Origin of the sequence: Mycoplasma imitans ATCC 51306 (assembly GCF_000518305.1) — a bacterium.
Lineage (GTDB): Bacteria > Bacillota_I > Bacilli_A > Mycoplasmatales > Mycoplasmoidaceae > Mycoplasmoides > Mycoplasmoides imitans.
Window position 1 is genome coordinate 1 of the sequence record NZ_JADI01000007.1, and the last position, 99,783, is coordinate 99,783.

General features: G+C 29.4%; 81 protein-coding genes, 1 tRNA gene, 1 other RNA gene, 2 pseudogenes and 1 other annotated feature. Of the genes and pseudogenes, 34 read left to right on the forward strand and 51 right to left on the reverse strand.

Going from position 1 to position 99,783, the window contains the following annotated elements; all coding sequences use genetic code 4:
* Nucleotides 1-176 (forward strand): annotated as a pseudogene (locus P690_RS04215) (IS256 family transposase); the annotation flags it as partial.
* The gene (locus tag P690_RS04480; protein ID WP_027121853.1) at nt 145-336 is read left to right on the forward strand and encodes a hypothetical protein; all 192 of its coding nucleotides are present in this window, start codon (nt 145-147) and stop codon (nt 334-336) included. The pseudogene P690_RS04215 and the gene P690_RS04480, both read left to right, overlap by 32 nt.
* Before the next feature lie 185 nt (nt 337-521).
* On the opposite strand, the gene P690_RS0100500 is transcribed toward P690_RS04480, so the two are convergent.
* Both P690_RS0100500 and hrcA read right to left on the reverse strand, forming a co-directional pair.
* Complete coding sequence (locus tag P690_RS0100500; protein WP_027121854.1) at nt 522-2,264, reverse strand: 1-deoxy-D-xylulose-5-phosphate synthase; 1,743 nt, start codon at nt 2,262-2,264, stop codon at nt 522-524.
* Nucleotides 2,264-3,322, reverse strand: coding sequence for a heat-inducible transcriptional repressor HrcA (hrcA, locus tag P690_RS0100505; RefSeq protein ID WP_036459438.1), 1,059 nt, complete (start codon nt 3,320-3,322; stop codon nt 2,264-2,266). The genes P690_RS0100500 and hrcA overlap by 1 nt, the downstream gene beginning before the upstream one ends.
* Before the next feature lie 22 nt (nt 3,323-3,344).
* Here hrcA and uvrC point away from each other — a divergent pair, with 22 nt between their 5' ends.
* Nucleotides 3,345-5,123 (forward strand): excinuclease ABC subunit UvrC, encoded by a 1,779-nt coding sequence (gene uvrC / locus P690_RS0100510; RefSeq protein WP_027121856.1) that lies wholly within the window; start codon nt 3,345-3,347, stop codon nt 5,121-5,123.
* On the opposite strand, the gene P690_RS0100515 is transcribed toward uvrC, so the two are convergent.
* On the reverse strand, nt 5,098-5,454 hold the full coding sequence (locus P690_RS0100515) for an IMPACT family protein (protein ID WP_027121857.1): 357 nt from the start codon (nt 5,452-5,454) through the stop codon (nt 5,098-5,100). The two genes, uvrC and P690_RS0100515, sit on opposite strands and share 26 nt — an antisense overlap.
* 442 nt (nt 5,455-5,896) lie before the next feature.
* On the opposite strand from P690_RS0100515, the gene infC reads away from it, so the two are divergent.
* From infC to pheT, 6 genes are read left to right on the forward strand one after another with little or no spacing between them, the layout of a single operon-like run.
* The gene (gene infC / locus P690_RS0100520) at nt 5,897-6,493 is read left to right on the forward strand and encodes a translation initiation factor IF-3 (RefSeq protein ID WP_051420946.1); all 597 of its coding nucleotides are present in this window, start codon (nt 5,897-5,899) and stop codon (nt 6,491-6,493) included.
* 5 nt (nt 6,494-6,498) lie between these two features.
* The gene (rpmI, locus tag P690_RS0100525) at nt 6,499-6,693 is read left to right on the forward strand and encodes a 50S ribosomal protein L35 (RefSeq protein ID WP_027121859.1); all 195 of its coding nucleotides are present in this window, start codon (nt 6,499-6,501) and stop codon (nt 6,691-6,693) included.
* A gap of 21 nt (nt 6,694-6,714) precedes the next feature.
* Complete coding sequence (gene rplT / locus P690_RS0100530; protein WP_027121860.1) at nt 6,715-7,062, forward strand: 50S ribosomal protein L20; 348 nt, start codon at nt 6,715-6,717, stop codon at nt 7,060-7,062.
* A gap of 5 nt (nt 7,063-7,067) precedes the next feature.
* Nucleotides 7,068-7,592, forward strand: coding sequence for a dUTPase (locus P690_RS0100535; RefSeq protein ID WP_027121861.1), 525 nt, complete (start codon nt 7,068-7,070; stop codon nt 7,590-7,592).
* A 47-nt stretch (nt 7,593-7,639) separates the two neighbouring features.
* On the forward strand, nt 7,640-8,656 hold the full coding sequence (gene pheS / locus P690_RS0100540; RefSeq protein ID WP_027121862.1) for a phenylalanine--tRNA ligase subunit alpha: 1,017 nt from the start codon (nt 7,640-7,642) through the stop codon (nt 8,654-8,656).
* 9 nt (nt 8,657-8,665) lie between these two features.
* The gene (gene pheT, locus P690_RS0100545; RefSeq protein ID WP_027121863.1) at nt 8,666-11,083 is read left to right on the forward strand and encodes a phenylalanine--tRNA ligase subunit beta; all 2,418 of its coding nucleotides are present in this window, start codon (nt 8,666-8,668) and stop codon (nt 11,081-11,083) included.
* 181 nt (nt 11,084-11,264) lie between these two features.
* Here pheT and gnd read toward each other — a convergent pair whose 3' ends face one another.
* The 8 genes from gnd to P690_RS0100585 form a co-directional block, all read right to left on the reverse strand.
* Nucleotides 11,265-12,182: a phosphogluconate dehydrogenase (NAD(+)-dependent, decarboxylating) gene (gene gnd, locus P690_RS0100550; protein ID WP_051420948.1), complete on the reverse strand. Its 918-nt coding sequence runs from the start codon at nt 12,180-12,182 to the stop codon at nt 11,265-11,267.
* 3 nt (nt 12,183-12,185) lie between these two features.
* Nucleotides 12,186-14,663, reverse strand: coding sequence for a PTS transporter subunit EIIC (locus tag P690_RS03900; protein ID WP_051420950.1), 2,478 nt, complete (start codon nt 14,661-14,663; stop codon nt 12,186-12,188).
* 234 nt (nt 14,664-14,897) lie between these two features.
* The gene (locus P690_RS04485; protein WP_245576639.1) at nt 14,898-17,468 is read right to left on the reverse strand and encodes a PTS transporter subunit EIIC; all 2,571 of its coding nucleotides are present in this window, start codon (nt 17,466-17,468) and stop codon (nt 14,898-14,900) included.
* 2 nt (nt 17,469-17,470) lie between these two features.
* Nucleotides 17,471-18,322: an aldo/keto reductase family protein gene (locus P690_RS03910; RefSeq protein ID WP_051420951.1), complete on the reverse strand. Its 852-nt coding sequence runs from the start codon at nt 18,320-18,322 to the stop codon at nt 17,471-17,473.
* 5 nt (nt 18,323-18,327) lie between these two features.
* Complete coding sequence (locus P690_RS0100575) at nt 18,328-19,323, reverse strand: mannitol dehydrogenase family protein (protein WP_027121866.1); 996 nt, start codon at nt 19,321-19,323, stop codon at nt 18,328-18,330.
* Entirely contained in the window at nt 19,316-19,759 is a 444-nt protein-coding gene (locus tag P690_RS0100580) for a PTS sugar transporter subunit IIA (RefSeq protein ID WP_051420952.1), read from the reverse strand. Before P690_RS0100580 ends, P690_RS0100575 begins: the two co-directional genes overlap by 8 nt.
* 203 nt (nt 19,760-19,962) lie before the next feature.
* Nucleotides 19,963-20,369: a transfer-messenger RNA gene (ssrA, locus tag P690_RS04220) on the reverse strand.
* A 191-nt stretch (nt 20,370-20,560) separates the two neighbouring features.
* Nucleotides 20,561-21,439, reverse strand: coding sequence for a hypothetical protein (locus tag P690_RS0100585; RefSeq protein WP_027121868.1), 879 nt, complete (start codon nt 21,437-21,439; stop codon nt 20,561-20,563).
* A gap of 179 nt (nt 21,440-21,618) precedes the next feature.
* Here P690_RS0100585 and P690_RS04225 point away from each other — a divergent pair, with 179 nt between their 5' ends.
* The 15 genes from P690_RS04225 to P690_RS0100665 all read left to right on the forward strand — a co-directional run bounded on the left by P690_RS04225 (nt 21,619) and on the right by P690_RS0100665 (nt 38,674).
* The gene (locus P690_RS04225) at nt 21,619-23,379 is read left to right on the forward strand and encodes an ABC transporter ATP-binding protein (protein WP_156920489.1); all 1,761 of its coding nucleotides are present in this window, start codon (nt 21,619-21,621) and stop codon (nt 23,377-23,379) included.
* Nucleotides 23,379-25,166 carry an ABC transporter ATP-binding protein gene (locus tag P690_RS0100600; protein WP_036459444.1) on the forward strand — a complete coding sequence of 596 codons (1,788 nt, stop codon included), beginning with the start codon at nt 23,379-23,381 and terminating at the stop codon, nt 25,164-25,166. The genes P690_RS04225 and P690_RS0100600 overlap by 1 nt, the downstream gene beginning before the upstream one ends.
* A gap of 60 nt (nt 25,167-25,226) precedes the next feature.
* Nucleotides 25,227-25,307: a sequence feature (ribosomal protein L21 leader region), on the forward strand.
* Nucleotides 25,308-25,318: 11 nt separating this feature from the next.
* Nucleotides 25,319-25,621 carry a 50S ribosomal protein L21 gene (rplU, locus tag P690_RS0100605; RefSeq protein ID WP_027121870.1) on the forward strand — a complete coding sequence of 101 codons (303 nt, stop codon included), beginning with the start codon at nt 25,319-25,321 and terminating at the stop codon, nt 25,619-25,621.
* A gap of 10 nt (nt 25,622-25,631) precedes the next feature.
* Complete coding sequence (locus tag P690_RS0100610) at nt 25,632-25,946, forward strand: ribosomal-processing cysteine protease Prp (RefSeq protein WP_027121871.1); 315 nt, start codon at nt 25,632-25,634, stop codon at nt 25,944-25,946.
* 1 nt (nt 25,947) lies between these two features.
* Nucleotides 25,948-26,244 (forward strand): 50S ribosomal protein L27, encoded by a 297-nt coding sequence (rpmA, locus tag P690_RS0100615; RefSeq protein ID WP_027121872.1) that lies wholly within the window; start codon nt 25,948-25,950, stop codon nt 26,242-26,244.
* Nucleotides 26,245-26,313: 69 nt separating this feature from the next.
* On the forward strand, nt 26,314-27,222 hold the full coding sequence (locus tag P690_RS0100620; RefSeq protein ID WP_027121873.1) for a deoxyribonuclease IV: 909 nt from the start codon (nt 26,314-26,316) through the stop codon (nt 27,220-27,222).
* Entirely contained in the window at nt 27,212-27,694 is a 483-nt protein-coding gene (locus tag P690_RS0100625; protein WP_027121874.1) for a transcriptional repressor, read from the forward strand. Before P690_RS0100620 ends, P690_RS0100625 begins: the two co-directional genes overlap by 11 nt.
* Nucleotides 27,678-28,502 carry a DUF3196 family protein gene (locus P690_RS0100630; RefSeq protein ID WP_036459447.1) on the forward strand — a complete coding sequence of 275 codons (825 nt, stop codon included), beginning with the start codon at nt 27,678-27,680 and terminating at the stop codon, nt 28,500-28,502. The genes P690_RS0100625 and P690_RS0100630 overlap by 17 nt, the downstream gene beginning before the upstream one ends.
* 56 nt (nt 28,503-28,558) lie before the next feature.
* The gene (gene tig / locus P690_RS0100635; RefSeq protein WP_027121876.1) at nt 28,559-29,890 is read left to right on the forward strand and encodes a trigger factor; all 1,332 of its coding nucleotides are present in this window, start codon (nt 28,559-28,561) and stop codon (nt 29,888-29,890) included.
* 107 nt (nt 29,891-29,997) lie between these two features.
* On the forward strand, nt 29,998-32,436 hold the full coding sequence (gene lon / locus P690_RS0100640; protein ID WP_027121877.1) for an endopeptidase La: 2,439 nt from the start codon (nt 29,998-30,000) through the stop codon (nt 32,434-32,436).
* A 64-nt stretch (nt 32,437-32,500) separates the two neighbouring features.
* Nucleotides 32,501-34,450, forward strand: a complete 1,950-nt coding sequence (locus tag P690_RS0100645; protein ID WP_027121878.1) for an ABC transporter permease — start codon at nt 32,501-32,503, stop codon at nt 34,448-34,450.
* Nucleotides 34,443-35,393, forward strand: coding sequence for an ABC transporter ATP-binding protein (locus P690_RS0100650; RefSeq protein WP_027121879.1), 951 nt, complete (start codon nt 34,443-34,445; stop codon nt 35,391-35,393). The genes P690_RS0100645 and P690_RS0100650 overlap by 8 nt, the downstream gene beginning before the upstream one ends.
* A 550-nt stretch (nt 35,394-35,943) precedes the next feature.
* The gene (locus P690_RS0100655; protein WP_027121880.1) at nt 35,944-36,780 is read left to right on the forward strand and encodes an HpcH/HpaI aldolase/citrate lyase family protein; all 837 of its coding nucleotides are present in this window, start codon (nt 35,944-35,946) and stop codon (nt 36,778-36,780) included.
* The gene (locus tag P690_RS0100660; protein WP_027121881.1) at nt 36,780-37,316 is read left to right on the forward strand and encodes a MaoC/PaaZ C-terminal domain-containing protein; all 537 of its coding nucleotides are present in this window, start codon (nt 36,780-36,782) and stop codon (nt 37,314-37,316) included. The genes P690_RS0100655 and P690_RS0100660 overlap by 1 nt, the downstream gene beginning before the upstream one ends.
* Before the next feature lie 32 nt (nt 37,317-37,348).
* Nucleotides 37,349-38,674 carry an acetyl-CoA hydrolase/transferase family protein gene (locus P690_RS0100665; protein ID WP_027121882.1) on the forward strand — a complete coding sequence of 442 codons (1,326 nt, stop codon included), beginning with the start codon at nt 37,349-37,351 and terminating at the stop codon, nt 38,672-38,674.
* An 80-nt stretch (nt 38,675-38,754) separates the two neighbouring features.
* Here P690_RS0100665 and P690_RS0100670 read toward each other — a convergent pair whose 3' ends face one another.
* From P690_RS0100670 to P690_RS0100690, 5 genes are read right to left on the reverse strand one after another with little or no spacing between them, the layout of a single operon-like run.
* Nucleotides 38,755-39,591: a TIGR00282 family metallophosphoesterase gene (locus P690_RS0100670; protein ID WP_027121883.1), complete on the reverse strand. Its 837-nt coding sequence runs from the start codon at nt 39,589-39,591 to the stop codon at nt 38,755-38,757.
* Nucleotides 39,592-39,609: 18 nt separating this feature from the next.
* Complete coding sequence (locus P690_RS0100675; RefSeq protein WP_027121884.1) at nt 39,610-40,155, reverse strand: 5-formyltetrahydrofolate cyclo-ligase; 546 nt, start codon at nt 40,153-40,155, stop codon at nt 39,610-39,612.
* The gene (locus P690_RS0100680; protein WP_027121885.1) at nt 40,145-42,400 is read right to left on the reverse strand and encodes an ATP-dependent helicase; all 2,256 of its coding nucleotides are present in this window, start codon (nt 42,398-42,400) and stop codon (nt 40,145-40,147) included. Before P690_RS0100680 ends, P690_RS0100675 begins: the two co-directional genes overlap by 11 nt.
* 2 nt (nt 42,401-42,402) lie before the next feature.
* Nucleotides 42,403-43,122, reverse strand: a complete 720-nt coding sequence (locus P690_RS0100685) for an RDD family protein (protein WP_027121886.1) — start codon at nt 43,120-43,122, stop codon at nt 42,403-42,405.
* Nucleotides 43,122-44,132 carry a glycosyltransferase family 2 protein gene (locus tag P690_RS0100690; protein WP_027121887.1) on the reverse strand — a complete coding sequence of 337 codons (1,011 nt, stop codon included), beginning with the start codon at nt 44,130-44,132 and terminating at the stop codon, nt 43,122-43,124. Before P690_RS0100690 ends, P690_RS0100685 begins: the two co-directional genes overlap by 1 nt.
* A gap of 60 nt (nt 44,133-44,192) precedes the next feature.
* On the opposite strand from P690_RS0100690, the gene P690_RS0100695 reads away from it, so the two are divergent.
* Nucleotides 44,193-46,052 (forward strand): MPN337 family protein, encoded by a 1,860-nt coding sequence (locus P690_RS0100695; RefSeq protein ID WP_027121888.1) that lies wholly within the window; start codon nt 44,193-44,195, stop codon nt 46,050-46,052.
* 70 nt (nt 46,053-46,122) lie between these two features.
* On the forward strand, nt 46,123-48,111 hold the full coding sequence (locus tag P690_RS0100700) for an MPN338 family protein (RefSeq protein ID WP_027121889.1): 1,989 nt from the start codon (nt 46,123-46,125) through the stop codon (nt 48,109-48,111).
* A gap of 67 nt (nt 48,112-48,178) precedes the next feature.
* On the opposite strand, the gene P690_RS0100705 is transcribed toward P690_RS0100700, so the two are convergent.
* From P690_RS0100705 to P690_RS0100765, 13 genes are all read right to left on the reverse strand, one after another.
* Entirely contained in the window at nt 48,179-49,525 is a 1,347-nt protein-coding gene (locus P690_RS0100705; RefSeq protein WP_027121890.1) for an FAD-dependent oxidoreductase, read from the reverse strand.
* Between the two features lie 98 nt (nt 49,526-49,623).
* Nucleotides 49,624-49,923: a NifU family protein gene (locus P690_RS0100710; protein WP_027121891.1), complete on the reverse strand. Its 300-nt coding sequence runs from the start codon at nt 49,921-49,923 to the stop codon at nt 49,624-49,626.
* 2 nt (nt 49,924-49,925) lie between these two features.
* Complete coding sequence (plsY, locus tag P690_RS0100715; protein ID WP_027121892.1) at nt 49,926-50,654, reverse strand: glycerol-3-phosphate 1-O-acyltransferase PlsY; 729 nt, start codon at nt 50,652-50,654, stop codon at nt 49,926-49,928.
* 4 nt (nt 50,655-50,658) lie between these two features.
* Entirely contained in the window at nt 50,659-51,435 is a 777-nt protein-coding gene (locus P690_RS0100720) for a Nif3-like dinuclear metal center hexameric protein (RefSeq protein WP_027121893.1), read from the reverse strand.
* A complete protein-coding gene (locus tag P690_RS0100725) occupies nt 51,402-52,082 on the reverse strand; it encodes a class I SAM-dependent methyltransferase (RefSeq protein WP_027121894.1) in 681 nt (226 codons plus the stop codon). Before P690_RS0100725 ends, P690_RS0100720 begins: the two co-directional genes overlap by 34 nt.
* Nucleotides 52,066-54,036 carry an RNA polymerase sigma factor gene (locus tag P690_RS0100730; RefSeq protein ID WP_027121895.1) on the reverse strand — a complete coding sequence of 657 codons (1,971 nt, stop codon included), beginning with the start codon at nt 54,034-54,036 and terminating at the stop codon, nt 52,066-52,068. Before P690_RS0100730 ends, P690_RS0100725 begins: the two co-directional genes overlap by 17 nt.
* Nucleotides 54,037-54,111: 75 nt before the next feature.
* Complete coding sequence (gene dnaG, locus P690_RS0100735) at nt 54,112-56,106, reverse strand: DNA primase (protein ID WP_027121896.1); 1,995 nt, start codon at nt 56,104-56,106, stop codon at nt 54,112-54,114.
* A gap of 5 nt (nt 56,107-56,111) precedes the next feature.
* Nucleotides 56,112-57,497: a glycine--tRNA ligase gene (locus P690_RS0100740; protein WP_027121897.1), complete on the reverse strand. Its 1,386-nt coding sequence runs from the start codon at nt 57,495-57,497 to the stop codon at nt 56,112-56,114.
* A gap of 6 nt (nt 57,498-57,503) precedes the next feature.
* Nucleotides 57,504-58,229, reverse strand: a complete 726-nt coding sequence (recO, locus tag P690_RS0100745; protein WP_027121898.1) for a DNA repair protein RecO — start codon at nt 58,227-58,229, stop codon at nt 57,504-57,506.
* Nucleotides 58,217-59,119: a GTPase Era gene (era, locus tag P690_RS0100750; protein ID WP_027121899.1), complete on the reverse strand. Its 903-nt coding sequence runs from the start codon at nt 59,117-59,119 to the stop codon at nt 58,217-58,219. Before era ends, recO begins: the two co-directional genes overlap by 13 nt.
* On the reverse strand, nt 59,083-59,577 hold the full coding sequence (ybeY, locus tag P690_RS0100755) for an rRNA maturation RNase YbeY (RefSeq protein ID WP_027121900.1): 495 nt from the start codon (nt 59,575-59,577) through the stop codon (nt 59,083-59,085). Before ybeY ends, era begins: the two co-directional genes overlap by 37 nt.
* 8 nt (nt 59,578-59,585) lie before the next feature.
* Nucleotides 59,586-59,960 (reverse strand): hypothetical protein, encoded by a 375-nt coding sequence (locus P690_RS0100760; protein ID WP_245576641.1) that lies wholly within the window; start codon nt 59,958-59,960, stop codon nt 59,586-59,588.
* On the reverse strand, nt 59,947-61,944 hold the full coding sequence (locus P690_RS0100765; RefSeq protein WP_027121902.1) for a cysteine peptidase family C39 domain-containing protein: 1,998 nt from the start codon (nt 61,942-61,944) through the stop codon (nt 59,947-59,949). The genes P690_RS0100760 and P690_RS0100765 overlap by 14 nt, the downstream gene beginning before the upstream one ends.
* A gap of 1,323 nt (nt 61,945-63,267) precedes the next feature.
* Here P690_RS0100765 and P690_RS0100770 point away from each other — a divergent pair.
* From P690_RS0100770 to P690_RS0100780, 3 genes are all read left to right on the forward strand, one after another.
* Nucleotides 63,268-63,813, forward strand: coding sequence for a hypothetical protein (locus P690_RS0100770; RefSeq protein WP_027121903.1), 546 nt, complete (start codon nt 63,268-63,270; stop codon nt 63,811-63,813).
* A gap of 373 nt (nt 63,814-64,186) precedes the next feature.
* The gene (locus P690_RS0100775; protein ID WP_027121904.1) at nt 64,187-64,441 is read left to right on the forward strand and encodes a hypothetical protein; all 255 of its coding nucleotides are present in this window, start codon (nt 64,187-64,189) and stop codon (nt 64,439-64,441) included.
* Nucleotides 64,441-64,800 carry a hypothetical protein gene (locus tag P690_RS0100780; protein WP_027121905.1) on the forward strand — a complete coding sequence of 120 codons (360 nt, stop codon included), beginning with the start codon at nt 64,441-64,443 and terminating at the stop codon, nt 64,798-64,800. Before P690_RS0100775 ends, P690_RS0100780 begins: the two co-directional genes overlap by 1 nt.
* A gap of 342 nt (nt 64,801-65,142) precedes the next feature.
* Here the strand turns inward: P690_RS0100780 and P690_RS0100785 are convergent, their stop codons facing one another.
* From P690_RS0100785 to P690_RS0100825, 9 genes are all read right to left on the reverse strand, one after another.
* Nucleotides 65,143-66,540: a cell division protein FtsZ gene (locus P690_RS0100785; protein ID WP_027121906.1), complete on the reverse strand. Its 1,398-nt coding sequence runs from the start codon at nt 66,538-66,540 to the stop codon at nt 65,143-65,145.
* A complete protein-coding gene (locus P690_RS0100790; RefSeq protein WP_027121907.1) occupies nt 66,540-67,829 on the reverse strand; it encodes a hypothetical protein in 1,290 nt (429 codons plus the stop codon). Before P690_RS0100790 ends, P690_RS0100785 begins: the two co-directional genes overlap by 1 nt.
* Nucleotides 67,830-67,832: 3 nt before the next feature.
* Nucleotides 67,833-68,771: a 16S rRNA (cytosine(1402)-N(4))-methyltransferase RsmH gene (gene rsmH / locus P690_RS0100795; protein WP_245576642.1), complete on the reverse strand. Its 939-nt coding sequence runs from the start codon at nt 68,769-68,771 to the stop codon at nt 67,833-67,835.
* Complete coding sequence (gene mraZ / locus P690_RS0100800) at nt 68,761-69,189, reverse strand: division/cell wall cluster transcriptional repressor MraZ (protein ID WP_027121909.1); 429 nt, start codon at nt 69,187-69,189, stop codon at nt 68,761-68,763. Before mraZ ends, rsmH begins: the two co-directional genes overlap by 11 nt.
* A 222-nt stretch (nt 69,190-69,411) precedes the next feature.
* Nucleotides 69,412-70,287 carry an SMC-Scp complex subunit ScpB gene (gene scpB, locus P690_RS0100805; protein WP_027121910.1) on the reverse strand — a complete coding sequence of 292 codons (876 nt, stop codon included), beginning with the start codon at nt 70,285-70,287 and terminating at the stop codon, nt 69,412-69,414.
* 7 nt (nt 70,288-70,294) lie between these two features.
* Nucleotides 70,295-72,073 (reverse strand): segregation/condensation protein A, encoded by a 1,779-nt coding sequence (gene scpA / locus P690_RS0100810; RefSeq protein ID WP_027121911.1) that lies wholly within the window; start codon nt 72,071-72,073, stop codon nt 70,295-70,297.
* A gap of 129 nt (nt 72,074-72,202) precedes the next feature.
* The gene (locus P690_RS0100815) at nt 72,203-73,000 is read right to left on the reverse strand and encodes a lysophospholipid acyltransferase family protein (RefSeq protein ID WP_027121912.1); all 798 of its coding nucleotides are present in this window, start codon (nt 72,998-73,000) and stop codon (nt 72,203-72,205) included.
* Entirely contained in the window at nt 73,000-73,335 is a 336-nt protein-coding gene (locus tag P690_RS0100820; protein WP_027121913.1) for a holo-ACP synthase, read from the reverse strand. The genes P690_RS0100815 and P690_RS0100820 overlap by 1 nt, the downstream gene beginning before the upstream one ends.
* Before the next feature lie 71 nt (nt 73,336-73,406).
* Nucleotides 73,407-73,835: a hypothetical protein gene (locus P690_RS0100825; protein ID WP_027121914.1), complete on the reverse strand. Its 429-nt coding sequence runs from the start codon at nt 73,833-73,835 to the stop codon at nt 73,407-73,409.
* 68 nt (nt 73,836-73,903) lie between these two features.
* Between P690_RS0100825 and P690_RS0100830 the strand changes: the two genes are divergently transcribed.
* A complete protein-coding gene (locus P690_RS0100830; RefSeq protein WP_027121915.1) occupies nt 73,904-74,908 on the forward strand; it encodes a ribonuclease HIII in 1,005 nt (334 codons plus the stop codon).
* Between the two features lie 157 nt (nt 74,909-75,065).
* On the opposite strand, the gene P690_RS0100835 is transcribed toward P690_RS0100830, so the two are convergent.
* From P690_RS0100835 to P690_RS0100850, 4 genes are all read right to left on the reverse strand, one after another.
* Nucleotides 75,066-77,342: an MSC_0775 family lipoprotein gene (locus P690_RS0100835; RefSeq protein WP_027121916.1), complete on the reverse strand. Its 2,277-nt coding sequence runs from the start codon at nt 77,340-77,342 to the stop codon at nt 75,066-75,068.
* Nucleotides 77,287-78,156 (reverse strand): MAG4940 family membrane protein, encoded by an 870-nt coding sequence (locus P690_RS0100840; RefSeq protein ID WP_027121917.1) that lies wholly within the window; start codon nt 78,154-78,156, stop codon nt 77,287-77,289. Before P690_RS0100840 ends, P690_RS0100835 begins: the two co-directional genes overlap by 56 nt.
* Nucleotides 78,157-78,371: 215 nt before the next feature.
* Nucleotides 78,372-79,046, reverse strand: coding sequence for a LemA family protein (locus tag P690_RS0100845; RefSeq protein WP_027121918.1), 675 nt, complete (start codon nt 79,044-79,046; stop codon nt 78,372-78,374).
* Between the two features lie 14 nt (nt 79,047-79,060).
* A complete protein-coding gene (locus P690_RS0100850; protein WP_027121919.1) occupies nt 79,061-81,523 on the reverse strand; it encodes a hypothetical protein in 2,463 nt (820 codons plus the stop codon).
* A 322-nt stretch (nt 81,524-81,845) separates the two neighbouring features.
* Here P690_RS0100850 and P690_RS04175 point away from each other — a divergent pair, with 322 nt between their 5' ends.
* Nucleotides 81,846-82,217, forward strand: coding sequence for a hypothetical protein (locus P690_RS04175; RefSeq protein WP_051420953.1), 372 nt, complete (start codon nt 81,846-81,848; stop codon nt 82,215-82,217).
* Between the two features lie 25 nt (nt 82,218-82,242).
* Complete coding sequence (locus tag P690_RS04180; RefSeq protein ID WP_051420954.1) at nt 82,243-82,575, forward strand: hypothetical protein; 333 nt, start codon at nt 82,243-82,245, stop codon at nt 82,573-82,575.
* A gap of 344 nt (nt 82,576-82,919) precedes the next feature.
* Here the strand turns inward: P690_RS04180 and P690_RS0100860 are convergent, their stop codons facing one another.
* From P690_RS0100860 to P690_RS0100890, 7 genes are all read right to left on the reverse strand, one after another.
* Nucleotides 82,920-83,708, reverse strand: a complete 789-nt coding sequence (locus tag P690_RS0100860; RefSeq protein WP_027121920.1) for a 5'-methylthioadenosine/S-adenosylhomocysteine nucleosidase family protein — start codon at nt 83,706-83,708, stop codon at nt 82,920-82,922.
* The gene (locus P690_RS0100865; RefSeq protein ID WP_027121921.1) at nt 83,662-84,756 is read right to left on the reverse strand and encodes a nicotinate-nucleotide adenylyltransferase; all 1,095 of its coding nucleotides are present in this window, start codon (nt 84,754-84,756) and stop codon (nt 83,662-83,664) included. The genes P690_RS0100860 and P690_RS0100865 overlap by 47 nt, the downstream gene beginning before the upstream one ends.
* Before the next feature lie 2 nt (nt 84,757-84,758).
* Entirely contained in the window at nt 84,759-85,856 is a 1,098-nt protein-coding gene (yqeH, locus tag P690_RS0100870; protein ID WP_027121922.1) for a ribosome biogenesis GTPase YqeH, read from the reverse strand.
* Nucleotides 85,849-88,239, reverse strand: a complete 2,391-nt coding sequence (gene parC, locus P690_RS0100875) for a DNA topoisomerase IV subunit A (RefSeq protein ID WP_027121923.1) — start codon at nt 88,237-88,239, stop codon at nt 85,849-85,851. Before parC ends, yqeH begins: the two co-directional genes overlap by 8 nt.
* Entirely contained in the window at nt 88,239-90,140 is a 1,902-nt protein-coding gene (parE, locus tag P690_RS0100880) for a DNA topoisomerase IV subunit B (protein ID WP_027121924.1), read from the reverse strand. Before parE ends, parC begins: the two co-directional genes overlap by 1 nt.
* Before the next feature lie 72 nt (nt 90,141-90,212).
* The gene (locus tag P690_RS0100885; RefSeq protein WP_027121925.1) at nt 90,213-90,512 is read right to left on the reverse strand and encodes an HU family DNA-binding protein; all 300 of its coding nucleotides are present in this window, start codon (nt 90,510-90,512) and stop codon (nt 90,213-90,215) included.
* 28 nt (nt 90,513-90,540) lie between these two features.
* Nucleotides 90,541-92,976, reverse strand: coding sequence for a hypothetical protein (locus P690_RS0100890; RefSeq protein WP_027121926.1), 2,436 nt, complete (start codon nt 92,974-92,976; stop codon nt 90,541-90,543).
* A 439-nt stretch (nt 92,977-93,415) separates the two neighbouring features.
* Here P690_RS0100890 and P690_RS0100895 point away from each other — a divergent pair.
* Nucleotides 93,416-93,489: transfer RNA gene (locus tag P690_RS0100895), tRNA-Thr, on the forward strand.
* Between the two features lie 193 nt (nt 93,490-93,682).
* Here the strand turns inward: P690_RS0100895 and P690_RS03925 are convergent.
* Nucleotides 93,683-95,359 (reverse strand): annotated as a pseudogene (locus tag P690_RS03925) (hypothetical protein).
* 1,010 nt (nt 95,360-96,369) lie between these two features.
* Between P690_RS03925 and P690_RS04490 the strand changes: the two are divergent.
* Complete coding sequence (locus P690_RS04490) at nt 96,370-97,347, forward strand: DNA-methyltransferase (protein ID WP_051420955.1); 978 nt, start codon at nt 96,370-96,372, stop codon at nt 97,345-97,347.
* A gap of 553 nt (nt 97,348-97,900) precedes the next feature.
* Here the strand turns inward: P690_RS04490 and P690_RS0100910 are convergent.
* The gene (locus tag P690_RS0100910; protein WP_027121927.1) at nt 97,901-99,772 is read right to left on the reverse strand and encodes an FIVAR domain-containing protein; all 1,872 of its coding nucleotides are present in this window, start codon (nt 99,770-99,772) and stop codon (nt 97,901-97,903) included.
* Nucleotides 99,773-99,783 lie beyond the last annotated feature (11 nt).

Sequence of the window (99,783 nt, forward strand, 5' to 3'; positions counted from 1 at the left end):
TAGCTGCTAAAAAGTCTTTTAATAACATAAACCAACTGTTATTAGACCTTTATGTACATTTTGGTTACAACCCAAGGTACAAAAAACTAAATCAGAAAAGTAATAGACTGAGAAATTGACATAGAATATATGAAGAGTTAATGGATGTATTTCCGAACTTACTTAAAAAAAACTAAAAGTTCGAAAAAATCCAGATTACACAAAATTAGCTTCGTTCCCCTAGAAGGTGATCATCAAACTATTATGCTAAACAAAGGCTTAAATAAGGTTTTTGTTGCAGGCGCTGGAGGTGATGCAGTCGCTGTAGCGAATGCTACATTTACATTAGCTGAATAAGATAAAAATTATCTATCAAAAAAAACATTTATTGTTTAATAATTTGTTTTTCTATCTAATAAAATTTCTAATTAATGATTTTTATTTTAATCAAATTTGCCGTAGATTTTTAACAATTTTGAATGAAAAAAATAACGATTAGCCAAAAAAAACTAATCGTTATTTTTTTTCATATGCTTATTTGATTATTTTAAGTTTTTTAAGATTTGTTCAATCACTTGTTCGTGATCCATTTTATGTCTTGCTATCAGATCCTTATTGTCACCATGACTAGGGATTGATTTAAAGTTATAAGTATATAATCGCTTGTTTTGATATTGTTTTTCAAGAATTATTCTGTAAAATTCATTAGCTAAACCAACATTTTGATAAATATCCTCATAAAGATAAATATCATCGTATTGATCTAAGATTCTTGTAATGTTTTGATCAACACCTTTACCGTGAACTAAGATTGCATCAAAACAATCGATACTATTTATTGATTTATCATCTAATAATTGTTTAAAACTATTAGCGTTGTTATTGTAAGAGATTAATGCAGTTTTATTTAAAATTTTCGTTAAATTTAATCTTACTCATTGGTTAAGATCATCAAGATTTTGATAATATGATTGGTAATTTTTAAATTCATTGAAATAACGGTTGTATCTAATTGCAATTACTTGTTGCGTGTTGTTGCTAGTTTCATCAATTAGTTTTTTTAATACAATTGGATTACTTGCTGCATAGATTTTTGAATTCGGAGTATTTTTAATCATTCCGATATCAAAAATACCGTGATGCGATGAACCTTCAGTCCCGTTTAAACTGCAGCGATCAATCAGTAAATTTACCCCTAAATCTAGTCGTGATAAATCATGAATTAATTGATCATAACTTCTTTGTAAAAATGTTGAATATATCGGTAAAAACACAGGTATTTTATTTAAACTAACCCCTGAAGCCATTGATAGAGCATGCTCTTCTGAAATCCCTACATCAATGTAGTTTTTCTTATACTTATTAATGATATCAATAAATCCAGTTGCATAAGTCATCGCAGGATTAATTAAACAAATTTTTTCATTAGATTTTAGTTTCTCTTCTAAATGAGTAGATGCGATAAATCCAGATTGATCTTTATAGGTTTTATTTGTACGATTAGAGTTATGATATGAGCCAATTAGATCTTGTTCGGCTTCTTTAATTCCTTTACCTTTAATTGTCTTTACGTGAACAATTACTGGACTATTTTTAACTAATTGTTTAGCTTTTTCTAAAGCTTTAAAGATTTGATCAAGATTATGACCATCTTCAACTTTTATATATTCATATCTAAGTTGTTTAAAGAAATTGTATTGATCATCTTTCAAGTTTGCTAACAACTTATTAAATTCACCGAAGTTTTCAGAAATAGACATCTGATTATCGTTCAAAACAATAATCATCTTGTGATTATGAAAACTAATATTATTAATTGCTTCAAACGCTATTCCGTTAGCTATACTTGCATCACCAATTACAGGGATAATTAATTGATTCTTATTTAATAGTTGATTACTGAAAACTAAACCGCTAGCCACACTTAATGAGTTTGAAGTATGACCACCAGCATAATAATCATATTTAGATTCATTTAGATCTTGCAATCCACTTATTCCATTAGTTTGACGAATCGTTTCCATCTGATCCAATCTACCAGTTACCATCTTATGAACATAAGCTTGGTGACTGGTATCATAAAACACTTTATCTTCATCTAAATTAAAGAAATGAGCTAAAGCAATACTTAGTTCTACAATTCCTAAATTAGATGATCAATGAATGCTTTTTTGTTGACCTAAATTAATTAAATAATTTCTGATTTCGGTTGCTAATTGATCTAAATGCTTTCGATCAATTTTTAAAAAATCACCGTAATTTTTAATAGTTTTTAATAGTTCCATTATTCTTCTTCTTCTTCGTTATTAATGTCATCAACTGATAAAGTTAAATGATCAATCTTTTCTACTTGTTCTTTTAAGATATTTAATAAGCCCTTAATCTTACCATATTCCATTCGGTTAGGACCAACTATAGCTATTTGGTGTTTATTTTGATCAATTTCAATCAATGTTGAAGCCACCGATACTCCTTCAATCCCGATATCTTGCCCAAAAGTAATTACTGACTTACCAGTTTTTTGTTGCATAAATGAGATCTGTTCTCAAATTGAGGTATTCTCTAGTAAATTTAAGATCTCACTTAGTTTGTTATGATCATGAAACTCGGGGTGAATTACTAACTTCTTGGTACCTTTAATATTAATCGTGCTTTTTTCATTAATATCAAAGATATAATTAACAATTCTTTGCATCACAAATTCATATTCATGAACTTTTTTTCTTACGATCTCTTTAATTGCACTAAGCTTATCTTTTAGTTCAATAAATGGAGTATCAACCAACCGATCATTGAAAATCTGTACACAAGTTGATACATCATTATATTGCACTAAATTTTGATATTTAATCGTCTTTTTAATCACTTCACCAGATGAAGAAACAATTAAGATTAATGCAGTATTTTCATTAATCTTGATCAGATCCATTCTTTTTAGTAAATCATACGATTTAAACTTGGTAATGACAGAAGGTAAGTTGGTAACATTATTAATAAACTCAACAGATTGTTCGATCACCTCATCAATTGAATGATAACGTTTATTAAGAATCGCCATTAACTTTTGTTTTAATTGTTCTGAGATCTTGGTTTCAGCTAAATTAGCTTCATAATACTGATAACCTTTAATAGTCGGAATTCTCCCAGCAGAAGTGTGCGGTTTTTCGATGTATTTTTGTTTTTCAAGCACACTCATTTCATTACGAATCGTTGCACTTGATACTTCGTTATTAAAGTATTTTTCCAAAATTATCTTAGAACCAACCGCAGTAGCAGTTGAGATATACTCATTAATAATTGCCTTCAAAATTAGGATTTGGCGTTCTGTCAATTTATTATTCATCATAATAAAATTATATAAGACAATGAATTTTAATCTAAAAGAAAAGCTGGATCTTGCACCAAAAAAACCAGGGTGTTATTTATGAAAAAATAATCTTAATGAGATTATTTATGTTGGTAAGGCTAAGAATATTTACAAAAGAACCCATCAATATTTTAATGGTCCAAAAGATTTAAAAACATCAAAGCTAGTTAATGATATCTTTGATGTTGAGTTCATTGAAGTTAATAATGAAAATGAAGCATTATTACTTGAAGCAAACCTGATTAAAAAACATAAGCCAAGATACAATATCTTACTAAAAGATAATAATGGTTATCCTTATATTTTAATCACCAAAGAGAAGTATCCAAGACTACTTTATACCAGACATTTTGATCCTAAAAAAGGTAAGCATTACGGGCCGTTTGCTTCAAGTGAAATGAAAGCTTATGATCTATATAACCTATTATTAAAGTTATTTCCCTTAAAGAATTGTTACAACAAAAAAGGTCGTAAGTGTGAGTTTTATGATCTTAATTTATGTATGAAAGCTTGCACTCATGAAGTGAGTGAAGCTGATTATGAAGTTGTGAAAAAAAAGCTTGATTATTTTTTTCACAACGGTGCAGATCAAGTGCTTGATAGTCTCAAACAAAAAGAATTAAGTGCAAGTAATAAATTTGACTTTGAACAAGCCAAGAAATATTTGGATCTGCAAAAAGCAATTAAACTAATTTTTGACAAACAGATTATTAATCTGTATAGTGCTAAAGAACGAATTGATGTGCTTGGTTATCAAACCAAAGAAAATGTCATCTGCATTGTGTTGTTTTCTTATGTCAATAGTCAGTTAGTTTCTAAAAGCACGATCTGTGATTTCTATTATAACGAAGAACAAGAAGTAATTGCTTCTTATCTTAGTCAATACTATAAAGATAACATTAAGCCCAAAATACTATATGCTTCATTAGATGAAGCTAATACCAAATTACTAAAAACTAGTCTGGAAATTGAGATCATCAATCCTAGTAGTGGCAAGATGAATGAGATCATGTCATTAGCGCTGCAAAATGTTAATAACGAACTAAGCCAAAAATATGACATTCTAGTTAAAAAAGAACAAAGTTTTAGTCAAGCAGTTGAGCAATTAAGACAATTGCTCAAGCTTGATCGACTTAATCATATTGAAGTGTATGATAATTCCAACTTGTTTAATACGGACAAAGTTTCTGCGATGATTGTTTTTGAAAACAATCAGTTTAACAAGAAAAAATATCGCAAATACAAGATCAAAGACGACCAGACACTAGGTGATTATCACTATATGTATGAAGTGATCTATCGTAGGTTGTACCAATCACTTAAAAATAATTTTGTTGATCTACCTGATCTGATCATTTTAGATGGGGGCAAACACCAAGTGCTTGCAGCTAAAAAAGTGATTAGTGATTTAGCAATCACGCATAAAGTTAATATTATTGGTTTAGCAAAAAATAATAAACACCAAACTGATAAGGTTGTTGATTACGATCTTAATGAACATGCACTAGATAAAAGATCAGTCCTATATTTTTTCTTAGCAAATCTACAGGAAGAAGTGCATAAGTTTGCCATCACTTTTTTTCGCAAGCACAAAACAAAATCATTTTATGATTCGATCCTTGATGGAATCAAGGGATTGGGAAAAAAACGCAAGCAACAACTATTAGAACATTTTAAAACAATCGATGAGATCAAAAAAGCTTCGATCGCTAGCTTAAGTCAAGTTGTGCCGATTGAGATCGCCAAACTAGTTAAGCAAAAATTTGATCAATCGTAGCAATCGCGGTTTTGCGATATGCCTTAATTAAGCCACCTGCACCTAATTTCACCCCGCCAAAAAACCGCACGACAAACACGGCATAACCATATAATTCTTTAATTCTTAATAGATCATAAATTGGTTTGCCTGCGGTATTTTTTGGTTCATTATCATCACTGTATCCAGCAGTATCAACACCGTTATCTTTGAAAAGATAACCATAGCAGATATGAGTGGCTTTCTTATACTGTTTTCTTAGTTGTTCAAGATGATTTTTAACATCTTGTTTAGATGAAATGGGATATGAAATTCCAACAAATCTAGAGTTTTTAAAATAAAGTTCGACCATTAATTAAGATTATATTAAAAATGATTATTTGCTATATTTAGCAAAACTGATCAATGTATAATTAATTCAACTCAATTTATTTCAAACCAAAATCTGGTTAATGATTAGTTGCTAACAATATAAATTAAATATATTGTGCTATAATTAGAACGATGATCTTCAAATATCTATTTGGATAGAAATCGAATCATCAAATCATATCATAACAAGCAGTGTTTCACTCACCTAAATCTCTTAAATGTAGATCATGGTTGATCATTTAGATTCTTAAAATATATATTGTTATTAGCAAACAATAAATAATAATCATCAAAAGCTGATATCTAATAAATAAACATTATACCTATAAGAATCTCAATGATATTTATATATAGAAATAGATATAAATAGCGTCACACTGCGTTTAGTTTGTGTGACATTTTTTATTTTTACAAAGGATTATATGAGTCAACAAAACAATCAAAAAAATCGAAGGCCAAAACCAAATTTACCCCCAATTAACAAGAACATTAAGTTTAATAGCTTCACCTTAATTGATGAAAATGGAACTAATCTTGGGGTGGTAACCAAAGAAGCTGCGTTAGCTTTAGGTGATAATAAGGGCTTGGATGTTGTTGTAATCTCAAATAATCCCGACACCGTAATTGCTAAGTTGATGGATTATGGGAAACATGTCTATGAACAAAAACGCAAAAAGCGTGATAGCAAGAAGAAACAAACGGTCGTTAAAGTTAAAGAAATTAACTTTAAAGCCGGAGTGGGTGATCACGATATTGAATGAAGAGCCAAGAAATCAATCGAATGGTTAAATGACGGATTTCATGTCAAATTTACGATCAGAGCATTTTCAAGAATGATTACTCGTGAAGAGTTAATCAAAGAAGTTTATGATAAGTTTTATCAGATAATTCAAGATTATGCTGATGTGCAAAAACCATATACGAAGGTTTCACGCAATATGTATGAAGCGGTTTTTATTCCAACTAAGAATAAGAAGAAAGCTGAACTAAACCAACCAATTAGCCAAGAAACTAAATAATTACTATGCCAAAAATGAAGACAAAAAGTGCTGCTACTAAGCGTTTTAAAACAACTAAAAGTGGGAAAATTAAGCGTAAGCAAGCTTACACTTCACACTTAGCACCAAACAAAACCACTAAGCAAAAACGCCACTTAAGAAAAGATGGCTTAGTGCACAAAACTGATTTTAAAAGAATTAAGCAATTAATTGCTAAATAAGATAATTTAGGAGAATAACCAATGAGAGTAAAAGGCGGACCAACTACAAGAAGACGCAGAAAAAAATGATTAAAGCAAGCCGAAGGAACATTTGGTACTCGTCATGCATCATATAAGGTTGCTAAGCAAACCGTTATTAAATCTGCAAAATACGCGTTTAGAGACCGTAAGAATAAAAAGCGTGAATTCAGAGCACTTTGAATTCAACGTTTAAATGGTGCACTACGTGAAATGGGTGTAACATACTCTGTGTTCATTAATTTATTAAAGCAACAACAAATTACGATCAACCGTAAGATGTTATCTGAAATTGCTATCCACGATCACGAAGCGTTCAAAAAATTAGTTAAAGAAGTTACAGGTAAATAGTCATCATGCTTTTAGACCTTGAGAAGTTAATTGAAAAACAAGCAGAGATTGATAGTATCATCTTTAAAAAGACTAAAAGCTCTTATAAAAAAAATCAGAAGCAAAGAAGGTTATGGCTTGCTGTAGAGATTGGTAACTTAGCTAAACAGATTGAAGCATACAAATTTTGAAAAAACCAACCTAAGCACGATGAAAGCGCTATTTTAGAAGCTTTTGCAAACGTTTTACACCTATCTTTAAGTTTTTTAATTCAGTTTAAAACTGAGATTGACCAAGACAAAAAAGCTGAACTTAACTACGTTTTTGATGTTAAACAACAAAAACAAAAACCTTCAAGTCTAATCGCTTCAAAACGTTTTTTAGAACTTTATGAACTATGTTTATCAATGGAAGATTGATGATCATGCCAAAAGTTCATTGACGAACTACTAACTTTAATTAGCTTAATGCGTCTTAACTTTAATGAGTTATTCAAAGAATATATCAGACAAAGTGGTAACATTTTAAAACGCATTGATGAAGATATTTAAAGCTAACCACTTTAAATATCTTTTTTATCTTATCCGATTACTATTATATGGATCAAATCAAAAAAATTATTGATGATTTTAAACTAACCATCAGTTCAGTTGATAATCAAAAAGAGTTGATTGTAACAAAGAATATCTTTGTTAAAAAACACGTAAGCCCGTTATTTCAACAACTTCGTAAGATTGAACAACTTGAAGATAAAAAAGCTTTTGGTAAAAATTTAAACTACTTGCAGCAAACAATTCAAGAACTGTTTGATCAAAGAAATCAGCAGTTATCTACTAATTTAGATCAAAGCGAAAAACCACCATATGATCTAATGATTCCAGCGCTTGATTTAATGGATGGTTCGATCCACCCACTAAATTTAGTGATTAATCAGATTGTAGATTTTTTTAAAAAGTTTAATTTTACGATTACCAATTATCCTGAAGTTGTTTCAGTTAAGCATTGTTTTGATGATCTAAATATCCCTTTAGATCACCCAGGGCGATCAACAACTGATACGTTTTATACCGGTCAAAAGCAGTTGTTGCGAACTCATTGTACTGCTGGAACAATCCAAGCAATCAGTGCGATGAACAAACACAAAGATATCCGCGTGATTAGTTTTGGTAATGTTTATCGTAACGATACTGATGATGCAACTCACTCTCACCAGTTTATGCAAATGGACTTTATGTGGGTTAATAAGGATCTGTCATTAGCCAATTTAAAGTGGTTTGTCACTAAATTTATCGAACATATGTTCGGGAATGATCTAAGAACTCGATTTAGATTATCGCACTTTCCGTTTACTGAACCTAGTTTTGAAGTCGATGTAGAATGTTGGAATTGTCAAAGTGGTTGTTTTTTATGTAAAAAAACTCGCTGGATTGAAATTATGGGTTCAGGGATCTTGCACCCAAAAGTTCTAGAAGCTGCTAACATTGATCCAGAGAAGATGGTGGGAATTGCTGCTGGAATTGGGCTTGAAAGAATCGCAATGTTAAAAAATAATATCACCGACATTAGGGATTTTTATCTTAATGATTTTCGGTTTATTAAACAATTTTATGAGTAGGAGATAGATATGTTGTTATCAAAAAAGGTGATTGCTAATTTTATCCCCACAATAGCTAAAGTTGAAGATAATAAGATCGTTGAAGCACTTAATGCGATTGGTGCTGAAGTTGAATCGATCAAAACTTTTAGTATGATCGATTATTTAGTAATTGGCAAGATTTTTAATATTAAAAAACACCCTCATGCTGAAAAACTAAATATCTGTTCGATTCAGATTAGTGATAATAAATTTATCAACGTGATTTCAGACTCACCTAATCTATTCGATCAGAATAGTGTTTTAAATAAGTATGTAATTGTCGCAATGGAAGGTGCTGAACTACCTAATGGAATCACGGTAATTAACCGTGATATTCGTGGGATCAACACTAGTGGATTATTATGTTCTTATGGTGATCTTAACCCCCATTACAGCGGTTATTTATCTGAATATGATAGTAAGAATATTATTATCTTAGATAAGGCTAAACTAGGTGATAGTGAAGTTTATAAGTATCTAAATATTGATGATACGATCTTTGATATCTCAATCCCATCAAGTCGTCCTGATTGGTATGGGATTAGATTTTTAGCTAAAGAATTAGCGGCTTATTTAAATCTTAAATATTTAGAACTTGTAGGTCGATCAAAACAAACTGATTTTCACCAAATGAGTTTTAAAGTAGTTGATGAAACTAATAATAAAGCTAAATATTTTGGTGGAATTCATTTACGTAACTACCAATTAAAACAATCAAGTTGAAACACTAAGGGGATCTTGATTAACAATCAGATTAAACCAATTAATGATCTGATTGATCTATCTAATTTAATTCCGTTGTTTGCAGCTAATCCAATCCATATTCATGATGCTGATAAGATTGTTGGTGATGTAAGATTAATTCAAGCAACTAAACAAGAACAATTCCAGGGATTAGATAATAAGTGATACACAATCCAAGAAGGTGATCTACTTGTTGTGGATGATGAAAAGATTATCGCGCTTGCAGGAATTATTGGATCAATGGCGACAGCTGTTGATGATAATAGTATTAACTATTTTATTGAAGTGGGTAATTTTGATAAGAATCAGATTAGTAAATCTGCTTCATTCCATAAGATTAGCACTAAAAGTGCTAGTTTATTTAGCAAAGAGATCTCTTTATATCAAACCCAAAAGACTTTTGAATACTTATACCAATACTTATTAAATAAGGTGTATAACCAACAGTTATCTGAATTATCAAAAGCGATTAGTGTTGATGAATATCACCAACAAATTAAAGTGAATTATGATAAGATTCGCAGCTTACTAGGTAACACTCATCACCTATCAGATGCTAAGATTCAAAAAGCTTTAGTCAACCTTGGTTTTTTAGTTAAAGATGATATTGTATATGTTCCTAGTTATCGTAATGATATCTACAATTGACAAGATTTAGTTGAAGAACTATTAAAGATATTAAACATTAATCATTTTGAACCAATTCCGATTAAAGCCGATTATTTACTTCAAGTAAATAATGAAACAAACGAATTGTTAGATCGGTTATCAAAAAAATTAAGATCACTTAAATTTAATCACGTTCGCACTTACAATTTAACATCACAAAAACGTGCTGATCTACTTAATTTATTTAAGTACCAAGATCCAGTTGTAGTGAATAATCCGATTGCTGAAACTAGACAGTATTACCGTCAAAATATCTTATCTAACTTATTAGAGATCTATCAATTAAACCAATCTTATAAAAATAAATTATATCCAATTTTTGAGATCCAAAGTTTATTAAGTAAGGATGGATCGTCTAACCATCACATTGGCTTAATTATGACTAATAACTTATTTAACCATAGTTATGATCCATCTAGTGGGATTAAACTTGATCTAATTACGATCAAGGGAATTAGTGATATCATCGTGCAAAATTTTGGGTTTAACTGTAATTACCAAACAATTAATGATGATACTTATTTAGTTAAAAACGACTCATTAAAACTGGTTGTTTATGATGAAACGATCGGTTATATTGGTAAGATTAAAAAATCTGTTCTAAAAGAATTTGATTTAGATAACCACGATATTTATTGTTTAGACATTAATCTAGAACGTTTAATCACTTCGATTAATCGTTATGTACGAACCTATGAAGGTTATGATCATCACCAAGAAGTAAGTAGAGATATCACCTTCCAATTAAAAAATGAAGATGATTTCAATAGCTTTACTAACGTAATTAATAGTTTTAATAAACTCTCAAAATGAGAGATTATCTCAATCTTTGATGCAACTAATCAGATTGATAATAATAAAACGTATCAACCTACAAAATACACGGTGAGATGTTATCTAAAACAAGGTGATAAGACCTTTACTACTCAAGAGATTAATCAAGTCTTTGATGAATTAATTGATTTGATGAAAGCTAAGCAGATTTTGATTTAGGATCGGTTGAATATGTAGATAAAAAATGAACAGAATTAACGTGTAGTTAGTTCTGTTTTTTTGTTGTTAGATAATATTATTGTTTTAGCCTATATAAAATGTAAAAAACATCGTTTTTACCGTTGAATTTTTAAAAAAAACACTTAAGTTACTAAGTGTTTTTATACTTGAAAGATTGAATTTATTTTTTCTTAAATACATCATGTCCGCCAAATTTGTTGCGTAATGATGCTAACAATTTATTGGCATATAAATCACTTTGTTTAAGTGATGTTTGTCTTGCAAACAATGCAGAAGCAATAGCTGGAATTGGAGTACCTTGGTCAAGAGCTGTTTGAACAGTTCATAAGCCTTCTCCACTAGCATTAACCACCCCAGAGATGTTTTCTAGTTCTTGTTTATTATTAAATACTTGCTCCATTAATTCAATTAATCAAGAACGAATAACACTACCGTGATTATATAGCTTTGAAACCTTAGCTAGATCATAATCAAATTTGCTATCGTGCAATACTTGAAAACCTTCAGCGATTGCTTGCATCATACCATATTCAATTCCATTATGAACCATCTTAGCAAAGTGACCGCTACCAGCTTGTCCGGTGTGTAAATAACCATTAACCACGCATAATTTTTCTAAGATCTTACCAATCTTATTAATGGCATAATCATCACCTCCTACCATCATACAAGCACCATTGAGTGCTCCAGATGGACCTCCGCTTACACCGCAATCAACAAAATAAATTGATTTAGCTTTGGCCTTCTCATAATTGTTTAAACTATCTTTGAAATAAGAGTTGCCAGTATCGACAATTATTGAATCTTTTGGTAATAGTTTAAGCAAATTATCAACAATTTGATTAGTTGGTTCACCACACGGTACTGAGATCAAAACAACATTTTGTTTAGTAGGATTAACTAATTGTTCAAGCTTATCAACCAACTTAAAACCTTCAGATTTTAATTGGTCGTATTTTGTTTGATTAAGATCATATCCAACAACTTCATAGCCGTTTCTTTTTAAGTTTTTAATCAAACCTTCACCCATCTTACCTAAACCTATAAGACTTAAAGATAATTCATTATTTAACGACATTTATTAAACTCCTTTTTTTGTTTCAACATTACTGTTATTATTTAACGATTGATCAGACGGTTGTGTAGGAATTGCTTGTTCTTGATCATCATTGATCTTATTTAGAGTTTCTAAATAAGTATTAATATTCTTTTTAACAATTCTTGTGTATTGTCTTGCTAAGATGACAATAATCATAAATAATGCTAGATTCAAACCTAATAAAAGGTATAGATCGATCGTTCTACCAGCGTTTAGATAAACACCCTTAACTAAAGTAGCAATCATTAAACCAAACCCGATAACAAGCAATAAACTAATAAGTGTTTTTAGATGTTTGGTTGTTTTATTTGTAATCTTATCTGCATATTTATTACCAACTCATAGTTGATAATTCAATCAAACACTAAACCCAATAAAGATAACCATAAAGATCGTTAAAGCTATCTGAATAAATAAGTAATTAAATACTGAACTTACTACAGATGTTGTGGTTGTTGTGGTCGATGTATTCGCTCCATTAATTGGATCTGGAACATAATTAATTGTTGTGTTATACAACATAATCTTTTGATCAAATAAAGCAGCATCAATAAATAATACAATTGCTGCAAAAAGAATCAATACAAAAATTCATTTTAGTGTTCTTGATAGTGAATCAACACTTTTAAATCAGTTAGCAGTTTTATTTTCTAATTGTGCTTGCTTTTTAACTTTAGTTTGTTCAGATGAACCGACTTCAATTTGAGTTATCGGTTGGTCTTTTAAATTCTTATATAATTGATCATAAATTCCTTTATCTAAGAATTTAGTTACGGAATAAACAAAGGCGTTTGGCACCTTATCTTTAGCAAATTGTTCAAAAACGTTTGTAGTTACAATCACATCTGCGTCGGCTGGTAAATCTTTTAGTGCACAGTTAGTTACATTATCGTTTACATTATTTTCTTTTACTCATTTTCGAATGATGCCAGCAGCCATAGCTGATGAACCCATTCCAGCATCACAAGCAACAACTAAGTTTTTAACGTTAGCTCAACTAAATGGTTTGGTATTAACATTAGGTTGTTTAGATTTAAAAGTCATTCCAGAATCACTGAAGATAATTTCTTGAGTAGCTACTACACCTTTTTGATTTTTCTTTTGTAATCAATGAATAACAGATGCAGCACTAAAAGTTACAACTGTTCCAGTTAACACACCCGCTATATTAATTCCTAACAATTTAGATGTTGGTGATGTTGATACAACTGAGATAATTGATCCAGGTGAAACGATTGTTGAAGTTCCGCCATCAGCAAAACTAAATACAGTCATACTAGCAGCTGCACCTAGAATTGTGCTAATAATAAAGATTGGTCTTTGTACTACGTATACGTAGTAAACTTCATGGATTCCACCAACAAACTGAACAACAGACGCTCCTGCTGCATTGGCTCTTTCAGCACCTTTTTTCCAAAAAACAAATGATAATAATAACCCTAAACCAGGTCCGCCGTTTCCAGCATATAAGAAATAAATTGAATGAGGATGAGCAACACCGTTAAGTTGTTGTTGACTGATATCATTTAAACCTAATGGTGACATTACTCCATAGTTAAGTGCGTTGTTTAAAAAGATCGTTCTTAATGGTTCAGTAAAGATCGTTAGAATCGGATAAACATAACGGCTTTGTCCAAAGCTGTTAATAATCATCGTGATTAAGATTGTTACTCCATACATGATTCATGGTCATACATAAAATAACACTAATCCCATTAAGATGGCGATGATTGCTAATGAGAAGTTACGAATTAACATCTCAAAGCCAGGACGAACGCTGTCAATGTAGTTTTCTTCAATTGTTTTAAAGATCTTAGTACCTAATGGTCCTACGATCATTGCTCCAATAATTTGGTTTGGATCTCTTCCAGCAAAACCGTTGAAAACGTTTCTTTGGATTATTTCATTATAGGTAGTTGTACCCATAACTCTAAACCCGTTTGTATCAACGATAAAATATTGTTTATCGTTGATTCCTTTGATTAGTTCTTGACCGTTATAGAATTTATAGTTATTTGCATTAAACTCATAAACGATTTCACCAGCGCCATACTGGTTTCAAATCGTTGTAGTTCCTACAATAATAATCGTGGTTAATAACGCCGAGATTGCCGCTCCTCGTATCCCATAGATCATCTTACCTGCGTTGATAGCGATTAATAATGGTAATAATCATTTAATACCAATTGGTACTAACTTACCTAACTCAGGTGCTTGAAACCACCCGTGGCTATTTGGACTGTTGTATAAGAACGCAGATGCTCATAGACCTCAGGCAATAAACACACCAATAGTTGGCATGATCATTCCACCCATAAAAGACCCAAATTTTTGGATCTTTTGCCTAATCCCTGAATCTGAGTGCTTCTTAAAAACACGCTGGGAATCATCAGATTTCTTTTGATAAATTCATCCGTGTGCTTTTAAGTATTCAACAAATTTATACTTAAAATTACTCATAGATTAAATTAAACATATAGTTTAATTTTAGAATCATAGACCAGCTAATTTTTATTACTAATAAAAATAAGAAATAATTTGGTGAACAAAAATATTGTTAATTTAAAAATTAATTTTAAACAAAAAGAAATTACCGCATTTTTCAATAATTTTATAGTGTAATGATCATCTTGATAACAAAGAAAAAACACCAAGAAAGTCTTGGTGTTTTTTTATTATTTATTAAGTAATAGCTTAACTTAATCGTTCTTTTTTGAAGGTATCAATTAATTCTTTGTACTCTTCTTTTTTCAAGTATTGATTTACCCCATATACATAACTGTTTTTGTATTTCTTAGAAACGTAGTCCACAAACGTTTTTTGGGTAACGATGATATCAATATCGTGTGGTAAATCTTTAATTGCGCAGTTAGCTACTTCAACATCTTTAATGCCGATATTTTGGATCATTTTTTTGATCATACCAGCACCCATAGCAGATGATCCCATACCAGCTTCACATGCAAACATCACTTTTTTAGCTTTAGCTACATAACTACTTAATTCGTTGCTTGTAACTGTTGTTTGTTGCTCTTCTTTAAGATTAATTGATTCGATCGTTTCTAGAGTTGAATTAATTGGTACTCAATCGATTTGATCTTTGTAATAAGGTTTGTTTACTCATTTACCATCGTTTTCAACTTTAGTTAGTTTTAGAATCTTTTCATTATATTCAGCAATTAAATTATCTTCAAGAATTTTGTAATTAGCAGGGTTAGATGATTTGATTTCACCAAGCTTGTTAGCTAGTTCAGTGTTTAGTTGTTCAACTGTGCTCTTGTCAAGTTCTTTTTGTTGAATTGAATCAACGAACTTAATAGTTCGTTTATAAAATTCCATCTGTTTTTGAACGTAATCTACAGCTTTAATTTCATTTTCTTCAACAGATACTTTTACGCGTTTAGCATCAGAGTGTTGCATCTTTTTGATCTTGAATTTTAAATGATCAATCTGACGCATAAATTTGTAGTCAGCATCAGCAACTTTTAAGTTGTAATCAATATTTACATTTTCAATACTAAAGCTGTCTTGAGGATTAATTTGTGCAAGCAGGTTATTTTTTCATTGATTAATTTCATCAATGCGTGCATTGTATTGAGAGGTTAGACTTTCAATTTGTGAACTTCAAGCTTTAATCTTTTCTTGATGTTTGTGTTGCTCAACTGATTGACTAAATCCAGGTTTGTCAAAATACTTTTCAAGGTATTTTTCTTTTAACCCGTTTTCTTTTTGATACTCTTTGTATCTAAAGCTTACGATTCGTTTGGTATTATCATTGATTGGGAAGTATTCTTTTGAACCATCACTTAATGTGATAACTTCTCATAAGTAGTTATGTTCATCAGTTACTTTTTGATAATCAATTACTTTTATCTTTCTTGATAAGTTGATATCTTTAGCAAGATCGAATTGTTCTGATTTGTAAATCTTAGAGATTAGTCTTAATTTTGTTGGTGAGAAGATAATTCTTTGACCAGTGCGGATATTTTTTCATAGTAAGCTAATTGAAGTTAGACTAAATACGATAGCAGCTGAACCAAAGATTGCAATTGTTAATGCTAAATAGTTAAGCGGTTTAGATGAATATACCGATAAATAGTTCATAATTACACTACCTGGTGAAGGAGTGAAGATACCACCAAATCCAAAAATTTGATAAATTGCACCTGCAAATACACCACCAGCCATAACAAACAGCAAGTTAAGTGGACGCATCAATACAAATGGATAGTAAACTTCGTGAATACCACCAATGAAGTGAATTGGAGTTGCAGCAGTAGCTTGAGCTTTCTCTTCTTTTGTACCTAACAGAATATAAGCTAATAATAACCCTAATCCTTGTCCTGGGTTTGGATCTAGATAGAATAATGGAGAATATCCAATTCTAGCTACTTCTTGATAACCCAATGGCCCTAAGATTCCGTGGTTTACGGCATTGTTTAAGAATAGAATTTTTTCTAATTCAATAAATATTGGTAAGATGAACAATAATTTTGCATCGTTAATTCCTTTAATAATGAAGAAGAATACAACTTGCAATAAAGCCATCAATGGACCAATCGCTCAGAACGAAACAAAGATTGCGATACAACCAAAGATTCCTAATGAGAAGTTATTAACTAACATCTCAAAACCTTGTTTAATTTTATCTTTATATAGAGTTTCAAACTTCTTGAACAGATAAGCAAATAACGGCCCACAGATTAATGCACCAAAGATCATCGGTGATGTTCCTGTGTTGATTAAAGTTATATTACCAGTAATCTGAACTAAGATCGCATTAAATGTTCATAGGTTTTGAATTTCAGATATTTGCTTAGCATCTTTATCTAGCTGGATCATTGAATAAGAGATTACACCAAGCGTTGACACAAAACCAATTAGTGCACCCCTTCATCCATAGATCTGTCGACCACCTAGAAACGACATAATTAATGGAATTAAAAACAATATCCCAAACCCAATAACGCGATCCATTCCATATAGATATTTGATTGAATCCGCATCAGATCACTTATCAATTGGAATGTTCTTTTGATATGCTATGCCAGTTTTTACCCCAAGAATAATCGCGGTAAATAACCCTCATGCAATCAATACACCAATTGCAGGAATAACCATTCCTGCCATGAAAGAACCAAACTTACGTAATTTGGCTAAAAAACTTTTTGAATGAACTTGCTTATTACCAAACTGTTTCAAGTTTCCTGTAGTTGGTGACTTATAGGTTACTTCATAAACAGTAGGTTTAAAAACTGAAACCATAATTAATTTTCCTTATATCAATCATCATTTAGTGCTAGGTTAGCATATGAATCACAACCATTATGAGTAGTAGATTTGTGAGTGTTAAAAGTTTGTTCAAGCGTTAAAGTGTCTTCTGGTTTTAATTTAATCTTTACCCCTTTAACGTTTTCTTTAATTTCACTTTCAACAGCACTTCGTACTACTGGACAAAAACCTAAACTAGCTGAGTATGCAATCATTAATTGTGCAACACTGCATGCGTATTTTTTTGCCATTTCAGACAATAGTTTATTGCTAAAATTTAGTTTAGCATTACCCATCGCTCTCCAGCCTTGCATTGCAATTTTGTGTTCCTTACAATATACAATACGATCTCTTCTAATATATTGCAGGTTAGCTTCGTTTTGAACCACTTCGGGATATACACCAGTTTCGTTGTATAAGATTCTGATCATATCAGGCTCAAAATTCGAGACGCCAATCGTTTTCACGAGACCTTTTTTCTTACATTCGATTAATTCTTTTCATGCCATAACGTTCATCGTGTTATCCACGTGAGGACGATGTAACATATAACAATCAATCAATTTTATGCCTAATCTTTTAAGCGACCCTTTTAATTCTTTTTCAACGCCGTTTTTAAAATCTGATGGTCAGATTTTTGATTGTAAAACAGGTTGAACAAATTTTGGATCTTCTTTTTTAAGTTTTTTTAAAGCTACAGCTATTAATTCTTCTGTCTGATACAGTTTTGCTGTATCAATAAAATCATACTTAGCTTTAATCGCCCATTTAATGGCGTTATTCATCTCGTTTTGATTTAAAATCTTGTATGTTCCAAAACCGATTTTAGCTTTTTTAATATCACTCATATCCTTTATCTACTATCCATGTATTTTTTGCCAATGCTATATATTTGATCTAGAATTTGATGTTTATAATCATGATTTACTAAAAATTCATATACAGGGATAAAACGTTCATTTTTACCGAATTTTTGTGAAATATTTCGACAAACACGTTTAATTTCATCCATTAAATATTTGTTAGAAAAACGTTCAATATTTTTTTCTAAGTATGCTTTAGTTTGATTAAGATCAAGATTAATAAGTTTTGATATCCCAACACTTAATTCATCAACAAGCTGACTTATTATTGGCTTTAATAAATCATCATTAATCGTTTCATTAATGTATTTCTTGTTATGTAATCAACCTAAAAGACCAATGCAAAAGTGTAAACCATTTACACCGTAAAATTTCTTATTAAAAAAGTTGTCGTAGTTTGTTTTAATTTCTATTGATCCATTTTTGAATAATCAAGTTGAATCATGAAACTGTTTTGAATACCAAACACTAAAGAAGTCTTCAACTAATAAATCTAATTGATTTTCTCTTTGATTTGGCACTAAACGATCAACAACAACATTTATGTAAGTTAATTTATCTTTTAGTTCGGGATTAGTTTCAATAACTTGTTGATAAAGATTTTGCGATGCTTTATATCCGTTTTCAAAACAAGCTAAAGAAAGCTTATCTATCTCATTTCTTTTAGTTAGTCCTTGTTGAATTAATTCAACAAGTCCAATTAAATTTTTTGCGCCAATTGATGTTGTTATCATTGAAGCTTTAGTTATCATCTCAACTATTTTGGGATTATCAACCCCAAGAACAAGTCCAGAACAATCTGAGATATTAATCTTTTCGTTTGAAGGTAAAGTTATGATTGTATATTGGTTTTTAGTATTGATCTGATCAATCAATTCTTTGTTTAAATCAATAAAAACTAATTGAACCTTGTTAATTTTACTAACATGTCCAATTAATCCTCGTCCAATATTTCCTGCGCCAAAATGTATAACTAAATTATTCATTAGCAGCAATCATCCAATCTAAAACCTGTTTAGGTGTTAATTTATCTTGATAAAAGAATGATTTAACTTCATCCTCATCACCAAACGCTACTCCAATACTGCCAATCACATCTAAAGTTTCATCACCAACAAATGCTAATCCTAAAATAACCTTAACTTCTTGGTTATCCCATTGAATTGGATTCTTAAGAACTAAGATGCAAATCCCATTCTTTTTGATTAGATTTTTAGCTTCAACCATTCCGTGAGCAATAGCAATATAATTACCTATTGCAACGCTTGTTAGTTTGTCGCGATCAATCATTGATTGATGATAACCATCATCAACAGATCCTTGCTTGCTTAAATTTTCATAAACAAGTTTAAAAACCTCGCTTTTGTCAGAGGCTAAAACATTCACAAAGATGTTTTCTTCTTTTAAATATTTATTAATCATTCTCAAATTGTTCAGATTTATAATACAATTAATTTCACTCATTTTTAATGAAAAATTTTTAATCAAATCACAAAGTGGTTAACAATAATTAAAATGATTTATTCATCATTTTATGTTTTTATAAAAACAATGATTTTTCTTAATAAAAATAAAAAAATCTTCTTTAATTAGAACTTAAAGAAGATTTATGAAATTTATATTAATGGTGGAGATGACGGGAATCGAACCCGTTTCCACAATCGACTCATCAGATTAGTTTTATTTACAGTTTAGATACTTGTTAATCTAAAACCAAGTAATAAGTATCAACATCTTGGTCCGTAGTAATCGTTAGGTCAAAAAAACTGATTAATCAATATTAACAGTAAAACTATAAACGAGTTACAAGATCTAGTTTTATCCTAATTTCTAGGTTACAAAAAACCTAGTACGCTATTTATTATTTATTTAGAAGTTTAAAGCGTAGTTGTTTGATGCTAACTGATTTAAAACAAAGTTTTCGTCAGCTAGTTCTTTTGAAGTTTTGTCGGTTATTATTACCTTGAGCTATAAAGGGCAGACCCTACTGAACTAATAAGTTTATCAATCATGTCGAAGCCTTGACATCCCCATGAATAATAAATATTTATTTGTCTAATACTAGACGGTTAGATTTTAATTAAATAAAATAATTTATTAATAAATCTTATATTATAAGATCTTATAGTTTTGAAAAAAGTGATTAGTAAAGATATAAAAGTAACCAACACAATAACACCTAAATAAAAGTGAATGGTTGGTTATTAATTAAGAAATTATTAATTAAATTGCGTTCAAGAAGATAAAATGACCTAGATTAGCTGCTGTGTTAGGGTATTGAATACCGTCACTTAGTTGAACGGTTTTTCAAGACACTAAATAAAGATTAAATGAAAGTGTTTTATTTGTTTCATCAAATACAGGATCGCTAAATAGTAAGTAGAAAAGATCTAAGCGATATAGCTCTACATTATTTCTTCTGTATAAATCTTTTTGTTGTTGTGTTTTATAATCATCTACTCAGTTAACAATTTGTTTGTCTAATGAATGACCATCGTATTTTATTAATGATAAGAAAGCTGCATAATCATCTCTTTGTAAGTACAATTCAGTCGCTCATTTAGATTTATCCTTATATGTTTTAGAATCATCATTAGGAGATGCTAATAACTGAGAATTGTTATTGTTTGGTTGAGGATTATCTTTAATTTCTTTAATTTTTGCAGCTAACTCAGTATCATTTAAATTTGTATCAATATCAATAAGTCTATTAGACAAATTACCACCATACATAGCTGTTATATTCTTAGGGTTCGTAGCGATGTATGTTTTGATAAAGTTTACAGAATTCTGATTAAATGGATGTACTAATCTATATTGATTATTTGCAATATCAACATTTATATCTCTTTGTTCAGAAAAATTTGGCGCATTAACTGTTTTAGGATAGCCTTGACTAACCGGAGTAGGTTCTTTATTTGCTTCATTATTACCCATATCAGGTTTGGTGTTGTTAGGGTCTTGAGGTTTTTCAATAGGTTCTTTTGTTGGAGGGGTTTGGCCATTTGACATTTGATTACCACAAGAACTTAAAAACAATCCACCACTAATTAATGCTAAACTAGACAATACTAGAAAACGCTGCCTCAATTTAAGTTTCATGAATTTATAATCTTATTGCTAATTGATTTTATTTCTAATAAATTTAAATCAATGTCGTATTAACGACGATAAACAAATTAATCACTATTTATATAATTATAAATAATATTAACTTTTTATTATATTATAAAACAAAACACTTCATCGGTTAATATTTTCATAACCGATTAATATATTGCATGAGTTATATCATCAAAAATTTGAAATGAAAACAATGAATAATGATCTTAATTGGGATCATGGCTTGTATTGTCTATGTAGTGGTTTCTGGTTTTGTAGTGCTAATCATTCAGAACTTTGTTGATCTGATTAGTGGAATTAAAAAACCGGATTGACTAGTTCCAAACCCTAATGATAAATTAAGAGCTACAATTAATCTTACAGCTCTGAGTTTGAGTTTGATCATCATTAGTTTCTTTATTAAAGTTGTAGGTAGAATTATCTTATTAAAACAAACTTTATTAGCGGCAAATTTATTAAAAAACGATTTGTATTGTAAGATTAATTCAATCGGTTTACAACAATTTTATAAATACAAAAGGTCAACATTAATTAATCGACTTAATGTTGATTATTTTAAGCTAGAAAAAACAGCAATTAATGTTTTAGTTTACATGATTGAAAACATTTTTGAAGTAGCTGTTTATATCGGTTTTTCAATCGTGTTAAGTGATTATTTATCTTTAATTTATTTAATCTTTATACCAATTGTAATTTTTTTGATCGTTCAAGGCTCAAAAAGAACCAAAGATCATTACAAGAAAAGTTATCAATCCTTAGATAACTTAAATCAAGTTATACGCGAAAACATAGTTGGTGCTAAAGTAATAAGAACGTTTAATTTAGAAGATTTTCAAACTTTAAGATATGATAACCATCACAAACTATGATTCAAATCTATTTTAAGAGCAGATTTAATCCTAACTGTGATGTGGCAATTAATATTTTTAGCCATTAATATTTTTATTACTTTAACTTTAGTGAGTGCTGGTTATCTAAATAAAACTAATTCATCTTTAACACCAGGTGTAGTAATCGCATTTTTAAACTATCTAACTTACACTAGTTACGTTGTAATTGGAATCTGTGATTACGTTTTAAATATTCTTAAAACAAGACCTGTAAAACAACGTATAAAAGCAATTTTTGAATTAAAAGATGACACTGATAATAACAAAGCAATTTTTGATGAAATTATCGGCAAAATTACGTTTAATGGTTTAAATTATAAATACGAACAAAACAACTTTAATGTTCTTAATAATATCAATTTAACAATCAAACCTAAAGAAAATATTGGGGTAATTGGATCAATTGGTTCTGGTAAATCAACTTTATGCAAATTGATTGCTAAAATTAATAACGCTTCAGATAATATGGTAATGATTGATAATGTTGATATTAATAAATATCAAATCAAACACATCAGACAATCGATTGCGGTTGATTTTCAAAAGAAACAGTTATTCTCTGGAACAATTCGATCAAATATTTTAAAAGCAAATCCAGACGCTGATCAAGATCGAATTAATCAAGTAATTAATCATGCTTGTGCAAATGAATTTATTGATAAATTTGAACAAAAACTAGATCATAACTTAATTGAATTTGGTAATAACTTATCAGGTGGTCAAAAAGCTAGAATCTGTATAGCAAGAACACTAATCAGAGATAGCAAAATTATGATTTTTGATGACTCATTAAGTGCACTTGATAACATTATAGCTAAAAAAGTTTTAGATAACATTTTATCTAACTATGAAAACAAGACAAAGATCTTTGTAAGTCAGCAAATCAGAACAATTAAAGATCTTGATAAGATCATCGTTTTAGATCAAGGTAAGGTTGTAGGTTATGATAATCATCAAAACTTATTAAATTCTTGTGAAGTCTATAAACAAATTTACGATTCACAAAAACGAATAGGAGATGATGTTTAATGAAGCACTGAAAGCAACTATTCTTATTACTTAAAAATGATAAGAAAATCTTGATTTTAACGATGATTTTAACAATTTTCAAATCTATTTTTAAGATTGGAAGTTCAATCATTTTTGGTTACGTAATTCAAAATATTTTTGTTAATATTACAACCCAAAATCCAGTTGTAGCTCAAGAAAATTGAATTAAATTATTACAGTTCTCTGGAATTCTAATCGCAGTTTATTTATTGTTGTTTGCCTGTTATATTTCAAGTTCGATAATTACACTTAAATTAGCGTATAAAACAACGGTAAAAATAAGAGATATTGTGTTTAGGAAGATTCACAAAATAGACTTATTAACATTAGAAAAAATGATGAACGGTGAAGTGATTAATAAGATTGCAGTTGATATCGATTTAATCTCTGCTAATTTATCAACATTTTTAAGTGAATTATTTTCAACACCGATCGTCACAATCTTTATCTTTGTTGCTATTTTTGTAATATCACCATACTTAACGTTAATTACAATCGGATTAATGCTGATTATGTTTTTGGTTCAAATGATTTTAATTAAAAAAGCCAATGCTGCGCAAGAAAAAAGTTTAGCTTTGTATGAAAAATTATCAACTTTTATAGAAGAACATATCCAACAATACGAGCTGATTAAATCATTAGATATTACTAATGTAGTTAATAAAGAATTTAAACAATTGTGTGATGATTATCTAAAAGTTAATCTGAAATCAACTAAGCTATTTAGCATGATTTACCCAATTAATTTCTTATTTGAAGACACGGTAATTGTTAGCGCATTTATCTTTTCGTTGTTATTTCAAAGCTTCAATATTAGTTCAGGTTCACCAATACCATTTTTAAATCAGGTAAATTTAGCACTAATCACTACATTTAACTTGATGTTAAGATTTGCACTAGGTGAGTTAGGCTACTTGTTTAAAGTATCAGCTGATATCCAAATAACTTTTGTTTCAATTAAAAGAATTCAATCATTCTTAGATCTAAAACAGAAGTTTGCATACCAAAACACACCAGTTGAAAAACTAAAGTATATTAAGTTTGATAATGTAAGTTTTTCATATGATAACAAACATTTAGCTCTAGATCGAGTTAGCTTTAAAATTGATGCTAACACTTCAACAGCAATCGTAGGTCAAACTGGTTCAGGAAAATCAACGATTATGAATTTATTATCAAGATATTATCAACCAACTAATGGTAAGATCTATTTTAATGATCGTAATTACGAACAGATTGATGAATATCAATTTAATCAAAAGATCAGCGTTGTTTTACAAGACAGCATCATGTTTAGTGATACGATTTACAGCAACATCGCTTGCGTCAAGCCAGATGCAACAAAACAAGAAGTAATTCAAGCTGCTAATGAAGCTAATATCAATGATTTTATTAGTAATCTAAAAGATGGATATAACACGATCATTGATGAGAATCAAAGCAATTTTTCAAGTGGTCAGATTCAACAAATTGCATTGGCTCGTGCATTTTTAAGCGACGCTGATATTTTGATTATGGATGAAGCCACATCAAGCGTGGACTCAAAAACTGAAAAGCTTATTCAGGATGCGATCTTCAAACTAATGAATAAGAAAACTGTCATCTTAATCGCGCACAGATTATCAACAATAGTTAATGTTGATAATATTCTAGTAATGCAACACGGCAAGATTATTGAAACTGGTAGCCACGAACAACTTATTAATAAAAAAGGATATTATTATGATCTTAATCAAGCTAATGTTGATGAATCTACCTTGATGTAACGTGTTTTTTGGTATAATATAAAGGACTTATTTATAAAAATAAGCAAAATTAGACCAATAATCTAGTTTCAACCGTTTAGTAGTGGTATCTAAGTATCAAGTTTTATCTTGATCACCATGATAACGAGTCTATCTGGAGGAAATACAATAAGATGTTTGCAGTTATTGCATCAGGTTCAAAACAGTACCGCGTTAAGTTAAATGATGAAATCTATGTAGAAAAATTAAATTCTAAAGTAGGTGATAAAATCGTTTTTGACAAAGTGTATTTCGTGAACAATACTTTTGGTAAGCCTTTTGTTAAAGGTGCTTCTGTAACTTGTGAAGTACTAAAACAAGGTAAACAAAAGAAGATTAATGTGATTAAACACATTTCACAAAAACACCACTTAAAAAAATACGGTCACAGACAACCATACACCAAGCTTAAAGTTGTAGCAATCAATCACGGATAATAATTTAACAATGATTACAATAACTTTTTATGCTAGCGCAATTAAGGTAAGTGGTCATGCATTTTTTGCTGAATACAACCAAGATATTGTGTGTGCAGGAGTTAGTGCGATTGTTTTTGGCGGGATTAATTATTTTTCACCAAAAGCAGTTAAAGTGATTAAAGATTCACAAAATAGCACAATCTTTTTTGAGTTATTAGAAGTTGATAGTAAAAACTTAGTCGCTATTGATGTGATTAAGACCCAATTATCAGTGATTGCTTCAGTCTATGATCAACACATCAAGATCATTGATGAAACAAATCGAATCGTTATAGGAAAATAAAATGAAAAAAATCTGATTTCACTTAGACCTGCAATTTTTTGCTTCTAAAAAAGGTGTGGGTTCAACTAAAAACGGACGTGATTCAAATCCAAAGTTTTTAGGTGCAAAATTAGCTGATGGCCAAGTTGCTAAAACCGGTCAAATTATCTACCGTCAAAGAGGTAATAAAATCTGACCTGGTAAAAATGTAGGACAAGGTAAAGATGACACCCTATTTGCATTAGCAGATGGAGTAGTGCGTTATACTAAATTCTTAGGCAACAAAACCAAAGTTAGTGTTGTTGAGCAATCTAAGTAATTTTAAAAAATAAATAATTAAAATAAAGCCAAGCAGTAAAACCGCATTTGGTTTTATTTTTATCTATATATGAAAACAAACAAAATTAAGTATTTAGGTTGTTTTGCGGGCGCAACCAAACCTGATTTTATGCTGGGAATGGTAAAAACAGTGGTTGATTATGGCGCAACCAGTTTTATGTTTTATAGTGGACCTCCCCAAAGTTTTAGAAGAACACCAACCGATCAATTTAAATTAGATTTAGCTAAAAAATATTTAGCTCAAAATAATCTGGGTGATTTAGGTGATAATTATGTGGTACACGCACCTTATTTAATTAATTTAGCTAATGGTGATAAAGTTAAGCGCGAACGCAGTTTTAATTTCTTTTTAGATGAATTAAAACGTACCTACGAACTAGGTGCAAAATATTTTGTTTTACACCCAGGTTCAGCACTAAACGTTAAAGATAAAAAAGAAGCATTAGACAATCTTGCTAATGAATTAAATCGAGCAATCTCAATGACAAAAAATACAATTATCTGTCTTGAGACAATGGCAGATAAAGGTCAACAAATCTGTTCAAAATTTGAAGAGTTAAGATATGTAATTGATAAAATTAATGATCAATCAAGGATCGGTGTTTGTTTTGATACTTGTCACGTTCATGATGCTGGATATGATTTAGCTAAAACACAAGAAATTATCGATCATTTTGATCAAGTAATTGGACTTAAGTACTTATTCGTAATTCATTTAAATGACTCTAAAAATCCAATAGGATCTAAGAAAGATCGTCATGCTAATTTAGGTTATGGTCATATCGGTTTTGAAAATCTGATTAACTTCATTTATCACAAAGAAATCTGCAATAAAATCATCATTCTTGAAACCCCATGAATTGATCATCCAACCAAAGGTGAGATGCCATTATATAAAGAAGAAATTAAAATGATTCGCAATAAAAAATTTATTGAAGGACTAGTTAATGAAGAATAATAACCAGCTCGATTATTATCTAAGTATTCTAAATAAAAACAAATACCGCATCACTAAACCAAGAAAGCTAATTCTTGAATGTTTACTTGATGATTTTAACTACCATTCAATTGAAGATATCATCCAACATATCTACAAAAAAACTAAGAGCAAACCAAATGTATCTTCGGTATATAATTGCTTGCAAACTTTTATCCAATTAAAGATTGTCGATTCGTTTTTAAACACTTCGCATGATATGAAGCGTTATTATACGATCAAACATGAAGTACACGAACATATTTATTTCATAAATAACCAAAAAAACGTTAAGCAAAATCTGAGCACAATTATTATTCCCAAAGAGATTAATGATCAATTAAAGGTTTATTTTGATCAATTAGGGATTGTTAATCCGCAATTTTATATTGTGGTAAGCGGAGATAATGATAAAGCAATCAAACCACATAAAAACGATGAAAACAAAGAATAAAACATTTCATACGATCAACGAGATAATTGATGATCTTAAAAACAGCGAACTAATTAATGATCAAAACACCCAGTTTTATCTATCTCTTTTAGAGATGATAAAAGCCGATATTGATAAGAAAAATTTCAAAAAAGCTTTATTAAGTATCCAAGAAGAATTAGATACAGACTATCTGCCGTTGGGATTGATTGAATATTTCAAGCAAGCACATTTAGTTACCAAACGCTTAATGTATGAAAATGAGTTTGATTGACTAGAAAAACTTGACAAACAAGAGTTGATTAACAAAACGGTTGTTAATTTTCCAGATAACTTATGATACTTTGATTATTTAGCAACCAAAGAAGAAAATTACTGAAATATTGATGATTTCGAGTTTTTTCGACATATCTTTATTACTAAGACGTACGATAACAGCGATAAGTTAGTAGCAGCACAATTATTACAAAAGATCGATCCTTTTATCAACATCAAGTTTGATGTTTATAATAATAAACTTAAACAAACGTTTAAGATTACCTTAAAAAAAGATGATATCTGAGCCACTAACACCCAAGATTATTTCAATAACGTCTTAGATCAGATCGAATCTAGTTTTTACAAAGATCCATCAAAAGAACAATTGGCTTCAGAGATCGTTAATAATATTATGCAAGATTATTATCCCGCTCATCCAGATCTTGTTAGTGTTGATGAATTAGCTAAAGGAATCATTCAATACGTTAAAAATTGTTTTGATAATAAAAAACCCGATCAGAAGATTAATGAAATCGTTTATGATGTAATCATAAACTGTATTGAACAATAAAATTTTCTTATTGTAAAATAGCAGAAGTATAATATTGTTTGTAACCAGGAAAAATCATGTTTAAAATTCGAGAAAAAACTAACGTTGATCATAAGATTAAATACATTGTTGATGTTGATCAAAAAACCTGAAATGAAGTTTACCAAAAGAAGGTAAATGCTGCTGTAAAAAACGTTAAAATTCAAGGTTTTAGAAAAGGACACGTACCTTATGAAGAAGCGATCAAATACATTGATCGTTCTAGATTATTTGATCGTGCGATCAATGAAGTTGTTCAACCAATCTACCAAGATTTAGTTAAGCAAGAAAAGATTAAAGATTCAGAAGATATCTTAGAAGAACGTCCAGAAGTAGACGTAGTAGAAATTGATGAAAACAAGTTATCATTAAGCTATAGTTTTGAAACAATTCCTGAAGTTAAATTAGGAAACTATTCAAAGATTGGTGGGTTTTTAACAGAAACTCCTGTTAAAGAAGAAGAGGTTCAAGCTGAATTGGTAAGAATCTTTAAATCAGCTGGAAAATTAGTTGATAAAAAAGAAGGTTCAACTCTTGAAAAAGGCGATATTGCCTTCTTAGATTTCTCTGGTGAGATTGATGGCAAAGCTTTTGAAGGTGGTAAGGCAAAAAACTACGAATTAGAGATTGGTTCTAATTCATTTATCCCTGGTTTTGAAGACCAAATGGTGGGAATGAAAGTTGGTGAAAAGCGTGATTTAAACCTAACTTTCCCAAAAGATTACCACGAAAAAACTTATGCAGGTAAGCCAGTATTATTCAAGGTTAAATTAAATTCAATGAAAGAAGTTCAGTTACCTGAAATGACTGTTGAAAAATTAAATGAACTTATGAATAGTAAGTACAAGACTTTGGATGAAGCTAAAGAAGATATCAAAAAACGCATTGATAATAACAGAAAAGAACATGCTAACCAAATGAACACAATGTTATTAACTCAATTTGCTAATAACGATTGTGAATTTTCACACATTCCAAAAAGCTTAATTGATCGTGAAGTAAACTTACTTTACCAACAGTTCGCTAACCAAATGCAACAGATCAAAATGACTGTTGAAGATGCGCTAAAAGTTCAAAACCAAACTAAGGAACAACTTTTTGAAAGACTAACTGAACAAGCTACTAGAGCAATTAAACTAGTTTTAGTATTAGAAGAAATTAGTGATCTTGAAAAGATCAGCATAACTGAAGCTGAAATTAATCAAGAGATTGAACAACGCGTTAAGGAAATTACTAATAATCAAGAATTACCAAAAGAACAATACGACGCGATTAAAAAATATTTAGAAAACCAAAAAGAACTGATCGAATCAATGTTAACTAATAAGAAAACAGTTGATTTAATCATTCAAAAAAACCTAGCTAAATAATAATAACCTCCTCCTTAATTAGCACTTAAATTATTTGAGTGCTAATTATCATGGTATAATATTACTTAGATAGTTCTGTTTGAAAGGAAAAGAACACACTTAAACTCATGGCAACATCAAAATCAGCACAAAAAGCACCTTTATTAATTTCGCGAAAGATGGTTGTATTTCCTTACAACCAATACGTTTTAAGTATCGGTCGAGCACGATCGATGAAGCTTATTAAAAAAATAAAAGCTCAGCGTAGTGAGGAATCAGAAAAAAGCAAATCAAGCCAAACAAAAAAAGAGTTTGAAAAGATTTTGGTTGTTGTCCAAAAAAACGATACCATTGACAAGCCGACTGTTAGTGATATCTACAAATATGGAACTTTATGTGAAATAACTAAGATTAAAGAAGAAGTTGATCAAGAAACTGGTGAAGTTACTTATGAAGTATCAATCCGTGGGATTGAAAGAATTAAAATTAGCACTACAAGTCTTAAAAATGTTTCACTAGAAGATTACATCGATCCAATTAGTTATTCAATATCTAAAACTTATTTATCAATTAAGCCTGAAGAATTATGAGATAAAATTCAAAAAGAAGGTGTTTTTGATGAAGCAGATCTAAAAGAGATGACAAAAACCGATCTGACTACAAGAGAGTTAGATCGCATCTCATTAAGTTTAGCAGCTAATGCTAACGCGACATTTGGTTCTGAACTGTTATCAGAACATAATCAACAAGCAATCTTAGAATGTGATGATATTAAAGAACGTTTTGAATTTTACTTTAAGATTTGAAGAAAAGTTCAATCAAATATCAAAGCTAACGAACGTAACGAAGATATTAAACAAGTTGAACGAATGATTGAGCTGAAAATGAAAAAACAGCTTACTAAGCAACAAAATGAATATTATCTTCGTGAAAAATTAAAAACGATTAAAGAAGAGCTTGGTGATATTACCAATAAAGAAGATGATGTTGAATCAATTCGTGCTAAGGTTAAAGCCAACCCATATCCACAACACATTAAAGATCGAATTTTAACCGAAATTAATCGTTATGAAGCCACAGCTCCCCTATCTCAAGAAGGGAATGTTATTAAAACATATTTAGACTGGTTAATTAACTTACCTTGATGACAGACTAAAGAAGATAACTTTGAGATTGAAAAAGTAACTAAAACCTTAGATAATAACCATTACGGTCTATCTAAAGTTAAAGAAAAGATCATTGAATACTTAGCATTAGCAATGAGATCTAAAAATGCTAAAGGTCCAATTATGTGTTTAGTTGGTCCTCCTGGAGTTGGTAAATCATCATTAGCTAAATCAATTGCTGAAGCACTTAACAAAGAATTTGTTAAGATTTCGCTTGGTGGTGTACACGATGAATCAGAAATTCGTGGACACAGAAGAACTTATGTAGGTTCAATGCCTGGTAGAATTATCAAGGGAATGAAAAAAGCTGGGGTGATCAATCCGTTGTTCTTATTAGATGAAATCGACAAGATGGGTCAATCAGTTAACCACGGTGATCCAACAGCAGCATTATTAGAAGTGCTTGATCCAGAATTAAATAACAAATTCAATGATAACTACATTGAAGAAGATTATGATTTATCAAGCGCAATGTTTGTAGCAACTGCTAACTACGTTGAGGGAATTCCTGAAGCGCTTTATGACAGAATGGAGATTATTGAATTAACTTCATATACTGAACATGAAAAATTATCGATCGCTAAGAATTATTTAATTCCTAGATCATTAAAAGAAGCAGAATTATCAGATAATGATCTAAGCTTTAGTGATGAATCAATTATGTACATCATTAAGCACTTCACTAAAGAAGCTGGTGTAAGAAGTCTTGAACGGGTATTAAAACAGATCGTTCGTAAGTTCTTAGTAGCAAGCTTAAGAGATAAGAAGTTAAAAAAACAAGTAATCAATATACCTGAAGTAAAACACTACTTGAAAAAAGAAGTGTTTGATTACACCCAAAAAGATGAATTCTCAATCCCTGGGATCGTTAATGGAATGGCTTACACCCAATATGGCGGAGATCTATTACCAATTGAAGTAAGTATTGCCCAAGGTGGTAAGGGTAATGTTGTGATTACTGGTAACTTAAAAGAAACGATGAAAGAATCGGCTAACGTTGCTTTAGGTTATGTAAAAGCAAACGCTGCTGAGTTTGGGATTGATTATGAAATATTCCAAAAAGTCGATCTTCATATACACGTTCCAAGTGGGGGAATTCCAAAAGATGGTCCAAGTGCAGGTACGGCACTAACAACTGCGATTATCTCAGCCTTTACTAATAAAAAAGTTAGTCCATCAGTAGCGATGACTGGTGAAATTACTTTAAGAGGTAAAGTTCTACCTATTGGTGGGGTTAAAGAAAAAACGATTTCAGCACATCGTGGTGGCGTTCGTACGATCTTCTTACCTGAGAAAAACGAAAACCACTTAGATGAAGTTCCAAAAGAGATCTTAAAAGATTTAGAGATTATCCCAGTTAAGGAATACAAGGAAATATACAAAAAACTCTTTTGTAAATAATTAAATAATAAAATTATCTTGGCTTTTAATTAATCGCCAAGATTTTTTTTATTAAATAAACCGCGTGAAACAACAAAAACCATTTTGAGTCTATTTTGCTTTTTTAATTAGACAAATTATTAAAAAACCTTTCGTTTGAGCAACTTTTGGCACTCATTTTGCAATGCTTTTGGTGATTTTGTTAATCTTTCCCTTATATCAAAAAACTTCACCTGCTAACTATTGGAATAATCCAGTAATCCATGTATCAACCTTTTTAATTCCGGTCGCTTCAATCTTTGGAATCATGGTTGCGATGTTCTTATTTAAGGATGGTGTATCTGATGGAACTGAGATTATTGTTATTTCCAAACCTGTATCACGGAAGATATATGTATCAGCAAAGTTTTTAGTATTGATTTTAACGTGTTTGGTCTTTAGTTTTTTATTGATTTTTAGCGCTTTGATTGCTAAGGTCAATCCCGAGTTTAAACTCCAAAATATGAAAGACTTAATGTTAGGAATTTTTATTGGAAACTTTATTAACTCGTTATTTTTTGGTTCGGTTTCAATTCTAATTTCATTTGGTTTATCAAAAAACAGCACAATTGTAATTGTGTTCTTGGCGACATTCTTAATGAATTTCCAAACACCCTTATCAGCTTTGTTTTTCAAATCACCTTCAAGGGTGTTAAGTGATTCACAACATGTTTTGGTTGATCGTTCATTATTAACTAATCAATTAAATAAAAACAACCAACCAGTTGGACAAAATATTGTTTATGAACCTAATCCAACTAAAAGTGATCAAAATATCAAACAGTTATATGAGCAAGCAGAAGCAAGCACTTTTTTTAACCAATCATTTTATTTCAATTTGGGTAACGCATTAAACTCAATTTACAACCTTAACAGCTTATCTTACGAAAATAGTGGTAACATCAGTTTCTTACCCTCTAACACGCGCATCATTTTTGATCGTGTATTTGATCCAAACGATTTTTACAACATTAATCTATACGTACAAAGACCAAACGAAAACGGATTATTACAACTACAACAATACAAAGTTTTCTTATCATCTCCAACACCTGAAAAATCATCAACGTCGATCATTCGTGTAATCGATCCACCTAAGTATAGTTATTTAGATGATGATCAAAATAACTATACGGTTAAAACTGCTGATTTTGATCTTTATAAAAAGAATGAAAATAATGATGATTTATTAGCTGAAACCTATAAGATCTTTTATCAAGATGTATTCACTTCAAATAAAAACAGTCAACAACGTTCAATCGCAACATTATTATCATCGTTATTTGATAAGTATGCTAATGAAATTAGCAATCTGAACAATCTAACTCTTAACGATTTAATCGTTAAAATTTCACCAGATCTAGCAATTCTAAATGACTTGTTGCGTTCACCAAACTTGATGTATGAATTTACTAAAAACTTTGAACAATCTGATGCAAAAACTAATGAACAAAAAGCTATCAACGCATATAAAAAACGAGTGAATTTATTCTATGCGTTGGCTGATACGAATAGTTTAGCAAAGATCAAGAAGTTTAAAAAATACACCCAAACGATCCTTGATAATGATAAGTTATTTGATCAACTAAAAAACTTTAGTCTGCAACAAATTATTGATAATAATTTAGCTAACAACCTTTTTGTTAAGTTGTTATTACAAAACTTTTTAAACAATTTAGATTTAAAAGATTTAACAGTTAATGATTTAAAGATATTGTTCTATCAACAGCTCTTTAATGAGTATGTAGCAATTTACATGACCCAACTTGTTAGCATCTCTCAAATTATTGAACAGGTTGAAGGTAAGGGTAAAAAACGTGATTATTATATTAACTTATATCCCAACGCAATTCGTCAAGATCAACTAAATGATACTTATGTAATATCTAAAAAACCAATCGTTAACCCTTGATTAATTGTGCTAATTTTATCACTAATTTCAATTGGACTATTAGGCGCATCATCTGTACTATATTATTCAAAAGACTATGCATAACGACAAGATTTTAGAAGTTATTAATTTAACCAAACAATTTAAGAAAAAACAACCGCCGGTGATTAACAATTTAAATTTTGTTGTTAAGAAAAACCAGTATCATGTTTTTATTGGTGCTAATGGAGCAGGTAAAACCACTACGATTAAAACAATTATTGGCGCATTCAAAAAGACGAGCGGAATGATCTTAATTAATAGGGTTGATAGCACTAACCCACAAGCAAGAAAGGCAATTGGTTATGTGCCTGAAGTTTCGCGTTTTGCTAACACGCTAAACACATTCCAATATTTAGTTTGAATGGGACGTTTGTCAGGATTATCTACAGTTGAAGCCGAAAAAAAAGTTCACAGTAAACTTGAAGAGTTTAATATGATCAAGTTAGCAAAAACTAATCCAAACAAATTTTCTTCTGGTCAGAAGAAAAAAATCATCTTGATTCAATCTTTATTAAGTGATCCTGAACTATTAATCTTGGATGAACCAACTGCTAACTTAGATCCTAAAGCAAGAATGGAATTCATGGATTTCATTAAACAACTACAAAAACAATCTCAAACATCAATCTTCATCTCATCACACGTACTAACTGAAGTTGATCAGTATGCTGATAGTATCACCATTCTAGATGGTGGTAAGGTTGTATTCAGTGGTGATCTTAATGAGATTAATCAATCTAATAGCAAATACAAAAAGTACATTCTAAAAGTAAGCGATCAACAAGCTGCAATCAAGATCTTGAATAAGACTGGATTTAACTGGATTTATAAAAAAGATAAACAAGTGTTCTATCTATATTGCAGCGATCAATTAAAAATTGATAATTTGTTACACGATCTGATTCTTGAAAAGAATCGAATTTTTGAATTTAGAGAACATCAGTTCTCAATTAATGAAATATACGAACAATACATTAAGATTGGTTCGGTGCAAACTAGTAGATAAGTTGATCCAAGCTTTTAATCCTGGATATTTAAATTATTAGTTTACAAATAATTTAAATTTATTTTTATTAGAGCTTTTAAATAATCGTTAAACTAATTTTTATACTAGAAATAATAATTATAAAGATAAGTAAAAACATGAACCAAGATGAAATATAGATCTCATATTTATCATTTCAACTCAATTATTCACCAATTCAATTTTTAAGCTTAATATTGATTAATTCAAGGTGTTGTTTAAATTTTATTTCAAGAAAAAAAGACCGTTTTTTTAGCTTAAAAAACGTCCAAAATATCAGAACGGATTGTTTTTGGAAATCAATCGAATCAGCACCTAATTTTTAATTGCTATACATCAAACAAAAAAATACTGATAAAAACAGCTAGGTATTTTGATCTTTTAAGCTATCAAAGTTTCATAAAAAAATAATGTATAAAATACCAATAAATTAATCAATAAAACAAAATAAATATGTGTAATTAATTAAAAAAGTGATTCAGGTCTTTTTTTTAGCAATCTTACACATCATAAAATATCAAGATACATTAATATGAAGCACTCCAATACCTTTTTATTTATTCCAGCAATTAGTGAAAAATTCTTAACAAAAAGTTTAACACTAAGTCCTTATTGTTTGATCTACGATTTAGAGGACAGTGTTCTAGCAAAAGATAAAGAGTTAGCACTAAAACAACTTGGTGATTTTTTAGCTTTAAATGCTAACAAAATTAACGACGTTAAAATAGCAATTCGATGCAATCCAGAGAACTACATTAACGAATTAACTTATCTGTTTAATAAGAAAATTAATTTTGATTATATTGTTTTACCTAAGTTCGAAAGTCGTGTTGTTTTAGAAAACGCAATTGATTTTCTAAAAACAAGAAACGCTGAACAAAAACTAATTTTAATTATTGAATCTGCAGTTGGATACCATGAGATTATGCAAATTAAATTAGCTAAAGAGCAATCAAATTATTTTTACGCAATCTTTTTAGGTACAAATGATCTTTCGTCTGATTTAAATTGTGAAATTGAATCAGAAGTAGTTAATAAGGTTAAATTAGATTTAGCATTATATGCTAAAGCTAACAAAATCATTTATATCGATGCTCCTGAGTTTGATATCAACAACCAACAAAAAGTTATCGATATATGCAAATACAATAAGAAAAATGGAATTACGTATAAAGGTGCAATTCATCCCAAACACATTGAATGAATTGATTCAGTTTATTTAGTAAGTGAACAAGAATACTTGAGAGCAAAAAAAATAATTGAAATCTTAAATGAAAAAGGCGCTTCTAATTTAGGTGGCGAAATGATAGATATAGCAAATATTGAAAAAGCAAAATACATTATTAAAAAATACGAGGAGCAAAAATAATGAGCGATACATCTAAAATAAGTCGATATAAAAAAGTGGGTGAAAACCGCTACCGTGAAACTACTGGTTTATATTACGAAGATTTTAACGTAGGTGATATTTTTGAACACCGCCCAGGAAGAACCGTTTTAGACGTTGATAATGTTTGGTTTACATTATTAACATTAAACCCCCAACAAGTACACTTTGATCAAAATTATGCTGATAAAACTGAATGAAAGAAACTATTAGTTGATTCAACATTTACTTTAGCGTTAGTTACAGGAATGTCTGTAAATTCAATTAGTGGTAAGGTAGTTGCTAACTTAGGATGAGATGAAGTGCGGTTAACCAACCCGGTATTTGCGGGTGATACGATTTATGCTGAATCAACAATCTTATCTAAACGTGAATCTAAAAGTCGTCCAACTCAAGGAATTGTAACTGTATTAACACGCGGCATAAATCAAGATGGTAAAGAAGTTATTAGCTTTAAACGTACTGTTTTAGTACATAAACGTGATAATAACACAATTGAAGATAAGACTAATTATTAGGATTTTAATTAAACGAATTAGGTTATAAAAATATGAAAGACGTACACGCAATCTATAAAGAGAAACTAACAACACCCGATAAGGCGATTGAATTAATTAAAGACAAAACTCGTTTTGCTTTTCCGATGCATTTTATGCAACCAAAAGCTTTGTTTGAAGCGATTGCAAATAAAGCTAGAAACGGTGGTTATACCAGACTTGATGCTTATTATTTCTCTTCAAGAGAACACACTCGAAATACAATTTTAGATTGAGATTTAAATAAGATTATTGTTCCTCACTCGTTTTTCATTAGTGAAATTGAAAGAAAGATTAACGCTAAGATTGATCAAGAAAATGGCGAAAAACGCGTAATGTTCCATCCTTGCCATTTCTCTCAAGCACCCAAAGTATTTACTGAAGTGATTAAGCCAGACACATTTGTTACGATGGTATCACCAATGGATAAATTTGGTTTTATGAGCTTAGGTTTATCAAATGATTATGCAAGCGCTTTAGTTAAAAACGTAAAAAATTTAATTGTTGAAGTGAATGAAAATGTTCCATATACATATGGATCTGAAAACGTGATTCACGTTTCGCAAGTAGCTGCGATTGTTGAAAACAACGTTCCTTTACTTGAAATGCCTGATACTGAACCTAAAGAAGAAGAGATTAAGATTGCTGAAACGATCGCTAAGATGGTACCAGATGGTGCTACGATTCAAATGGGTGTTGGTGGTTTGCCTAACTTAGTTTGTGAAAAGTTAAAGAATCATAAAGATTTAGGAATTCATACTGAAGTATTAACAAAGGGGATGATTCACCTAATTCATGCAGGTGCTGTAACAAACACTAAGAAAAATATTAACAAAGGTAAATCTGTTTATACGTTTGCAATTGGTGATAAAGAGATGTATGAATTATTACATCGCAACCCAACCTTATCAAGTTATCCAGTAGATTATGTTAATGACCCTTCAGTAATTGCTAAAAACGATAACGTAATTAGTATTAACTCAACGATCGAAATCGATCTAACAGGAGCGTGTAACTCTGAACACTTAAAAGGTCACCAATACTCAGCTTCTGGTGGACAATTAGACTTTGTTAGGGGCGCATATTTATCTAAGAATGGTAAATCAATTATCGCACTAACTTCAAGAACATCAAATAAGAAGTTCTCAAAGATCGTTCCCAAACTAAGCGGACCAGTAACAACACCAAGAAATGATACTCACTGAGTGGTTACTGAATATGGTGCAGTAAACCTAAAAGGTTTATCAAGTTCAGAAAGAGCAGAAGCATTAATCAGTTTAGCTCACCCAGATTTTAGAGAACAACTAAGAGCAGAAGCTAAGAAGTTAAACATTTTATAAAATAAACTTGTTCATTTTTTAAATCACGAAAATAAAACCTTATGACTAAGATCATAAGGTTTTATAATTTACAGATCGTTTTAAATTGAAGAAAAGTCTTCTTTTAGATAGTTATCAACATCATCTTCTAAGATCTGAATTCTTTTAGCACCAATCGCCTTATTGGTATTATCATCAAACTGCATTAAAACAGCGTTGAATTGCGCTCCTAGTTTAGAAACTTCTAAACTAAATCTAGCATGCGGGTGTAAGAATTTTGTAAGCACGTTTTGCGCTTTAGCACCAATAATACTTCCATAACCAGGACCACACATTCCCACATCAGTTACATATACCATTCCTTTGGGAGTAACTCTTAGATCGGCTGTTGGAACATGAGTGTGGGTTCCTAAAATTGCAGAGACACGACCATCAAAATAAACCGCTAAAGCATTTTTTTCACTAGTTGTTTCAGCATGAAAATCAACAATATGCAGATCATCATCACTCATCTTAATTAGATCATCTAGACAATAAAACGGATTGGTTAATTTGAAATTCAGTTTTACCCCTTCACCTAACAGGTTGGTAATTCTAATTCTTTTATTATTAACTTGGATAACATTTGTTCCTACACCAAGATCTGCATATTCAAAGCTATCATGCAGATTTAGTGGGCGAACAATATTAGGTTGATTCTTTAAGATCTCTATCACTTCTTTTTTAGCCCAGGTATGATTGCCCATCGTAAAGAAATCAATACCATAACTCATCAATTCATCGTAATGATCTTTATTTAAACCTTTACCATGAGTGCAGTTTTCTGCATTAGCAATCACAAAATCTACTTGATGTTGTTTTATCAAGTTTTTTAGATGTTTCTTAATGATCCTTCGACCATTATTTCCAAAAATGTCTCCTAGAAAAAGAATGTTCATAATGTTTTCTATATCAAATTAATCAATACAAAATATCTGATCAATTTGAAGATCATGATCATAGATTTCAAATTGATCATTCAGCATAAAATCATATGCTATAGCTATCTTGTAATTGCTATATTTTAAATTATTAAAAAATCTATCATAGTAACCTTTACCATGTCCTAGCCGAATTTTGTTGGAATTATATCCAACAATCGGAATAATAAATAAATCTAGATTGTTATTTAAATTGTTTGGATTGGCTAGTGGTTGTTTAATCTGAAATTTCGTATCAAAGTCGAAATTCAAGTTGTCGATCAGATAAAAGTCCATTAGATCATTATCTACTCTAGGTAGATAAATCTGATAACCATCATCTAATAGAAGATTAATTAAATCAGTAGTTTTATATTCATAAAATAAACTACTAAATAATCCAATTTTTTTAAAATTTTGACGCTTTATAAATTGATAAACTAAATTAGTTAATTGCTTATCAATAAGTTGCTTATTAGGTGTATTAGCAAATTGTTTTGCTAATTCAATTAGCTGTTTTCTTACTATTTGCTTATTTTGCATAAGTAATCAGTCTGTGGTTTTTAATTAGATCTTTAGTTCCAGCTTTTTTATCTTTGAAGCTAACCTTAATTGTTAGATCATCAACTTCTCTTACAATTCCTTCACCATATAATTGGTGATAAATGATCTCACCAACAAAATAGTTATGCTCAACTTCATTAGTGGAATTTCAAGCATCTAATTTAGATGATGATTTTTTAGAATTAAATCAGCCATCATCATCTGTTAAAAAATTGTGTTTATCAAAATAATTCTTAGATTGATCTTGCTTATCAAGGACTAAATCACTTAATTCGTATAAGAATCTAGAAGGTTGGTAAGATTCTTTTGATCGCGCATCATAATCTTGGTTAGAACATAATCAAAGGTTGTGTTTAGCTCTAGTATAAGCCACATATACAATTCTGCGTTCTTCAGCTAATTTAGCTTTGCTATTTGTTGCAGCAATAGCACGACTGCTTGGTAAGATGTTTTCATTCATATTAATAATAAAAACATTTTTAAATTCTAGACCTTTAGCGCTGTGAATTGTCATTAACTTAAGTGCATTCTTGTTATATGTTGGTTGGTTATTATCAAGATCGCTTTCAAGTGCTAGATTTTGAATAAAATCATTAATTGTTAATTTCGTATCAAAATCTGCTTCGTATTCTTTTTCATATTTGTTTAAGAAATCGATAAACTCATTAACGCTATCGTGCTTACTTGTCTCGGTTAAATGATCATAATAATTAGTTTGTTTTATTATTTCATTTAATGTTTGATAAACCGTTCAATTGCTTTGATTTGCACGTAATTCATCGATCATTTTTTTAAATTTTTGCGCGCTTTTTTTAACATTTGGTTTTAATTCAGATTCATCTAAATAATCAAGCGCTTCATATTCGGTAATATTCTTTTTATTAGCTAACTGTTTGATGATACTAACACTCATATCACCAATCATTCTTCTTGGTGTGTTGATAATACGATCAAAAGCAATGTCATCATTAGTATCAACTAATTTAAGATAACCGATTAGGTCTTTAATTTCTTTTCTTAAAAAAAATTTGTAACCACCAAAAATCTCATATGGGATACGATTTTCTTTAATTAATCGTTCTAAAGACACTGAACTAAAATTAGTTCGGTATAAGATAGCAAAATCACCATAAGTATAATCTTTAGATGCAACTAATTCTTTAATTTTATCGATAACAAAACGGTTTTGGTACTCAATATTACTAAAATTAATTCATATTGGTTTTGTTCCTAAATCAGTTAAATCATGTGATAATAACGATTTAAAATAACGTCTATTGTTCATCTTAATTGCATCGTTAGCTAAATTCAAAATGCTTTGTTTTGAACGGTAATTTTGCGTTAAATACTTAACAACTAAGTCGTTAAAATCAAATCTAATCGAGTCACCAATTTCACTATGAGCACCACGTCAACCATAAATAGATTGATCAGGATCACCAACAAATAAAAAGTTGTGATTTTCTTGTCTTAGTAGTTTTACAATCTTATACTGAATTTCGTTAGCATCCTGAAACTCATCAACTAAAATAGCATCATAACGTTTTTGTCATTTTTTAAGAACAACAGGATCATTTAAAAACAGATCATAAGCAATATTTAATAGATCATTAAAATCAATTGCATTAAGTTCTTTTAAAGCTTTTTGATAATCGTGATAAAAGTTATTTAACGGTTGTACTAAATTGGGGGTGATGATGTGATCTTCACCCAGTTTATTAAAGTCTGATGATAAGAATTCAACTAAATCTAAGTTATAAGTTTTAGCATCATTAATAATACTCATCACCTTTGCTTTTTTAAAATCAGCATATTGAGTGTAATAATATTCGTATTTTTGTGATTTTAATAAATCTTCAACCAATTTAGCTTGATCAACTTCATCTAAGATATTGAATCGATCGTTTAAACGATCGATATTACTAACTTCTTCTCTTAGAACTTGTGCACAAAAACCATGAAAAGTTCTAAAGTTTACTTGCGCTTTTTCTTGATTAAGTAAACGTTCAAGACGATGCTGCATTTCTTTAGCAGCTTTATTAGTAAATGTAATTGCTAATATTCGATATTCTGGAATATGAAAATGCTCAATTAAATAAGCTATCCGAGACGTTAAAACTTTTGTCTTACCAGTTCCAGCACCAGCTACAACAAAAATTGGAATTAAATCACTTGTAACAACATCGTACTGTTGCTTGTTTAAAGATTTTAGATAATCCTGCATAATTAAAGGTCGTTAATTTCAATATTCCCTGGTAGATTGATATCAATCTTATTACTTTTATTTTTATCTTCAACTTGTTGATATGCATTGGTATTGGTTTTAAGATCAATCATAACTAAACTAGCCATCTTATCATGTAATGTTAGTTTTCTCGAATTTATTGCAACAAAGATAAAAATAACAAATAAAATGATTGCATAAATTGCATAAATTCCACGGAAAAAACTAACAAAAATAATAAATTTAACCGGTTGATCTAATATGTTATTTTTAATAAACAAACCAAGAATTTGTTTTTGTTCATTATTGTTAAAAGCAAACAATGATAATCCCATTAAAATTAAAATAACAACTAAAAATAAATAGATCAACAAATTATGTAAAAACAAGTGCCCTAAATATTTTTTTAGTTTAGTTCGTTCTACTAATTGAAGTTTAAACGCTAACCTAAATAAAGTCTTACCTTTAGTAAGTCACGGAACTAAAATAAAATAACTGCTATAAATTAAAAAGCTAATCAAACCAACTAATAAAATATAAAGACCAACCGAATAATTAGTTCAAAACTTTTCAAATAAAAAGTTGATTAAATAATTTAAACCCATGCTAATTAAACTTGCAAATACTAAATCAAAAAATCCAGCAAATATTCTTTTAGTTGCTGAAGCTAGTTGGTATTGAGTTTTAGTCTTAGTAGTTTCGTTATAAAAAATAACGTTCATTATTTATCAGCATCAAACTTTGCTTGAATTCAAGATAAACGCGGTTTAAACTTGATGAAGTAGTTCTTTCAATTTGGATTATTAATTAATTCTAAGAATTTGTTCTTTTCATACTTAGGGTATAAACGTAAAACTAATTCTCTTGCGATCTTAATCGCATTGCGTTTATCTTTATCTGGGAAATTTGAATTAATTACCAACGAAATGAAATGATAAAACGCCATAATGATCGCACAAAACTCCAGTTTATCATAATAACTTTCATTCCAGTCATTATATGTTTTTAATTGGTTGAACTGATTGATTTGAAATAATACATCATAGATGTTGTTGTTCAAATTAATCTCATTTCTTCTTTTAGCTAAGATCATTTTTAAAGCTGCAACCTTCTTAGCTTTTCCATATACTTTCAAGATAAATATTCCTGGTTGGTAGTGAGTAACATTGAACTTAATCTTGTTATCAACTAATAACTTTGTTTTAAACACCTTATCATAGAAGTTTAATGAATGATTAGCAATCAGATCAACACTAAATTCATCATAAACAATTAACTTGTTTTCTTTATTGCTTGTTGAATCTTTTTTCTGGTCATAAAAAGCAGGTTCATCAATCAAGTAATTGATTACATCAACATCATCATCTAAACTTTCAATAGCTGCACTAAATTCGTCTAAGAAATTTTGCTTAAAAATAATTAGTTGATTAGTAAACAAGGTGTACTTCTCATTTGCTACTCTAGCACCTAGATTGTAAGCTTCGCTCATTCCTAAAGATTGTGAAACATTCACAATCTGGTAATTGAGATCGCTATGCTTACTTAATTCATTTTGTCAAATCTTAATCACACTCTCATTAACATCATCATTAATAAAGATTAATTCATGATCTTTGAGATTGCTCATACTAAATAAAGAATTTAAAGAATTCTTTAAATTGATCACTTCTTGACTTAGATAGTATATAATGGATAACTTTGACATAATTCTATTTATTATATAACATAATAAAGTAGTTCTTGGATTCTCTTTTTTAATTTAAATTAAAAATTTATAATTGATTTGTTTGATATGGAGCTAATTAATAATAAAAACGAAAACAGTTGTAATCTTGATATAAAAAACATTGTTAATTTCAATATTCAAAAGATTAACAAGAGTTTTTTTGATTCAAATCTGTTTAATAGTTCATCACAAAAAATTTCTAAGAAAAACTACAAGTTATTAAAAGCTAATAACGAAGAGTTTTTTGATGTTCAATCACTATTAAATGAAGAATCGATTGGTGATATTATTAATTTTTCTTTAAAGAAGATTAATAGTATTATTGGTACAACAAATCTAAACCACTTTGATGTGATTCGCCATGATGAATATGGTGAAGCGGTTTATCTTAATATTTCTAATATTAACAATGATTTTGAGATTGAAGCAAAAAAATCGCAAGATTTAAGATTTGTTTTTGAAATGTATGTTGAAGATTATTCTTATCTTAAACAGTATTGCGATAAGATTCAGATCAACATTTTGTTTGATGAATCTAACCGAATTATTTCGGGTAATTTTGTTTTTTTCAAGCAAGCTGTTGAAGTTGATCTTGAACAATTAATTAAGCACGTATATCGCAATTATTTTGTTAAAAATTTTATTAAAGAGCACTTTATGAATAATTCCTTAAGAAATCAGGTGCGCTTGTTTGAAGATTTAACTATTAATAAAGAAGATAAATCAATTTATTTAACTTCGAAGTTTAAGAGTCAATTTATCTCAACTTTACATCATATCGACGAAGCGAATAATTTGCATATAGATCATGAAGAATTTTTTTACGCGATAAATATCTTAAACTTTATCATTTTAATGATCTACGAAGATCTTAAAGCTTTTTTTCAATCTAAAAAACCGATTAGTTTTTTAGATTTTATTCAAAGAAAAACTAACTTGAGTAACGTTAAATCTAATACTCATGCTGAATTAGATTTCTTAAACTTATTCAATTATGTAAATAGTAAATACTTTTTTAATCACGATCTAGATTTACATCAAGAAGAAGTAGACAACTTAGAAGACGCATTAGATCTGATTAATGAGTTTTATGATCTTTATCAATTCGAACAGCGTTCGTTATCTGATCAAATTTTAAACTTTGAGATCTCTTTAACAGACCATAAATTAGAAAACTATAACAAGATTATCTTGCTATTAATGTATCCAGAATTATTTGGATTAGATAATGTTGAATACGTTAATTCAAAATTTGATCAACTATTAGAATCATTTACTAATTTTCATATCTATGATAATATTGATTATCAAAAAAAACACGATGCAGTTTTATGTGAATTAAATCCAAACTATGAGTGTTTTATTAATTCAAATAAAGATTTTTTAATTATTAAAAGTAATTTTGAATCGCTCAATTTATTTGAAATTTATAACTGAGCGTTGATATATGAAAACTTATATGAAGCTAAGTACATAAGTATTTCAAATAAATTCTATAAACTAAAAAACACTCAACCTCAGATCATGAGAGTATTGTTAAACCAACTTGATCAGTTAAAATACTATACTGCTAAAAAGATCTATGGACTAGGTCATATCGAAATTGTTATTAGTAAATTGTTAAAATACAACGATTTTGATAACACGATTAATCAGTTCATTAAAACGATTAACCGTGATGATCAGATGTATGGTAAATCTAAAGAAAGAAAATATTTGATCCTAGGGATTATTTCTGCATTCTTATTTGGTGTAATGGACTTCTTAACAACAATCTTTTCAATCTTACCAGTTACTCAAGACGATTTAAGTATTTCGGGTAAAAATATTCCCAGTCTAGTTGTTATTAGTACAGGAACATTGTTAGCATCGATTTTACTAATCATTTTAACAGTTAGTTATTTTAAGAAAAAGCGGCAAAAATAACTGATTTTAGCAAAGATATAAACTTTTTTAACTCATCATTATTATTAAAAATATTACATAATTATTCGATATGGATTTTGACAAGAAAATTTTAGAAAAACTAAGCATTAATACAACTTATCCTTTTTATATTGACAACGTTAATGTCAAGTTTTTTAACAGTTTACAACAGCACCCAAATAAGTATTTTGTTAACAAAATCCTACCTAAAATTAAGACCAAACTTGATGAAGAAGAGTTGGAAAAACTTAAAGAATTAGATGATCTAACAAGAAAAGATCGCATTAAATTGATGCTTAACTTAGCACTTAAAAAAATCGTTTCAAAAACTGGATCATCTAATAATGACTTCTTTAAGGTTTTAGGTTATGATCAATTTCACGAACCACTATATATTGCTGAAAAAGAAGTTGTCGTAAACGAACTAATTCATAATGAATATGAAGAACGTCGATATAAATATTTTATTGACGTAAATAAGGATAGCTATCTTTATCAATACGCTCACAGAATTGATCTATGGTTCTATCTTAATGAAGAAAACAAAATCTTATCTGGTTCATTTAGTTTTGAAGTATTAAATCTTCAAGACGATTCACTAAACGAAGAATTAGTTTATGAAAAAATTTATTTAATTTCGCTAATTAAATATTTTATTTACAAACAAATTTCACCACTATCACTAAACAACATTATTGATATCATTGATAATGATGATTTTTTATCAAATTTTGATAAGAAATCTAACAAAGAACAACAAAATAACCTTAATAAAAATATTTATAAGAAATCATTAAGTTATGAAGTGTTAAAAAGTAACTGAGATAATTTAATTACTGATAAATTCTTATCACACAAAGATTACGATCAAGAAAAAAAGAATCGCATTAAAGATGATTTATTCTATGCGATCATGAATCTAACAATGATTAATCTTGCATTGTATCAAGAATTAAAGTCTTACTTTAACTCAGAAAATCCAGAATTAATCTTAAGCATCTTAAAAAACCCAACTCAGATTAAAAGCGACCCGGATCAAAGACCTTTTAATGATTTTATTGAGTTATCAAAACATTTAAAGAACAGTTACATAAAAAAGAATTCAACTAAAATTGATTGAAACAAAATTGATGACATTGATGGATTAGTTAACGCGGCTAAAAAAGAGCAAGCTGCCCAGGACTATGAGGCATTTAATACATCAATTAACTTCTTAGAATTGCAAGTAAAAGATCAAGAAGTATTTGCTTCATCAAGTGATTTTTTATTAAAACATCAATCAATCTTTTTAATCTATTCATTAATTATTAATCCAAATAGATTTGGATTAAACTCAAACACAACACAGATTGTTAAATATAGTGATTTGATTAAGAACTTAAAAAATATGTATATTACTGAAGGTTCAAAAAAAACAATCATCAAGGATATTAATCAATCTGAAGTGGAGATTAATAAGAACTACATTAGTTTTATTAACTCTTCTAATGATTTTGTAATCATTAAAAAAGATAACCGACAGTTACTTAATTTTTATGTATGAGCAATCATTTATTCAGAAAGTCGTAAGTGGATCCACCACGATATTGAATACGACTTTAATAATGACCGAATTGTTAAGACGTCTAATTTTTATCGTCAAAAGATTGAAGCTCTTGAAAACTTAAAGTTTGACTGATACGATGATTTTTATGGGATACCTGCAATTAAAATAATAGTTAAAAAGATCGACCAGGTATCAAGCATTAAATCTTCAATTGATATTTTAGTGGGTACGATTAAACAAAAAGACGCACTGCTTAAAAAGGATTTTGAAAGAAAAACGATGGTAATCGCTTATGTGGTTGCTCTATTCATTGGGTTTATTAACTTCTTTGGGATGATCTTTACGATTCTTGCAGTAACAAAACCAGAAGAAGGTTTAACAACAACCAACATTATCGTAATTAGTATTGCTTCATTATTAATTAGCTCCTTGATTGGAATTATTAGTTTCTTCTTATTTAAAATGGCCAGAAACAATCGCTATTACAACCCCAAAAAGAAGAATAAAAAATAAAAATGCAACTAAAAAAATGACTAGGTAATTTACCTAGTCATTTTTAGTTTATTGATTGGTTAAGCAATTATTTCTTTCTCATTGCCATTAAACCAGCAGTGTTGATTACGTTTCATGGTTCAACAAATTCTGGTTGGAAGAAGAAGTCTGCGTAAGCTAATTGATCAACAGTCATCTTGTTGTAAACTGCTAATGAGATTGCGTTAATGTTAGCTGTTAAATCATGCTTAGACATAATTTGACCACCCAATACAACTTTAGTCTTCTTATCAAAGATTAACTTGAACATTACCTTAGCTTTTAATTCTTCAGGAACAAAGCTCATCTTGTAGTAGTCATTAACTATAACACTGTCGATTTCAAGGTTTAATTTCTTAGCAAAAGCTTCATTAATACCAGTTGAAGCGAACTTGTATTCAAATACTGATAGAGCAGATGAACCTTGAATACCAGGGAATTTGTGTTTAGCTTCAACTAAGTTTTTAGCAGCATATCTTCCTTGTTTTCTAGCGTTTGTTGCTAATGCAATGCTGATATCAATGTTAGCAGGGTTAAACTTAATTAATGTAGCATCACCAACTGCGAACACGTCTTTAGCACTTGCTCTTTGGTATTCATCAGTTTTAATGAATCCGTTTGGTAATAATTCAACAACACCTTTTAATCATTCAGTGTTTGGAACTACACCAGCAGCTACTACTACTAAATCAGCTGGAATTGATTTTTTAGAAGTAACTACAGCAGTTAACTTATCAGTTCCTTCAAACTTAGTAACACCATCACTTAATGAAAATTGAACACCATGTTTTTCCATTTCAGATTGTAATACTGAAGTGAATTCCTTATCTAAGTAAGTAGGTAAGATTGTTGGAGTAATATCAACAACTGTTACATTTTTCTTAGCTTTAGCAAAAGCTTGAGCAGCTTCAATACCAATGTAACCACTACCTACAACTACAACATTTTTAACCTTAGGATCTTCAATCTTACCACGAATCTTCTTAGCTCATGCACGTCCTCTCATATAGTAAACGTTTTCAAGGTCTTGTCCTGGAACGTTTAATTTTCGTGGAACAGATCCTGGGCTAATGATTAACTTATCATAAGATTCAACTCTTGATTTATTAGATACTAAATCTAATACTTCAATTGTGTGTTCATCAGGATTAATTTTTGTAATTTGTGTTTGTTTGAATACTTTTACACCTTTAGCAGACATTGATTGTTCGTTTGAGTAACGAATTGTATCAACATCTTTAACGATTCCTTCTAGGTATAATTGCATACCACATGATAAGAATGAGATGAAATCTCCTTTTTCATACCAGTGAACTTGAGCATCTGGGTAAAGTTCTAAAACTTCATTACAAGCTTCAAACCCACCATGAGATGATCCTAAAACGATAACTTTCATTTATCTTGGCTCCTTAATATATATATTATTTACATTAATTTATATTATAAATTAACACGAAGAAAAATAATTCTAAATAGCAACTATCTAATCATTTTTTAATCTCCAAATAACGGTGATTTGGTAATTCCCAAACTGTTAGAATTTTCTTCTTTATTTTGAATTAAAACAACTGATTTCACTTCAGGAATCTCTGACTTTAAAATGTTTTCAACCCCATCTTTATAAGTCATATCCACAAGGCTACAACCATCACAGTTACCTAACAATCTTATGGTAACGATTCCTTTTTCATAACCTTCAAAAGAAAGATCACCGCCATCTCTTCGAATTAACAATCTTAGATCGTCCAGTAGATCTAAGATTTCAGCTATTACTGTTTGTCTTCTTCTAGCCACAATTAAATCTTTTTAGTAATCTTATTTTCTTGTTTGTTAATTAATCTGATGATGTTTGTGCGGTGTTTTCAGATAATCAAACTACTTAATAAAGTGTTGGAAATAGCAAAAAACACAATTATGTATCAATCATTTTGATAAGTTAAATATGTAATCTTATCTAAACTAAATCATCACAGATAATCCAATCAAGGGATATATGGCAAGAATAAAAAGATAACAAAACAAACTATTGATGCTAATGATACATATTTAGTAATCAAGGTAATTGTTCACCAAGTAATCCCAATGATTAAAAATCATCAAGGTGATACCACAAAAACAAATCCGGCTGTAGTAGCAACAGCTTTACCACCTTTGAATTTAAAATACACCGGATACATATGCCCAAAGATTGCTGCTAGCGGCGCTAAATATGTTAAATAATAAACCCTATTAACAACTGAAGGATTAATTCTAAGAAATTCAGCACGTAATCAATATTGGAAGATTAAAAAAACAATCGCATAAGGAATTACTGATTTAATAATTTCAAAAAACCCGATTATGATTGCAACCTTTTTAGGAAACACTCTAAATGAATTAGTCGTACCAGGGTTTTTTGAACCTAGTTCGCGAATGTTTCTTTTAAAAATCATACTAGCAACATCTGCAAACATAATCGAACCAAATAAGTAACCAATTATTAAGCTAAAAATTACTAAAAAACTGATATATCCCGCTTGATTCATAATGTTACCTCTTAATGATCTTGAATTTAGTGTGCCCTAAAATCAACTTATTTTTATTTAATTCATGATTAAATTTTTCAACTAACAACTCATTAATATGATCAATAAAGATTGATTCAACATGGTGACCTATATCAATTACATTGATATCATGATTAATTGCATTGATTCATGAAGATCATTTTAAATCACCAGTAATTAGTAAATCATACTGCTTAAATAGTTGCGTGTCTATATCATTAGAACTATAACCGCTACCAAGACAGATCAAACCTTTTTTAAGTTTTTTATTAAATTTAGATGTTGATAAGTATTGAACTTGATCAATATACTTGATTTTTTTTAAACTAGAAATTAATTCATCTAATGAACAATTAAGTTCGAACTGATAATAATTGTTAATTGGTGTCGGATCGAATTTGCTGATATTAAGTAGTTTAAAAAAGTATGAATGCGCACCGCGTTCATTAAAATCATATGCAGTGTGTAATGCTAGAAAACTACGATTATTTTGATAAAAATCCTTATAAGCATTCGCTATAAATGAATCGTTTTTTAAATCATTATGATCAATAAACATCGGATGATGCGAAATAATTAGATTAGCATTGTGTTTTTTTGCTAATTCAAAGTTAAAGCGATCATAATCAGCGCATATTAAAAGCTTAATTAATTCATTATTTAAATTTTTATGATTAATTAACTTTGCATTATCAAAAGCTAACTGATTTTTTAACGGAAATTGCTTTAAGATTCAGTCGGTAAGTCTTCTAATTTTCATGAGTTGTTAAGAAAATTTTCGTATTCAGTCATTGCAATAACTTGTAATTTCTTTCTTGCATCAACTGGAATATGATCAATCAGTTCTTTTTGTTGCTTGATATATCCGATTAATTCTGGACTGTTTTGATTTTTTAGGATTGGTCCTATTACATAATCAGTATCAGTTAACTCTTGAGTATCTTTAACTTTAACCGCTTTAATAATTAAGTAGTAATGATTTCTTTCAAAAACAATTAACTCATCAACAATCTGATAATTATTTTTTGTTAGATAGTAACGCATCTTAATGTGATTTTTTTCTGGTTGTAAAATTAATGTTTTTAATTCAACAACAGAATTGTTAATAATCTCATTAATCTTTGTTACTCCAAGACCAGCAATTACACAATAATCAATTGGATTTTGAATACTTAAATTACTTAAACCATCATTAAGAATATTGATAATTCTTTCTTTACCAGCAATCTTTCGAGAATTAGCAATCGCTTGTTTTAATGGACATAAGTTGACATCAACATTAAGCACATATTGTGCTTTATTACTTTTAATTAATTCAATACCAAGATAACCATGGTCACAACCGACATCAGCCACTAAGAAGGCATCATCAATAAGTTGAGATATCGCTTTAATTTTCTGAGTCATGTTTTAAGAAAGAACGTAATCTTGTATTTTTTGAAGGGTGTTTTAATTTTCTTAAAGCCTTAGATTCGATCTGACGAATTCTTTCTCTTGTTACATTAAACTTTTGACCAACTTCTTCTAAAGTCATCTGTTGGTGTCAAGGGTGCAATCCATATCGCATACGAATGATTTGTTCTTCTTTTTTTGTTAATGTATTAACGAATAATTCGTTAATGTGTTCAGTAACAATTAGTTTTTCAGTATATTCGTCTGGTTTTAAGATATCACGATCCTTAACAAAATCAACAAATTGCGATTCTTCATCGTGACCGATTGGTTTATCTAATGAAACCGGTTCTTGGTTTAGTTTTTTAATATCTGCAATCTTTTTAGGAGTAAATCCATTAACTTGACCACCCATAGCTTCAGTTAATTCTTCTAATGTTGGATCACGTCCTAATTGTTGAGTTAGCAATCTTTCAGTTTTGATCAACTTGTTGATTGTTTCAACCATATGAACAGGAATTCTTACCGTTCTTGCTTGGTCAGCAATCGCTCTAGTAATGGCTTGTCTAATCCATCAAGTTGCATAAGTTGAAAACTTATTACCTAGTTTGTAATTAAACTTAGAAATCGCTTTCATCAATCCGATTGATCCCTCTTGAATTAAATCAACGAAATCTAAACCTCTGTTTAAATATTTCTTAGCAATAGAAGTAACTAATCTTAGGTTTGATGTAACTAATTGGTTAACTGCATACTCTCTAGTATCTTCATCAGTACTACCAAGTAATTTAGCAATTTGAATTTCTTCACCAAAGTTAAGAATTTTAGATGATCCAAGCGTTCCTAAAAATGCTTTAACGTTATCTTCAACCTTATCTTTAGTTGAAGCACCCTTACTAATTAAATCATCCAAGTTTTTGTCGATTTCGCTTAAATCTTGGTTTTTTCTAAATAACGAAATCTTTTCTTCAACATTATCATCTAATTGAATCTTATTATCTTTAAGTTCTTCTAGAATTTCTAAATCTTCAGCTTCAGTGAATTCGTAGTTCTTAAATACTTCGATAATTTCTTCAGTTGATAATGATTTGGTAGCTTTGGCTTTTGCTAAAAGGGTTTTGGTAACCCGAATCGTTTCTTGATCATTGTTCTTGGTTTTTGATGAAGCTTCTAGCACTTCATGATAAACAAGATCATTTTTTTCATTACTTGGGGCGTGTTTTGGTTTTCGACCTCTTTGACGCTTTTGAGTAGTGATTGGCTGATCGATATCAATCTTGCTGTCACTGAAAAAATCACATAAATTAAATTCTTTATTTTCTAATTCATCTTGTTCGCTAAAATCTGTTTCTTTAAAAGATGATCGATAGTTTTCTTCTTTAAAATCATCAAAATCAATATCATCATCTTTAATATCTAAATCATCAAAATCTAGTGAATCAAATTGATCATTATCTTCATCTTTTTTTACTTTTTTCTTAACAGTTTTTTTAGCTGATTTTAATGAAAGTTTAGTTTGTTTTTCTTCAGTTTTTTTAGTTTTAGTTTTGTTTGATTCTTCTTTATTATCAACTTTTGCTTTTTTAGCTACAGGCTTAGTTTTGCTTTGTTGAACTTCTACTTCTTTTGTTGCAGTATTAGTTTTTTTAGATGCAGTTTTTGTTTTCTTTTCTTCAACTGCAGATTGTTTTAATTGTGTTTTGGTTTTAGCTTTTTTAACTTTAGCTTCCACATTTTTTGTGCTAGCTATTTTTTCTTCTTTGCTAACTTGTTCGCTAGTTTTTTTAGCAGTACCAGCATCTAATTTAGCTGGTTTTGAATCTTCTTTTTTAGTAGTTGTTTTCTTAACTGAACTAGTTTTTTCTTGTTTCTTTGCTAGTTCAAGTTTTTCTTTTAAAGAAATTTGTTTGTTGTTTTTAGATTTTAAAACAGATTTATTCTTTGCTGTTGAGTTTGTATTTTTTGCCATTCTTGTAAATGTAAGTATTAAAAAGCAATAATTGATCTATATTTTACAATATTACAAAAATATTAATACGTTATTTTATTTTAATAACTCTTCTAAAACGTTTAGATTTTTAATCTCAGCTAATTTAAAGATATCACCTCTAGCTAACCAATCGATCAATTGTTGCTTACTTTTAAGCTCATATAACTCTTTAAAACCATCGATCCCGCCTTCACATGATTTTAAATAAGTATTCAACTCTTCTTCATTAATGAATTGATCGTGAATTAATGAAGCATACTTTAAGTATTTAATATCAGATAATAACTTGTTTTTTAGGTTTAGAAACGAATCAATATCCAAAGATCGATCAATATGTTTTTGCATAACAAAAACAATATCATCGAACAGTCTTGTTTTATCCTTGTTAAGAATTCGATCATTTAAAGTGTTGTTCTTAGCATGTAATAAGTAAAGGTTGTTAATCTTACGATAGATTAATTCATTAAAACCTTCCAAAAATTTCTTACTGAAGTTGTAACAGAATAGAATTGCTTCTAATTGTTCATTAGTGCTTAATGTTTTAATCACTTTGTTACTTAATGTTATCTGTAACATCGTGTTAAATAGATATCTGGTAGGTTTGTAATAATTAACTTTAGTTAAAATTCGGTATCTTACGTTAGATAATTCTTTGTAAGTTACATACTTAAAACTAATCAGATAGTAATGACAAATCTTAATTACAGCTTGAACAAAATTTCTTAGTTGGTGATTGATTCTTTTATCCAGATTGTAATCATTAATTACAGAAGTAATATCAACTTGATCTTCAAGCTCTGGATTAATTTCAGTTAATTCTTGATATAGTTGAGTTGATAAAGAATTATCATTATCATACTCAACATTTTCTTGTTCTTTTTGAGTAGATAAATGCTTGTTTATTAACTCTTTAAGCAAATTATCGCCGTCTGGTGAATGATAAACTTCATCCAGATCTTTTTGGCTAACATTTGCATAATCTACTTGATAAACGTTATGTATTCTTTTTCTTGCTAATAACTTAATGCATGTTAATGTTGCTTTTCTACCAGCATCATCATTATCAAGTGCTAAAACGATCTTTTTGATTTCTTTATTTTTGGCCTTAATTAGATCAATCTGCTGATCTGTTAAAGCTGTTCCCATAATTGCTACAGCATTTTTAATCCCAATTTGGTACAAAGCAATCACATCCATATAACCTTCGCAGATATATAAAGTTGAATGATCTGTGCTTAGATCTAATGAAAAGTAATTATATAGATTATGTCCTTTGATGAAATAATCAGTTTCAGGCGTGTTTAAATATTTAATTTCATTATTTTCATCGATCGTGCGTCCAGAAAAACCAACAACATTACCATCAGCATTTTTGATCGGAAACATTACCCGATTAATAAAATAACAAACATTCTTTTCTGAAATGTATTTGATGTATCGTAGATTGCTTAAGATGATTTCATCATCAACTGTTTTATTTAAGTGTTTTTGATAAAACACTTTTAAATCAGCAATCAGTTTATTAAGCGAATAAGATTTGGGGTGAAAGCCAATTTCGAAATTGTTTAATAATTGTTCGTTAATCAATCCTCTTTTATTTAAAAACTCACTTAACTTTTGATTTTTAGTAAATTCTAACCGCAAGTTGCTGTGTGCTCTCCATGCTAAGAATTGATTTAATTTGTAAAATTCTTGATCTAACTCGTTAACCGTATTGGAATTATTATGCTTATTAAAATCTAATGAATATCCAATTGCTGCTAAATCAATACCTTCAAGCTCTACAATCTTTTTAAGTGTTTGCACAAAATTTAAATTTTCTTTTTTCTGAACAAATTCAATAACTCCACCACTTTCATTACAACTAAAACATTTTCAAACTTGTTTAGCATCATTAACACTAAACGAAGGGGTGTTGTCGTCATGAAAAGGACATAGTGATTTGTAATTTGATCCCTTGGTTACAAGGTCAAGGTATTTCGAAATTACTGAAGATACACTAACGTTTTTTCGAATGTATTTGGCTAATTGATTTAAGTCATTACTCATGCAAACTAAAGATTATTTGAAATTCATTTTTTTAAATCAGCAATTGGCAACTTAATTTGTTCCATACTATCACGTTCTCTAATCGTGATGATACCTTTTTCTAGCGAATCAAAATCATAAGTTAAACAATACTTTGTACCGATTGCATCATATCTGCGGTAACGCTTACCGATTGATCCTGCACTATCAAAATCAAATCTTAGGTTGTTGTCACTGATTTTTAATAGATCGAGATAAAGTTCGTAAGCTTGATCTTTTAACTTGTTAACAAGTGGTAAAACAGCTAATTGATATGGCGATAGTGAAACGGGCAATTTTAATACTTCTCTAGTTTCATTATTTTCTAGTTGTTCAACCTGATAATGCGCGCAAATAATCGCATATAAAAGTCTTTCAATTCCTACTGATGGTTCAATAACATCAGGAATAATCTTCGTTTTTTCGATTTCATTGTTATACTCAAGGGGCTTTCCTGATTGATTTGAATGCGCAGTTAAATCAAAGTTACCACGATGTGCTAATCCCCATAATTCAGATCATCCATGAGGAAAATTAAATTGAAAATCAATTGTTCGAGATGAATAGTGAGCTAATTCATCTTTAGGGATATCATGTCTTCTAACTTTGTCTTTATTGATTTCTAATTTATTAATTAAAAAATCTTCAATTCGATCAACAAAATCATTGAACTTATCTTTAACCAATTCAGGTTCTAAAAAATATTCAATTTCAAATTGTTCAAACTCTCTTGTTCTAAAAATGAAATTACCTGGAGTGATCTCATTTCTAAATGCTTTACCAATCTGACCAACACCAAATGGCAATTTCATTCTTTGAGTTCTTAAGATATTCTTAAAGTTAATAAAGATTCCTTGAGCGGTTTCAGGTCTTAAATATATCATATTAAGCGAGTCTTCAACTACACCTTGAAACGTCTTAAACATTAGATTAAACTTTCTAATATTCGTTCAATTAATTCCTTCACACTTTTCGCACTTAATCTTTTTATCGACTAAAATTTTTTCTAAATAAACTGGCTCAGTATTTTCAGTAATCTTTATAGATTCATCACCAAGAGCCTCAATTAACTTATCAGCACGATAACGTGATTTACAATCCTTACAATCAACTAAAGGATCTGAAAAATTATCTAAGTGTCCAGACGCTTTTCATACTAAAGGATTCAAAATAATTGAACTGTCCAATAATTTCATGTCTGGTTGACAAAACACGAAATGTTTTAGTAGCAGTTGCTTAATATTATTTTTTAATAATGCGCCTAGTGGCCCGTAGTCTCATGAGTTGGCTAAGCCATTATAAATCTCGGATGATTGATAAACAAAGCCGTAGTTCTTTAAGAAATTAACAATTTGATCTTGTTTTAAGTCCATGATATTTTATTTTAATTGTATTAAATAACTAAATACTGGTTCTAAATAAATGCCCGCGTTATGATAAATCGCGTTCGCCAACCCCCTTATTAAAGATATGTATTGTTTACTATCTAAGGGAGAAATTTCATAGTCATTTTTATAAATTAACCAAAAAATATTACGCATAAATTTTTTGTCATACAAAAATTCATGTTGTTCATAAGCGCATTTTTCACACAAACCATACATATTTTTAAACGATATCGTAATTATTTGTTTGCTATGACAAATTCCACAGTTAACAAATTGAAAAGCAATTCCTTCTAGGTGAATGATGTGTAACAAAATATAAATAATAATAACTTGATCACTGTATTTTTGCTCAATTACATAATTAATTACATCATCATAAAAAGCAAAAAAATTGTTGTCTAATTCACCACTTTTTTTATTTAAATAATGGTGCATAATTACCATCGGTAATGATTCACTGATCGTAGCATCTTTAGTGTCAATCTTGTGAATTTTTTTTAGTTTAGATAGTCGTTCTAATGAACGAGATTGAAAAAACTCAAAATCGTGCAATGATCCTAGTGTGATATATCGACCGTTTTTAGATAACAATTTTTTACTTCCAACACTTATTAAATTTAAAATTTTATTCTCGTCAAATAACACCTTGATGATCTGATCATTTTCACCATGGTCAAAGTAATCAATAATATAGCCTTTTTTGGTTATAGAACTCATTTTTTATGACCTAATGATTTTATTAAATAATCATCGTTACGTCATTCTTTTTCGACTTTAACAAAAAGTTTTAGGTTGATCTTACAATCATAAATATTTAGTAATTCATGTCTTGCTTGAATTCCAATCTTTTTGATCATCGATCCCTGCTTACCAATAATGATCTTTTTTTGTGATTCACGTTCTGTAACGATTGCGCATTCAATATTAAAGATCTTTTTTTCTTGATCATAGCTTTTTGCTTCAATAATTACTGCTACAGAATGAGGAACTTCTTGAAAAGTATTATTTAAGATCTTTTCACGGATGATTTCTTTGATCTCAAAATTATCTTTTTCATTTTCATCCAATTCATATTCTGGTAATTGGTAATTTTCATCTAATAATTGTTCTAAACCTTCGTCGATCTGATCATTAATATGATCAGTTAAAAGATTGGCTTTAATCCTTTTAACAACTTTAAATGATTCGTTAATTAATTTATCAGCTTCGTTAATATTCTGTTCAGTTTTAACTAAATCGATCTTTGAATAAATCACGATCAAGTTATCAATCTCATATGATTTCATAATCTTTAAAAGATTAATAAATTCTTCGCTTGGTTTTTTAGTACTATCAACAATTAAAATACAAGCATGAGCGTATTTGTAAGCTTGTTTAATCTCGCTATTTAAAAATAAACTTAATTTATTAAAACTCTTGTGAAATCCAGGCGTATCTAATAATAAATAATCGATTTTCTCATGAACAATCTTATGAGCTATGACGTTTCTAGTTGTTTGATCATACTTTGAAATGATCGCAACTTTACTGTTAGCAATCTTATTAATTAACGTAGATTTGCCAACGCTTGCTAATCCAGTAATGACAACAATTCCTGATTTTTTCATATCTTATTTTTGGCAGTTTTAATCACCTTATTAACAATTTGCTCTTGAATTGTTAAGGTAACATATTCATAAGCATCGCTTTGCTCATGATCAAATTCTAAAAGGTGTAATAATCCATGAACAATCATTCTAATTAATAAGTACCAATAATTAACATCGTATTTAATTGCATCTTGCGCGATCTTTTTTGGACAAATGAAAATTTCGCCCAACAAAGGTGTTACTACTTCTGCATTCTCTCATAAGCAAACACTAATTACATCAGCAACGTATTGTTTGTTTCGTAGTGAAGAATTTAGTTCTAGGCTTTCTTTTTCACTTACAAAAATAAGCTCGTAATATAACTGATTTTTTATTTTGAAATGAGTTGAAAAACACTGATTAACTAAATCTAAGATTTTAGAAAAATCTTCTTTTATATTTTTTGGAACTTTTTTTAAATCAAAATGATTAATCATATCGTTAATTATAGATTAACCGATTTAATTAAATGATCATATAAATGGGTTTTGCCTAAATAAAAGCTAATTGTTCCGATATTTTCATCAATCGATTGATTACTAATCTTGATTAAGCCATTATTATCGCTGTCTTCAATAATAAACTTAAGGGCGTTAGCATTGTTTTTGTAATAACCGATCAAGTATTTTGCTTTTTTCTTTTCAATGAATTTAACCAATTCTGCATTCTTATCCAAATTAAGATAAATCGTTTCATCTTGTTTTTGAAAAAGATAACTTTCATAAACATTAATTTTTACCAGAAAAACAATTGCTAAAAAAGTTATCAAAACAACAAATAAACTAGCTATTGTACTGTTAATAATCTTATTGGTGTTCATGTAAGTTAATCTGCTTTTTAAAATATTCGCTAAAACTATAATCATGCTCGATCATAATTGTTAAATTATTTTTGATGATTTGTTTTATGATGATATTAAACACTCGATGCTTTATTGCTTCATCGACGTTATTTAATACCTCATCAAGTAAGAAAAGTTTGTTACGTGAATTATATGAATGTAACAATTTTAATACTTGATTTTGACCCGAACTCAAATTGTATTTATCAGCATCAAAAAGCTTAAAATATTCGATTATTTCTAATAATTCTGGACGTTTATTCTTTTTCAAAAATTCGATTAATCATTCATTACTTAGTTCAACGCTAGTTCTTTGGTCTGATAAGTAAACTACATTATTCATAAATCATTGATTTGAATATTTGTTGATATCAATTTCGTTAATATAAATTTCACCTGAAGACAACAATTGTCTTTTAATAATCGATTTAATAAGTGTAGACTTACCGCTAGCATTTCTTGCAGATAAAAATACCGGTTGGTTAATTACTAAATTTAAATTATTGAATATTGGTTTAGCATCAAAAAATAAATAAACATTCTTGAACTCTACAGATTTAATCTTTTTTGAACGATTTATTAATATTTGCGGTTCTTTTTGTAATAAAAGTAAGTTTCAAATATGTTTTTTTGCAATCTTAAATTCATAAGATTCATTCACAAATTTAATCAAGCCATCAATGCTTCCTATAAGCAATCCTTGTAATGTACTAACATAAATTAAAGTCGCTAAATCAATCGTATTTAAATTGATTATCAAAGAAATTCCAGCAACTAATGTAATACAGGTAATAAAATATTTGATTAACTCAAAAATACCATTACTAAAGTTTGCGCTTTGATTCATCTTCTTGTTCAAATTTAAGCTATCACTAAAAACTGTATTAACATCTTTAGACCATTGCTCAAAAAAACCTGAATGTTGTGTATTTACAATGGTTTTATGAAACTCATATAAATAAGTTTGTTGTTTAATTTGCAATTCTCTAGATTTTTGTTTATAGCCTTTAAATCAAAATAAGTTCAGAACTAAATAAATCAATGAAACAAAACTTTGAAATAAAGTTATGAATAAAAAGAAAATGTGAATTCTATAAAGCAAAATAATAGAAACAAAAACTATTAACGTATTATTAATAAAATTTACGATCTTTTTTACATAAAATTCTAAACACGTTAACAAGAAATCATCATATTTATAGATCTTGCCAATATCATCCTTTATTAATCTAATTGTCTTGGGTAAGCTAAATGTGACTAATAATTGCGATCACCAATACTGGTATTGGTTTTTGATTAATTGCTGTTGCCAAATACTTAACAATCCCGATCCTGTTAGGTTGATCACTTTAATTAAGATAAATGTAATAATAATTATTAAAATGTTATTAATTACCGAAGTATTTATCACATCATTAATTAGGATTTTAAATAAAAAAGTTAGACCAATACTTGTAGAGGTTACTAATAATTCAATAACTAAAAAGATAAAAATATATTTAATGCTAATTATCTTTGTGAAACTAAATTTTGTGTCATAATCAGGTTTTGTATAGTTTTGATAATCTGGATTAACCCTGATAATAATTCCCGCGAATCTTTCCTCAAATTCTTTATAACTAATCAACGTTTTATTATTGCAGCTAGGATCAAAAATAACAAAATTTGTGTTCTTCTTTTTAACAACAACAAAATGGTTAAAATCTTCAGCTTTTAGCAAGCAAACTAAATATTTATCATTTAGTTTTAATAGTTCTTTAAAACTAGCTTGATAAGACTCAGATATTAAGTGATGTTTATTTGCAATATCTTCGAACTGAATAATGTTAATTCCGCCACTAGAAATATGAGTATTAGCCTTGATTAAAAAATCATTTAGATCATCATTGAAGTAATGGTTGTATAACATCCTAATTACTGCAATTCCACAATCGTTGTTATCTGTTTGCTTAATTAATCTCACGGTTATCTTCTATACATAAAAAGATATGTATTTTTTATTTAAAAAGAAGATAATTTTTCAAAAAATTTTAATGTAGAACTTTAATGAATAAAGATTGCATTGATTTTTTTAACAGAGATAATGATCCATTAATAAATATATCAATTTTTACCGTATTTTAAATATATTTTTGTTGCTAAAGTTATTAGCTGGCACCGAATTCAATTTTGTGTAAAACAATTAATTAACTCAAAAAAGAAAGGTTAATATAATTTTATAAAGGTAAACAAGAACAAATTAAAAAAGAGAGCAGATAAATAAATTAAAAGATTAATTGTTTAATAAATTAAACAACTAATCCTAAAAGCTAAAACAATTAATTCTACAAAACTCATTATGTTCCTAGGTGTTGATTAGAAAATTTAGTTAACGGTGACGCGCTTGAAATTAAATCTGTTTAAATAAAATGTAAACTAAAAAGTTTAGGAAATCAAGATTACATAAAATTAATTTTTTCTCCAATTTTATAAGATTAACTTTTGAAATTTGCAATTATTTGCAACAGGTTAATCTTGTTCAAGGAAAACATGAAGGTATATAAAACAAATCGCAAAAAATGAATATAAAAACCTGTTTAATACATATCTTCAAGATCTAATCAAATTTATATTTTAACCAATTTATATTTTCTATTTATATCGAATTTACCGCATATTTTTAACATTTTTTAAAAATTATAATTAGTTTCTAAATTTAATAAAAGTTACTTTCTTAAATAAATATGCAGATTGTTTTTATTGATAATGCCTGCAATATTATTGCTCTAGAAAATCTTTTACGGTGATGATTTAACAACTACAGAATAATTCGAACAAGCGTCGTTTTACTTAACCAAAGACATAAGACATTTGATGTTGAATTTGAGGTTTTCAAAACTAATGAATAAACTAATTATCTGTTTTGAGTTAACACAAACATGAAGAACATGTACCTTTTAATGTTTTCAGCATAATTGATCTAATGACTTTTATATTTATTAATAATTATTTCTGATCCTAAAAATGTATGAAAAACCCTACAAATGATAATAACTTTTGTATTGTTATTATCGAAATGCTTACTTAAATTAATAGTCTTGGTGCACTAATATATTTCGATTATCAGATAAACTTTTTTAATTCAAATAATGAAATAACATAATCCTTAACAAAAACTTATTAACAAAAACCGCTAATGCGGTTCATATTCGAATTAATATCAATAACATTTTTTACGGCATATTAATTTGATATAATCTTATCTTGAAAAAATACAAAAGAAGTTTTATATATTAATAAAAATGTTATGTTAAACAACAATTCTGAAAATTTAAACAACGATTTGCAATCTAATCAAGCTCCAGTAAGTCAGCCTGATGCAAACCAACTTCAACAAAGAATTGAAAAATTTGAATTAAACGAATTAAAGAAATTCGCACACAATTTTAAACGTAAGGTTTATATTCCAGTTATCGTATTCTTTGCTTTAAATATTTTATCTTTCTTAATCCTTCTAAGCGTAGCGGGTGTTGTGGGAGCTAATATATTTAATGGATCTACAAATGGTGGCATGATTAACTCAACTGTTATAGCATCTGGTGGAATCGGTGCAATTCTTAGTTATTTATTAAACATTATTGTGTTTATAGCTTTATTGATCTTATTTATTATGGGCGCATTCTATTCAGCCAACAAAAAAATTGATGGCTTAATGGGTCCAATGGTATTATTTATTATTGCTATATTCATCCCATTTATCGGGGGATTATTAGGACTAATCGCTTCAATTCTTGCTAAGAAAACTATCGATAAAAAAGTAGCTGAAGTTGAAGCAACTCAAACAAATATCTAATTAGGATTTCAAGCAAATAATTTTAATAAATAAACCCATTAACAATAGTTAATGGGTTTTGTTTTTAATTTAAGTAAAGTTGAATAAAGTGTAAAAGAAAAGTTTTTAATCATCTATTATTAATTGTTAAGTTTCAAATAATTAACCATTAATTAAATGTATTTAATTAAGAACGATTTTTTCGTTATAATTATTGAAGTATTAAAATTAAATAATATGGATTTTGATAAAAAAAGACTTTACTGAGTCAGATAAAAACTTTACGAGTGACTACACTAAGGTTGATACTGACAGTTTAAAGAAGCCAACAGAAGAGATCTAAAGATTAGAAGCTCTTATTAAGGAGCAAAAGCGTGCTGAAGAGATAAGAAAAATGGAACTTGAAAAAGAAAGCATGCGTCGCGGATTAGATAATGATCTTAATAGTTTTTTGAGTGCGACAAGTAGTGTTCCAAACAAGGATAGCAAAACTGCTAATCTTGATATTAACAAGATTAAGACTGAAGTTGCTAACGCAGTTTTAGAAAATCTTAATAATGATAAACTCGAACAACAAATAAAACACACTGATCGCTTTGTTAATAAAGTTCACAAACAGTTATCGTTTTCTTTATCATACATTTACTAGTGGGCGCTTTACTAGGTGGGGCAATTACTGCTTTATTATTATTTAAAACTAAAATCCCTAGAGGAGCATTCATTGCACTTATGGTTGTAGTTGTAGTTGTTGGTACGGCTGATTTAATTGCATTTACAATCTTGTCTTTTTATGGCGTGTCATTTGTTAATGGAACCAACATGAAGAATACTAAAGGGTTATACATATCATTCATAATCTCATTTATCTTTATGTTTCTTGTATGAGGGCAGTTAGTTCTGATTATCGTTTCATTCAAAACAAAAAATGCTATGATTGATTGAGAACAAGAATTAGAAAAAAAGATTGAACAATTTAAGCATCAAACAGTATCAATAAAAAATAAATAAACCCATCAGCTTCATAAAACCGATGGGTTTTTAATTTGTAAAGCCTTTAATCTATTAATTAAAGGTTAAGTTTTTTGGTTGTACTTCTAACTTCCAACTGACCAACAAAGTGTTGATTATAAATATAAGTAAAAATAGAAAAATATTGATAATTAAGAAAGAAAATATGAAAGGAAAATAATGATAGAAATATATATGCAAAAATGAATAAATTAATACTATCAATTGTAAGCTAAAAGTTTAAAAACCAAAAAGTTGACTAAAAAAGGATTGTTATTATTTACGATAAAAGGAGTTTAATTATGAAACTATTAATAATAAATAGAAGATTAAAAAATCATCTTATTCATCACTATCTAGCAGACTTAAGATGCTGCTAGTTTCAATTTTACTTTCAACACGAATCGGAGTCTTATTCGTGTGATCGTCATTATTTTGTTTATGAACAGAAAGTTTATTTTCTAACAGCTTGGGTTGGTTTCAGACATAAGGATTATTGAGATCAGTATTAATTGCATAATCAGGGCGATTGATTAAATCATAAGGATCATATCCTAAGTTGCGATTAGAATGGATCAAACTACTAGTTTTTTTGCCAAGAATCGTAATGATATTATCATTACCATCAACATACTTTGACCCAAACACAATATGGGCGTTTTTGTTGACTGAGGCTTTGATTCTAGCATTAAGCTCATCATACAACCTTCCGGGCAGTTGTTTGCTGAGTTGATAGATGACAATCAACTGGTTAGCATCTAATCAATCTTCGTTTAGTAATTTTTTGTTAACTACTAAGCTTTCTTGGCTACTTAAGAGTTTAATCTCTTTCACCAAGAACTCGTATGCTTGTTGATCATTTTTTTTAAAAAAACTGATCAGATCAGCATAATCTAAGTTGTGAATCGATTGTTCATTAATTAAATTAACGATTGTTTTAATTGATAATCCAATATTATGACTAATCTCTTGACTGCGTACATGAACTGAAAGATGATTTAAGTTTTTATTAATATCATCCATTCTGGTTTGGCTAATCGCGTTAGCATTCTTTAATAGCTCATATAATGCGTCAGTGGCTTTTTCATAACTAATACTACCTTCAGTATTAGGCGGCATTACCACATAAGCCAAGGTCATAATCTTTTTGGTTGCTGCTTTATTAATAATGTAAGTTGAACCAGCACTTCCAGTCCCCTTTCCAAGACCTGCAATCACAATACAGATATCACATTCTTTTAAGATCTCATTTAATTCTTGATCAAAGTATTGCGAGATTGCCATTCTGGCTTTTTCAACATCACCACCAGCACCATTACCAAACGTATAAGGTGAATCGATCAGATATCTGATCGCTTTAGATTTGTTTCTAGCTAATTGGTTAAGATGTTTACAATCAGTATTTAGTTGATAAAACATCAAATTTTCACTAACTAAATCGGGGTATTGTCTTAAGATATCTTCAACAATATTATTTCCAGCACCACCAATTCCAATTACTTTGATCTTGTAGTTTTTCTTATATTTACTTACAAAATATTGGATCTTTTCTTCAACTTCAGGTTGATCTAATTCTTCTTGTTGATTGTTTAATAATTGTTCGTCAAAATAACCCAATTTAATCGGATTAGCATGTGAATCCTTCATCAACACTGCTTCCATTTCTTTTTGCAGTTTGATTAATTGTTCTTGCATTGCCTCTAGACTTTTGTCGGGTTTTTTATCTTTTTGATCGAACATTATTTAAATCTTATCTTAGCTAGAATATTACTTAACTCTTTGTTGATTGATAATAGCATTGCTTTCTTATCACTTTCATGATCGTAGTTGTAATCATGTGGAGTGATCACGTAGTTGTCAATCTTGTTGATTGCGCAATCAAATTCATATTGTTTTTTGATTGCTCAATAAGCTTGCATAAACTTAGCTTTAGCACATGAAAGTTTTGGTGGGTAGAGTTTGCTAATCTCAACATCATTGATCAATTCAGTTTCTTTGTTTAATAAGTTGTTAGCAATTGCGCTATTGCGGTTGGTATTTACAATGATCTGTTTAATTGTTTTTTTAAACTCTCTTTTAATTAATTCCAACTCTTTGTTAATGTGATCAATGATGTAAACTAATTGTTTTTGAATGCAACTATCAAGATCTTGTTTTGATAGGTATTGATAACTTAAAAATTGTACGTTGGTTTTAATTAATAAGTTATATGAACTATCTTCGTTTAAAGTTAATAAACTGTTATTAAAGTAATTATCAACAATTGCAATTAAATCATCATTACGACTTTTAGCATTTAACTTATTAACCACATTTTGCTTAATTTGGTTAATGCCTAAATTAATCTTTTTGCTTACCACATAAGTTTCATTTAGATAAACACTTATGTTTGTGTAATCTTCTAGAATATCAACAACTAGAGTGTCGTTGATATCTTTTAGTTGTTGACTGGTTTGGTAATTTAATTCTTGTGTTGAGATAGCACCAACTATTAGATTAATCTCAGCTAATAGTTCTTTAACTTGTTTAACTAGTAAAGACTTAGTTGTGTAAGTTAGGATTGTTGCGTAATAACTTTTATTAGTTCTTAATTCATCAACTGGTTTTTTAGATGATTCATCGATCGTTTGATAAACTTGGTAACTTACTAATTGTTCAGACGAATTACGTGTTTTTTGGTGATTTAAAACAAACTTTTTAATTTCGTTATCAAATTGTTGCGCACTTAGGTAGTTAATTAAACCAGTATTAATTTGGTTTGATTTAAGATCGTTAATTAAAGCGTCAAAATTAAGAATTACTTTTTGAATTACCAATTTGTGTCGTTGATTAATTTGTTCAATTTGGTCTTGAATCTTTTGAAGTAATAATCTTTGATTAATGATCTTAGTGTTGTCATATAAGTTATTGTTTTCAATAGTTATCTGACGTAATAAATGCATTGATTGGTCAGTGTTTGTTGATAGTACCAAATCAATTTTGTGCTTTGAGAAGTTTAGTGTGCAATAAGTTTGTTTTAAGTTGTACATACTTTAATCGGTGATCTTTTCAAGGACGAATAGTTTTGCTGAACGCGAACGGCGATTGTTATTAAGTTCTTGTTCAGTTGGACTTAGTCCTTTATTAAAGTGGTTATGGTATTTTTTTAGTAATTCGTTGTTGATTGGAATATTGTTAAGTAATGGCGTTGCTGATAAGTTTCTAAAAGCTTTTTTTACGATCTTTTCTTCTAAGGAATGAAATGTAATGATCGCGATTCTTCCATTTTTATTTAAGTAATTTGGAAGATAACTTAGCAGTTTTTCTAAGACTTCTAATTCATTATTAACAGCAATCCGAATCGCTTGGAAATATTTTCTTGCAGGATGTTTTTTTGCATACAGTTCTGATTTTTTAAGATTATTTTTAATTAGTTCTACTACTTCTAAAGTATTTAATTCTTTTTGTTCAAAAGCCTTTTTAAGTGCTACTACAACTCGATAAGGATCTTTAATTTCACCATAGTTGCGCATGATTTTCACTAGTTGATCAATTGATGAATTTTGAATCAATTTGGTTGCATCTAACTCTTGTTCTTGATTCATTCTCATATCAAATCGACCTAAAGAATGATAACTAAATCCGCGCTGTGGTTCATCTAGTTGGTAACTTGATACACCTAGATCAATTAAACATCCATCAATCTTATTGACATTTAATCTTTGCAGATGCTTTTTTAAATTAACGAAGTTGTCATTAACCAGAGATACATTTTCAAACTCACTAAACAACTGCTTGCAATGTGCTATTGCTTGCTGGTCTTGATCAAACCCGATTAATCGACCCTGATCATTAAGTGCTTTGATGATGTTGTAGCTATGACCACCAAATCCAATTGTGAGATCTAAATAAGTTCCGTCCTTTTTTGTTATTAAGTTATCTAAAACTTCTTTTAATAACACCGGATAGTGAATATTATTATTAATGATCATCATCCATTGATTCAGCTAGTTCGTTAAACTTATCAAAGTTAGCTTCATTAAATTGTTCATAAGCATTTAGATCTCATAATTCAATGTGATCTCCCATACCGATGATTACAACTTCCTTATTGAGATTTGCCATCTTTTTAAAGTTTGCTGGAATCAAGATACGGTTGGCGCTGTCGATCTCTACTGTTAGTGAGTTAGCAAATAACAAACGTTTGTAATTACGGTTTTGTTGCTTGTTATTTGATTGACTTAAGAACTTATTTGCGTAGTTTTCGAACTCTTGGTTAGTACGTAATTCTAAACAACCATCCAAACCTCTTGATAGCACTACGTTATCTTGAATTAATGCTCTTAATTTAGCTGGAATGTTTAATCTACCCTTAGGATCGATATTATGTTGATAGTTGCCAATAAACATTGTATCTAACCTCCTATTTGTAGACCTTGCGTACTACTAATATTTTAAATCATTTTTTCCCACTTTCTCACACTTTTTCACACTTTTAAATCATGCGATAGCTAAAACCCTTTATTTTAAAGGAATAAACTGATAAATTTTTTTGTTTACAAACACTAAAAAAATGACCGAAACCGGTCATTTTATCTGAATTTTGATTAATTTGTGGCTATTGGTGGGAGATTATTCGTTTTCATCATAGCGATTCGAATCAAAGAAATTTCCTTCTTGATAAGAATCTGGATCAAAGTGTTTGATTTGAGGAAGATCATCAGTTGATTCGATTCCAAATAGATCAAAGAACTTTTCAGACACATTATATAAGAATGGACGCCCTGGAGTGTCTGCTCGACCAACTTCAATAATTAATTGTTTTTCTAATAAGTTATCTACTAAAGCTAATGAATCTACCCCTCTAATCTCATTAATTCTTACTCTAGTACAAGGCTGATTATAAGCAACAATCGCTAATACTTCCATTAAACTTTTATTCAATGGATTTTTAAACTTCTCAGAAACATAGCGCTGCATGTCTTTTTTTACAGTAGCTTTAGTTAAGATCTTATATCGACCTCCATAGTTTTTAATCGTTAGACCAAAGTTGTTATTTTGATCATAACTGTAGATCATCTCCTCTAATTCTTTAAACAATTGATCTTGATGAATCTTGGGTAAGATCTTATTTAGTTCTTGTAAAGTCATCCCATTTCTTCCAGCAACATAAAGTGCAGCTTGAATAATAGCTTTGGCTGACAACTCTTTAGATTCACTAGATTTCTTAACTACTTGGGTTTGTTCAAGATCATCAACAATTTCACTAGTTTGTTCAATAGCGTTACGCACTGATTGATAAAACTTATCGTTATCATCAGTTTCAAAATCTACAGTAGAGTTACCAATATCTTCAAAAGTAGTTTTTTGTTTTTTTGCAGTTAACTTATCAACAGCTTGAGAAAACTCCTTTTGATCTTCCATAATCTCTTGTGTAGATAGTTCTTCTACTTTAGTTTGTTTTTTTAGATTAAATTTTTTGGTTATCTTTTTGATCTTAGTTTTCATAGCTTATTTACTCTTCTTTTGGTGATTCTTCATTTTGTTCATCATCAAGTTTGATCAAACCAGTGTGTAATGCTTCAAGTTCTGCTTGAGAATCATAGTCTTCTTGCTTGTCATTAATTAGATCATCAAGCTGTTTTACAATCAGATCAGCTTCATATAAAATTTGTTTAGCACTTGGTTTTTTTGTTTTTAGATCAATGATCTCATTGTTTTCATCTAGCAAGTTTTGTTCTTTAGCCTTATTTAGTTTTTCTTGTTCGTCAATCTTACGCTGGTTAATACGGATATTGATTTTTTCTTCAGGTGAGAGCTTTTGATAATCTTCGCGTGAAACATAATACTCACCATATTTTTTCTTTAGGTACTCTTCGCGTTGTTTAAAGAAACTTTTTCTTCTTTCTTCTTGAATCTTTTTAATTGATTCAGCCAATTCTTTTTCATCATGTTGTTGGCGTTCAATCACTTCTTGAATCGATTCTTGATTATAGATGATCGTACTAGGATCAACTAAACAAGCATAAATTAGATCATCATCACTTTTTTGAGATAAATCAATTTTTTGTTCACGGACTAACATTAATAAACAAACAAATGCTGTAACAAAATAGCGTAAGGTTAATTTCTTTGGATCGATCTTTTCAAAGATTTTTTCTAAATCAACAGAATGATCATATTGATTGTTTAGTAATGATTTGATGATTGCTAAAATTTCAGTTTTAACATCTTCGATTGATAGTTCTTCAATAACAATCTTATGCTCAGTGATTGTTTTAATCTTTAGTTTTTCAAACACCCGCTCCATTGCTTTTTTTAGTTTTTTGGGATTAACATAATCAGGTAATGGGGCTTCAAGTAAATCATTACTTGTTAATTTGAAAACATCTCAATCATCTTCTTCTTTAGAAAATAATGAGAAACGTTCTAATTGCATCTTCTGTAATGATGGTAAGAGCTCTGAATAACGTTTATATTCAATGATTCGTTTAACAATACGATCGCGTTCATCGTCGTTATTTAGATCGATCTTTTCTTCACTATCAAAGTCGGGAATCGATAAATCAGATTTAATTCTTAATAGTTCACAAGCCATATATAAATAATCTGAAACCACATCAAGATTAATCATATGCTTGTTAATGTATTCAAAATATTGATTGGCTAACTCGAATAGATCAAGCGCCATAATATCCATCTTCTTATCCTTAATTAAATGAAGCAATAAGTCAAACGGACCACTAAAATGTTTGAATGAGAGATTTAAGAAATCATCATTTAGATTAATATTTAGTTCTTCAATTAAATCTTCTGGTTTTTTAGTATTTGGCTTGCGATTTCAATACTCAACAACAAACTGATCATGAACTTTGGTATCTACTAAACTAAAATCGTCATAATCGATATTAACAAAAAGATCGCATTCATAATCTTGGTTTAATTTAGATACAACTAATTGATCAGCATATTTAAGAGAGTTTTCAATCGTTTTCTTGCCACCAATAATAAAAAGATCAACAATACTAAAATCAATTAACGCTTTTTTAATATCTGAATATAAGAATAATTCATTCTTATTTTTCAATTCGTGTTGATGTTTTTTGCTAATCACGATATTAGCACGATTGTCCAAAATACTGTTAATCGCAGCATAGGTGTTATACCCCATAATGATTGGGTGATTGGTTGTGCTTTCTTTAAAATGTTTTAGTTCATCAGCAATCTTCCATGGAATTTGGTTGTTTTTAGCAATGCCGTGATTGACATCTTCGCACCAGATAAGTTTGATCATAATCGTTAATTTGTTACTTTAATTTTTAGCACATTATATTTTTAAAAATAACTCAGCTTTTCTTATTTTTATTTATAAAAATAGCAAAACAGCTACCAAGATTATTGATAACTGTTTTATTAGATTTTCTTATCTTTGATTATTAAATTCAGCTAGTTGCTTATTGTATGTTTCTTGAATTCGCTCTTTAATACTGTTAATAATGTATGTTGATTCGGTTCGCGAATAATCAATTGGTTTTAGTGGTTTTAAGAATTCGATATAAATCTTATTAGATCTAGCCTTTTTAAACCCTGATTGAACAGGTCTGTTTTTTTCTGAAATCTTTTCCATTCTACCTTGTGAGTTGAATAAACTAAATGGAACGATCGGACAAAAAGCTTTATAAGCAGCTTTAATTGCTCCTGGTTTAAACTCACCTAATTCGTGAGAAAAAACTCTTGTCCCTTCAGCAAAGACACAAACTGAAGTATTTTTTAATAGTTCAATTTCATCTAAAGTAGCCTTTGCTGCTTGTCTGATACTTTTACGATCAATAAAGATGACATCAATTAATGACATAATCTTGCCAATAGATTTGTTTTTTAATTCAGCCTTAGCAACAAAAGTTAGTTCGGTAATTTCTTTTAAATGGTTTGCTAATCAGATCATCACAAACGGATCGATATTTGATTTGTGATTACCAATAAATAAAACCGGTTTTTTAGGAATTAAATCCTCATTTTTTAGTTTAATCTTCAGACCCTTAAAAAAGATTACTCTGCAAGCTAGAATATATACAGTTTTATAACGGTTTTCTTTTGTGTAAAAAGAGCTGTTATTTTTATATATACTAGCTTTGATTAAAGCAATTAAATATCTGAATATAAACTCAATACCAACAAAAGGGAAGATTAAAAAGCTTAATAAACGGATAATGAAATGCATTAAACTCTTTCAGCAACTGCCATTGCTACTAATCTTTGACCTTCGTGAGAGATAGAAAGGTGTAGCTTAATTTTTTCGTTTAAAGAGCATTCATAAGCACCGTGAATTTTACGGATTTCTAATTGAGTGAATTCATCTCAAGTCTTAAGCGCTTTAAAAATCGCTTCTTTTAGTGACCATCTGATCGCTAAGAAGATGTTTTGGTTTGATTCACCAATAACAGTCTTATATTTGTTTTGTTCGTGTTCTGTTAAAAGTTTCTTGATGAATTCATCAGATTTCTTAGCTTGAAATCTATCAATACTTACAACGTCAATACCAACACCGATTATCATGTTTTTTTCCTTATTTATGAAATATTTTTCTACTCTTATTATTATATAATAAACGACTTAATTCGTAAAACTTATCGCTGATGAGATAAGATTTTTTTAATCATGTCGACTTCACTAAAAATTCTGGATACCATATTTTCCATTCTAGTAACCTGACTTGCAATCGCAGATAAAGACATTAAAGACTTTTCTAACTGCGTTGTTTTATTCATGAAAGCCACGCGATCATAACCGTTTTCAATCATCTCTTCAATATGCACACGTTGATCACCATTGATTTGTTTTAACTTTTCAATGTCATCTTGCAGCTTTTTTACGTGTTGTTCGTATTGTTCTAATCGCTTGACTTGGTTTTCATAAAACTTCAAACAATCGATCACACGATCTAAGACTTTATCAACTTCTTGTGAATCATATTCACCTTCATTGTTATATTTAAAAGAGATCTTTTCTAATTCTCTAGCAGTAATTAAATCAATTTTTTTGTTGTTTTGAGCCATTTTAAATTTTTCTTAATATAAACTTTTGTATATTTTAGAATATCAAAAATCTTTTTAGGATTAGATTTATGTCAAACAACACTTATTCAATTAAGAACTTATCAAATGATATAATTAAGCGTTTTGTTGATCAATTAAAAACGTATGAGATTGATAATAATAATAATAATAATGTATTAATTTACAAGCAGTTTAATTATCTAGACTACTTAATTATTAGTGTTTATAAATCAAATAGCATCCTCATTCAATTAACTAAATCAGCTAATTCAACACATTTAGAAGAATTTATTGATAAGTATTGTTTTTGAACAAATAGTAATCAAAATAAACAAGTTAAAAAAACCACTAATAATAAAAAAAGTAAACTAACCAATAATAAGCCTGATTTATCTAACCTAAGTTTGATTGGTTGTGATGAGGTTGGTGTTGGCGAATATCTTGGTCCGATCGTTACATGTTGTGCTTTAGTTAGTGATGATCAAATTGATCAAATCAATCGACTTGGCGTAAAAGATTCTAAACTACTAACCGATGATAAGATTGTAAGTATTGCTAATGAATTAAGAAAATTCATTAAGTTTCAAATCTTTTGTTTTAATCCTAAAAAAGGCGCACTTGAATTTAACCAAATGTATGACCAACTAAAAAATATTAATGCGCTAAAAGCATATATGCACAATGCAGGCTTAAGCTTATTTAAACAAAAATACGGAATTAGCAATATGATTGTTTTGGATCAATTTGTTAATGAAAAAAAATACTACGAACACTTAAATAATTATCAAGTTAGTCCGATCATTAAGATTGATATGATGGAAGAAAAAGCTGAATCTAAGTATTTAAGTGTAGCAGTAGCAAGCATATTAGCTAGAGCTTATTATCTAGAATTATGTAAAAAGTTACTAGATAAGATCAATTATCAAGGCGATTATAAAAAGATGTTAGGCGCTGATAATAAAACCTTTGAACTAATCAAAAAACACATTAAAGCTAATCCTGGTTATAACTGAAAAAAAGTCTTCAAAGTGTTTTTTAAGCCATTTCAAGAATTCTTAGAATCATTAAAATAATAATAGCTTGCTATACAAGATATGTCTTAATTAACTAAAAGAAATAAAAATTCATTTAATCAAATGATTTTTATTTTTTATAGCTAAGTAAAAGATGATATTGCTGATTTTTTAAGTGAAAACAGACCTGTTGAACGTTAATTCAACAGGTCTGTTTTTATTCTTGTAATTTTGGTTCGTTTGGAAACGATTCTTTGAAATAATCTCTTAGTTTAGCAATGTAAGTATCTTGGTTTCTAAATTGGAAAAGCAAGTTCGGATCCAATAAGCCTTTTGTTTCAAAACTTTGAATATTAATATTCTGATCAATGAAAGGATCATTATTAACTAAAACTTTGCTTTGTTTACCATCAACTTCTTGCATTATCTCATTAGCGTTAGGATCAGTTTTATAATAAGTTGTTGATCCTAATCCATAAGCAACCCCTGGAACTTGAAAAAATGGACGTTTGCCCGGATTGTTCATTCGATCTAAATTTCTTGGACTTAAGTAATTATTTCGATCGGGATATACATATCCGTTAGGATCAGTTATTAAACTGCTATCAGCCATTAAAGCAATATGAGCATGAGGTAATCAACCGCCATTTTGATCAGATTCACCTACAACAGCAAACGCATCATTTGCTTTTAAACTAATCGGGTTATCTAATCTAATATCTAAATAAGAATCCTTTTGGTTTTTATTGATTCAGTTTAGTTGTCTATTCACATTACCTTGTTTGTTTAAGATCTGGTTTAATTGGTCTTGTGTTTTTTGACCATCTAAATGGATGATCCCTAGATAAATATATTCAGAAGAAGCAAAATAATCTTCATAAACATCTTGATCAATCAGGTTGCTTAGATCTTTTGCTTTAATTCTTAAAATCACAGATGTTCCAATGCCTGTACCTATATTATCAGATTTTCGGTCAAACACACTAACAACATCAGCATCGACTGGCGCTTTTAATAAGGTGTTAGCATTAACTAAAAGATCTTCACCTAAATGAAGTTGTGCTGGGGTTTTATTGTTAGCATAAAAACCCCTGATCTGTCCATAACCACCAGCAATTACATTTGTGTTATTTAAATATGTAAATAGATCACTACTAATCTTAGATAGTTGTTCTTGACCTAATAAACCTGTATGAAGATCATAGATCTTAGTTGATTGATCAAGTTGTGGATCACTAAACAGATTAAGGTGTTTTTTCACCCCATAGATTTGCTCTAAATCTAGATTGTTAAGTTGTTGTAGATCAGAAGTTGTTTTGATCTTAAACGTTGCGTTTTTATTTTGAACTGAAGGGTTGATGGCTTCAATTATTTTGAATTTAATTAAATTTTCATTTTTAGAAAATGGATAGAAATCATCAACATTAAAGTTGGCAAAATCGTAGTTGGTGATTGATGAAAAATCAGCTAATTGAATATTAAGATTGGCTAAAGCAATTTTTTGATAATCTTGTGCAGTTAATTCTTTATTAATATCTTGATCAAATTGCAGATCTTCACCATAAGAATTAAAATCATTATTTCATTGATATGAACTAAAACCATATGCAATTCTTATTGTGAAATGCAGTTTTTTTAGATCATCTGAAATCTTTACGCTTTTAACAAAAGCACTATATTTTGGTGTGAATGTTTTCTTAGAATTATATGTATTAGCTTGATCAATTTTTTCTTGATCACTTAAACCTTGATATAGATCAGAATTATTGAAATCTTTAAACTCAATTTTTAAACTCTTAAGTTTTGCTTGCGAATATAGTAATAAATCCCCAAGATCAAGATTGTCTAGATCAACTTTTTGAATTGGATGAGATGTTTTAAACTCTTGAATTTTGTTTTTATATTCATCAAATCGAGCATACTTATTATCTGGTTTAAACCCAGCTAAGATAAGATTATATACATGACCTTGATATAGATTGCTAGAAGTTGAATTTGGCAATTGCACTTTTCTTAATATTTCAGTGGGTACTACTAACTGATCGGGGTTGTTGCGATCATAAAAAACTTCATTGTATTTGATATTAAAACTGTAGTTAGTAAAATCATCTTGGCTAACTTTATAATCATCAGCTAGAATTTGTTTAATCTGATCAACTTTTAGTTGTAAATTATTCTTAATAAACTTATTTTTTAAGACATTACCAATTTCCATCTCTGAAGTTTTTGACTCAGGATCTTTTCATTGTAATAGATCAGTAGCATTGTTTAATTTATCAAAGCTAGCTAAATTTATTCCGATTTTTTGTTCTTTCTTATTATCTTGTGGTGGCTTAGAACTGTCTTTGGGTGCATAACAACTAGCTAATGTAGTAAAAGCAATTGGGCTGATAATTACTGCAAAAGATTTAAATAAAGTTCATATAATTTTTGATTTCTTAGATCGTAACACGGTGTTGTCCTTGGATAAAAATTTGATAAACGATGATTGCAACAACAGTTGCAATTACCAACGTAATAATTAACGAAATTAAAAAATGCAATCAGGTATTTTTTAGCTCAGTTTTAATCGTTTGTTTATCGTTATTCTTATCAATCAATAAAAAGATTGTTGAAAAGATTGCAAAAGCAAACGACAAGAAGATATCAAACGTATAGAATTCAAAAAACGATGATAAATAAATGATCACGAATAAAACGATCATACTAACTATTAGATAGTCAATTCGCCTCAATCCTGAAGCGACAGGATTGATCAAACTAATCATCGGAATAACTGCTGTATAAATTAAGATAAAGATAAAATCTTTAAAAGCAAAATAAACCGTTTTTTGATTATCGGTTTTAAATAAGATCTGATTAAAAGCGACCGCTTTAATATATGTTTGTTTACTTTTTGTTATCAAAACATACAAGATATAAAAGCAAATAAAACCAGTCAAAACTCCAACTAATTGCATTGGTAAGATATAACCAAGCCCTTTTAGTGAATCGGTTAAATTACTAGTACTAGAGTTTTTTAAATTAACTATCTGCACAATTGCATCAAATATCACATTGATTGGGTTTAAATAAACAATTGGAAATGAGTCCATTAAAACTCTTGCTCATGCTCAGGTGGAGATTATGCTAATAAAAACAACAAAAACAAAAAACGAACTGATGACTAATTTGTTTTCGATCTTTTTACTACGAATAATCATGAAAACGAACATGATTAAAAACGCCAAAACAAAATTTGCACCAAATTCTGTAATTGCAGTTCCATAATCTCACGTTTTCGTAAGAATATTTAAGCTTCTCATCAAACTACCTTAATCTTTTTTTTAGCTTATAAACAGATTAAATTTATATTAAATTTAAAGCAACCTTATTATATACCCATCTAAAATAAAAGCTGTTCAAAGACAACACTAAAATAAAATTAAGGTCGACCGTGTTTAAACAAAATAAAAAAATATGGTTATGAATTTAATCTAAGTAAATTCATAACCATCTTAGTTTAAGTAATTTAAAGCTTTTTTTACAGATCAGATAAGCTGTCCATTTTTACATCTTGTTTTGCTTCAACTGAAGCAACAAACAATGGTAATGAATGACAATTCATTTTCTTAGCTTTAACTGAAACAGGGAAGCTTACGATCTCTTGGTTGAAATCAGTTACTTTAGTGTTGTAAAGTCTTCTGCTTGCTGAGATTTCAGCTTCGATGTATTGACTGCTACTCATTAGTTCAGCCACGATTGAAGATGCTTTTAGGTTTGGGTAGTTTTCAAACTGTAAATTGATATCACGTGATACTGAGTTAATAATATTTTCAGCATCATTCATTTTGTTCACATCAGTTGTTCCATTTGATAGTGAACGTAATTTGGTAATGTTTTCAAGAGTACCTTTTTCAAACTTCATGTAAGCTTTAGTTTGTTCTAATAGCTTTAATAAAGTATCTTTTCTCTTAACTAGGTTAACATCAATACCACTAGCAGCTTGATTAATTTCGGTTTGCTTGGTTCTTAACATATTACCCCATTGGTATCATTTAACTGTTAAAATGATTCCCCCAATGATTGTTAACCATGATAAACAGTATAAAAACCATCATAAAGCAACATCACCAGATGATGCTTGGGCTTTGAATGTCGTGTTATCAACATTCGGATTAAACCCTTCAGCAGTTTGTTTTGTTGGATCTACTAACATATATCTTTTTGTTATTAACTTTCTAATTCTCTTAATTCTAATAAATTGTTTTTTAATTTCGCAATTGATTTGACAAATATCTCTTGCTCAAGATCTTGAGTTGTTGTTGTATTTACAAAGATAAAATAACCATCATCATTAGCTTGAACGTGAATATGTTTAGTGCAGTTATTTTGTATCTGATCTAATAGATCTATATAAGCTTGATTACTTGAATCTTTTAAAACTCGGTAAGGATCTAAAAATTCTAGACTAGTGTTTGGATTAAATTTAATCTTATTGATATTATCAACTGGAATATTTGATTGGTTAGCGATATCAAAAAATGAATTTCATTTTTTATTACTAATAATAAAGTTGTTATTATTATCTTTTCTCTTAGGTAAGAAATAAACTGTTTTTGGTTCAGAAACGGGATAATATCTTACATAAGATACAGGAATTGTTTTTGGTCCAACGTGAACACCAACAACGACTACATAGTCAATTTCATTTACCCCGTGGTAAGAATTATTATCAATATCAAATACTAAGAATTCCTTGTCCAAATTAATTTTATTGATATCAAACCAAGCTTTGGTTGAAGCTTTTGCTTTATTAAAGTAGATTAAACCATTGTTGTATACCTTATTTAGTAAATAGTCATAACTTGGTTTTTCTTTACTTGATTCTGTAGTTGAAAAATTACCCGAGTTAGAGATCTTATAATTGTTGTCATCTGAACATCATTCTCGGTTGATAACTGGTGATAGCAAGAACGGAGTAACTTGTACTGCTCAATCACTTACATAGTACTTGATTGCTTGTTTAATTACTTCAATCAGTTCAGCAATCGTTTGCTTTTTATCATATACTAGATGTTTAAGATTGAACTTATTGATATGATAAGCAACATTCAGATCAGTTGAGCTGTAGTTATATAAAGGACTTAGATTATTCTTTTCTTTTTTAGATAGTTTTTTGGGCGGTTTTGTTATTACATCTAATTCGTAATTAGTATCAACATAATCATTGGTTAAAAAATGCCCAGTTTTAGTAATGTTAAAATCGTGGTTTAATTCTTTAGTTCACTTCAGATAATCTTCTTGCGATTTGATTGTAAAGAACTCTAATAGATCAGCACTGATCTCATTATTGTCGTTAGTAATGCGCATTGTTTTTGAAAACTCTTTGTTTTCAAACATTATGAATTTTTTGACCTTAGATTTATCGTTTTTTGATTTAACATTGGTCATGAAATTCAGTTCTGGTTTGAAGTTGGTTTTTAAGATTTGGAAGTGTTTATCATCAAAAAACGGAGTTCGTTCATGGTGGTATGCTACTAGTGTTTCATATCGAGTTACAGTTCTAGTAGCTGTTCGACCATTTGAAGTTGTGTAAGTTTCAACTGCGGTGTATGGAAAACTCATCGCGTTTGAAGTTGTAACCATTTTTCATTCTTTATAGTTTGCTACACAATCAGTTATCTCAGTATTTTTATAAGCTCAAATAAATGAACTTTGTACATCTAAAAAATTGTCCATACATTTACTAATAAACTGATATGTATCTTGCGAACAATAGTTTGAAAACCCTAAATTAAGTCTTTTAGCAATAAACTTAACAATCTCATTAAAATTAATTCTTGAAGCAAACTGTATACTTAAACCATAACTTGTTCATCATAACTGATTTAGCTCATTTTGCCGTGAATTTTCATAATTATTAAAATCTTTAATAATTCTTTTATTCTTTAAATAGATCGGAATTAATGCAAGACCAAAAATTAAGAAAAATGAGATAAAAATAAAGACATTAGCAATCTTACGTCCAAGAATCTTTTGACTCTTATAAAGATCTTTCATCTTTTTATTAATCTTGTTACATTCATCAACTAATACTTGTTGTTGCTTAAAAGGTTGGTGATCTTCGTTAACAATTTTACCCATGTATTCTTCAATTAATGGGTCAACTGAATTAACGATCTTTTCATAAAAGTTCTTAATAGGATCAACTGTAACATCAGAATAATTAAGGTGAAATTTACCGTTGTTTTCTTCTTGTTTGGTATTGTTATTAGCATAACTATTAATAAAACCTGGGATTGGTAATAATGCTAAGTTAGATGGTTCGAATAGTTTGCTAATACTAAAAGATGTTTTTTCATCCATTAATGGTGGTAATTCAGTTTTAGTATCACCTTTTTGATCAACGTCTTTTTCATTATCATCATGATCTTGTTCGTGATTGCTTTGTTCAACATTAGTTGATTGTTGAGCAACCAATTCGTTGTTGTTTTGTTGTTGCTGTTGATCATTGTTATTTTGATGATCTTGTTTAGCGTATTCAACTTCTTGTTGATTTTGTATTGAATCATTATTAGATCTTAATTGATCATCAATGTAATCACCAACAACATGATTTTGATCACTTAGATTTTCAACTTTTAGCTCATTATTATTTTCTTGTTGGTTATCGCTTTCAACTTTATCTTTCATAAATTCAATTAATTTTTTAATTAGTACTTAAAAATTTATTAATTTGTTAACAAATTAACAGATACTTATAAGATTATAGGTTATTTAAAAAATAATTATATTCTAGTTTTAAAACATGACTTAGGTTGTGATATTCACAACAAAATAACCGTGTATAAATCATTATATTGCATATATCTTCCTCAATTTAATAGCCCTATCTTATGAAATAATGTTGGTTTGGGAATGATATGGGAACGAAGCTATTCTTCCTTATTTTTACAATAAGGATCTTTTCACCTTGTGAAATATTTTATTTATAGATATGTATATAGCTTTGTTTTTGCCTTACTTAAAACTTGGTGCATTTAAAGCTAGATTGCGATTCTTATCAGTAATTCCTTTTTCAGCATTATTCATAAATCGATTAAATTCTAACCAATTTAGTGATAACCAGTTAACTAATGATTCAAATACTAATTCAAAGTGATATCTAAACCCATTACAATCTAATCGAGTGGTATTTAGAATCAAATTAAGATTAACCATAATCTATTTAACCCTAATATATATCGGTTTTATGATTGGTTATATTGCTTATGCATCATATATTTCATTAAATTATGCATTTGGGTATTATCTAACACCTTCAAAAGATGTCGCTAACGCTTATTCTATTGACTTTCTTAACTTCACTGTTTACAGTAATAAGTAAAGCTACATATCACATACTCTTGTTTGTGTTCATCATCTTTACTGTGTGCATAATTTTAGATAGTGATCCTTTTGTATTACCTAAGGTAATTACAAAAAATGAATTAAGATTAGTTTTAGTTCTAATATCAGCTGATATAATTCAATGATTGTTTGTTTATCTTGGTTGACTTTATTTCTCTAGTTATGGTGATGGAAGTGTAGAAAATTACTGGAATCAACCTGTACCAACAGTTGTTGGTGAAGATACGCCAATAACTTATGACTTTAGCAACTTAATAACTACAATCTCAGGAACAATATTATTAGCAAATCTATTGTTTGTTGGTTTTTATCTATCTTGATTAGCTATCTATTAAAAAGCTGGGGTGTTTTCTAGAAAAACAAGAATTTTAATGTTTGTTCCTTTAGCATGAATCTTCTTTATTTGAAAAACTGATTCAAATAAGAAGCAGCAAGAATGAAAAATCGACTGCAGAATAACCGACAATAAAATTGATTTGTTCAATTAACCAGTTTGGATATTAATAAGGTTTTATTCATTAAACAAATAACTAATCATTATTTAAGGTTTTTTGTATATCAAATGAAGTAAATAATATGAAATCAAAAAATTATTTTGGTGCCTAACAATAGAGTGTGTATAAAAAAATATGAGCAATTAATTTTTCCCATATTATTTTTGTAAATTTTTATTTAATAACTAACCATTTGCTTGATCAAATTTTTGTACAAACCAATTAAAGATTACTTGGTAAGCATGATTAATTAATTCGTCCCGATTAATAATTAATTCTTGATTATTAACTTGATCTATAACCTTAAAACGATAATCAACTTTATCTAATACATGTTCGCTGAATTCTTCATCTAACTTATGGTTTAATTCATTCAGGCGAATATAATCAGATACCACTTTATAAATCTTTAAGTTCTTAAAGTTGTTAGTATGACAAATTTGGGCAATTGCACAAGCTTCCATCTCAAACAAATCTACTGGTTGATTCAACTTTTTAATGATTTGTTCATAATTAAACTTACTAATAAAACTATCCGTACTTACACAAGTATACTCACCAGTTTTTAAGATATAACTTTCAGGTAATTTAGGAATCTGACCATATTGGTAGTTAAAATAAGTAACATCAACATCACCATAGATTAGTTTATTAACCTCAACTAGTTGAGCTGGTTTAAGTTTGGCATTCAAACTACCCGCAATCCCGATATTAATAATGTTCTTATAGTGATTTTGATCTATAAGGTGTTGGGTACAACTTGCCGCATTAGCTTTACCAATTCCACAGATCGCAATATCAATATCAGCTAATTGATCTGAACTGTAAGTAAAGATCGAATCACGATCTTTTTGATAGTGATACTTTTTTATAATCAGTTCAACCTCTTCTTGCATTGCTGCAATAATTACATATTTTTTAGGTTGTTTAGGATTCTTGTTTTTTAGTAAGTTGAATATATTTCCTAATTTCATCATGTGTTAATTTAAAAGCTTGGTGAATATTTTTATAAGCCAAGGATTTAGCTTTATTAATCTTAAAGTAACGATTAATATCTTGTTTTACCCGATCAGGTTCAAGTTTATCAGCCAAATATACGATCTTTTCTAGGGGTGTGGGATCGCTGTTAATAATCGTATGATAATAGATCGCATTAATTAATTCTTGATCGTTATAACCATATTGGTGTTGAACTATCCAAGCGCCTACATAACCATGTAATACACGATAACCTAAGCCTTTTTTATAAGGTTCGGGAAATAGTTCGGGATCAGAATGATCACGATATTTTAACATCGTTTTTTCATCAAGTTCTTTGGCTAAATCGTGATAACAACCAGCAACATAAGCTTTTTGAGCTAAATTGGGATAATTGTATTGTGCTAGTTTTCTAGCCAACTGACCCACCCTTAAACAGTGCTCATAACGCTCATTAGATTTTAAGAAATATTTTAAGCGGTCATTAATATACAACCCATGCTCGTTGATATAAGTTAAATTCTTTTGATCAACACAACCAACTACTTGTGTTCCGTTTCTAATTGCTGTTGATGAGATCTGATAATTATCCCCATCAATCTTTAAGAAATTAAATTTCTTAATATTTTCATGATTGCTAAACTTATTATCTCTTAGATAATATAACATCTGACAATCATTAGCCATCATCTGAGCTTCATCTCACAGATGAAACTTCTCTAGGTTATCACTACCAATTAAAAAATAAATCTGCGCGTTTTCAAACTTCTTTTTAAAATACTTAACAGTTAAATAACTCTTCTCATTCTTAGTATTAAGTTCAAACCAATTAAAATGAAATTTATCATTTTGCTTAATGATATTTTGAATCATTTTCTTGCGATGCACATCGCTGATATTAAACGGCTGTTTAAACGTTGATTTATGTGTTGGCACAAAATAAATCCGATCAGCGTTAATTTGTTCTAAGGCTTTTGTTGCGATCATTACATGACCGTTGTGAATCGGGTTAAAACTCCCACCAAAAATGATTATCTTTTTCATTATTAAATTAAACTGTTATTCAATAAATAAGTATCAATCTTGTCTTTGTGATAAAGTTCAACTTTATCAATTCCCTTATTAAATTTGATTAAACAAACTCCGTTAACTAATAAGTTATCTTTGTTTAGACTAATGTTGTAGTTTTTTAATTGCTCATTGTTAAGGTAATTAAACTCATTCAGATCACTAAAGATCTGGTTAAGTTTATGATCAATTAGTTGTTCGTTTTTTGTTGAAGTGCGATGGATTCTTAGTGCGGTTGGACAATAAAATGTGATCGAACTTTTTGTTGTATCTTTAGCTAAATACACTTTGAGTTTGAAAAAATCCTCGCAATAAAAGATCTGGTTAGATGTAATCTGGTATGTTACAGGATTTTTTCATTGGTAAGAAACCAAGCGCTTAATCCGTTTTGGAATCAGATCAAAAAAACCGTTGCTTTCATCAAGATAACCAGGCGTGTCGAGTAAACAAAAATCACGTTTTTTGATCTGATTGATCTGAAGGGTCGTATTTAAATAAGGTGAAGTGGTTAGATAAGCTTTTTTATCAATATCATTAAGTTTTAAGATCTTGTTGATTAATGAAGATTTTCCCACATTAGATTGCCCTAGAAAGATCGCCTTCTTTTTGTGTTCATAAGCTTTTTTAACCAACCGATCGATCTTTCTTAGATCATAAGTAAGATAGATCGAATTAAACAAGATCTGATTTGGATTAAGATCAATCCCATGATCTTTGAGATTATCTAACACCTTATCTTTAATCACACTAAGGTTGTTTTTCTTAGCCAAATAATCGATCTTATTAAAGATTAAATAAAATCGATAAGCCTTTATTGATCGTTTGATCATCTCTAGATCAAAGATAAAGTTGGTTGGATCTACCAGATAAAAAACACAATAATTATCTAGTGATAAACTGTTTAGATAGTTTTGGATATCTTCTTTTTTAACAACTAATTTTTGATCAATCTTCTTGTAGTGTTTGAACTGAAAACAACGTTTGCACAGTTCAAACCGATTGATATCAACACAATACCCAAGCTCATTAGGATTGTCTGATAAATAGTTACCACAACCAACACACTTCTTATTCATAATCTAGTTTATTTAAGAAATAACCTTTGAATTGAACTTTCAGATCATGATATTCAGATGATAAATTACCAACCATGATCTGGTTTAATTCTAGATTAACTAATTCATTATCATCACTAAAACCATATAGTGATGCATCTTTTGTGTTTAATAAATATGCATTCACTAATGGTTTTTTATCCTTACCAAGACCTACATTCTTACCCTGTGTTGCTCGAGATTGGTTTTCAATCAATGAGATCTTTAACCGTTTAATTTGTTTGTTTTTAATTAAAAGTAATTGGTTAATTGAGTTGCTAACTAGATCAAAACCAATGATCTCATCGTTGGTTTTAAGCTTAATGGCTCTCACCCCCATTGACTTAAGCCCAGTCGGATTAACTTCATTGATGAAAAAACGCAAAACAAAAGCGTTTTTAGTAATCAAGATGATCTCAGCTTTATCATCATTTACAAGATTAGCATAAACTAATTCATCATCATCTTTTAAGCTCATACAAGTTGTTGGCTTGGTTGATTTAATATTAATTAAATCACTCACACTAACTTGTTTGATCATCCCATATTTACTTACAAACACGACACGGGCTTTTTCATTAGTTAATTCAACCAAGCGCACGATCTTTTCATTATCTTTAATCGTGGTAAGTTCATTGATATCCATGCCAATCTCACGCGGTTTGGCTTGCTTAATCTTGTGTGCATTAATCACAACAACATTACCATAGTTGGTAATAAAAGCCACCTTATTAAGTGATGATACTTTAATCAGATCACTTAAACGATCATCTTGTTTAATCTTAAGCGTTGATAAATTCAAGTTCTTGTTATTATCATAAGGAATTGTTTTAATCATTCCATCAGTTGAACTGATTAGATATAATTGTTTTTTCTCAATAATCGAAGCTTCATTGATCACTAACTTCTCAATATTTCCCCCGATTACTGATCTTCTTTTAGTATTAAATAACTTCTTATATCCCCTTAAGATCTCTTTTAAATGATTATTTAAAGCGTTCTGATCATTTAATAATAACTGGTATTGTTTGATATTAGTATCTAGAACTTGTTTTTCTTCTTTAAGCGCTAAGATATCAGTATTAGTTAATCGATAAAGTCTTAATGAAACGATTGCTTCAGCTTGAATTGTGCTGAATTGATATTTAGCAATTAAGTTGTTAATTGCGTCTTGTTTATCTTTAGATTTTTTAATGATCGCAATAATCTGATCAATAATACTGGTTGCTTTAATTAAACCAGCAATCACTTCAAGGCGTTTTTGATCTTTTTTAAGATCAAAACCAATTGCATTTTTTAAGATCGTATAAGCGTGGTTAAGATAACTATCCAAATAGTTGAAAATCGACATTTGGATCGGTTTTTTATGATCAATTACAACGTTGTTAAAACTGTAATTGATCTGTAGTTGGGTGTATTTGTACAGATAGTTCTTGATCGTATCAAGAACTTTTTGTTCTTTGGTTGTGGTTTGTAGTACAATGCGGATGCCAAACCGATCGGATTCATCTCTTACTTCTTCTAGTTGAGGAAGTTTATTAGCTTCAATGATCTCTTCAATTGAACGAATGATACTAGCCTTGTTCGTTTCAAACGGAATATCAGTGATGATCAGATTTTTATTTTCATTAATGATCGTTGCTCGAATTACGATCTTACCCTTACCCGTTTCATAAGCACTTCTAATCCCATCATCATCTAAAATGATTCCCCCTGTGGGAAAATCAGGACCTGGCATTAATTTTAGAATTGAATCTAACTTACAGTTAGGTGCATCAATCCTGTGGATGATGACATCAATTAACTCTTTTAAGTTAAATGGTGGGATATTAGTAGCATACCCTGCAGCGATCCCTGTTGAGCCATTAACCAACAAGTTAGGTAATAAACTTGGTAAGATCGTAGGTTCAACTTCACTATCATCAAAGTTGTTGATAAAACTAACGGTATCTTTGTTAATCTGATCAAGCATTAAGTTCCCATACTGGGATAATCTTGCTTCTGTATACCGCATTGCAGCCGCATTGTCCCCATCGATTGAACCATTATTCCCTTGCATGTCAATCAAGGGAATATTATTTTTTCAGCTTTGGGTCATTCTTACTAATGCTTCATAGATTGATGAATCTCCGTGGGGGTGGAATTTCCCGATCACTTCACCAACAGTCGCAGCAGCCTTACGATAGGGCTTATTATAATAAAGCCCAAGATTGTACATCCCATATAAAACCCGTCTTTGTACGGGTTTTAATCCATCTCTAATATCAGGTAGAGCACGTTCTTGAATAATGTACTTAGCATACCGACCAAAGCTAAGTGACATAATATCATCAAGATCTTTTTTAAATATCTTTTTTTTATCCATTATTCTTCAATACTAAAATCAACATTTTCGTTTATTCAATTTTTTCTAATCGAAGCATCATCACCCATTAAGATACTTACCTTACGTTCAGCTTGGACAGCATTTTGGATTGATACCTGGATTAGTTGGCGCTTGGTTGGATCCATCGTTGTTGTTCATAGTTGTTCTGAGTTCATTTCACCAAGACCTTTATAGCGTTGGACTTCATATGAACTGTATTTTTGTTTTAGTTCATCTAGTTGGTAATCATCCCAAGCAAAAGCGGACTTATTCGAATTTTTAGCACTAATCTTATAAAGTGGTGCTAGTGCGATATACACCTTACCTTGTTCGATTAGTTCTTTCATATAACGATAGAAAAACGTTAGTAATAATACTTGGATATGAGCCCCATCCGTATCAGCATCAGTCATAATAATAATCTTGTGATACTTAAGGTTTTTAATATTAAAGTTGTTACCAATTCCACAACCAAGACAACTAATAATTGATAAGATCTCTTCATTTTTTAAGAGATCTTGTAGTCGTGATTTTTCAACATTTACCACCTTACCCCTTAAGGGTAAGATTGCCTGGAAGCGTTTATCTCGACCTGATTTAGCCGTTCCACCAGCTGAATCACCTTCGACTAGAAAGATCTCGTTTTGTAATGGGTTTTTTTGTTGTGCTGGAGTGAGTTTTCCATACAAGACACGTTCAGTTTTGGCGCTTTTTAATTTTTTCGTATTTTCTTTAGCTTTTTTAGCAGCTTCTTTAGCTTCTTTAATTAATTTAAAGCGCTCAATTAATTGCTTAGCATCTGCTTGGTTTTCTTCTAAGAAATAAAATAGTTGTTGTCCTAAGATCTTAGCAACACTTAGTTTAACTTCTTGGGTAAATAACTTGTTCTTAGTTTGACCTTCATAAGCGATAATCTTTTCAGGAACCTGAACACTTAATACAACACTTAAACCTTCTTTGATATCGCTTCAATCAAAGCCTTTGTCTTTATTGTTGATTAGTTTATACTTTTTAGAATAATCATTAATTGTTTCAAGCATTGCTTGCTTGAAACCATTTTCATGACTACCACCTTCAGATGTTTTTACTGAGTTAGCAAATGAAATAATTAATTCAGATTCACTATCAGTGTATTGTAGACAACCATCAACCACAATCTTTTCATAATTACCTTTAAATGGAATGATCTTAGAGATCGTTTTCTTATTTTCGTTAATATATTTTATGTATTCTAAGATTCCATCTTTAGCAATAAAAGTTTGGGATAACTCAGGGTTTTTCTCATCAACAAAAACGATCTTTAATCCTTTAAATAAGAACGAAGATTCGTGTAATCGTTCTTTAATCATGTAAGGATTAAACTGGATATTTTTAAAAATCGTGGGATCAGGTCAAAACTGCACGATCGTTCCGTGTTTGTTTGAACTTGCAATCTTTTTAAGTGGTTGAACAATCTTCCCACCATCTTGGTAGATTGATTCATACATCCCACCATCACGATGAACGGTCACGATCAATTTTGTTGATAATGCATTAACAACAGAAGCACCCACACCATGTAGACCTCCTGAAACCTTATAAGCTTGATCATCAAACTTTCCACCAGCATGTAACACTGTATACACCGTATCTACTGTTGATAGATTGGTTGAAGGATTCTTACCTACAGGAATTCCTCTACCATTATCAGTAACCATAATCGAACCATCCTTCTTGTGGACAACTTCAATCTTGGATGCTGAACCATTTAAGGCCTCATCAACAGCATTATCAAACAACTCCCATACTAAGTGGTGTAAACCACGTGTATCAGTTGAACCAATATACATCCCAGGGCGTTTTCTAACCGGCTCTAGTCCTTTTAGTACTTTAATATGCTTTTCGTTGTAATTTGATACCATAAATGTTTAATATAAAAAACAAATACTTTTAATGATCGACTCATTAAAAGTATTATATAAGATCTTGATTAACTATTTGTGAGCGTCGACTCCATCAGTTAAGATTTTTGATACAGTTAATTTAATTTTCTTACCTGCTGGAATCTGAATCTTTTCTTTAGTTTTAGGGTTGATTCCAGTTCTTGGTTTAGTAGTTACTAATTTGAATTTACCAATATCAAATAATCTTACTTCACCAGTAGTAGCTAATTCTTTGATTAAGACTTTTTGCAAAGAAGTAACTACTAAACGAATGTCTTGAACTTTTAGGTTGGTTTCGTCTGCAATCTCTTTTAGATATTCCGCAGCACTTAATGTTTTGATTTTTGCCATAATGTATATATTTTAGATTATTTTAAACTTATTGAATTTCTTTTGTTAATTTTATTTCAGGATTTCAACTCAATTGATCTTTTGCCATCTGTTTATGGAATAGATCAATTGTGGCTAATTTTTTACTTGATTGTTGAGTTAACTTAGTGTTAACTTGGGTTGGTTTAGTTTTTTCTTCGTGCTGAATTGTGATCTCTTTGGTTTTGAAATAATCAGCTTCTGCTTTAGCTTTTTTTAGTTTGAAGTCTTTAAACTTATTGATTAGTTTTAACTTACTTGGTTTAGTTAGATCAATCTCATCTTTTTGTTGGTTGATTAATAAGTGGTCGTTGATTGAAACAATTTTTGGTTCTTCTTCTATTGGTTCATCGACCACTTGTGGATTTAGTTTTTGCTTAATATTTGCGAGTAATTTAGGATATTTTCTTTGAATAATCAAGAAGTAGATTAGCGCTGATACGATCAACATAAACACAATTAATGCAATCAACACAACAGGAATAAACCATCTTTCGATTGATAACTTGAAGCTTTCATCAAACGTTAAGAAATTATTAGTGGTTGCTGGTGCTAGGACTGCTGCTTGGTTAACTAATCCGTCTTTTTTAAAGTTAGCTTGAATACTATTATCTTTAATTGTTAAGAACTTAAAGATAAAAGTTACATTACCTAATACTGAACTATCTTGAATACTTACATCATAAGGTAGTTGCTTATACTTAGGATCAAACCCATATAGATCAAAGATTGCTTGTTTGGTTTCTTGAACAGTTCTTGGATCATCTAATAATCTTCTGATCTCAGTTGGTGTTTTATCTAGTAGTGTAGAGTTTTTGTTGTAGTGTGTTTTAATATCACTAGCATTAACTTGTTCAAAACCGATTAGATTACGATCTAATAGGTTTAGTTGCTTTTGTTGATAAAGCAACTTAATGCTTAAACTAATTGTTCCCGTATTTTCATTAGCACTATAACTTAGATTTCAGTGATCATCTTGGTTAACCTTAGATTGGTTTTCTAGGGTTTTATAAAACTGTGGAATTACTAAGAACTTATCAAAATCATTAGTACGTTCAGCTTTAGCATAGACTGAAGCGAAACTTTTTTGATAAGCTGCTGTATTCATCTCATCAATCAGTTTAACTTCATCAATATAGATTGGTACGATATCACTATATACATCTGATTTATTTTTAAAATCAGTCAAGCTAAAGCTAACAATTCCATCAGTGTAGATATTGCTATTATAAAAGACCGCAAAAGTTTGATCTTTTTGATCAAAAACAATGTTAGTGATCTTATCACTATTTTTCTTGAAGAAATCGTTTGTATAACTTGAAGCAACATCTTTAAAAGTCGGAGCTGCTAAGATTCGATCTTTTTCAAACGGATATAGGGTTAGATTTGATCTTTGTTTGTTGATTCCAACAATCCCTTCACCTTTAATAAAGATCAAATCTGAAAAGATGTTCTCATTTGGAATTGTTCCGATCTGACCAAATTGGTCGATTGGTGATACTGAGTAATACCACATACGGGTGGTATTATCATTTATAAAGTAGTATTGTACATAGATTGCATTATGATCAGCATCATAAACCATTGCATTGATCTGACGGTTGATATCAAAACTAGCACCACCAGGTACGTACATTCCATTTTTAATGTTAATGATTTGAGATCCCACTAATTGGTTTTGATCATCATAGAAGTTGATTCCCGTAAACAAAGCGTTATTAATTGAAAAAGATTTAACAATCTTGATTGAACTAAACGCTTTGTTGATTGCGGGAATGTTTTGAACAACAAAACTACCATTTTGGTTGTATACAACCGCTTTTAGTTGGTTGTTATCAACACTAAAACTAACGATACGTGCATTTTTAACTAGATCACTTTGATCATCACCTTGTGTTGATAGATAAGCCGCTACATTACTAGCTTGTTTTTGGGTGGTAATCGCCCAAGCGTCTTCTTGATCAATTAAACCAGTATTTAAATCAATTGGGTAATAAATCGCATTATGTAAATCATCTGTAGCAACAAATCCTTTGGTAGGATCGTTGTTATCAACAAAGTATAGGTGTTTGAAATCGTTTGATAAAGTGATTGCCTGTAATTGGTTGTTTAATTGATCATAAACACCCACTGTAGTTTGTTGAATTAATCTTCTTTGTTCTTGGTTAAAAACTACAGTGCTATTAAGTCTTACGTAGTTTTTACCAAGAAATAAGGTTTGGTCGTTGTCGATCTTTTTGTATTGTGAAAGATCGTTACTTCATTTTTGTAATTGGTCTTGGTTGTTGGTGGTATCAGCTACTACACTAGTCGAATGATTAGTTAAGTTAAAGTTAGTGTTAGGTATACTAACTTGTTTATTGATTAAACCAGCTGATACACCAATTAGTGGTAGTGTTGCTAAACTACCTAGTAAAAAGCTTTTTGCGATTTTTTTAATTTTCATACTTGAATGCTTGATCGTGTGCCAATATTATAATGACCAAAAAATCGGAATTCAAGGGGTTTGTATTAGCTTTTTTTCTTAATAATATTATTTATATTATTAATATTTTTACGAGCGTTCTTTCAAGAAAATTAATCAGTATTATACAGTCATTTGCTCAAATCAATTTTGTGCTTAGAACATCTGGCTATATAATAAGGAAGTAAATACTGGTTGAAAACTAACTTTTGAACCAGCATTATTAAGTAAGATTGGTTAGATAATTATTAATGTTTCATATATCTAGCTTGTAAATAAAATCCATAAGCGCATTGTATTATCGAACCAAGCAATAACAAACATTTAAAAAGATATAAAAATCTTGTTTAAATAAGTTCAAAACAAAATCTAGTTTTATTAAAATTAACTTTCCAAGTTAAATTGGTTATAATTAATACGCGCCGAATTAGTTTAGTGGCAAAACAGATGCATGGTAAGCATCAAAGACAAGTTCGATTCTCGTATTCGGCACCATTGATATTGTTATTCATAGTAAACCCATTCATTTTTAGATGAATGGGTTTTTTTCTTATTTTTGACAAAAAAACATCAGGGTTTAGCTGATGTTTTGGTATTTAATTTGAATTAATTTTAAAAATATGTTTTGTTTATTTTTAAGATTATCGTTTTAGTTTTATAGCGCTATTACTATTTCAAGCGTTCGCTTTTAACTACTATTAGTTCTAGAAGATGTATTGTTTAAAGTGAATGTTAGGTTACCAATATTTGAAGCATTACTATTACCTTGAGCAGCTACTTCTGAGATAACAATCTTATTTAATCCAGCCTTTAGTTGTAAGGTTCGCTTACCACTTTGTAAAGCGTTATCAGCAGCAGTTGCTGTATTAAATACTCCTAATGTTTCTCAATTATTTGCATTCATGTTATTTATTTGAACATTTTCAACACCAGTTAAACTAAATTTTAATCCTCTCATTTCACCAGAAATATATGTTCCACTGATTGAATAAGTTCCAGCTTATGGTGCATTTATATAAATCGTCAAAGTTCTACTTTCATTATTACTTGAAGGTGTAGATTGATTATTTGTATTTGTTGGTACAGATCTAGTATCAGACCCACCAATAAATCCTACTAAATAGTAAGGTGTAGTTGCTGATACACCATTTCCAGTTAATCCAGTTAATTGTCGAACAAGTGTTGATCGATCAGCAGCCAAATTATAACCCTTTGTCAAATTAACAGTAACAGCAGTAGTATTACCATCTCTACTTAGAGTGTTACCAAAAATGTCATCATAAATCTTATTAGCATTTATATCAAGTGTAGTTATATACATGTTACCGATCATCGGACCTTTTATATTCTCAGGAACACTAAATTCTAAAGTGTTTTGACCAAACTTAATATCAGTCAACATAGCTTTAGCAACATTTATATCTGCAAGAGTTGGGATAAGATTATTTACTATGGCAGTTTCATTACCAGTAGGTCCGGTCATAAATTCGATCGGTTGAACCGTGCCGTCATTCAATTTATATTGCAATCCATATTGAGCACTTTGTACATTCTTAACAATCTTATACGGGAAATATAAAAATCCGATTTTTGAAGTTCCAAAACTGTTGAAAGTTAATTTATATTTATGATCTCCACCCTCTGCTAAGTTATAAACTCAAGAAACATCTGTTAAAGTGGCTGAATTATTAACTACAGAGCTTGATTCACTCTCACCATTTCACACCATTCTTTTTGCGTAATTATAGTTAACTGTACCTGGGTCTACACTATAACCTACAAAACTATAGTTAGGCGGTTGAACATTAGTCATAGTTTCACTACCACCTATAAAATTATCTGCTTCAGATTGAAGTGTTTGTTTAACAAAGCTATTTGCTAAGCCATCAGCATTTGCTTTTTGTTCATCTAGTGTTGTTAATGAGTTGCTAATTTTATCATTAGCTGCTTTGATTGAATCAGCATCTAAAAGTGCTGTATCAGTAATCGGATCTAATGTCTTAGCAATCAAGGTTGTTGCATCATTATACAGACTAACTAAATTAGTCTTAATTGCCTCATAATTAGGATCAGCTAATCCTGCTAAAGTAGCTGATTGCTGATTTAGGGTTGATCTAAGATCATTATATGCGCTTACCAACTCTGGGTGATCGGTATCAAACTTTGTTTTAGCGTCATTGGCTCTGTTAATCGCATTTTTTAAATCAGCACTAGCTGCTTTTAATTGATCAATTGAAGCATTCGTATTATTATTAACAGTTTCAGCTGTACCATAAGCAGACGTTAACCCAGCTTGAATCTTGGCATAATCTTGAAATGAATCAAGCGTATTAGATTTAGCATTAATCAAGACAGTTAACTCCATGCGTGCTGCTTGTAATGGACTTGTGTTACCGCCTGGATTTTCTCCCTTCAACGTGATTGCAGTACAACTTGAAATACCAAAAACAACAAAAGAACTTATTCCAAACAGAGTAATAAGTTTTAAAGTGTTCTGTTTTTATTCATAAATTATGAACTTGTTTTTTTTAAGAAAAAAATATTAATTGAATTCTTTTTTCATCTTAAATTATTAACTAAAAATTAAAAGTTATTAACACTAGATACTAAATAATTTGGGTGACAAGTAGATGGAATTAATTAACAAGGGTTTGATTCTTTCATAGATCTGATTTACAAAGAGAAGCAGTTTATGATGATTGCAAAAAAGCCTTCGTGATAATAGTATTGTTCAAGATATTTCTTTCACTGCTTTTTACTCTTAAAAAACTTATAAAAAAGACTCTAATGGTAATGTTATAGTTGATATAACGATAAACCGCTTGAAGTGCTTGAAATCATTGATGATAAACAAAGCCTTGAAAGTATTAATAGTTTTTCTATAAACCCCTAGAATATAACAGTTATACGTATTAGCGCTATGCAAACTATACTGATAGTAAAACTTTAGATAAGATCAAAAAGATCAATTTAACAATTATTAAGTTTAGTGGTTAACAAAAGCATAACCGAAAAGTATTTATCGTATTAAAGCTTTGGCGTACCACTTAAAGACTGGGTATTTATTAACGAACAGATTAATAATTTATACACTCAAGAATATGAAAATTGAATCGGGCCCCTTAGGTTTCACCACAGCTTATTTAAAACTATTTTTTTCTTAAATTAAATGAAACCAAAAACCACCATGGTATTTAAGAATAAATAGTAGATATTAGAATATATAAAAAGTAATCAATCTTATTTTAAAGCCTTATTATTAAGGCTTAACTTATAATTATTAAGATTCAATTCCTAAAATTAATTTATATCTAAGGTGCATATTTAACTAAAACTTTAAACAAACTTTTTTCTGTAACAAAAGGCGTTATTAATATGAAAAAATCAAATAAACAAGTCGATATAAGAAATTGCGACTACAAAGAACTATTGAAATCATTACCTGATAAGTGTATTGATTTGATTTGTATTGATCCACCTTATGGAAAAATTAATGGTATGCAACTCTCAGGACAAAAGAAAAAGATTGATTGAGACAAAAATATCGATTGAATTCAAATGTTCGAACATTTCAATAGAGTAATCAAAGATGGCGGAACAATTCTATCGTTTGGGCAACAACCAACTTATTCTGAGATGATTTTAGCAAACATAAAAGACTTTAAGTATGAGCTTATCTGAGAAAAGAATAATGCTGCCCAGGGATTTAACGCAGATAAGATGCCTTTATCTTTTAGTGAAAATATTGCTGTTTTTATTCACAACGAAAATAAGCAGAATAAACGGACGTTTAATAATATTGCAAATAATTTTGAGATCGATAAAAATATGCATTTTTGCCGTTGATATGCGCAACAATTGTTTATTTTTATCGGTTTAAAAAGAAGAAAAATTCATGAAAAATTAGGACATAGAAAACTAGAATTTTTCTTTTGCTACACAGGTAAAAATTTTGGATTACTTAGTGAAGGTCTTTATAAAGAATTAATTGATAAATTTAAGATTGATAAATTGGATAAATTTATTTCATTTAAGCAGCTAAAAAATAAATGAGATTTAGAAAAAAATCAGTCTAAAGGAGTTAAGTTAGATAGTTCAAAATATTCTAAAACTTTATCAAATATCTTAAAAGTTTCTAAGGAAAATATTTATTTTCACCCCACCCAGAAACCAGTAGAATTAATGGAAAAATTAATTTTGATGTTTAGTAACGAAAATGATTTGGTGTTAGACTGCTTCATGGGATCAGGTTCAACTGGTGTAGCTGCAATTAAGCATAATCGTAAATTTATTGGTTGTGAATTAGATCAAGGTTATTTTGAAATAGCTCAGAATAGAATCTCAAAAACATAAATTTTATTAACGATTTACTTCACAGTTATTAATAACTTCGAAAGTCACACACTTTAATTTTTATCGTTTTTTAAAGTCATGATTTTTTAGATATTAACTAAAATTGTGCTTAACTTAAAATTTGTTCTTAATCACAACGATGATTAAGAAATTCTATATTTTATATTTTGGACAATAAAATAAAGAGCTAAGGCACGAACTAAATGTTGAACTGCGTGATTTTTTAAAATACACTTTTATTTTTTTAGTTTTGTTCGTGGTATTTTTTTAGGTTAATTTTTAAAAGACTCGACTTCATTAACCTGACAAACATTTCATGCATTTTTTACTATCTAACACTATACTTAATGTGATAGTTTTTAAGTAGTGTTGAAGTCACTTTTTAACTTATCTATAAATTAGTATGCATTTCTTAGAAATTTAATACAAAAATTAATCTGCTAAAAATTTAATTTAAAAAAAATTATTGGTATTTTGATTAAAAAAGCACCAGAACTTAATGTTCCGATGTTTAATATAAATTTAATTAACTAACTTAGCGACTGTTTATATTTTATTCAGTAGAAACATTTTCAGCAGGCATTAATGTAAATGTTAAGTTACCAATATTTGGAGCGCTGTTATCTGCAGTGCTTCTAATAATTATTTTATTCAAACCAGCTGATAATTTGATAGTCTTATTCGTTACCCCTGTTTGCGTTTTAGTATCAAAAGTCTTAATTTGTCCACTTGAATTTAAATTAACTATTTGAACAAAATTTTTAGCTTCATCTTTTGTTCATAACTTTATTGTTCTATTTGCACGTGTATTGTACAGACCACTAACATAGTAGTTATCATCTTGTGGCGCATTTACATAGAATGTAACACTTCTAGCATTTCCAGTACTTGATGGATATGTTGATGTTCCTTCAGCAGTGAATCTTCTTGAATCAGAACCACCAATAAATCCTACTAAGTAACGATCCTTTTCATCTTGACCATCTATTGTAGCATTAGCATATTGAGCAAAAAAAGTTGAATGATCCGCAGCTAGGTTATAACCTTTTAATAAATCAACTGTAACTTGATTATTATCATTATTAACGATATTACCAAAAATATCATCGTTAATACTATTAGTTGTATTGGTTGACGAGGTGATATAGAAATTACCAAACATTGGAGCTACTTTTTCACTAGGAACACTAAAGTCAATTTCATTTTCACCAAACTTAAGGTTAGTTAACACCAATTTAGCTACATTAATTTCACTTACTGTTGGTGCAGGGTTAGTTGCATCTTCATTTGCACTTGGATTTGTTGCTTCAACTTCAGCACTTGAAGTCATAAAATTAACTGCTTTTGCTTCTGCTCCGTTTAAAGAATAATCTAATGCAACCTTAGTACTTTGATCTGATCTAACTAATTTGTAAGGAAAATATAAATAAGCTGTTGTTGGTCCGTAATACGTAAACTTTAATTTATACTTAGCGCGATCATTTAAACTATAATTTCATGATAAATCTGTTAGCGGTTTAGTATCATCTGTACCATTCTGATTGTCAACTAAATCTTCATCAATAGTAAATACAGTTCTTTTAGTATAGTTTCATGCTGGAGCTTTATCTTCATTAGAAGCACGAACATCAACACTATAACCAACAAAACTATAATTAGGAGCTTGTTTGTTATTAGTTGATTGTTCTTGATCTTGACTTCCAGATCCAGATAAAATTACACTAGATTTATCTAAAACTTGCTTATCAAATTTAGAATACATATCAGCATTCTGTTTTCACATATCAAGTTTTTCTTGAGTTATAGCTTCATTTATATTGCTATTTGCTTGAGTTACTTGATCAGTTGTAGGCATATCACCTGTTGTAGGTTGCAACGTTTTATTCGTGATAGCTTTACCAAGATCATACAAATTACCTACACGAGCTTTAATACCACTATATGTATCTGTATTTAGTGTACTTAAGATTTTACTTTCGCCTTCTAATGTAGTTTTTAAAGCCGTATAAGCTTCAACTAATTTAGGGTTATTAGTGTTAAACGCAGTTTTTTCACTCTCAGCTGAAGTAATAGCTGTTTGCAAAGTACTTTTAGCAGTTTTTAATTGATCAGGAGTTGCATTAGCATTATCTTTGATTGCTGTAGCTGCTGCATATGCATCAGATAAGTTTTTTTGAATTTTAGCATAGTCACCATATAAACCAACTTTATACCGTTGTGAGCTGATTAATGTATTTAATTCTGCTTTAGCATCAGCTAATTGCTTGGCTTCATCATTACCAGGATTAGAAGGTTTTGAAGGGTCTTCAGGTTTTGGTTTTTCTGGATTAGGAGTAGCAACCTGACCACAACTAGCAACAGCTAAACTAACAAATGAACCAACACCTAATAAACTAATAAACTTTAATATGTTTTTTCTTTTCACTTAAAGTTAAA